This is a genomic window from Streptomyces sp. NPDC058257 (genome assembly GCF_042881845.1).
GTDB lineage: Bacteria > Actinomycetota > Actinomycetes > Streptomycetales > Streptomycetaceae > Streptomyces.
This window is the reverse complement of the sequence record NZ_JBHVXJ010000026.1, coordinates 1-115,343: the sequence shown is the minus strand read 5'-3', so window position 1 is coordinate 115,343 and position 115,343 is coordinate 1. Positions and strand designations below refer to the sequence as shown.

At 70.1% G+C, this 115,343-nt stretch carries 77 protein-coding genes and 3 pseudogenes (1 of these 80 running past the window's edge); 33 read left to right on the top strand and 47 right to left on the bottom strand.

Annotated features, from left to right (window positions below; all coding sequences use genetic code 11):
• Nucleotides 1-1,233, bottom strand: partial view of an acyl-CoA carboxylase subunit beta gene (locus ACFVXC_RS38040; RefSeq protein WP_389915358.1) — the 5' portion only. It extends 345 nt beyond the left edge of the window; the window shows 1,233 of its 1,578 coding nt (coding positions 1-1,233); it begins with the start codon at nt 1,231-1,233; its stop codon lies off the left edge, out of view.
• 288 nt (nt 1,234-1,521) lie between these two features.
• Here ACFVXC_RS38040 and ACFVXC_RS38035 point away from each other — a divergent pair, with 288 nt between their 5' ends.
• The gene (locus tag ACFVXC_RS38035) at nt 1,522-2,283 is read left to right on the top strand and encodes a thioesterase II family protein (RefSeq protein ID WP_389915356.1); all 762 of its coding nucleotides are present in this window, start codon (nt 1,522-1,524) and stop codon (nt 2,281-2,283) included.
• A 182-nt stretch (nt 2,284-2,465) separates the two neighbouring features.
• Here the strand turns inward: ACFVXC_RS38035 and ACFVXC_RS38030 are convergent.
• The 5 genes and pseudogenes from ACFVXC_RS38030 to ACFVXC_RS38010 all read right to left on the bottom strand — a co-directional run.
• A pseudogene (locus ACFVXC_RS38030) lies at nt 2,466-2,930 on the bottom strand (hypothetical protein); the annotation flags it as partial.
• 363 nt (nt 2,931-3,293) lie between these two features.
• Nucleotides 3,294-4,079: an ABC transporter permease gene (locus tag ACFVXC_RS38025; protein WP_389915353.1), complete on the bottom strand. Its 786-nt coding sequence runs from the start codon at nt 4,077-4,079 to the stop codon at nt 3,294-3,296.
• A complete protein-coding gene (locus ACFVXC_RS38020) occupies nt 4,076-5,062 on the bottom strand; it encodes an ATP-binding cassette domain-containing protein (protein WP_389915390.1) in 987 nt (328 codons plus the stop codon). The genes ACFVXC_RS38025 and ACFVXC_RS38020 overlap by 4 nt, the downstream gene beginning before the upstream one ends.
• Nucleotides 5,063-5,283: 221 nt before the next feature.
• Nucleotides 5,284-5,649: a DUF1048 domain-containing protein gene (locus tag ACFVXC_RS38015; RefSeq protein ID WP_389915351.1), complete on the bottom strand. Its 366-nt coding sequence runs from the start codon at nt 5,647-5,649 to the stop codon at nt 5,284-5,286.
• Between the two features lie 400 nt (nt 5,650-6,049).
• Nucleotides 6,050-6,886, bottom strand: a complete 837-nt coding sequence (locus ACFVXC_RS38010; protein ID WP_389915348.1) for a putative nonproteinogenic amino acid hydroxylase — start codon at nt 6,884-6,886, stop codon at nt 6,050-6,052.
• Between the two features lie 526 nt (nt 6,887-7,412).
• Between ACFVXC_RS38010 and ACFVXC_RS38005 the strand changes: the two genes are divergently transcribed.
• The 3 genes from ACFVXC_RS38005 to ACFVXC_RS37995 are packed head-to-tail and all read left to right on the top strand — an operon-like array spanning nt 7,413 to nt 9,099.
• On the top strand, nt 7,413-7,724 hold the full coding sequence (locus tag ACFVXC_RS38005; protein WP_389915345.1) for a phosphopantetheine-binding protein: 312 nt from the start codon (nt 7,413-7,415) through the stop codon (nt 7,722-7,724).
• Nucleotides 7,721-8,365: a cytochrome P450 gene (locus ACFVXC_RS38000; RefSeq protein ID WP_389915343.1), complete on the top strand. Its 645-nt coding sequence runs from the start codon at nt 7,721-7,723 to the stop codon at nt 8,363-8,365. The genes ACFVXC_RS38005 and ACFVXC_RS38000 overlap by 4 nt, the downstream gene beginning before the upstream one ends.
• Nucleotides 8,362-9,099, top strand: coding sequence for a thioesterase II family protein (locus ACFVXC_RS37995; protein ID WP_389915340.1), 738 nt, complete (start codon nt 8,362-8,364; stop codon nt 9,097-9,099). The genes ACFVXC_RS38000 and ACFVXC_RS37995 overlap by 4 nt, the downstream gene beginning before the upstream one ends.
• Nucleotides 9,100-9,676: 577 nt before the next feature.
• Here ACFVXC_RS37995 and ACFVXC_RS37990 read toward each other — a convergent pair.
• Nucleotides 9,677-10,600 carry a phytanoyl-CoA dioxygenase family protein gene (locus tag ACFVXC_RS37990; RefSeq protein ID WP_389915337.1) on the bottom strand — a complete coding sequence of 308 codons (924 nt, stop codon included), beginning with the start codon at nt 10,598-10,600 and terminating at the stop codon, nt 9,677-9,679.
• A gap of 413 nt (nt 10,601-11,013) precedes the next feature.
• Between ACFVXC_RS37990 and ACFVXC_RS37985 the strand changes: the two genes are divergently transcribed.
• The 3 genes from ACFVXC_RS37985 (at nt 11,014) to ACFVXC_RS37975 (ending at nt 14,101) form a co-directional block, all read left to right on the top strand.
• Nucleotides 11,014-12,186 carry a methyltransferase gene (locus ACFVXC_RS37985; RefSeq protein ID WP_389915335.1) on the top strand — a complete coding sequence of 391 codons (1,173 nt, stop codon included), beginning with the start codon at nt 11,014-11,016 and terminating at the stop codon, nt 12,184-12,186.
• 155 nt (nt 12,187-12,341) lie between these two features.
• Nucleotides 12,342-13,424 (top strand): prephenate dehydrogenase, encoded by a 1,083-nt coding sequence (locus ACFVXC_RS37980; protein ID WP_389915388.1) that lies wholly within the window; start codon nt 12,342-12,344, stop codon nt 13,422-13,424.
• An 86-nt stretch (nt 13,425-13,510) separates the two neighbouring features.
• Nucleotides 13,511-14,101 carry a transposase gene (locus tag ACFVXC_RS37975; protein WP_389915332.1) on the top strand — a complete coding sequence of 197 codons (591 nt, stop codon included), beginning with the start codon at nt 13,511-13,513 and terminating at the stop codon, nt 14,099-14,101.
• A 305-nt stretch (nt 14,102-14,406) separates the two neighbouring features.
• On the opposite strand, the gene ACFVXC_RS37970 is transcribed toward ACFVXC_RS37975, so the two are convergent.
• The gene (locus tag ACFVXC_RS37970; protein WP_389915329.1) at nt 14,407-14,850 is read right to left on the bottom strand and encodes a hypothetical protein; all 444 of its coding nucleotides are present in this window, start codon (nt 14,848-14,850) and stop codon (nt 14,407-14,409) included.
• Between the two features lie 811 nt (nt 14,851-15,661).
• On the opposite strand from ACFVXC_RS37970, the gene ACFVXC_RS37965 reads away from it, so the two are divergent.
• From ACFVXC_RS37965 to ACFVXC_RS37955, 3 genes are read left to right on the top strand one after another with little or no spacing between them, the layout of a single operon-like run.
• The gene (locus tag ACFVXC_RS37965) at nt 15,662-15,991 is read left to right on the top strand and encodes a PadR family transcriptional regulator (RefSeq protein ID WP_389915326.1); all 330 of its coding nucleotides are present in this window, start codon (nt 15,662-15,664) and stop codon (nt 15,989-15,991) included.
• Between the two features lie 2 nt (nt 15,992-15,993).
• A complete protein-coding gene (locus tag ACFVXC_RS37960; RefSeq protein WP_389915323.1) occupies nt 15,994-16,383 on the top strand; it encodes a DUF1048 domain-containing protein in 390 nt (129 codons plus the stop codon).
• Nucleotides 16,384-16,424: 41 nt separating this feature from the next.
• Nucleotides 16,425-17,657: a serine hydrolase domain-containing protein gene (locus ACFVXC_RS37955; protein ID WP_389915320.1), complete on the top strand. Its 1,233-nt coding sequence runs from the start codon at nt 16,425-16,427 to the stop codon at nt 17,655-17,657.
• 325 nt (nt 17,658-17,982) lie between these two features.
• Here ACFVXC_RS37955 and ACFVXC_RS37950 read toward each other — a convergent pair whose 3' ends face one another.
• From ACFVXC_RS37950 to ACFVXC_RS37885, 14 genes are all read right to left on the bottom strand, one after another.
• On the bottom strand, nt 17,983-19,083 hold the full coding sequence (locus ACFVXC_RS37950; RefSeq protein WP_389915317.1) for an alpha-hydroxy acid oxidase: 1,101 nt from the start codon (nt 19,081-19,083) through the stop codon (nt 17,983-17,985).
• A 90-nt stretch (nt 19,084-19,173) separates the two neighbouring features.
• On the bottom strand, nt 19,174-24,156 hold the full coding sequence (locus ACFVXC_RS37945; RefSeq protein WP_389915315.1) for an amino acid adenylation domain-containing protein: 4,983 nt from the start codon (nt 24,154-24,156) through the stop codon (nt 19,174-19,176).
• 73 nt (nt 24,157-24,229) lie between these two features.
• On the bottom strand, nt 24,230-25,303 hold the full coding sequence (gene hppD / locus ACFVXC_RS37940) for a 4-hydroxyphenylpyruvate dioxygenase (RefSeq protein WP_389915312.1): 1,074 nt from the start codon (nt 25,301-25,303) through the stop codon (nt 24,230-24,232).
• Nucleotides 25,304-25,336: 33 nt separating this feature from the next.
• Nucleotides 25,337-26,719 (bottom strand): PLP-dependent aminotransferase family protein, encoded by a 1,383-nt coding sequence (locus ACFVXC_RS37935; RefSeq protein WP_389915309.1) that lies wholly within the window; start codon nt 26,717-26,719, stop codon nt 25,337-25,339.
• A gap of 34 nt (nt 26,720-26,753) precedes the next feature.
• Nucleotides 26,754-27,992 (bottom strand): cytochrome P450, encoded by a 1,239-nt coding sequence (locus ACFVXC_RS37930; RefSeq protein ID WP_389915306.1) that lies wholly within the window; start codon nt 27,990-27,992, stop codon nt 26,754-26,756.
• A 105-nt stretch (nt 27,993-28,097) separates the two neighbouring features.
• Nucleotides 28,098-28,829 (bottom strand): thioesterase II family protein, encoded by a 732-nt coding sequence (locus ACFVXC_RS37925; RefSeq protein ID WP_389915385.1) that lies wholly within the window; start codon nt 28,827-28,829, stop codon nt 28,098-28,100.
• Between the two features lie 64 nt (nt 28,830-28,893).
• A complete protein-coding gene (locus tag ACFVXC_RS37920) occupies nt 28,894-33,867 on the bottom strand; it encodes an amino acid adenylation domain-containing protein (RefSeq protein ID WP_389915303.1) in 4,974 nt (1,657 codons plus the stop codon).
• On the bottom strand, nt 33,864-41,714 hold the full coding sequence (locus tag ACFVXC_RS37915) for an amino acid adenylation domain-containing protein (RefSeq protein WP_389915300.1): 7,851 nt from the start codon (nt 41,712-41,714) through the stop codon (nt 33,864-33,866). The genes ACFVXC_RS37920 and ACFVXC_RS37915 overlap by 4 nt, the downstream gene beginning before the upstream one ends.
• Nucleotides 41,715-41,725: 11 nt before the next feature.
• Nucleotides 41,726-49,492, bottom strand: coding sequence for an amino acid adenylation domain-containing protein (locus tag ACFVXC_RS37910; RefSeq protein ID WP_389915298.1), 7,767 nt, complete (start codon nt 49,490-49,492; stop codon nt 41,726-41,728).
• Between the two features lie 44 nt (nt 49,493-49,536).
• A complete protein-coding gene (locus ACFVXC_RS37905; RefSeq protein ID WP_389915295.1) occupies nt 49,537-50,727 on the bottom strand; it encodes an NAD(P)/FAD-dependent oxidoreductase in 1,191 nt (396 codons plus the stop codon).
• Nucleotides 50,728-50,915: 188 nt separating this feature from the next.
• A complete protein-coding gene (locus ACFVXC_RS37900) occupies nt 50,916-51,146 on the bottom strand; it encodes a phosphopantetheine-binding protein (protein WP_389915292.1) in 231 nt (76 codons plus the stop codon).
• A gap of 33 nt (nt 51,147-51,179) precedes the next feature.
• Nucleotides 51,180-52,766, bottom strand: a complete 1,587-nt coding sequence (locus ACFVXC_RS37895) for an amino acid adenylation domain-containing protein (RefSeq protein ID WP_389915289.1) — start codon at nt 52,764-52,766, stop codon at nt 51,180-51,182.
• A gap of 389 nt (nt 52,767-53,155) precedes the next feature.
• Nucleotides 53,156-53,371, bottom strand: coding sequence for an MbtH family protein (locus ACFVXC_RS37890; RefSeq protein WP_389915286.1), 216 nt, complete (start codon nt 53,369-53,371; stop codon nt 53,156-53,158).
• Nucleotides 53,372-53,761: 390 nt separating this feature from the next.
• The gene (locus ACFVXC_RS37885) at nt 53,762-54,325 is read right to left on the bottom strand and encodes an IS3 family transposase (RefSeq protein ID WP_389915284.1); all 564 of its coding nucleotides are present in this window, start codon (nt 54,323-54,325) and stop codon (nt 53,762-53,764) included.
• Here ACFVXC_RS37885 and ACFVXC_RS37880 point away from each other — a divergent pair.
• Nucleotides 54,258-54,518, top strand: coding sequence for a hypothetical protein (locus ACFVXC_RS37880; protein ID WP_389915393.1), 261 nt, complete (start codon nt 54,258-54,260; stop codon nt 54,516-54,518). The two genes, ACFVXC_RS37885 and ACFVXC_RS37880, sit on opposite strands and share 68 nt — an antisense overlap.
• A 90-nt stretch (nt 54,519-54,608) precedes the next feature.
• Here ACFVXC_RS37880 and ACFVXC_RS37875 read toward each other — a convergent pair whose 3' ends face one another.
• From ACFVXC_RS37875 to ACFVXC_RS37845, 7 genes are all read right to left on the bottom strand, one after another.
• Entirely contained in the window at nt 54,609-57,767 is a 3,159-nt protein-coding gene (locus ACFVXC_RS37875) for an AMP-binding protein (RefSeq protein WP_389915281.1), read from the bottom strand.
• 189 nt (nt 57,768-57,956) lie between these two features.
• Nucleotides 57,957-61,097 (bottom strand): type I polyketide synthase, encoded by a 3,141-nt coding sequence (locus ACFVXC_RS37870; protein WP_389915278.1) that lies wholly within the window; start codon nt 61,095-61,097, stop codon nt 57,957-57,959.
• 5 nt (nt 61,098-61,102) lie between these two features.
• Nucleotides 61,103-67,594, bottom strand: coding sequence for an SDR family NAD(P)-dependent oxidoreductase (locus ACFVXC_RS37865; protein WP_389915275.1), 6,492 nt, complete (start codon nt 67,592-67,594; stop codon nt 61,103-61,105).
• Nucleotides 67,595-67,634: 40 nt separating this feature from the next.
• Nucleotides 67,635-70,796: a type I polyketide synthase gene (locus tag ACFVXC_RS37860; protein WP_389915272.1), complete on the bottom strand. Its 3,162-nt coding sequence runs from the start codon at nt 70,794-70,796 to the stop codon at nt 67,635-67,637.
• A 61-nt stretch (nt 70,797-70,857) separates the two neighbouring features.
• Nucleotides 70,858-71,592, bottom strand: coding sequence for a thioesterase II family protein (locus ACFVXC_RS37855; protein WP_389915269.1), 735 nt, complete (start codon nt 71,590-71,592; stop codon nt 70,858-70,860).
• Nucleotides 71,589-72,839, bottom strand: a complete 1,251-nt coding sequence (locus ACFVXC_RS37850; RefSeq protein WP_389915266.1) for a cytochrome P450 — start codon at nt 72,837-72,839, stop codon at nt 71,589-71,591. Before ACFVXC_RS37850 ends, ACFVXC_RS37855 begins: the two co-directional genes overlap by 4 nt.
• The gene (locus tag ACFVXC_RS37845; protein WP_389915263.1) at nt 72,836-73,078 is read right to left on the bottom strand and encodes an acyl carrier protein; all 243 of its coding nucleotides are present in this window, start codon (nt 73,076-73,078) and stop codon (nt 72,836-72,838) included. The genes ACFVXC_RS37850 and ACFVXC_RS37845 overlap by 4 nt, the downstream gene beginning before the upstream one ends.
• A 394-nt stretch (nt 73,079-73,472) precedes the next feature.
• On the opposite strand from ACFVXC_RS37845, the gene ACFVXC_RS37840 reads away from it, so the two are divergent.
• The gene (locus ACFVXC_RS37840; RefSeq protein WP_389915261.1) at nt 73,473-75,038 is read left to right on the top strand and encodes an FAD-dependent monooxygenase; all 1,566 of its coding nucleotides are present in this window, start codon (nt 73,473-73,475) and stop codon (nt 75,036-75,038) included.
• Between the two features lie 155 nt (nt 75,039-75,193).
• A pseudogene (locus ACFVXC_RS37835) lies at nt 75,194-75,552 on the top strand (hypothetical protein); the annotation flags it as partial.
• 222 nt (nt 75,553-75,774) lie between these two features.
• On the opposite strand, the gene ACFVXC_RS37830 reads toward ACFVXC_RS37835, so the two are convergent.
• Complete coding sequence (locus tag ACFVXC_RS37830) at nt 75,775-76,476, bottom strand: LmbU family transcriptional regulator (protein WP_389915258.1); 702 nt, start codon at nt 76,474-76,476, stop codon at nt 75,775-75,777.
• Between the two features lie 117 nt (nt 76,477-76,593).
• The gene (locus ACFVXC_RS37825) at nt 76,594-76,809 is read right to left on the bottom strand and encodes an MbtH family protein (RefSeq protein WP_389915255.1); all 216 of its coding nucleotides are present in this window, start codon (nt 76,807-76,809) and stop codon (nt 76,594-76,596) included.
• A gap of 449 nt (nt 76,810-77,258) precedes the next feature.
• On the opposite strand from ACFVXC_RS37825, the gene ACFVXC_RS37820 reads away from it, so the two are divergent.
• From ACFVXC_RS37820 to ACFVXC_RS37775, 10 genes are all read left to right on the top strand, one after another.
• Nucleotides 77,259-78,008: a thioesterase II family protein gene (locus ACFVXC_RS37820; protein ID WP_389915252.1), complete on the top strand. Its 750-nt coding sequence runs from the start codon at nt 77,259-77,261 to the stop codon at nt 78,006-78,008.
• A 206-nt stretch (nt 78,009-78,214) separates the two neighbouring features.
• The gene (locus ACFVXC_RS37815) at nt 78,215-79,012 is read left to right on the top strand and encodes an LmbU family transcriptional regulator (protein ID WP_389915249.1); all 798 of its coding nucleotides are present in this window, start codon (nt 78,215-78,217) and stop codon (nt 79,010-79,012) included.
• A 712-nt stretch (nt 79,013-79,724) separates the two neighbouring features.
• On the top strand, nt 79,725-80,654 hold the full coding sequence (gene argB / locus ACFVXC_RS37810) for an acetylglutamate kinase (protein WP_389915246.1): 930 nt from the start codon (nt 79,725-79,727) through the stop codon (nt 80,652-80,654).
• Entirely contained in the window at nt 80,651-80,848 is a 198-nt protein-coding gene (locus tag ACFVXC_RS37805) for a hypothetical protein (protein WP_389915243.1), read from the top strand. The genes argB (ACFVXC_RS37810) and ACFVXC_RS37805 overlap by 4 nt, the downstream gene beginning before the upstream one ends.
• Nucleotides 80,849-80,886: 38 nt before the next feature.
• Nucleotides 80,887-81,357, top strand: a complete 471-nt coding sequence (locus tag ACFVXC_RS37800; protein WP_389915240.1) for a hypothetical protein — start codon at nt 80,887-80,889, stop codon at nt 81,355-81,357.
• A 343-nt stretch (nt 81,358-81,700) separates the two neighbouring features.
• The gene (locus tag ACFVXC_RS37795; RefSeq protein WP_389915237.1) at nt 81,701-82,429 is read left to right on the top strand and encodes a GNAT family N-acetyltransferase; all 729 of its coding nucleotides are present in this window, start codon (nt 81,701-81,703) and stop codon (nt 82,427-82,429) included.
• A gap of 219 nt (nt 82,430-82,648) precedes the next feature.
• Nucleotides 82,649-82,915 carry a hypothetical protein gene (locus ACFVXC_RS37790; protein WP_389915234.1) on the top strand — a complete coding sequence of 89 codons (267 nt, stop codon included), beginning with the start codon at nt 82,649-82,651 and terminating at the stop codon, nt 82,913-82,915.
• A gap of 69 nt (nt 82,916-82,984) precedes the next feature.
• Nucleotides 82,985-84,013: an N-acetyl-gamma-glutamyl-phosphate reductase gene (gene argC, locus ACFVXC_RS37785; RefSeq protein ID WP_389915231.1), complete on the top strand. Its 1,029-nt coding sequence runs from the start codon at nt 82,985-82,987 to the stop codon at nt 84,011-84,013.
• The gene (argJ, locus tag ACFVXC_RS37780; RefSeq protein ID WP_389915230.1) at nt 84,010-85,185 is read left to right on the top strand and encodes a bifunctional glutamate N-acetyltransferase/amino-acid acetyltransferase ArgJ; all 1,176 of its coding nucleotides are present in this window, start codon (nt 84,010-84,012) and stop codon (nt 85,183-85,185) included. The genes argC and argJ overlap by 4 nt, the downstream gene beginning before the upstream one ends.
• Nucleotides 85,186-85,230: 45 nt before the next feature.
• Nucleotides 85,231-86,451, top strand: a complete 1,221-nt coding sequence (locus tag ACFVXC_RS37775; protein WP_389915227.1) for an acetylornithine transaminase — start codon at nt 85,231-85,233, stop codon at nt 86,449-86,451.
• Between the two features lie 42 nt (nt 86,452-86,493).
• Here the strand turns inward: ACFVXC_RS37775 and ACFVXC_RS37770 are convergent, their stop codons facing one another.
• On the bottom strand, nt 86,494-87,138 hold the full coding sequence (locus ACFVXC_RS37770; RefSeq protein ID WP_389915225.1) for an FMN-binding negative transcriptional regulator: 645 nt from the start codon (nt 87,136-87,138) through the stop codon (nt 86,494-86,496).
• Between the two features lie 203 nt (nt 87,139-87,341).
• On the opposite strand from ACFVXC_RS37770, the gene ACFVXC_RS37765 reads away from it, so the two are divergent.
• Nucleotides 87,342-88,682 carry a lysine N(6)-hydroxylase/L-ornithine N(5)-oxygenase family protein gene (locus ACFVXC_RS37765; protein WP_389915223.1) on the top strand — a complete coding sequence of 447 codons (1,341 nt, stop codon included), beginning with the start codon at nt 87,342-87,344 and terminating at the stop codon, nt 88,680-88,682.
• Between the two features lie 350 nt (nt 88,683-89,032).
• The gene (gene argB / locus ACFVXC_RS37760; protein WP_389915382.1) at nt 89,033-89,944 is read left to right on the top strand and encodes an acetylglutamate kinase; all 912 of its coding nucleotides are present in this window, start codon (nt 89,033-89,035) and stop codon (nt 89,942-89,944) included.
• 101 nt (nt 89,945-90,045) lie between these two features.
• Here the strand turns inward: argB (ACFVXC_RS37760) and ACFVXC_RS37755 are convergent, their stop codons facing one another.
• The 4 genes from ACFVXC_RS37755 to ACFVXC_RS37740 form a co-directional block, all read right to left on the bottom strand.
• On the bottom strand, nt 90,046-90,930 hold the full coding sequence (locus ACFVXC_RS37755; protein ID WP_389915379.1) for a BTAD domain-containing putative transcriptional regulator: 885 nt from the start codon (nt 90,928-90,930) through the stop codon (nt 90,046-90,048).
• A 375-nt stretch (nt 90,931-91,305) separates the two neighbouring features.
• Nucleotides 91,306-91,506: a hypothetical protein gene (locus ACFVXC_RS37750; RefSeq protein ID WP_389915222.1), complete on the bottom strand. Its 201-nt coding sequence runs from the start codon at nt 91,504-91,506 to the stop codon at nt 91,306-91,308.
• Between the two features lie 142 nt (nt 91,507-91,648).
• A complete protein-coding gene (locus ACFVXC_RS37745; RefSeq protein ID WP_389915220.1) occupies nt 91,649-91,978 on the bottom strand; it encodes a hypothetical protein in 330 nt (109 codons plus the stop codon).
• A gap of 82 nt (nt 91,979-92,060) precedes the next feature.
• Nucleotides 92,061-94,121, bottom strand: coding sequence for a condensation domain-containing protein (locus ACFVXC_RS37740; RefSeq protein WP_389915218.1), 2,061 nt, complete (start codon nt 94,119-94,121; stop codon nt 92,061-92,063).
• A gap of 377 nt (nt 94,122-94,498) precedes the next feature.
• Between ACFVXC_RS37740 and ACFVXC_RS37735 the strand changes: the two genes are divergently transcribed.
• On the top strand, nt 94,499-95,542 hold the full coding sequence (locus ACFVXC_RS37735; RefSeq protein ID WP_389915216.1) for an SRPBCC family protein: 1,044 nt from the start codon (nt 94,499-94,501) through the stop codon (nt 95,540-95,542).
• Nucleotides 95,543-95,570: 28 nt separating this feature from the next.
• Here ACFVXC_RS37735 and ACFVXC_RS37730 read toward each other — a convergent pair whose 3' ends face one another.
• Both ACFVXC_RS37730 and ACFVXC_RS37725 read right to left on the bottom strand, forming a co-directional pair.
• Nucleotides 95,571-96,452: a TIGR03621 family F420-dependent LLM class oxidoreductase gene (locus ACFVXC_RS37730; protein ID WP_389915213.1), complete on the bottom strand. Its 882-nt coding sequence runs from the start codon at nt 96,450-96,452 to the stop codon at nt 95,571-95,573.
• A 135-nt stretch (nt 96,453-96,587) separates the two neighbouring features.
• Nucleotides 96,588-97,409 carry a BTAD domain-containing putative transcriptional regulator gene (locus ACFVXC_RS37725; protein ID WP_389915210.1) on the bottom strand — a complete coding sequence of 274 codons (822 nt, stop codon included), beginning with the start codon at nt 97,407-97,409 and terminating at the stop codon, nt 96,588-96,590.
• Nucleotides 97,410-97,722: 313 nt separating this feature from the next.
• Here ACFVXC_RS37725 and ACFVXC_RS37720 point away from each other — a divergent pair, with 313 nt between their 5' ends.
• Nucleotides 97,723-98,478, top strand: coding sequence for a thioesterase II family protein (locus ACFVXC_RS37720; protein WP_389915207.1), 756 nt, complete (start codon nt 97,723-97,725; stop codon nt 98,476-98,478).
• Nucleotides 98,475-99,398: a BTAD domain-containing putative transcriptional regulator gene (locus ACFVXC_RS37715; RefSeq protein WP_389915204.1), complete on the top strand. Its 924-nt coding sequence runs from the start codon at nt 98,475-98,477 to the stop codon at nt 99,396-99,398. The genes ACFVXC_RS37720 and ACFVXC_RS37715 overlap by 4 nt, the downstream gene beginning before the upstream one ends.
• A gap of 148 nt (nt 99,399-99,546) precedes the next feature.
• Here the strand turns inward: ACFVXC_RS37715 and ACFVXC_RS37710 are convergent, their stop codons facing one another.
• Both ACFVXC_RS37710 and ACFVXC_RS37705 read right to left on the bottom strand, forming a co-directional pair.
• The gene (locus tag ACFVXC_RS37710; protein ID WP_389915376.1) at nt 99,547-100,407 is read right to left on the bottom strand and encodes a BTAD domain-containing putative transcriptional regulator; all 861 of its coding nucleotides are present in this window, start codon (nt 100,405-100,407) and stop codon (nt 99,547-99,549) included.
• 301 nt (nt 100,408-100,708) lie between these two features.
• Nucleotides 100,709-101,302: a ScbR family autoregulator-binding transcription factor gene (locus tag ACFVXC_RS37705; protein ID WP_389915202.1), complete on the bottom strand. Its 594-nt coding sequence runs from the start codon at nt 101,300-101,302 to the stop codon at nt 100,709-100,711.
• Between the two features lie 472 nt (nt 101,303-101,774).
• Here ACFVXC_RS37705 and ACFVXC_RS37700 point away from each other — a divergent pair, with 472 nt between their 5' ends.
• Nucleotides 101,775-102,410 (top strand): ScbR family autoregulator-binding transcription factor, encoded by a 636-nt coding sequence (locus ACFVXC_RS37700; RefSeq protein ID WP_389915199.1) that lies wholly within the window; start codon nt 101,775-101,777, stop codon nt 102,408-102,410.
• 18 nt (nt 102,411-102,428) lie between these two features.
• Here ACFVXC_RS37700 and ACFVXC_RS37695 read toward each other — a convergent pair whose 3' ends face one another.
• Nucleotides 102,429-103,061, bottom strand: coding sequence for a ScbR family autoregulator-binding transcription factor (locus tag ACFVXC_RS37695; RefSeq protein ID WP_389915197.1), 633 nt, complete (start codon nt 103,059-103,061; stop codon nt 102,429-102,431).
• Nucleotides 103,062-103,529: 468 nt separating this feature from the next.
• Between ACFVXC_RS37695 and ACFVXC_RS37690 the strand changes: the two genes are divergently transcribed.
• Nucleotides 103,530-104,507: a ScbA/BarX family gamma-butyrolactone biosynthesis protein gene (locus ACFVXC_RS37690; RefSeq protein ID WP_389915194.1), complete on the top strand. Its 978-nt coding sequence runs from the start codon at nt 103,530-103,532 to the stop codon at nt 104,505-104,507.
• Nucleotides 104,508-104,710: 203 nt separating this feature from the next.
• Nucleotides 104,711-105,385, top strand: a complete 675-nt coding sequence (locus tag ACFVXC_RS37685; protein ID WP_389915191.1) for a ScbR family autoregulator-binding transcription factor — start codon at nt 104,711-104,713, stop codon at nt 105,383-105,385.
• Here ACFVXC_RS37685 and ACFVXC_RS37680 read toward each other — a convergent pair.
• Nucleotides 105,340-106,905, bottom strand: a complete 1,566-nt coding sequence (locus ACFVXC_RS37680; protein ID WP_389915188.1) for an FAD-dependent monooxygenase — start codon at nt 106,903-106,905, stop codon at nt 105,340-105,342. The two genes, ACFVXC_RS37685 and ACFVXC_RS37680, sit on opposite strands and share 46 nt — an antisense overlap.
• Before the next feature lie 233 nt (nt 106,906-107,138).
• On the opposite strand from ACFVXC_RS37680, the gene ACFVXC_RS37675 reads away from it, so the two are divergent.
• The gene (locus tag ACFVXC_RS37675) at nt 107,139-108,107 is read left to right on the top strand and encodes a ScbA/BarX family gamma-butyrolactone biosynthesis protein (RefSeq protein WP_389915185.1); all 969 of its coding nucleotides are present in this window, start codon (nt 107,139-107,141) and stop codon (nt 108,105-108,107) included.
• Between the two features lie 15 nt (nt 108,108-108,122).
• Here the strand turns inward: ACFVXC_RS37675 and ACFVXC_RS37670 are convergent, their stop codons facing one another.
• The 5 genes from ACFVXC_RS37670 to tap all read right to left on the bottom strand — a co-directional run bounded on the left by ACFVXC_RS37670 (nt 108,123) and on the right by tap (nt 114,688).
• Entirely contained in the window at nt 108,123-108,524 is a 402-nt protein-coding gene (locus ACFVXC_RS37670; RefSeq protein WP_389915182.1) for a DUF6009 family protein, read from the bottom strand.
• Nucleotides 108,521-110,050 (bottom strand): phage/plasmid primase, P4 family, encoded by a 1,530-nt coding sequence (locus ACFVXC_RS37665; RefSeq protein WP_389915179.1) that lies wholly within the window; start codon nt 110,048-110,050, stop codon nt 108,521-108,523. The genes ACFVXC_RS37670 and ACFVXC_RS37665 overlap by 4 nt, the downstream gene beginning before the upstream one ends.
• Nucleotides 110,047-111,150 (bottom strand): bifunctional DNA primase/polymerase, encoded by a 1,104-nt coding sequence (locus tag ACFVXC_RS37660; RefSeq protein WP_389915177.1) that lies wholly within the window; start codon nt 111,148-111,150, stop codon nt 110,047-110,049. Before ACFVXC_RS37660 ends, ACFVXC_RS37665 begins: the two co-directional genes overlap by 4 nt.
• Nucleotides 111,151-111,895: 745 nt before the next feature.
• A complete protein-coding gene (gene tpg / locus ACFVXC_RS37655; protein WP_389915174.1) occupies nt 111,896-112,453 on the bottom strand; it encodes a telomere-protecting terminal protein Tpg in 558 nt (185 codons plus the stop codon).
• 3 nt (nt 112,454-112,456) lie between these two features.
• Nucleotides 112,457-114,688 carry a telomere-associated protein Tap gene (gene tap / locus ACFVXC_RS37650; protein WP_389915171.1) on the bottom strand — a complete coding sequence of 744 codons (2,232 nt, stop codon included), beginning with the start codon at nt 114,686-114,688 and terminating at the stop codon, nt 112,457-112,459.
• A gap of 208 nt (nt 114,689-114,896) precedes the next feature.
• Between tap and ACFVXC_RS37645 the strand changes: the two are divergent.
• A pseudogene (locus tag ACFVXC_RS37645) lies at nt 114,897-115,234 on the top strand (IS110 family transposase); the annotation flags it as partial.
• Nucleotides 115,235-115,343: the final 109 nt, after the last annotated feature.

Here is a 115,343-nt window from a genome sequence, read left to right as displayed (position 1 = left end):
CTTGCGCAGGATCAACTGGATGCGGGGAACCGTCGCGTTGCAGTACGCGAAGAGGAGTTTGGCGCCGTGCCGGATGATGCCGCCGTGCTCCTGGTCGACGCCGGGCAGGAACCCCGGCACGTCCACCAGCGTCACGAGCGGGATGTTGAAGGAGTCACACATCTGCACGAAGCGGGCCGCCTTCTCGCTGCCCTTGATGTCGAGGACCCCGGCGAGCGAGGCGGGTTGGTTGGCGACGATGCCGACGACATGGCCGTCGAGGCGGGCCAGGGCGCACACCACGTTGGGCGCCCAGAACTCGTGCACCTCGAAGAAGTCGCCGGCGTCGACGAACTCCCCGATGACCTTCCGTATGTCGTACGACTGCTTGGCGTCGGACGGCACCAGGTCGAGCATGGCCGGGGTCAACCGGTCGGGCCGGTCGGCGGAAGGCTCCGACGGCGGCTGCTCACGGTTGTTGGCGGGCAGGAAGGACAACAGGTAGCGGACATCAGCGAGGCAGCTCGCCTCGTCGTCGTAGGCGAATCCCGCCACCCCGGAGACAGTGGCGTGGGCGTCGGCGCCGCCCAGGCCGTTCTGGCTGATCCGCTCCCCGGTGACGGCCCGCACCACGTCGGGACCGGTGATGAACATCTGCGAGGTGCCGCGCACCATGAACACGAAGTCGGTCAGCGCCGGGGAGTAGGCCGCCCCGCCCGCGCACGGGCCCATCATCACGCTGATCTGCGGGATGACCCCGGAGTTGCGTACGTTGCGCTGGAAGATCCCGCCGTATCCGGCGAGCGCGGTCACCCCTTCCTGGATGCGCGCCCCGGCGCCGTCACAGAGGCCGACGATCGGTGCGCCCGCCGTGGCGGCCATGTCCATGATCTTGTGGATCTTCTCGGCGTGCGCCTCTCCGAGGGAGCCTCCGAAGATCCTGAAGTCATGCGCGTAGGCGAAGACGGTACGACCGAGCACCCGGCCCCAGGCGGTGACCACGCCGTCGGTGTAGGGGCGCGTGTCTTCCAGACCGAAGCCGCTCGCCCGGTGTCTGCGCAACCCTTCGACCTCGGTGAACCGTCCGTCGTCGAAGAGGAGCAGCAGCCGCTCCCGGGCCGTGAGCTTGCCCTTGGCGTGCTGCGCCTCGGTGGCCTTGTCGCTGGGCCCCCGGCGCATGGCGTCACGTTTGGCCTCGAGTTCGGCGACGGTGCCGCGCTGCCGCCCGGTCGGCCTGTCGTCCAGAGCCGTCATGAGCTTCCCCTTCCGGCCGTCGTGATGGACCACCAGCTTCTGCCGTGCCGCTCGAAGACGGTTAGAGCACCTGACCGCCGCGCCGGCTCTCCACCACCCCGCGAGCATCCGTCGAGCACGCGGCGCGATGCTCGCAGTCGTGAGCTCCCAGGCGTGCCACAAGCCCGCGCGGAGCACCGAACCGCCCGCCGGCGCCCACATCCCCCGAGGTGCCGGCGGGCCTTCCCCATGCCCGCCGCCGGTTCGGTGAGAACGGTTGACCGGCATAGACGAAGGGACACACCCACCATGAACAGCAGGTGGTTGAGACGCTTCACCGCGACCACGGGAGACGGGCCGCTGCTCGTGTGCTTCCCGCACGCGGGGGGCAGCGCTGCCGGGTACGTCCCGCTGGCGCGCGCTCTGCCGGCCGAGTTCGACGTGGTGTCCGTGCAGTACCCCGGGCGCCAGGACCGGTACGCCGAGGCTCCGTTCACCACACTGGCCCCGCTCGTCGAGGCAGTGGCCGGGGAACTGGCCCACGAACTGGCCCGGGTCCCCGAAAGGCCGTATGCCCTGTTCGGTCACAGCATGGGCGCGCTCGTCGCCTTCGAGACAGCGCGCCTGCTCGTCCAGAACGGACTGCCCGTACCGCAGAGGCTGTTCCTCTCCGGCCGGGGAGGGCCGCTGTGCCGTACCGGCGACGAGGGCGAGCCCTGGGACGACGCCGACGTACTGGCCGACCTGCACCGCCTTGGCGGAACCGATCAGACCATGCTCGACGACCCGGACCTCCTGGAGATGGTGCTGCCGGCACTGCGCGCCGACTACCGGGCAGTCGCCACGTACGAGTGGACCGGGGGCGAGCCTCTCGCCGTTCCCGTGACCACCCTGATCGGGGACCAGGACCCGATGGTGACGGTTCAAGAAGCGCGGACGTGGGGGGAGTTCACCAGAGGCGACTTCGGCCTGAAGGTCTTTCCCGGTGGCCATTTCTATCTGACCGACCAGATCGGGGAGGTCGCCGCGACCGTCCGTGAAGGGCTGCTCGCAGGTGCCGTTGCTTCCTGACCGGCTGTCAGCCGTGTGCCGTGCGGCTATGCGGCCTCGATGAGCTCGGTGAGGAACGCGGGAGGTGCGCGGTGCCCCCACGCCGCCCGTCTCGCGTCCGTGCGCCGGTGCGCCGAAGGAACGTTCAGGAGGCGTGGCAGGGGGCCCCGGGGCAGGGCAGGGGCGCGCAGGGGTCCGCGGTCGGGCACAGGGCGGGGGTCGCGGGCAGTGGTCGTGGTCCGTGAGCGGCTGTGTGGGAAGACGACGAGGCGCAGCACTGCGAATCGTGCGACACCCGCGAGCGCGGAGGCGGCGAGATAGACGGCCTGCTCCAGGACCGCGCCGGGCGATGCCACCAGCTGCTGCAGGACGAGCATGGCCAGGCCGGTGACCGCGTAGGCGGCTGCCGCGGATCCGGCTGATTGTGCGTGCTCGCGTCGGGTCGCGCGTCCGCCAGCGCCGAAGGTGAAGCGGGCGTGCAGTTCGGTGGCCAGGAGTGTGCAGGCCGCGGTGATCAGGGCGTTGGCCAGGGCCCAGGGGATCAGCGATGCGAGGGCGGCCACGGCGAAGCTGGAGGCGATCCCCACACCGCCGCCGCAGAGCACGAAGCGGGCGAAGGAGGTGAAGGCGCCGGGCGCCGCCCGCTGCCGGGCCTGTGCTGTCACCATGATCCAACCCCTTTCGCTGTCGAGAACCCCAGGGCGCCTCATCAACGCCTGTACTGAAACCGGCCTCTCATCAATCGACCCCACCGGCACCGGCAACTCATCGCGGAGGCCGCGAGCACCGGCAACTCGTCGCAGAGGCTGCGAGCACCGGCAACTCGTCGCAAAGGTCGGCAGCACCGGCGCGGCAGGCCGCCGCGGTTGTTCACGCCTGCCCAACAGCCCTGTCTCCTGGGGGAGTTCCCACCGGTTGCGGCCGCTGCCCCGCCCTGCCTGGCCGGGGACGCCGACAGGGCGGCGTTCGCCGACGCGGAGTCGGAGGACGCCGCCCTGGAGCGGGACGGCTGCGGGCCGCAGCCTGCGCGCCTACTTCGCGTCGCGGTTGAACTGCGCCATCGACCAGCGGTAGCCGAGCACGATCAGGCCGACGCACCAAGCGAGGGCGATCCACCAGTCGTTGCCGATCTCGGTGCCGAGGAGCAGGCCGCGCAGGGTCTCGATGGCGGGCGTGAAGGGCTGGTACTCAGCGATGGGCCGGAACCAGCCGGGCATCGTTTCGGCCGGGATGAAGGCGCTGGAGATGAGCGGCAGCAGGATCAGCGGCTGGGCGCTGTTGGCGGCTGCCTCGGCGTTCGGGCTGGCCGCGCCCATGCCGACGGCGATCCAGGTGAGCGCCACGGCGAACAGCGCGAGAAGTCCGAACGCGGCCAGCCATTCCAGGGCGGTGGCGTCGGTGGAGCGGAAGCCGATGGCCACAGCGACGGCGCCGACGAGGACCACGCTGGCGAGGCACTGCAGGACGCTGCCGACGACGTGCCCGATCATCATGGAGCCGCGGTAGATCTTCATCGTGCGGAAGCGGGCGATGAGGCCCTCGTTCATGTCCATGGAGACGTAGACCGCGGCGCCGATCACGGTGCTTCCGATGGTCATCATCAGGATGCCCGGGACGATGTAGGCGATGTAGTCGGAGCGATCGCTGCCGCCGATGCCCGTGCTCATCACGTCGCCGAAGATGTAGACGAAGAGCAGCAGCAACATGATCGGCGCGAGCAGCAGGTTCAGGGTGCCGGACGGGTAGCGCCGCGTGTGCAGGAGGTTGCGGCGCAGCATCGTGTTCGAGTCGCGGATGGCGAGGGACAGGGCGCTCATCGGACGGTCTCCTTGGTCTGGCTGATGACGTTGGCAGGGCCGGTCAGGGCGAAGAAGACGTCGTCGAGGTCGGGGGTGTGGACGGTCAGCTCGTCGGCCTCGATGCCCTCGGTGTCCAGCCAGTCGAGGATGGAGCGCAGTTCGCGCTGGCTGCCGTCGCTGGGGATCTGGAGCGCCAGTGCCTCGTCGTCCGTGGTGACGTCGCGCAGGGCGGTGGTGGCGGACCGGTAGGCGACCGGGTCGGTGAAGCGGAGGCGGACGTGCCCGCCGGGGATGAGCCGCTTGAGTTCTTCCGCGGTGCCTTCGGCGGCGATCTTGCCGTCGTTGAGTACGGCGATGCGGTCGGCGAGCTCGTCGGCCTCTTCGAGGTACTGGGTGGTGAGGAAGACGGTCACCCCGCCGGAGACGAGGCCGCGGATGATGCCCCACATGTTGTGGCGCGAGCGGGGGTCGAGGCCGGTGGTGGGCTCGTCGAGGAAGATGATCCGCGGGTTGCCGACCAGCGTCATGGCGATGTCCAGGCGGCGCTTCATGCCGCCGGAGTAGCTGGAGGCGGGCTTCTTCGCGGCCTCCACCAGGTCGAAGCGCTCCAGGAGTTCGGCTGCGACCCGGCGGCCCTCCTGCTTGGAGAGGTGGTGCAGGTCGGCCATGAGGAGCATGTTCTCCTCGCCGGTGATCAGGCCGTCGACGGCGGAGAACTGTCCGGTGACACCGATCGTGGCGCGCACCGCCTGGGGGTCGGCGGCCAGGTCGTGGCCGCCGACGTGCAGTTCGCCGGCGTCGGCGGTGATGAGCGTGGAGAGGATCTTCACGGCGGTGGTCTTCCCGGCGCCGTTGGGGCCCAGCAGCGCGAACACGGACCCGGCCGGGATCTGCAGAGCGATGCCGTCGAGCACGGTCTTGTCGCCGTACGCCTTTCGCAGACCGACGGCGGAGATGGCGGCCGACGAGGTGCGACCATCACTCTTTACGGATGTGGGCATGACAGATGAAGGCATGGGGCCCTCCCGATCGAAGGCTGAGGTTAATGGGGGGTGGTTGATGTGAGCACGGCCGTTGTGAGGGGGCGGGCTCGGCTGAAGTCGTCGCCCTTCGACGCATCGGCATCCACGTCGTGCGGCGCGGGCAACTTCTCGCCGTATTTTCTGCAGGACTCCTCAAGGGCCCACGCGGATCACCGGTCAGGCAGTCGTGCCCGCGGCCCTCAGGCCTCGTTCGCGGCTTGGGTGATGGCGTCGGTGAGCTGCGTGCGTGCGCGGTCGGGGACGTAGCCGCCCTGTGAGTAGTTCTGGGCGAACGCGTCGACGAACTCGACCGGGTCTTCGCCGACGATCTCGCGGATCGCGGTGGCGTCGGCCGCGGCCTGTTCGAAGAGGTCGGCGAGGTCGTCGAACATCGACGTGTTGGAGTCGGCGTCGGTGGGCACGAAGTTCATCAGGTACCGCTCGATCGCCTCGGCCGCCGCGCGATAGCTCTCGGGCAGGTCCTTCACTCGGGCCCTGTAGGCCCGCCAGTGCTTCTTGGGTCCGATCGCCTTGGCGATGAAGCCGCTCTTCTCGTCCTGGGACATGGATACTTGCTCCCTTCGTGGAGCTGTCGCAGTCGTTCCGTGAGGAAGCTCCACGTCCTCCAGAACTCTTCGAGGTACTCCCGTCCCTGGGCGTTGAGGGAGTGCACCTTGCGCGGTGGCCCCTTCTCCGAAGCGACCTTGCTAGTAAGCGCTGTTGAGTACCGGTACACCGTAACGCTGACTACCGGTACTTAGCAAGACGGAATAGCTGAGATGTCTGCCTGCACTGCAAACGCCCAGTGCAGCGGCCTCTCTTCACGGCACCGCACGCGTGCAACTCACCGAGCCTGGCGGGCGGTTGGCCAACGGGGTCGCTCAGAGTCCCGGCCGGACCGCCGCGCCGGCCGGTTCGCCGGGTCCGCAGGACCCTCGCCCCGGTGGCCGACGGCAACCAGACCTCTCACCAGAGGAAGACCTCCCCGTCGGCCCGCTTCTGGATGCAGTAGGTGCCGAACGCACGCGCTTTCACGGCCATGTCGGCGCTCCCGGTGAGCCGCGCCGCCTCCTCGTACCAGTCGTACGTCGTGGCCGCATGCGAGCGCCGCTCGAAGTGGAACTCGACGAATCGACGGAACTCTGACCGCATGGACTCCGGGGAGAAGCCGCTGCCGACGCCGAGGAGTTCCTTGAGTTCCGCTTCGGACGCTTCGGGCCGTTCGATGATGCGGATGGGCTCGGTCGCGGGTACTTCCTTGCGGATCGCGATGGGCTCATCGGCGCCCGAAAAGTCGAGGCAGAGGGACAACCGGGCCGTCTCGGCGGAGCTGCGTGTCGAATGAGGATCGGTCGTGTGTATCTTCCAGACCTCACCGCGGCGGAGGTGATAGACGGTGTCGTTCTCGGAATGGAGGTTTTCCTCGCTGGTGCGCAGCGGAATCTGCAGCCTGGTGCCGGGTTCGGCCCATTCGAGAAAGTCCACATGCGGGGCGAGGATCGCGTCCTCGGCTCGGAAGATGCGCACCCACTGCAACCGGTCCAGGGGAAAGTGCTCGGTCACCAGGGACATGATGCCCGGCAACTGCTTGCCCAGTTCGGTGAGGGCCATACGGCCGTCGTGGGGGCGGAAGGAGGTGTCGGAATCCGCGCCGCTGCCGTTGGCCAGCACGTGGGATGACCACGACCCGAAGGTGAAGGCGTCGTATTCGCCTCCGTACTCATGGCCGTCAACGACGGAGAACTCGGAATCCAGGTCGTACAGGTCGATGGGCAGCACCGCGAGCCTTTGTGACTTGAGCAAGGAAGTCCCTCCCCTTCAACAGTCAAATTTTTCGACATGCCAGGTAAGCTGCCGAGCAGGTCATTTCCGTCCGTCACCGTAACTGTTCCGGGACGCGTCGGCTCCGCTGCGCGCAGCTGCCCTTAGTCGGCCTTGAGCATTCTTCGAGTACTCCTTGAGCGGATGGTGCAATTCGCGCCGATCCGCACGTACCACAGGCGCGACAGACACGTACCACAGGCGCGACAGAGTCGCCCGGTGCCCGGCAACCGGACGGGGAAGAGCGCGAGTTCCTGTCCTGTTGCCGGGACACTGGCGCTCCGCGGGGCGTTCGGGCACTGTCATCTCTTGTGCGGAGCTTCCCGGCCAAATATCTTGGCTTCGCGATGGCCCCCGGGTGTGAACAATTCACCAGGAGAAATCCCCCGGACTCCTTTCAGCCATTCAAAGGATCCATCTCGCCGACGAGGCAACGGAAAAGGCGCTCAGCGGCCGTGATGGTGTGGGCAGGGCACTCCCATTCGGCGCAGGAAGGAAAAGGCTGGCTATGGAATCGTCGCCGCAGGTCAAGGAGCGAGAGGGGCAGGACGAGGCTTCGGAGGGACAGGGCGCGCCTTCGGGTGCGCCCGAGCCACTGGTGCGGGAGGTCTCGGCACTGTGGGAGGAGTACCTCGACTCCGGTGAAGTCGGGGCGGACGATGACTTCTTCGCGCTCGGCGGCAACTCGCTGATCGGAATCAAGATCATCGACCGAGTGGCCCAGGACTACGGCGTCGAGCTGTCCGTGCGCGACTTCTACCTGGCCCAGACTCCGGCCCGGGTCGCCGAGCTCATCGAGAGGGGAAGGGCAGTGGCGTGAGGTTGACGCCTGGTGCCGGGTCGCGGCGGGCGGACGAGCACGAGGACGACAGCCTGCTCCGTCACCTCATGAGCGTCCGCCCGGGAGGCGCGCCGCTGACCGACGAGGAGATCGCGCTCGACGGCTACAGCATTCTCCTGGGCGCCAATGTGACGACGCCGCACACCGTTTCCGGCACCGTGCAGGCGCTCATCGAGCGGCCCGAGCAGTTCGCCAAGGCACAGGCCGACCCGAGCCTGATCCCGAACCTCGTCGAGGAGGGCCTTCGCTGGACATCGGCCGCCTGCAACTTCATGCGGTACGCCGTCGACGACGTCGAGATCGCCGGAGGCACCATTCCGGCCCGCGGGGCGGTCGTCGCCTGGATCGGCTCGGCCAACCGCGACGAGGCCCAGTTCACCGACCCCCACCAGTTCGACATCACGCGCAGTGGCGCGAAACGCCAGGTGGCGTTCAGGTTCGGAGCGCACTTCCGCATCGGGGCGCCGCTGACCCGGCTGACCCTGCGCGTCTTCTTCGAGGAGCTGCTCCAGCGGTTCGGCTCCATCGACCTCGCCGGCGAACCGCGGCACCTGCGGTCGTACTTCATCGCCGGGATGACCCACCTCCCCATCGTCGCCCAGAAACGAAGGACGCCATGACATCCGGCACCGCCACCGCCACGTCGCCGTGGTTCGTCCGGCCGCAGTCCGGCGATCACCGCGCACAACTCTTCTGCTTCCCCTACTCAGGGTCCGGAGCTTCGGCCTTCAGCGCCTGGCCGACCGCCATCGACGACGTCGAGGTCAGCCCGGTGCAGTTCCCCGGCCGCGAGAACCGGCTGGCCGCGCCCCACTACGGCACCTACGACAACCTCGCCGCCAGCCTGGTGGAACAGCTTGTGCCGCGTTCCGACCAGCCGTTCGCGTTCTTCGGGCACTGCGCGGGCGCACTTCCCGCGTACGAGACCGCGGTTCGGCTCGCCGAACGGGGCCTGCGCCAGCCGGACTGCCTCTTCGTGTCGGGCCAGCCGGCACCGCACGACGCCTCGCGCGACCGGATGCTCACCATGACCGAATCCGAACTGCGCGCCGAGCTGGAATCTGTCGTCCGCGGCCGGGGCATCGAACCGCGGCCGGACATGACCGATGTGGGCCTGGCCGTGCTGCTGCGTGACCTCGCCGCCGCGAGTGAGTACCGGCGGACGGAGCCCGTCGCGGTGGGATGCCCCATCGTCGTACTGCACTGGCGGGACGACCCCGCGATGAGTCTCGAACAGCTCCAGGGCTGGCGTCAGTACGCGGACTCGGTCGAGTTCCGCGTCGTCGACGGCGGACACCACGATTTCCTGAAGGCCCCGGAGGAACTGCTGAAGCTGCTGACCTCCTGGTGCTGAAGCGGTGCGCGGCTTGCGGCGCCCGGCGCCCCGCCCGGGAGACCGGGTCCTGAGCGAGCCCGGAAAGTCGCAGTGACGACCGCTTTCACGAGTCGATCGGCCGCGGATTCCTCACGGCCACACCCTGCGCGACCGTCTGAGCGCCCTCACGCAGTGCCCTTACGGGACTGCCCTTACGGGACTGAAGCTCCCGTAGACGCTGCTCTTCAACCACCCGGCCCCCCACCGCCGTCGCCCGCCGTCGCCCGCCGTCTACAGACCGAACTGCCGGGTTCCGAGGAGTCCGGCAGCGTCACCCCCGGTTCACGCTCCTTGCCGACGCGGACGAACCGATCGCCGTCGTGAGCATGGCCTGCCGCTGCCCAGGAGACGTCCGTGCCCCTAAGGACCTGAGAACCTGAGGACCTGTGGCGCTTGGTCAGCGAAGGCGAAGGCGAAGGACGTGGGCCTGCTGCTCCTCGAACGCCCGGCCCGGCGAGGACTGGTCGGCCGCTCCGCGAAGGGAGGCCGACGGCCGATGGCCCACCGCGGGTACCACGGTGGGCCATCGGCCGATGCTGCTGAGCTCCCGCTGTGCTCAGCGGGTCGTGGTGCCCGCGCGCAGCCGGTCGATCATGTGCCGTGTCGTCTCGATCGGGCTCTCGGAGAGGTCCTGGGAACGCACCGGCAGTGCCGCGTTGAGCTTGGCCGCCTTTTCGTCCCACTCGTCCTGGCCGGCGAACGGAATGGTCTCGCCCTCCTGGTAAGTGGGGAAGGGGCGGTAGCTGTTGAGGCCCTTGGTGTCGCTGCCGCGTACCAGCAGCGGGTCGATGTAGACCCCGTTGCCGTGCGTCCGCGTGCTCGTCGAGATGTAGCCCATGTCGAGACCGCACCGCCGCTTGGCGGAGGTGTTCGGGTCCGAGCAGTGCAGCAGGTTGGGGTGATGGATCGAGACATCCCCCGGCTGGAGCTCGATGTGCACGATGCCGCGTTCCTCGACCCACTCCCGCACCAGGTTCTCGTCGGAGGAGGAGAACAGCATGTTGTCCGTGTCCGTGCGGGACGACGGCTGGTGCAGCGGCAGCGCGTGGCTGCCCGGGATCATCTGCAGGCAGCCGTTCTCCGTGGTGGACTCGTCGACGGCCAGCCACACCGTGAGCGCCTCCATGGGGCTCAGCGGCCAGTACGCCCCGTCCTGGTGCCACAGCACGGGCTGTCCGTCGTACGCGGGCTTGCAGATGTAGTGGGCGGTGAAGGACGCCAGATCCGGGCCGAGGAAGAACTCCGCTATGTCCACCAGACGGGAGTCCGAGACCAGGCGGGCCCAGAAGGCGTCGTTGCGTATCAGCGGGTGGTGGAAGTGCTCGGGACGAAGGTCCGGGTACTTGCGGGTGAGCCAGTCGACATGGGCGTTCACCTCTTCCAGGAGTTCCTTCGAAACGACGTTGCGGATGATGGAGAAGCCCTGCTCGGCGTACTCCGCCGCTGCCTTCTCCAGAACACCATCGCCGAGTGGGTTCATGCGTCAGCTCCTTTTCAGGTGTTTCGGGTACTGCATGCCTTGCGGAACGGGTTATATGCCCGGCGCGGCCATGACGGCGAAACCGCCGACCAGCGGGAGAGCGAGCATTAGGCGTTCGGCAACCTCGATAATTTGATGGACAGTGACTCCGGCGCGCACGAAGGCGCGGCTTACCCTGCCGGGACCTTTCCGCTGTCCCGTCGACAGGACAGCGGTGCGGACGCCCACGTCCGCCGGTATTCAGCGGATACCTCGTCGCGGCCGACCATAGAGCGTGTCCCGGCCGTACGTCCATTACTTCACGGAATGTCGAACGGCATCCACGTCCACCCTGACAGTCGAACGGGCGGGCAGGGGCCCAAATCTGGATGTGAATCTGTGATTTGCAGCCGTCTTCTGGAATCCTCGTATGCGTGGCACATCAGGACGGAAATGATTCCATGAACCCGAATTGCACATCTCTGCCAGCGGACAGCGCATCTGATTTCGCAACCCGTCAGGCATCGACTACGAGTGGGGCGAGTACGCTGACTGAATTGGAAAAGCTGGTGCGCGGCGTGCCCGATCCGGTCGTGCGCGAATTCCTGCTGATGGCGGACGATAGCATCGTCACGGTGCTTCCCTACGCGCTGGCCATAGCCGCGCGGCTTGGTGTGGCCGACGCCTGCGCGCCGGACGGGTCGACGCCTGAGGAACTCGCGGACACCGTCGGCTTCGCGGCGGAGCCGCTCATGAGCCTGTTGAACGCCCTCACCGGTGCGGGCTTCTTCGCCCGGAATCATCGTGGGCGTTTCACCCCCACGGAGTTGGGCGCGGTGCTCAAGGCCGACTCAGCCGTGTCGATGCGGGCCACCCTGTCCAACCTGGACTCGTACCGGGCCTGGCTGCGGGCGGCCGACGCCGCGGCGGACAGGCAGCCGCTCCCGGCGGCCCACGGCGAGACCTTCTTCGTGGACCAGGACAGGAAGCCCACGACCGAGGCCGCCTTCAACACTCGCATGAAGGAGCGGGCCAAGCGCCTGTACGGCGGCCTGGCCGAACTGCCGGTGTGGGACGAGGCGCACACGGTCATGGACATCGGAGGTGGCACGGGCACGGTGATCTCTGCGATCCTGCAGGCCCAACCACACCTGAACGGCGTGCTGTTCGATCGCCGCTCAGTGATCGACCTGGCGGCGCACGACACCCCGCTCGCCCCGGTCCGGGACCGGTGCACGCTGGTGACCGGCGATTTCTTCGACGAGCTCCCCAAGGGCGCGGACGTGCACGTGCTGGGCAGCGTGCTGCACGACTGGGACGACGAGAAGGCCACCGCCATCCTGCGCGCCAGCCTCAGGGCGCTGTCCCCCGGCGGCCGGATACTGGTGTGCGAACTCCTCGTGCCCGAAGCCACCGAACCCCATCCGGCGCGCTGGAGCGACCTCGGCATGCTGGTGCTCCTCGGCGGCCGGGAGCGCACGCTGTCGTGGTTCGACAAGCTGTTCGCCGCTGCGGGCCTCGTCCGCACCAGGGTGCTGCCCGTCGGGGAGTCGAGCTTCAGCCTCATCGAGGCGACTGCGCCCCAGCCGCTTCTGCAGGACGGCTGACGGCCGGTCCGGAGGACCCCGGACAGCACTCGCTCAGGAAGTGGGTTCCACCAGCGGGCACCATCCGCTGGCAGGCACCATCGGAACGTTGAGCAACGCCCGGGTGCGTCCACAGCATCCGCTCCGTTGCCGACCCAGGAGTGGAAATGGTCTCGATGAAAGATGTCCTGGTGGTCGGCACCGGTTTGATAGGAACCTCGGTCGCGCTGGCCCTCAAGGCCCACGGGGTCGGCGTGTACCTGAGGGACTCGGATCCCGTCTCGGCCAAGATCGCGTCCTCCCTCGGCGCCGGCTCCGTGGAAGAACCGCCGAAGAGGGTGGATCTGGCCGTCGTGGCCGTCCCGCCGGCGCTGGTGGCCGATGTCCTCGTACGCCTGCAGGCCGAAGACGTGGCGCGGCACTACACCGACGTCGCCAGCGTCAAGGCCAGGCCGCAGCAGGACGCCATCGCTCTCGCCTGCGACAACGCACGCTACGTCGGCGGCCACCCGATGGCGGGCAGCGAGCGCAGCGGGCCGCTCGCCGCCCGGGCGGACCTCTTCGACGGGTGCAACTGGGTCCTCACGCCCACGGGCGAGACCGACACCGACACCCTGAACGCCGCACTCCAACTCGTGGCGGTGTGCGGGGCCGTGCCCGTGTTGATGGAGGCGGCGGCCCACGACCGCGCGGTCGGCCTTGTCTCGCACGCCCCGCACCTGGTGGCGAGCCTGGTCGCCTCCCTCCTGGAACCGGCCGATGAACGCATGGTGAGCCTCGCGGGCTCGGGCGTGCGCGACCTCACCCGTATCGCGGCCGCGGACCCGGGCCTGTGGGTGGACATCCTCGATGCCAACGCGCTGGTGGTGGCCGACCTGCTCGAAGAGCTGTCGGAAGGCCTGGACGACGCCGTCATGGGCCTGCGGGCCATGGGGGCAACCGACGACGACAAGCGCAGCAACGGCGCGCGCATCGTCGAGGACCTGCTGCGCCGCGGACAGGCGGGACGGGCCCGGATCCCCGCCAAGCACGGCACCGTTCCGGAGCAGTACGAGACGGTGACGGTCGTGATCGGCGACCAGCCGGGCGAACTGGCCCGGCTCTTCACCGACGCCTCCAGCGCCGGCGTCAACGTCGAGGACGTACACCTGGAGCACTCGGCGGGCCGGCCGACCGGCCGTGCCCAGCTCAGCGTCACCCGGGATCTGCGCGAGGTACTGGTGACGACCCTGCACAACCGTGGGTGGCGGCTCCACTAGCGGCGCCAAGCCCTCCGTTGGCGGCGCCAAACCCTCTGTTAGAAGCCGTGTCACATCTACTGAGAGAGGGCAAGAATCCGAGGTCGGTGACCGTGGTGGTCGACTCCCAGACCATCAAGGCCGATGCCACCGTCTCGAAGTCGACGACCGGCTATGACGCGGGGAAAAAAGCGACCGGCAGGAAGCGCCACCTAGCCGTGGACACACGCGGCCTGCCGGTGATGATGATGGTCACCCTCGCCAACGTTCATGATGCCCACGCCGCCCGCGACTTCCTCTTCCGACTCCGACTCGCGCACCCCGAAGTCACCCTGGTCTGGGCCGACTCCGCATACGGCGGCACGCTCGTCACCTGGGCCAAGAACCGCCTCAACCTCACCCTCAAAACCGTCAACCGCCCCAAAACCAAAGGCTTCGTCTTGCTACCCAAGCGCTGGGTCGTCGAGAGAAGCATTTCGTGGATCATGAGATCCCGGCGCAACTGCCGCGACTACGAAACGCTGCCCCAACACGCCGAAGCACACCTGGCCTGGACCGTCATGGCCCTGATGACCCGCCGCCTGACCAAACCCGTGGCCGCCTGGCGCGAGCCCAAACCTACGCCACCCCCACCGGCCCCGCCGCTACGAATCCGCCTGCACCCCTGGACCATTCGGCTCGCCCCTGCGCCTCTGTGACCAGGTCGCTCACGCAGCAGCGAAGCCACGCACCAGGGCGTCCCTGACCTCCGGCTTGCACCACTCGTCGGCCGGGATGAACACGATGCGGGCACAGCCCCGCTTCACGAAGCATGCCTGCGGCGGATAGTGCGGCACACCTCGTTCAGGATCGGGCCTGTCATGTGATCCGAGGCCGTGGCCACAGCGCCCGCACCTCCTTTTCAGCTTCGCCCGCACCCGATCGATCTCCGTTGGGTGTGGCTCCTTAGGAGGGAGCCACACCCCGGACGAGTTGCCTCAACACCCAGTGCGCCTGGTCGGGTTCACCAGGCGGGGGCGCCGCAGTTGCCACCTTGCAGACATGCCCGGAAGTTCAGGCCGTTGAGCTTGCTGTAGTCGCCGCGGAAGTCTTCGCCGTTTGCAGCGGTGCGGATGGTTGTCCAGTCCTGGCCCTTCCACTTGGCCTGGAGCAGCACGTACTTCCCGTCTTTCTTGTGGTCGTAGAACTTCCCCCAGAAGCTGCCGTAGTAGCTCTTGCCGTCCGCGCTCGACTTCCAGTCCCAGTGGATGTTGATCTGACCAGCACGGTTACTGGTCCACAGAGTCCTGTCCGCGCTCCCCGACCCCGCGGCGCGGATGTCGCCACTGTCGGACACGGCAGCCGGGGCTTCGCCCGAGGCGAATGCCGCAGGTGCGGTGATGCCACCCGTAGCTGTGGCAGCGCCGACGAGCAGGGCGAAGGCGGCAACCTTCATGCGCTTCCTCATGCTGATACCTCTCCTGCGGGCCACAGCGCGAGTCCCCCCGTCGGGTCCTGATTGCGCCCTGCAGCCGGCACGAGTCCCGGAGTCCCGGGCCTCAGTCCGTATGGCGCCTCCTCGAGGGGACCACGCCGCAGGAAATCTATCCGCGCAGGACCTCACGGTCGTCAATCAGGAGGTTGACTACCGGTTGCAACATTCGCGGTACAGCGGCGTCGCCTACTGCCAGGGTTTACCGGCCGCAAGCACGGGTGAGTGACCTGCGCCGCTCGGTCGAGCCGTCCCTCAGAACGAGCCGCACCCATCTCCGTTGCCTCCCCACGACTCACGTCAGCAGCGACATCCGTGCTGAAGACGCTCGGCGTCGTCTCGCAGGCACGGCCCGCAGGCCGCGGGCACCAGCACCCGCAGCCATGCTCCTCGTCGGCATCGGACGGGCACCGGCATACACACTGCGGCTCGCACGGCCGCTGAACCGTTGAACCGTCTCGGTCACCATGGCCTGCACAACGAGCCAGCCCTACTCCGGGATGCTCCCCTGCTCTGACCAGCCTCGATAACTCACAGCGAAGATGTGACACGGCTTCTTGGCGGCGCCAAACCCTCCGTTGGCGGCGCCAAACCCTCCGTCGCCGACGCACGGCCCTCAACTCGCCTTTCGACACCGGCGAGTTGGGGGCCGTTTGCGATACCCGTCGATCTCCACGAGCGGTGCCGATCCGCGCCCTCCCTAGTCTGTCTTGCTAAGTACTGGTAGTCAGTGTTACGGTGTACCGGTACTCAACAGCGCTTACTAGCGCAGGGAGGGAGGTGTTCCATGTCCAAGCTGCTGACGGAGATGCTCAAGGGCACCTTGGAGGGCATCGTTCTCGCGTCCTTGTCGGACCGGCCCGCGTACGGCTACGAGATCACGGCACGGCTGCGGGAACAGGGTTTCTCCGACATCGCCGAAGGGACCATCTACGCACTGCTCATCAGGCTCGAGAAGCGCGGGCTGGTCGACGTGGAGAAGGTCGCCTCGGAGAAGGGACCACCGCGCAAGGTGCACTCCCTCAACGCCCAGGGACGGGAGTACCTCGAAGAGTTCTGGGGGACGTGGAGCTTCCTCACGGAACGACTGCGACAGCTCCGCGAAGGAGGCAACTGAGCATGCCCGAGGACGAGAAGAGCGGCTTCATCGCCAAGGTGATCGGGCCCAAGAAGCGTTGGAGGGCCTACAAGGCCCGCGTGAAGGACCTGCCCGAGAGCTATCGCGCGGCGGCCGAGGCGATCGAGCGGTACCTGATGCACTTCGTGCCCACCGACGCGGACAGCAACGCGTCGATGTTCGACGACCTCGCCGACCTCTTCGAACAGGCCGCTGCCGACGCCACCGCGATCCGCGAGCTCGTCGGCGAAGACCCGGTGGAGTTCGTCGACGCGTTCGCCCAGAACTACTCACAGGGCGGCTATGTCCCCGACCGCGCACGCAAGCAGCTCACCGACGCCATCACCCAAGCCGCGAACGAGGACGACGGAGAAGACCAGGCGGGCCGGTAGCGCCACAGCACCAACGCTCGCCGCACGCAAGGAGATTCGCGATGGGAACAGGCAGTAACGGATTATCCACATCAGGGCTGCGTCGCCTGCGCGAGGTGCTGATGCGCCATGTGGAGTCCAAGAGGATCCCCGGGCTCGTCGCCCTGGTCAGCAGGGGCGAGGAGACACACGTCGAGACGATCGGGACGATGCGCCCTGACGGCGGCTCCCCGATGAGCCGGGACACCATCTGCCGGATGGCCTCAACGACCAAGCCGGTCGCGGTGGCAGCGGCGATGGTCCTGCTGGACGAGTGCCGGCTGCGCCTTGACGACCCGGTGGACGGCCTGCTGCCCGAGCTGGCCGACCGGCGTGTCCTGCGGCGGCCGGACGGACCGCTGGAGGACACCGTGCCGGCGCGGCGTCCGATCACCGTGCGGGACCTGCTCACCTCCACGTTCGGACTCGGCCTCGACATGACGGCGGCGCACTCTCCGATGATGGGCGCGTTTTTCAAGCAGGGGGTCTACGGGCAGGAATGGCTGTTGCCCGCAGTGGAGCCGGACGAGTGGATGCGTCGCCTGGGCACCCTCCCGCTGATGTACCAGCCCGGAGAGCGGTGGCTGTACAACATCAGCGATGACGTGCTCGGCGTGCTCGTCGCCAGGGCCGCCGGCCAGCCGTTCGAGACGTTCCTGCGCGAACGCGTTCTCGATCCCTTGGGCATGAAGGACACCGGTTTCCATGTGCCCGCCGACAAGATCGACCGACTCCCTCCGCTGTACGCCCCCGACCCGCAGACCGGAGAGTTCACGTTGGCGGACGAGGCCGAAGGGGGACACCACAGCCGGCCCCCGGCGTTCCCGTCGGGCGGCGGCGGACTGGACTCGACCGTCGACGACTATCACGCCTACTTCCGGATGCTCCTGAACCACGGGATGCACGGCACCCGACGAGTCCTGTCCCGGCAGTCCGTCGAGCTGATGACCACCAACCGCCTCACGCCCGGGCAACTCGCCGCCCGAGAAGCCTGGGCCCGCGACATCGTCCATCTGTCGCACGGCCAGGGGCAGCACGGCGGGTGGGGCTTCGGGATGGCGGTGCGCACCTACCGCGGTGACTTCGCGCCCGTCGGCCAGTTCGGCTGGGACGGCGGAGCCGGCACCTCGACGTACGCCGACCCGGACAACCAGCTCGTCGGCATCCTGCTCACCCAGACCGGGATGTCCACCCCGGATTCGGCGCAGGCCATCCACGACTTCTGGACCACCCTCTATCAGGCAATCGACGATTGACCTGCCACCGGTCCCGGACGGCCCGGCGCGCGTCACGTCTCCCCCGGTCGTGACTGGCACACCTGACCGTCCGTCGGCGCGGAGTGGGCCCCGGGATCACCCCGGAGCCCACTCCGCGTACATCTGTCCGGTCTCCGTCGACGAGCCCCGGCGGCCGGCCGCCCACCATCAGCGTCGGCCAGGTCGAGACAGACGCCGTGGTGGGCCTGTGTTCCAACCCGCCCGAGGGCGCGGTGGTGCTGTCGGCTCTGTCGGCTGTCGGCTGTCGGCTGTCGGCTGTCGGTGGATGAGAAGATGAGAAGTCGCAGATCTCCGGCGCAGGGCACTAGCGCCGCAGCACCTCGCGGGCCCGGTGGTGAGAGCCCCACTCATCGGCGCCGGATGCGGGCCGGACGAGTTCGGGGCCGATGTCGGCGAGCTCGTGGAGGCCTGCGAGCCCCATGGCGTCGGTCAGTTCACCGAGCAGGATGTTCAGCACATCCGTCACCCCCTGGGCTCCGTCGACGGCGAGGCCGTGCAGGATCGGGCGGCCGACAAGCACCGCGTCGGCGCCGAGCGCGAGCGCGGCGAGCACGTCCCGGCCACGGCGCACTCCCCCGTCGAGCAGGACGGGAACATGCCCGTCCACCGCCGTCACTATCTCCGGCAGGACATCGAGAGTCGCGGGAACACCGTCCAGCTGCCTCCCGCCGTGGTTGGACACGATGATGCCGTCCGCCCCGGCCTCGACGGCACGCGCCGCATCGGCGTCGGTGAGGATCCCCTTGAGCAGGACCGGCAGCGGACTGATCGAGCGCAGCCACTCCACCACCGACCAGTCGAGAGGAGCGAACTCGGCTCTGGCGTGCGCGGCGGGCACCGTGAAGTCGTGCCCCTCGAGGTTGGCCGGGACGATTCCCGCGGGAAGCCGGAAGCCGTTGCGCAGGTCCCTCAGCCTGCGGCCCATGTGGGGCGTGTCGACGGTGAGGACGAGCGCCTCGAAACCCGCGCCCTCCGCACGCTCGACAAGGCGCCGTGTCATCGCCCGGTCACGCAGGCAGTAGACCTGGAGCCAGAGCGGGCCGCCGCCGGCGGTGGCGAGTTCCTCGATGGTGCGCCCGGCGAAGGTGCTGATCACGACCGGCACACGGGCGGCCGCCGCCGTCCCGCGCACGGTGGCCAGCTCGCCCAGCGGGTGGGCCAGCGTGTGGTAACCCAGCGGCGCGACCGCCACCGGCGCGTCCCAAGAGCGGCCCAGGACCGTGATCGCCGTCTCGGGACGAACGGCGCCGCGCAGGACCCGCGGCCGCAGCCACAGCCGGTCGAACGCCCCGGCATTGGCCGCGAGCGTCCGTTCCTCGCCCGCGCCGCCCTCGAAGAAGTCCCAGACGGCGGGGGCGAGTCGGGACCTGGCCGATCTCTCGAAATCGCCGAGCGTGAGTCTCATCGCCCGTCCTCCATGGTGTTCGTGGTGGTGCCGTACAGGGGCCCCACGCCGGAAGGGTTCCGGCGCAGCTCAACCGATGGCCTGCCCTCGTCAGTCCGCCAGCTTGGTGGCGATGACCTTCATGATGTGTTCCGCGGATTTCGGCATGTGCAGGTCGTGGTGTGTGGCGTCCACGTCGTGCTCCTCGATCGAACCGAGGATGAACGGCCGCCAGTCAGGCCCGTACGACTTGTCCTTGTCCTGCGTCGCGTGGAAGAACAGCAGATCACCGCGGTAGACCGGCGTCTGGAACAGGGCCATCTTTTTCAGGTTGTTGGAACCCACCCTCGACATGCTTTCGAGGAAGGAGTTCATGTTCTTGGTGTTCATGAACTGGCCGAAGACTTCCTCGACGTCCTGTCGGTACCCCTCCTCCGACCTGCTGGCCACTTCCGGCAGCCTGAACCCGCTGCCTTCACAGGCCGGTTGGGAGTCCAGGACGGCCACCAGAGCGATCTCGTGGCCGCGCCGGTCCAGCACATCCGCGATGGCTTGGGCCAACGGGCCGCCGAAGGACCAGCCGACCAGGTTGAAGGGACCTTCCGGCTGAACCTTGAGTATCTGGGCGAGATAGTCGTCGATCATCTCCTCCACCGACTCCGCCACCGGCTCCGTGCCGTTGGAGCCGCGGGCCTGCAGGCAGTAGGCCGGCCGGTCCAGATAGGGGGCGAAGCTGAAGTGGGCCCAGCCGAGGCCGCCTCCTCCGTGGAAGAACCACACCGGCGCCTTCCCCGTTCCGGGGTCCCTGTTCAGCGGCAGCACGACCTCGAACGAGTCGGCGTGGTCGCCGGGCGCGACACCGGTGACCACCAGCGCGGCCAGCTCGGCCACCGTGGGGAACTGGACGACCGTCCGCAGAGGCATGTCGAGGTCGAACTGCTTGCGGATCTTGGCGCTGAGCCGGGTGGCCAGCAGCGAGTGCCCGCCGAGCGCGAAGAAGTCGTCCTCGACACCGACCCGCTCCAGGCCGAGCAGCTCGCAGAAGAAGGAACAGATCTTCTCCTCGTGGGAGTTGCGGGGCCCTCCGCCTCGCGCGGTGGTCGCACGGTCCGACGGCAGCGCTCGCCGGTCGAGCTTGCCGGCCGTGTTCAGCGGAAGTTCCGAGAGCGGAACGACCACGGCCGGGACCATGTAGTCCGGCAGACGCCCTCGCAGATACTCGGGCAGCTCAGCCAGGAGCGGACCGATCGCCGTGGCCAGCGCGGGGGCGTTCACCAGGGCCCGCCCCGTCTCCTCGCCGGGAACGAATCCTCCGGAGACGGTCCGCTGCCCCGTCTCCCGCTCGGGCAGGAGAATCGCGTCAAAGGCGTGGACGGCCTGGCCCGACCAGGTGAGGATCGCGCCGCGGCCCAGCCGCCGTGCCCACGCGGCAAGGTCTTCCGGGTCAAGTGGCCTGCCGGGGAGGGCGGCCGGGGTCAGGACACCGGTGGAGGTCGCCCTGGCCGCCTCGTCCGTCAGGCGTGCGTTGGGTATCCCGGTCACGCGGACAGCGCCGCCTGCCCGGTTGACGCGGTCTTCCAGACCGGCCAGATCGGACACCTCACGGCCCCACGGCACCGCGGGCACACCGGACAGGTCGAGCACGTCGGCCGGCTGCTTGTGCAGGACGACCTCGTAGCGGTGCCGGGTCAGTTCGTTGTGCGCCTGCCCCGGCTTCAACCGGATGTCGACCGCGAGGGAACGGCCCGCCGCCCACTGGGTGAACCACTCCGGGGACACCACCAACTCCCGCTCGGCGAGCAGCGCCTGCTCGACCAGCGCGCGCAGTTCGTCACGCGAGGCGTGGGGGTGCGCCGCACGCTGCACGGCGGTCGTCATCAGCCGGAGGGTGGTGGCGTTGCGGACGTCACCGACGATGACGCGGCCGCCCGGCGCGAGGAGGTCCACGGCCTGGCGCAGCACCTGGTCCAGGTACTCGGCATCGGGGAAGTACTGCGCCACCGAGTTGAGCAGGACGGTGTCGAATACGCCCTGGGGCAGCCCCGAGACGTCCTCGGCCCCCTGCGCGCTGAGCCGGACCCGGTCGCCATGGCCGGCCTGCTCGGCCTGGGCCCGGAGCCGGTCCACGACCGTGGCGGAGATGTCGGTGCCCCAGTACTCGTCGACCGCGTCGACGATCTTCGCGAGCAGCAGACCGGAACCCACGCCGATCTCAAGGACACGCCGCGGCGCGAACCGCAGCACCTGGGCCACCGCCTCGTCCCGCCACTCCTCCATCTGCTCACGCGGGACCGGCTCGCCGTCGTACACCGACCTCCACAGCTCGAAGTCCTCACCCAGTTCCGTGTCGCTGGACTCGGCGTACGTCTCGTCGTAGACCTGGCGCCACTCATCCAGCTGATCGCCGGTCTCCGCCACCGCGGTGTCCGGATCGGGCACCACGTACCCGACGAGGCGCTTGTCGCCCTGCTGGTTCTCGCGCACCAGGACCGCGGCCTGTGCCACTTGGGGGTGCCCGGCCAGCGCGTTCTCGATCTCGCCCAGTTCGATGCGGAAACCCCGGACCTTCACCTGGAAGTCCGCCCGTCCGATGTACTCGACCTGGCTGTCCTTGTTCCACCGCACGACATCCCCGGTGCGGTACATGCGGGTGCCGGGCGCCCCGAAGGGACAGGCGACGAACCGGTGCGCGGTCAGCTCACTCTGTCCCAGGTAGCCCCTGGCGAGCCCGGCACCGGCCAGGTACAGCTCGCCGGCGACGCCCGGCGCGACCGGACGCAGCGCCGTGTCCAGCACGTACACCTGGGTGTTCCACACCGGTGCGCCGATCGGGACCCGGTCCGCGTCCGGCACGTGCTGCCACGCCGTGACCTCCACCGACGCCTCGGTGGGGCCGTACAGGTTGTGCACGCCGCAGCCGGGCAGCACGTCGGCGACCTTCTTGGCGAGTGCCGGCGGGAACGCCTCACCCGCGACCTCGATCCACCGCAGGCTGGTGCACTCCTTCGCCGCCGGCTCGGCGACGAACACCTCCAGCAGCGAGGGCACGAAGTCGGCGCCGGTCACCCGCTCCTGCCGGATCAGGTCGGCCAGATGGGCGGGATCCTTGCGGGCGTCCGGACGCGAGATGACCACAGCCGCACCCACCTGCAAGGGCGCGAACAGTTCCGGCACCGACACGTCGAAACTCGCCGATGTGCTCAGCAGCACCCGGTCCTCGGTACCCACCTCGAAGTGCGCGAGACCCCATGCCAGCCGGTTCATGATCGACCGGTGTGAGACCTGCACGCCCTTGGGGCCGCCGGTGGATCCGGAGGTGAAGATGACGTAGGCGGCGTTGTCCGGCGACAGCTCGCGCCGCGGGTTGTCCTGCGGGTATCCGGACACGTCCGGGAGCGTCTCGTCGAGCACCAGCAGCGGATCCGCGCTCCGCACCACCTGCCGCACCCGGTCCTCGGGCAGGTCGGTGTCGATCGGCAGATAGGCCGCACCCGCCTTGGCCACGGCGTACAGCGCCACCATCAGGTCCACCGAACGCGGTACGCGCACCGCCACCAGCCGCTCGGGTCCGGCGCCCTGTTCCACCAGCCAATGTGCCAGCTGGTTGGCACGCCGGTTGAACTCCCCGTACGTCAGCCTCTCCTGCTCGCCGATCAGCGCGACCCGGTCCGGGGTGCGCTCCACCTGGGCCTCGAACGCATCCGGCAGTGTGCCGGGGTCCACCGGCCGTCCGGTGTCGTTGACGCCTCGGACCAGCCAGTCGCGCTCTCCCGGCGAAAGCACCTCGACGGCGCTGACCGGGGCCGTCGGGTCGGAGGCCACCTGCTCCAGCACACGCACGAACCGGGCGGCGATGGCCTCGACCGTGTCGCGGTCGAACAGCTGGGTGGCGTACTGGAGGTCGCAGCGCAGGCCGCCCGAGTCGTCCACGGCCATGTTGAAGAACAGGTCGAACATGGCCGTCGACGTGACGTGCTGCTCGAACTCCACGTCGAGCCCGGGAAGTTCGAACTCCCCCCGCTCCCAGTTGTGCCAGGCGAGCATCACCTGGAACAGCGGCTGGTACGCCGTGGTGCGGTCCGGGTTGATCAACTCGACCAGTGTCTCGAACGGCACGTCCTGGCGCTCGTAGGCCGCCAGCGTCTTTTCCCGTACCTGCGTGAGGAGGTCGTCGAACGTGGGGTCATCGGAGAGGTCCACCCGCAGCACCCGGGTGTTGACGAAGAACCCGACCAGATCGGCCAGCGCTTCGTCGGTGCGCCCGGCGATCGGGCTTCCGATGGTCACGTCGTCGCCGCCGCCCAGCTTGCCGAGCAGCACGCCCAGCGCGGCTTCCATGACCATCGACACGGTCATCCCGCGCTCGTCGGCCAGCTTCTGCAGCCCCGTCCCCACCTCTGATTCCGCGACGAAGGTGACCTTGTCTCCCTGTGAACTGCGCTGCGCGGACCGCGGGCGGTCGAGCGGCAGGTTCAACGGCTGCGGAACTCCGGCCAGTTCCTCGCGCCAGTACTCGGCCTGCGCCGCGGCCAGGCTGCCCGGGTCCGTCACATCGCCGAGCAGCTCGCGCTGCCACAGCGCGTAGTCCTTGTACTGCACGGGCAGCGGCTCCCACTGAGGTGCCCTGCCCTCCAGGCGCGCGGCGTACCCCGCGGACATGTCCCGCACCAGCGGCGCCACCGAGGCACCGTCCGAGGCGATGTGGTGGATGACCAGGACCAGGACGTGGTCCTGGGGGCCGCAGCGGAAGAGGGTCGCCCTGAAGGGCATCTCGGCCGCCAGGTCGAACCGGTGGGCGATGAACTCATCGACGGCGCCCCGCAGTTCGCCGGCGGGTATGTCGACCACCGGCACCTGCACCGAGGCCTCCGCGGGCGACAGGATCCGCTGGAAGGGCTCGCCCTGGTCGTCCGTCACGTACAGGGTGCGCAGCGGCTCGTGCCGCTCGACCAGGTCACGGATCGCGGCGGTGAGGGCAGCCTGATCCAGTGCCCCGGTCAACCGGAACGCCGGGGAGATGTTGTAGGTCTCCGCGCCGCCCTCCATTTGGTGCGTCAGCCACATGCGGCGCTGTGCGAAAGAAAGCGGAATCACTGGGTCTGCTCCTCTGTGGTCATCCTGCGGAGGTGGGGGGCGACGCGGGACCGTCGCCGGTGCGGGGCAGGTCTCAGGCCTGGCCGGTCGGGATGCTCGTCTGCTGGCGGTCCACGGCTTCGTAGAGGGCCTTGATGTTGTTGCTGCCGAACGTGCTGGCACCCCGGCGGTCGATCAGCTCGTAGAAGAGGGTGCCCCTCGTGTGCCGCGACTCGGTGAAGATCTGCAGCATGACCCCTGCCGGGTCGCGGTCGGCCAGGACGTTGAGCTCGCGCAGCGCCTCCACGGGGACACCGATCGGGCCCAGCCGTGATCCCAGCGCCTCGTAGTAGCTCCGCGGTGTGGTCAGGAAACGCACGCCCCGCTCGGCGCTCTTGGGCACGGCGGTCAGGATGTCCTCGGTGAGGAAGGCGATGTGCTGGACGCCGGCGCCGTCGTGGGCCTCGATGAACCTGTCGATCTGACCCGGGGCACGGGTGACGTCCGGCTCGATGATGGTCAGGGTCAGCCGTCCGGATCCGTTCTGGACGACCTTGGAGTCCATGGCCTGGGACCCGACGACGATCTGCTCCTCGAAGGTCTGGCGGAGGCCGAATATCTCCTCGTAGGCGTGCACCGTCTCCTTGAGCGTGCCCGCGGGCACGCACACCGCGAGGTGGTCGATCTCCGTGAACAGTCCCTCGCCGGAACGGTCCCAGTCGGTCTCCTCGATCAGCGGGGCGAACGGGCCGTCGGGCCGGCCGCGGGAGACGAAGCGGTGCTCCACGTCGCCGAACCCGCTCACCGAGGCGAAGACGACCTCGGCTCCTTCGGGGCCGAAGCTCTCGGGCGGGGCGACGGGAAGGGCCCCCCGCTCGAGAGCTTCGGCGAACGCGGCCTGAGCGTCGTCGACACGCAGGCCGATCACGCCGACGCCCTGGCCGTGCCGCTCGACGTATTCGGCGGCACGGTGATCGGGGCTGGTGGCCGAGGTCACCAGCAGGGTGATGTTGTGCTGGCGCAACAGCACCGACTCGCATCCGCGCAGACCCGTACGGGCGCCACCGCGACCGGCGACCGCGAAGCCGAACTGGTCGCGCAGCCCGAGGGCCGCCTCCTCGGCGTCATCAACGAAAAGCTCGATGTGATCAATCAACTGGATATCCACACGCCACCTCCAGGGGTGCACACTTGACCGGGCTCAGCAGCCACGGCGCTGGGCCGCGGCGACCTCGGACTCGATGAAATCGGCCAGCCGTCGGAGTCCCTCCTCCACGTCCGCGTGGGTCAGGTAGCTGGTCGACAGCCGGATGGTGTGATCACCCCCGCCGTCCGGATGGAAGTAGGACATCGGCGTCCAGATGACCCCGAAGTCCTGGGCGGATCGGCCGAGCGCGGCGTCGTCGGCGCGGAAGGCGACCTGCAGTGTCAGGAAGAAACCCCCGCTGGGCGCGTTCCAGCTCACGCCGAGCCGGGACCTGCGCGCGGCGGGGAACTCACGTTCCAGGCCCCGCAGGGCGACCTGCATGGTCTCCCCATAGTGGGCGGCCGCCTCCTCGTTCAGCTCGGCGACACGGCCGCCGGAGGCCAGCAGGGCACCCGCCACGGCCGCCTGGCTCAGCGGCGAGGTGTTCACGGTGATCATGCTCTTGATCTTGGCGAGCTCGTCGGCGAGCAGCCCTGTGGTCCCGTCCGTCCTCAACACCGTCTGGTCGGCGACGGCATAGCCCACGCGCGCCCCCGGGAAGAGCGACTTGGCGTACGAGCCCAGGTGGATCACTCGCCGGCCCCGGTCGAGCGACTTCAGCGTGGGCACCTGTGCGCCGGGGCTGACCAGTCGGTACGGGCTGTCCTCAAGGATGTACAGGTCGAACCGGTCGGCAAGTGCCAGCAGTTCGTGCCTGGTCTCCAGCGGCATCGTGACGCCGGACGGGTTGGAATGGTCGGGGATCACGTACAGCGCGCGGGGCCTGCGCCCTCGCAGGCGTTCGGCCAGGACCGCGGCCTCCACGTCGGCGCACGACAGGCCGCCCGCCCGCTCCTCGACGGCGGCCACCTCGGCGTCCAGGAGCCGCGCCGCGCCGGTGATCCCCACGTAGCAGGGGCTGGAGACCAGCAGTACGTCGTCGGGGCCGGACATCAGCGCGCGCAGCGCCAGGAACATCGCCTCCTGGCAGCCCACCGTGACCACGATCGACTCCGCCGGTACGTCGATGCCCTCGTCCACGCGGAGCGAATCGGCGATGAGCTCGCGGATCAGCCCGGCGGACGGCCCGTACTGGAACATCGCGCTGCGCACCTGGGCCGGTGAGCGCCCCTGGGCGGCCAAGTGGTCCAGAAAGCGGCGCAGATGGGCGAAGATCTGCTCGGTGTCGAAGAAGTCCTCGTGCGGCCTGCCCGGACCGAAGGAGATGGCCTGCGGGTAGTTCAGGGTGACTTCGTTGAGGAAGTTCATCGTGTCCATCACGGGATCCGCGACGCCGGGGTGCAGATCCTCCATGCGCAGCACCGCTCCGCCGCCCGCCGGGAGCGCCCCGACGAGATCGCCGGCGATGTCTTTGGTCGCGCGGTACGTCTCGCTCATCACGATCGCCTTCCGAAGTGTCCGGCCCTGGCTCTCACAAGCGCACGGGGAATGTGGAGAGCGCCTGGGCGCCGGCACCGGGGAAGGGCTCGTGGTACGTCAGGCGGCCGGCGATTTCCAGGGTGTCGCGCTGAATCATCAGGTGGTCGAGGGCTATCTCGCCTTCGAGGTGGGCGAGTGCGGCGCCGAGGCAGTAGTGCGGGCCCGCACCGAAAGCGGCGTGGCTCTGCCCGCGCCGCAGTACGCGTTCCACATCGCATCCTTCGGGCTCGGAGAAGACGCGCGGGTCGTGATTGGCGGACTGCAGGGAGCCCGTCAGGGCATCGCCCTTGCAGATCGGGACCCCGGCGAACTCCATGTCCTCGGTCGCGTACCGCGGTCCGGCGGTCGGGACGGGATTCGCGACCCGCATCAACTCGTGCATGGCGTGCGCCAGAGCGTCCGGCCTGGCACGCAGCAGGGCCAGCTGATCGGGGTTCTCCAGGAGTTTGAGGATCGCGTTCGGAATGAAGTGAGCCGTGGAATGGTGCCCGTTGTTCACGACGACGAGCACCACCGAGACGATCTCGGCCTCGGTGAGCCGGTCACCGTCCTCGTCGCCCTTCTGCACCAGGACGGAGATCATGTCGTCCGCGGGCTCGGCCCGGCGCCGGTCGATGAGCCCCTTGATGTACTCGGCCAGGTTCCACAGGCTCGTCAGGGTGTCGGCATCGGGGTCGGCGTAGTCGTTCATCCATGTGCGGACCTGCGGCTGATCGGCCTCGTCGATGCCGATGAGTTCGCAGATGACGGTGCCGGTCAACGGTGAGGAGTACTCCTCTATGAGGTCGCCCGATCCCTTCCGGGCCAAGGCGTCGAGGAGCCGGGCAGAAATCTCTTCGATCCGCGGTCGCAGTGCCTTCATGCGCCGGACGCTGAACGCGGGAGTCACCAGACGGCGCAGCCGAGCGTGATACTTGCCGTCCACGAGTCCCATGTTGGCCGCCATGTAGTCCCGGAGGTCGTCCTGGTACTTCTCCGGCACATCAAGAACCGCGATGGTCTGGTCCGCGAGGCTTGGCCCGTGGTGGCCCGGCACGTTCCTGTTGTCCACCACGAGCCGCGGGTCGCTCAAGGCCGTCTTGAGGTCTTCGTTCCGCGTGATCAGCCAGACCGGCGGCCCACCGGGAAACCCGATGGGTACGAGCGGGGCCATCTCCCGCAGGCGCGCGTAGGCGCCGACGGGGTCGTCATGGAATTCGGGGTCCAGCAGGCTAACGATCGGCTGAGCCATGATCGTCGTCTCCTTAACGTCTTCGTCGAACAGGTGGTGCCGTACCAGCGGCCCTGCGCCGGGAGAGTCCGGCGCGGGACGTCGGGACGTCAGGGCGTCAGGGCGTCAGGACGTCAGCGGATGCGGGCGGATGCGGGCGGATTCCGCCTCGATCAGATCCAGCACTTCCCTGCCGCTGTCGACCAGGTACATGTGATCGCCCGGGAACTCCACATAGCTGAATTCACCCGTGGTCGCGTCCCGCCACTGCTGAGCCTCCGCGGCGGTGACCAGTCCGTCGGAACGGCCCCGAAGCGAGCAGATCGGCACCGACACCAGTTCGTCGGTGCTCGGAACGTAGTTCTCGTGCATTTCGCAGTCGGCCTGCAGCACGGGGAGGATCAGTTCACGCATCTCCGGGTGGTCCAGAGCCTCGTGCCTGAATCCCGCGAACTCCTCGACCCGGGCGAGGAATTCCTCGTCGGGAAGCCCCGTCGCCCGCCTCTCCCGCTGTGTCCACGGTCCCGGCGAACCACTGACGACCAGCCGCTCGACACGCACACCGCGCGCGCTCAGCAGATGCACCAGTTCGTACGCGAGCACGGCACCCAGGCTGTGCCCGAACACCACCGTCGGTGCCCCGTCGCCGAGTTCCGCGACGATGTCGTCGACCGAGTCCTTGGCCGCTTCGACGACATTCCGGTACGGCGTCTCCATGATCCGCCGCTCCCTGCCGGGGAGTTCGACGGGAACCACTCGCCATCGGTCGGCGGACAGCGCCCGCCACGGGTGGAAGAACGAAGGTCCTGCTCCCGCGAACGGCAGGCACAGCAGCGCGCTGCGGTCCCGGTCTTCCACGGACACGCCGGGTTCTGACACCCCGACCAACCCCAATCATCCATGCGTCGGATTGTTTTCCCGGTCAGTCGTCCGCCAGCTTGGCGGCGATGATCCTCATGATTTGCCCTGCGGATTTGGGCATGTGCAGGTCGTTGTGCGAGGCGTCCACGTCGTACGACTCGACCGAACCGAGGACGAACGGCCCCCAGTCGGGCGCATACGACGTGTCCTTGTCCTTCGTCGCGTTGAAGAACAGCAGATTTCCTCGGAATACCGGAGATTCGAAGGTGGACATGATGCGGATGTTGTTGGCGCCCATCCGCGACATGCCGTCCAGGAAGCCGTCCATGTTCTTGGTGTTCATGAACTTGCCGAAGACTTCCTCGAGATCCCCGCGGTACAGCTGCTGGGTCCGGCCGGCGATCCGGCGGAACCCGTTCCCGGGGGCGTCGCTGCCCGGCTGGGAGTCCAGGACGGCCAGGAGCGCGACCTCGTGGCCACGCCGGTCCAGCGCGTCCGCGACGGCGTGCACGATCGGGCCGCCGAAGGACCAGCCGATCAGGTAGTAGGGGCCCTCAGGCTGGGCCTTGAGTATCTGGCTGACGTAGTCGTGGACCATTTCGTCCACCGACTCCGCCAGTGGCTCCCTGCCGTCGGCGCCGCGGGCCTGAAGGGCGTAGCACTGGCGGTCCAGGTACGGCGCGAAGGTGAAGTACGCCCAGCCGATGCCGCCCGCTCCGTGGAAGAACCACACCGGTTCCTTGCCCGTCCCGGGGTCCCTGTTCAGGGGCAGCACCGGCGCGAACGCCTCGGCGTGGTCACCGGGAATGCGGCCGGTGAGCGCCACCGCGGCCAACTCGGCCACCGTGGGGAACTGGATGATCGTCCGCAGCGGCATGTCGAGGCCGAATTCCTTGCGGATACTGGCGCTGAGCCGGGTGGCCAGGAACGAGTGGCCGCCGAGTGCGAAGAAGTCGTCGTCGATGCCGACCCGCTCCAGCTCCAGCAACTCGCAGAAGAAGGAGCACAGCTTCTCCTCATGGGAGTTGCGCGGCCCTCCGCCACGCACGGTGGTCGTGTGCTCCAACGGCAGCGCTCGCCGGTCGAGCTTGCCGGCCGGATTCAGCGGAAGCTCCGAGAGCGGCAGCACCACGGCCGGGACCATGTACTCGGGAAGGAGCCCTCGCAGGAACCCGGGCAGCTCCTCCAGCAGGGGGCCGATCGACTTGGCCAGCGCGGGGGTGTTCGTCCGGGTCCGCCCGGCCGCGGCGTTGGGGACGAAGCCTGCGGAGACGGTCCGCTGTTCGGTCAGGAAGACCGCGTCGAAGGCGTGGTCGGTCTGGCCCGACCAGGTGAGGACCGCGTACAGGCCCTGCTGCTGTGCCCATGCCGCGAGGTCGTGCGGGTCGATCGATGTGCCCAAGGGGGCGTCCGCGCTCACCACACCCGCGGAGGCCGCCGCGGCGGCCTCCGCGACAAGGCGTGCGTTCGGTATCCCGGTCACCCGTACCGGGCCGCCCGCCCGCTCCACGAGGACGCCCAGGGCGCCCAGATCGGACACCTCCCGGCCCCACGGCACCGCGGGCACACCGGACAGGTCGAGCACGTCGGCCGGCTGCTTGTGCAGGACGACCTCGTAGCGGTGCCGGGTCAGCGCGTTGTGCGCCTTCCCCGCCTTCAGCCGGATGTCGGCCCCCACCGAACGGTCCGCCGCCCACTCGGCGAACCACTCCGGTGCGACCACCAGCTCCCGCTCGGCGAGCAGCGCCTGCTCGACCATCGCCCGCACGTCCTCATGAGAGGCGTAGGGCTGCGCCGCGCTCTTCTCCGCGGTCAGCAGAAGCCGGAGCGTCGCGGCGTTGCGCACGTCGCCGACGACCAGGCGGCCGCCCGGCGCGAGGAGTTCCAGGGCCTGGCGCAGCACCCGGTCCAGGTACTCGACGCTCGGGAAGTACTGCACCACCGAGTTGAGCACCACGGTGTCGAACCCGCCCTGGGGCAGCCCGGACATGTCGTCGGCGGCCTGGACGCTCAGCCGGACCCGGTCGCCGTGGCCTGCCTGCTCGGCCTGATCCCGGACCCGGTCCACCACGGTGGCCGAGATGTCGGTGCCCCAGTACTCCTCGACCTCACCGACGATCTGCGACAGGAGCAGACCGGAACCCACGCCGATCTCAAGGACACGCCGCGGCGCGAACCGCAGTACCTGATCCACCGCCGCGTCCCGCCACTGCGTCAGCTGCTCAGGCGCGATCGGCTGTCCGTCGTACACCGACTGCCACAGCTGGAAGTCCTCACCCCACGCCTCTTCGGCGGAGTCGGCATAACTCGCGTCGCAGAGCAGGCGCCACTCGTCCACCTGGGCACCCGCATCGGCCACCGCGGCGGCCGGATCCGGCACCACGAAACCCACGAGGCGCTTGTCGCCCTGCTGGGCCTCGCGCACCACGACCGCCGCCTGCGCGACTGCGGGGTGGGCGGCAAGCGCGTGCTCGATGTCGCCCAGTTCGATCCGGTAGCCCCGGACCTTCACCTGGAAGTCGCTCCGGCCGATGTACTCGAGCCGGCCGTCCTTGTTCCACCGCACCAGGTCGCCCGAGCGGTACATCCGCGCGCCGCTTTCGCCGAACGGGCACGCCACGAACCGCTCCGCGGTCAGCGCGCTCTGCCCCAGATAGCCTCTGGCCAGCCCGACTCCGGCGATGTACAGCTCCCCGGCGACTCCCGGCGAGACCGGGCGCAGCGCCGTGTCCAGTACGTACACCTGGACGTTCCACAGCGGCACGCCGATCGGAAGGCGGTCCGCGCCCGGCTCGTGCTGCCAGGCCGTGGCCTCCACCGCCGCCTCGGTGGGGCCGTAGTGGTTGTGCGCTCCGCAGCCGGGCAGCAGCTCGACGAGCCTGTTGGCCAGCGCGGCCGGGAACGTCTCGCCCCCGGACTCGATCCAGCGCAGCGTGTCGCACTGCTTGGCCAGGGGTTCGGCGACGAACGCCGCGAGCAGGGAAGGCACGAAGAACGCGCTGGTCACCCGCTCGCGCTGGATCAGCTCCGCCAGGTGGGCCGGATCCCGGCGCCCGTCCGGGCGTGCGATCACCACGGCGCCGCCCGCCTGGAGGTTGGCAAACATCTCCTGCACCGACGCGTCGAAGCTCGCCAGTGTGCTGAACAGCATCCGGTCCTCGGCACCGACGCCGAAGTGCTCAAGACCCCAGCGCATCCGGTTCATGATCGACCGGTGCGACACCGGCACGCCCTTGGGGCCGCCCGTGGAACCGGAGGTGAAGATGACATACGCGACGTGGTCCGCCAGCAGCGCACGCTCCGGGTTCGTCTCCGGGTATCCGGAGACGTCCGGCAGCTCTTCTTCGAGTACCAGCAGCGGATTCGCGCTTTCGAGCATGTGCCGCACCCGGTCCTCGGGCAGCTCGGGGTCCACCGGCACGTACGCCGCGCCCGCCTTGACCACCGCGTAGACGGCGACCAGCAGATCGACCGAGTGGGGGATGCGCACGGCGACCAACTGGTCGGGGCCCGCGCCGTTTTCGACCAGCCAGTGGGCCAGCCGATTGGCACGCCGGTTGAACTCCCCGTACGTCAGCCTCTCCTGCTCACCGATCACCGCGACGCCGTCCGGGGTGCGCTCCGCCTGGGCCTCGAACGCGCCCGGCAGGGTGTCCCCGGACACCGGATGCGCCGTGTCGTTGACCTCCCGCAGCAGCCGCTCCCGCTCCTCCTGCGACAGCACCTCGATCGCGCTGAGCGGTGTCTGCGGGTCGGCGACCAGCTGCTCCAGAACGAGCAGGTAGCGTGCCGCGATGGCCTCGGCCGTGTCGCGGTCGAACAGTGCGGTCGCGTACTGGAGTTCGCCCTTCAGCTCCCCCGCGTCGTTCACGTCGAAGAACATGGTGAGGTCGACGAGGGAGGTCTGTGTGACGTGCTGCTCGAACTCCGCCTGGAGTCCGGGGAGTTCGAAATCCTGCTTCTCGAAGTTCTGCCAGGCGAGCATCACCTGGAACAGCGGCTGGTACGCCGTGGTGCGGTCCGGGTTGATCAACTCGACCAGGGTTTCGAACGGCACGTCCTGGTGCTCGTAGGCCGCCAGGGTCTTCTCGCGCACCTGCGTGAGGAGGTCGTCGAACGTCGGGTCCCCGGAGAGATTCACCCGCAGCACCTGGGTGTTGACGAAGAACCCGACCAGATCGGCCAGCGCCTCGTCGGTGCGCCCGGCGATCGGACCGCCGATGGTCACGTCGTCGCCGCCGCCCAGCTTGCCGAGCAGCACGCCCAGCGCGGCCTGCATGACCATCGACATGGTCATGCCGCGCTCGTCGGCCAGCTTCTGCAGCCCCCTCCCCACCGCAGGCTCCCCCACGAAGGCGACGTTGTCGCCCTGCGGGTCCCTCTCCGCGGACCGCGGGCGGTCGAGCGGCAGGTTCAACGGCTGCGGGACTCCGGCCAGCTCCTCGCGCCAGTACTCGGCCTGCGCCGCGGCCAGGCTGCCCGGGTCCGCCACGTCGCCGAGCAGCTCGCGCTGCCACAGCGCGTAGTCCTTGTACCGCACGGGCAGCGGCTCCCACTGAGGTGCCCTGTCCTCCAGGCGCGCGGTGTAGGCGATGCCCATGTCCCGTGCCATCAGGCCGCCGGAGACGCCGTCCGAGGCGATGTGGTGGACGAGCAGGACCAGCAGGTGGTCCTCGGGGCCGCAGCGGAAGAGGGTCGCCCTGAAGGGGATCTCGGCCGCCAGGTCGAACCGGTGGGTGATGAACTCCGCGACCACCTCGGACACGTTGTCGGGCGCCACCTCGACCAGCGGCACCCGCACCGAGGCCTCCGCGGGCGACAGGATCCGCTGGAAGGGCTCGCCCTGGTCGTCCGTCACATACAGGGTGCGCAGCGGCTCGTGCCGCTCGACCAGGTCACGGATCGCGGCGCTGAGGGCAGCCTGATCCACTGCCCCGGTCAGCCGGAACGCCGGGGAGATGTTGTAGGTCTCCGCGCCGCCCTCGAGTTGGTGCGTCAGCCACATGCGGCGCTGTGCGAACGAAAGCGGAATCACTGGTCCTGCTCCTCGGTGATCATCCTGCGGAGATTGGGGCGAAGGGGAACAGCCGATGCCTCCGTCCACGCGGCGAGCGCGGATACCGTCGGCAGGTCGAAGATCTTGCGGATCGGTATCTCGATCCCCAGGTCGACGCGGACTCGGTTGATCAGCCTGGTGGCGAGCAGGGAGTGCCCGCCGAGCTCGAAGAAGCCGTCGTCGATACCGACCTTCTCCAGGTCGAGCACCTCGCCGAAGAGCCCCGCCAGCGCCTCCTCGCGGGCGGTGCGCGGCGCCCGGAAGGACGTGGTGGGCGTGACCGCGGCGGCGGGCAGTGCCTTGAGGTCGAGCTTGCCGTTGGGGGACAGGGGAAGCCGGTCGAGCGGGACGTAGGCGGCGGGAACCATGTACTCGGGCAGCCGCTCGGCCAAGTGGTCGCGCAGTTCCTCCAGGGGCGGAGTGGCCGCGCCGGGATCGGGGACGAGGTAGGCGACCAGGTCGGGGGTGCGGTCGCCGTTGTGCTGGACCACGACGGCGGCCTGGGCGATGTGGGCATGGGTCGTCAGGGCGGCCTCGATCTCGCCGGGTTCGACGCGGTAGCCACGGATCTTGACCTGGGTGTCGACGCGGCCCAGGTGCTGCAGCTCTCCGTCCGGGGTGAGGCGGGCGATGTCACCGGTGCGGTACATCCGGGCGCCTGCGGCGCCGAAGGGGTCGGGGACGAAGCGGTCGGCGGTCATGGCCGGCTGGTGGTGGTAGCCGCGGCCCGCACCGGCCAGATAGAGCTCGCCCGGTGCGCCCGGCGGCAGCAGGTTCAGGCTCGGACCGAGGATGTAGGCGCGCACTCCGGGGAAAGGGCGGCCGATGGGCACGCCGTCGGCGTAAGGCCGTTCGGCGTCCAGGAGGTGCGCGGTGGCGTAGAACGTCTCGCTGGGGCCATAGCTGTTGATGACCCGTGCCTGCGGCCAGAGTCCGCGCACCCGCTGTGCCAGGGCCGGGGTCAGCACCTCCCCGGAGATGTTCAGCGCCGTGGGCTTGACGCGGTCGCCGAGCTGGTCGACGAGTTCCGCGAAGGCCGACGGCACCGAGCAGATGACGTCGACGTCCCAGGTGTCGCGTTCGGTCAGCGCCAGCACGTCCCGGACGATCTCGACGCTGCCGCCCCTGGTGAGGGCGGAGAACAGCTCGAAGGTGGCGACGTCGAAGCCGAACGAGGCGGCGAGCAGCACCCGTCGGCCGGGCTCCATCCCGGCCTGCGTGGCCATGGTGTCCACGGCGTTGACGATGGTGGTGTGGGTGACACTGACGCCCTTGGGCACGCCGGTGGAACCGGAGGTGTAGACGACGTAGACGAGGTTCTGCGGCCGGGGCTTCCGCCGTGGCGCCGCCTTCCCGGCCGCCGCGGTGGCCGCGGTGGCGGCGGTGGCCGCGGTGGCCGCGGTGGCCGCGGTGGCCGCGGTGGCCGCGGTGGCCGCGGTGGCCGCCAGGTCGATGTCCTCGATGAGGACGACGGGAACGTCCGTGGCCGGGACGACCGCCCGGGTTCCGGCGTCGGTCAGCAGCAGGTGGGGCCGGGCGCCGGGAAGAATGTGCGGGAGCCGGGCCGCGGCGTAGGCGGGATCGACGGGCAGATAGGCTCCGCCCGCCTTGAGCACGCCCAGGAGGGCCACCGCCATGGTCGCCGTGCGCGGCAGGACGATGCTCACCACGCTCTCCGGGCCCACCCCGCGCTCCACCAGCGCGAGCGCCAGCCGCTCGGCGCGGGCGTCCAGTTCGGCGTACGTGAGCGACTCGCCCTCGGCGACCACGGCCACCGCCCCCGGGGTCCGGGCCACCTGCGCCTCGAACAGCTCGGTCAGCGTGACCTCACGGGCCGGGCCCGACGTGTCGTTCAGGACGGCCAGCACCCGGTCGCGTTCGGCCGGCTCCAGGGAGTCGACCTGCGCGATCCTCCGCTCGGGGTCGGCGGCCAGTTGCCGCAGGACGCGGACGAGCCGGGCCGCGTACGTCTCGACCGTGTCCTGGTCGAAGACGCCCAGCGCGTACTGGATGATGCACTCGAGATACGGGGCGGCCGCCGCCATCAGGCACAGCGGGTAGTGGTTGCCCGCGGACGGGCTGAAGCCGTCGTAGGCGATGCCGCCCTCGGCGTCGGAGGCGGCGCTGAGACCGTCCTCGTCGATGGGGAACGACTCGAAGACGAACAGCGAGTCGAAGAGCGACTGCGGGCCGGCGGCCCGCTGGATCTCCGCGAGCCCGTAGTAGTGATGGTCCGCCAGGCCGCTCTGCCGGCTCTGCAGCCGGGTGAGGAACTCGGCGAAGGTGTCGCCGGGCGCGTAGGTGACCCGCACGGGAACGGTGTTGATGAGCATCCCGACCATCGACTCGACGCCGGTCACCGCGGGCGGGCGCCCGGACACGGTGGTGCCGAACACCACGTCCTGGCGGCCGGTGAGGTCGCCTAGAACCAGGGCCCAGGCCCCCTGGACCAGGGTGTTCATGGTGATGCCCAGATCGGCGGCGACTCGGTCGAGTTCCTGCGCCACGTCGCGCGGAACCGTGATGTCGACCTGGCCGCGGCCCTCGTCGTCCGCGGCCTCGAAGCCCGGGGCGAGCAGGGTCGGCTCCTCGAACCCTTCGAGTTCCGCCGCCCACACCCGTGCGGACTCCTTGCGGTCCTGCTGGGTCATCCACGCGAGGAAGTCGCCGTAGTCGCGGGGCGCGGGCAGGCCGGACGGGTCGCCGTCGGCCGCGTAGAGCAGCAGAAGGTCCTGCAGGAGCAGCGGTGTCGACCAGCCGTCGTAGAGCACGTGGTGGGCGGTCAGCACCAGTTCGGGGCGCCCTGGTTCGAGGACGGCGAGTGCGAGCCGGATCAGCGGTGTGCCGTCCGTGTCGAAGTACGTGGTGCGGTCCTGCTCCAGGAACCGCTCGAACGCCTCGGTCCGGTCGGCCTCGGCGGCCGCCGTGAGGTCGAGGTGCTGCCACGGCAGGGACACCGCCTCGGGCACCACCTGCACCACATCGCCGTCCTCCCGGTCGACGAACGCCGCGCGCAGGACGGGGTAGCGGTCGAGGAGCGCCTGACCTGCCCGGCGCATCCGCTCCGGGTCGACCTCGTCGGTGAGGTGGAAGACAAGCTGGATGTGGTACGGGTCGAACGACCCACCGGCCAGCTTCGCCTGGAAGAGGATCCCGGACTGGGCCGGTGTCGCCGGCCACACCTTGGCCAGCTTGCCGAAGCGGTCCTCCCAGGCCTCGATCTCCCCCTGGCTCACCTCGACCAGCGGGGCGTCGCTCGGGGTCAGCCCGCCGGCCTCGGGATCGGTGGCGTGCCGGGCGAGGGCGGTCAGTGCCTGGACCCACAGCCCGGCCAGTTCACTCACCTCCTCACGGGAGAGCACACCGGTGGCAAAGCCGAAGTAGGCGGTCAGCTCGTGGCCGTCCTCCGTGTCGGCGGCCACCGCGCTGATCTCCAGGGCCGACAGCACCGGCATGTCCGCGTCCGGTGCGGCGATCAGGTCCTGGTGCGTGGTGTCCAGGCCCCAGCCGAGGCCGCGCAGTTCCGCGGGGATGTCCGCGCCGGAGGACTTGCCGAGGTAGTTGAACCCGATCCGCGGCTCCCGGGCCGTGGCCAGCGAGCTGCCGGTCCTGGTGTTCAGGTGGCGCAGCAGGCCGTAGCCCATGCCGTTGTCCGGCACCGACCGCAGCTGCTCCTTGACGGCCTTGATCGCCTTCCCGGCGGCCCGGCCGCCGGCGAACGCGTCCGCCACGTCGACGCCGGTCACGTCCAGGCGTACCGGGTACATCGCGGTGAACCATCCGACCGTGCCGGACAGGTCGGCGCCGGGCACGAGGTGCTCTTCGCGGCCGTGTCCTTCGAGCCGGACGAGTGCCGAGTCGCCGCGGATGCCCCTCGTGCGGCGCCAGCGGGCCAGCGCCAGCGCGAGGCCGGCCAGCAGCCCGTCGTCGACGCCGCCGTGGAACACCGCGGGCAACGTGTCCAGGAGGGTTTCCGTGACCTCGGCGGGCACCTGGATGCGGACGGTGTCCACGGTGGCCGCGACGTCACGGGCCGGGTCGAGCTCCCGCCGGCCGAGCAACGGGTCGTCCCCCGCCAGGAGTTCGTGCCACAGGGGCAGTTCGGCCTCCCGCTCCGGCGTGGCCGCCTCGTCGGCCAGGGCGTGCATCCACCGCCGCAACGAGGTGCCGGTCTCCGCGGGCTTCGCGGTGTGGCCGTCCCGGACCCGCTGCCAGGCCGAGGCCAGCTCCGGGAACAGGACGCGCCAGGACACCCCGTCGACGACCAGGTGGTGCAGCACGATGAGCAACCGGCCCGCTTGCGCGGGCGTGTCGGAGGTGAACCACACGAACTGCGCCATCACACCCGTGGCCGGGTCGAGGCGGTCGGCTGCCGCGTCCAGCTCGGCCTTCACATCGGCGTCGCCGTAGGGGACCTCGCGCACCAGCGCACCGGCGTTCACGCTGCCGACCGGTCCCATCCGCAGTCCCGGGTTGGTCCGCACGAGGTGGGAGCGCAGCACGTCGTGCCGGTCGAGGACCACCTGCAAGGTGGCGGCCAGTCCCGCACGGTCGATGTCCTTGGGCAGGGTCAGCATCGCGGACATGCACAGCCGGTTGATGCCGCCGCCGAGGCCGAGCATGTGCGCCGCCGTCGGCGGCAGCGGCGCCCAGCCGACACCGCCACCGGGCAGCTCGGGCAGTGTCACCCGCTCCTCTTCGGCCCGCCCCTCGACCAGCTCCGCGAGCCGGACGACCGTACGGTGCTCGAAGATCTCCCGGGTACTGACCACGACGCCGCGCGTCTTGGCGCGCGCGACCACCTGGATGGAACGGATGCTGTCTCCGCCGCTGGCGAAGAAGTCGTCGTCGATACCCACGTGTTCGGCGCTGAGGACATCGGCGAACACCTCGGCCAGCACCCGCTCCGCCGTGCTGCGCGGCGCCCGGTACGTGGCCCCCGCGAACTCCGGCTCGGGCAGCGCGCCCCGGTCCAGCTTTCCGCTCGTGGTGAGCGGCAGCCGGTCGAGCACCACCAGCTGGGCGGGCACCATGTAGTCCGGCAGCCGCTTGGCCACGAACCGCCGCAGCTCCGCCACCGAGATGTCGGCCTGCGGGGCGACGTCGCCTTCCGCGGCGCCCACCGGCGCCACGTAGCCGACGAGCCGCAGTTTGCCGGTGCGGTCCTCACACACCGTCACCGCGGCCTGGCTGACCGCGGGATGCTGGGCGAGGGCCGTCTCGATCTCGGTCGGCTCGACCCGGATGCCGTTCACCTTGACCTGGGCGTCGGCCCGCCCGGCATACCTCAGCCGGCCGTCGTCGTCCCACTCGGCCAGGTCGCCGGTGCGGTACATGCGCGTTCCTGCGGGACCGAAGGGGCAGGCCACGAACCGCTCCGCGGTCGCCGGGCCGCTCTGGTGGTAGCCGCGGGCGAGCAGGCCCGCGACGTACAGTTCGCCGGTCACACCGGGCGGCACGGGAGCCAGTTCCGGCCCCAGGACATGGGCGCGCATGTTGGCGAGCGGCTGCCCGACCGGTATCGCGCCGGTGTCCGTCCACTGCTGCGGCAGCGTGAACGTGGAGGCGTAGAAGCTTTCGGTCTGGCCGTAGGCGTTGACGACTCGGACTCCGGGCAGGGCGTTGTGCACCTTGCCGACCAGGTCGGGGGAGAGCGCCTCACCGGCGAAGACGACGGTTTCCACGTCGAGCTCAAGGCCGTCGGAGCCTTCGTTGCCGATCTTGTCGAGGAGGGTGGCGAACACCGCGGGCACGGCGCTGATGGTGGTGCCCGACCAGCTTCCGCGTTCGCCGAGTTCGAGTACGTCACGGACGATCTCGACGCTCGCTCCGGTGGTCAGCGCGGTGAATATCTCGAACACCGAGACGTCGAAGTTCACGGAGGTCGCGGCGAGCATCCGGGACCCGGCCTCGACGTGCGCCACCTGACGCAGGTCCCGGACACCGTTGACCACGCTGGCGTGGGTGATGCCGACGCCCTTGGGAATCCCGGTCGAGCCGGACGTGAACATCACATAGGCCAGATTGTCCGGACCGAGTGACATCTCCGGGGCGTCACGACCGGGAGTGTCCAGGTCCAGGTCGTCGAGGTGCAGTACCGGCGTCCGGCTCGTGGCCACCGTCTTCGCCGTCTCGTGGTCGGTCAGGACCAGCAGCGGCTCGGCCGTGTCGAGCAGGAGGTCGACGCGCGCGGCCGGGAAGTTCGGGTCGATCGGCAGGTAGGCGCCGCCGGCCTTGAGTACGCCCAGGAGTGCGACCGCCAGGTCCGCCGTCCGCGGCAGTGCCACGGCCACCAGGGCCTCCGGCCGGACCCCGCGCTCGCGCAGGAGGGCGGCCAGCCGGTCGGCCCGGCCGTCCAGTTCCGCGTACGACAGGGAGGTCTCCCCGGACACCACCGCTGTCGCGTCCGGTGTCCGTGCCGCCTGAGCGGCGACCAGCTCCGGTACGGTCGCCTCCGGCGCCGGTGCGGTCGTGTCGTTCAGCCGCCTCAGCTGGTCGCGTTCGGCGTCGCTGAGCACGTCCACCGCGCCGAGCCGCGTCCCCGGATCGGCGACGACCTGCCGCAGGACGCGTATGTAGCGGTCGATGAGGCGTTCGGCCGTGGCGTGGTCGAACAGTTCCGCCGCGTACTCGAGCCGTCCGTGAGCGCCACCGGACGAGTCCGGGACGAAGTTGAAGAACAGGTCGAACTTCGCGGTTCCGGTGCCCACCGGAAGGGGGGTCACCCGCAGATCCGGGATCTCGATCTCCGACCACGGGAACTGCCAGGCCAGCATGACCTGGAACAGCGGCTGGTAGGAGGTGACGCGCTCCGGTGCCAGCAGCTCCACCAGGCGCTCGAAGGGAAGGTCCTGGTTGTCGTACGCGGCAAGGGCCCGGGTCCGCACCTGCTCCACCAGATCGCCGAACGACGGGTTCCCCGACAGGTCGACGCGTAGCACCCAGGTGTTGACGAAGAACCCGACCAGGTCGTCGAGTTGCTCATCGGCGCGCCCCTCGATCGGGCTGCCCATCGTCAGGTCGTTGCCGGCGCCGAAGTGGTGCAGGAGCACCGCGAGCACGGCCTGGGCGACCATCGGCGCCGTGGCGCCGCGGTCGGCGGCGAGCTTCCCGATCCCGGCGAAGAGCTCCGGTGCCAGCTCGAAGTCGACGTATCCGCCCCTGTGTTCGTTCACCGTGGGCCGCGGCCGGTCCAGCGGCAGCTGCACCGGCTGTGGCGCTCCGGCCAGTTCCTCGCGCCAGTACTCCAGTTGCGCCGCGGTGACGCTGCCCGGGTCCGTTTCGTCGCCCAGGAGCTGCCGCTGCCAGAGCGTGTAGTCCTTGTACTGCACCGGAAGCGGCGTCCACCGGGGCGCGCTCCCCTGGCGGCGGGCCGTGTACGCCGACACCAGATCGCGCAGGAACGGCGCCATCGACGCCCCGTCGGAGGCGATGTGATGGAACACGAACGCCAGCACGTGCTCCTGGGGGGCGATCCGCAGGACGGTCGCCCGCAGGGGAAGCTCCGTGCCGAGGTCGAAGGTCTCGCACGCGACCTCGTGCAGCGCGGCGTCCACCGCGTCCGCGGCCACGTCGACCACGCGGACCGGGACGGCGGCCTCCTCCGGCGGCAGCACGCGCTGCTCCGGCGTGCCGTCCTCGTTCTGAGCGACCAACGTGCGCAGACTCTCGTGCCGGGTGACGACATCCCCTACCGCCGCGGTCAGGGCCGCGGTGTCCAGGGTGCCGTCGAGGCGCAGCACGAACGGGCCGTTGTAGGTGGCGGAGGGACCTTCCAGGTGGTGGAGGAACCACATGCGACTCTGGGCAAAGGACAACGGGATCATCGACGCTTCTCCTAAACGGTCATCTGACGCAGCTGGGGCCGGTTCGACGTGGCCAGTTCATCGAGCCGATCTGCCAGCTGGGCGACAGTCGGATTGGCGAAGACCATCGTGACCTTCACGTCGATGTTGAGTTCGTTGCGTATGCGGCCGATCAACCGCGTGGCCAGCAGCGAGTGCCCGCCGAGGTCGAAGAAGCCGGCGTCGATGCCGACCTCCTCCACACCGAGCAGCTCGGCGAACAGCCGGCAGAGGACTTCCTCTTTGTGGTTGCGCGGTCCACGGCCTGCCGCGGCTTCGGCGTAGTCGGGTGCGGGGAGCGCGGCCCGGTCGAGCTTCCCGCTCAGTGTCTTGGGGAGCTCGGCCAGCGGCACGATCGCCGAGGGGACCATGTAGTCCGGCAACCGCTCCTGGAGCAGGGCCGTCAGGACCTCGATGTCCAGTTCGGCGGGGTCCGCCGTACCGCCCGGCACCACGTACGCGAGCAGCCGCTGGTCACCGGCGCTTTCCTCGCGCACGACGGCCACCGCGTTGCTGACGTCCGGGTGCGCGGTCAGTACCGACTCGATCTCGCCCAGCTCGATGCGACGGCCACGGATCTTGACCTGGAAGTCGCTGCGGTCGACGTATTCGAGCCCGCCGGCCTTGGTCCAGCGCACCACGTCGCCGGTGCGGTACATCCGTGCGCCGCTTTCGCCGTAGGGGCAGGCGACGAACCGGTTCGCGGTCAGCACGGGCTGCCCGAGGTAGCCCCTCGCCAGCGCGGTGCCTTCGATGTACAGCTCCCCGGCGACTCCCGGCGAGACCGGGCGCAGGGCCGCGTCCAGTACGTAGAGCCGGGTGTTCCAGATCGGCGTGCCGATCGGAAGGCGGTCCGCACCGGGCTCGTGCTGCCATGTCGTCACCTCCACCGATGCCTCGGTGGGGCCGTAGAGGTTGTGCGCGACGCAGCCGGGCAGCAGCTCGACGAACCGGTTGGCCAGCTCGGCGGGGAACGGCTCGGCCCCGACCTCGACCCAGCGCAGGCTGGTGCAGGCGCCTGCCGTGGGTTCGTCCACGAACGCCGCGAGGAGGGAGGAGACGAAGACCGCGCCGGTCACGCGCTCGCGCTGGATCAGCTCCGCCAGGTAGGCCGGATCCCGGCGCCCGTCCGGGCGTGCGATCACCACGGCGGCCCCCGCCTGCAGGGGTGCGAACATCTCCGGCATCGACGCGTCGAAGCTCGGAGCCGTGCTGAACAGCACCCGGTCCTCGGCCGTGACGGCGAAGTGCTCCAGGCCCCACTCGATCCGGTTCATGATCGACCGGTGTGACACCTGTACGCCCTTGGGGACGCCCGTGGAACCGGAGGTGAAGATGACATACGCGACGTGGTCCGCCAGCAGCGCACGCTCCGGGTTCGTCTCCGGGTATCCGGTGACGTCCGGCAGTTCTTCTTCGAGTACCAGCAGCGGCTTCGCGCTTTCGAGCATGTGCCGCACCCGGTCCTCGGGCAGCTCGGGGTCGACCGGCACGTACGCCGCGCCCGCCTTGACCACCGCGCAGGCCGCCACCATCAGGTCGACGGACCGCGGGATGCGCACGGCGACGGGCTGGTCGGGGCCCGCGCCGTTTTCGACCAGCCAGTGGGCCAGCCGATTGGCACGCCGGTTGAACTCCCCGTACGTGAGCGTCTGCTGCTCACCGACCACGGCGACCCGGTCCGGGGTGCGCTCCGCCTGGGCCTCGAACGCGCCCGGCAGGGTGTCCCCGGACACCGGATGCGCCGTGTCGTTGACCTCCCGCAGCAGCCGCTCCCGCTCCTCCTGCGACAGCACCTCGATCGCGCTGACCGGTGTGTGCGGGTCCGCGAGCACCTGTTCGAGGACCCGGACCAGTCGGGCGCCGACGGCCTCGGCCTCGTCGAGGGTGTAGAGGTCCTTCTGGTAGTCGAGGGAGAGCCGCAGATAGGGGTCGGCGGCGGCGAGGGCGAGCGCGTAGTGGGCGCCCGCGATCGGCCGGATGGCGTCGATGGTGAGTCCCGCCGAGGTGTTCGCGTCGACCATGCCCTCGCGGTCCATCGGGTAGTTCTCGAACCCGATGAACGTGTCGAACAGGGCGGGCAGCCCACTCCCGCGCTGGATGTCGGCGAGACCGTAGTAGTGGTGGTCGAGCAGTGCCATCTGCCGGTTCTGCAACTGGGTGACGATGTCGGCCACGCTGTCGTTCAGCTGCCAGAACACCCGGATCGGGAGGGTGTTGATGAACAGGCCGACCATTTCGTCGGAACCGATCAGGTCCGCCGGGCGGCCGTTGACCGCGGCGCCGAACACCACGTCCTGCCGTCCGGTCAGTTTCGACAGCAGGATCGCCCACGCGCCCTGCACGAGTGTGTTGAGCGTGACGCCGAGTTCCGCGGCACGCCGGGCGAGTTCGCGTCCCTTGTCGATCGACAGCGGTACCTCGACCTTGCCGATGGCGGAGGCGCCTTCCTGGACGGAGGCGTCCGGGGCCACGAGGGTCGGCTGGTCGAAGCCGTCGAGCTCGGCCTTCCACCGGGCGGCCGACGCCTCCCGATCGTGCGTGGACAGCCAGGTCAGGTAGTCGCCGTAGCCGCGGACCGGGGGAAGGTCCCCGGTGCCCGCGTACAGCCGGATGACATCCTTGATCACCAGCGGCGACGACCAGCCGTCGAAGACGGTGTGGTGTGCCGTGATGACCAGCTTGGCCTGCCGCGGTCCGCAGGTGATGAGCCCCAGGCGGAACAGCGGCGGCCGGGCGGGGTCGAGCCGGTCGGCCCGGTCATCCGCGAGGAAGGCGTCGAGCGCCGCGTCCTGCTCGGCCTCGCTCCGGCCGGTCAGGTCGATGTGCCGCCAGGGCAGGGTCACGTGTTCCGGCAGGACCTGCACCGGGTCGCCGTCGGCCGTGCTGCCGAACGCGGCGCGCAGGTTGGGGTACCGCTCCAGCATCGCCTGTCCGGCCGCCCGCATGCGTGCCGGGTCCACGTGTCCTGACAGGTGCAGCACCAGCTGCATGTGGTAGACGTCGTAGGAGTCCTCGGCCATCGCCGCCTGGAACTGGATGCCGGACTGCCCGGGGGACTGCGGCCATACTTCGGTCAGCCGGCCGTACCGCGTCTCCCATGCCTCGATCTCGTCCTGCTTCACCACCACCAGCGGGGCGTCGGAGGGCGTGAGCCCGCCGGCCCGCGGACGGGTGGCGTACGCGGCCAGGCCGTGCAGCACTTCGACCCACAGCTGGGCCAGCTCCTGGACCTGCTCACGGGAGAGCACGCCGGTGGGGAACATGAAGGCGGTCTGCAGCCGCGGGCCGTCGGCGCTGTCCGTGGCGAGCGAGTTGACCTCGAGGGCGGACAGCGCGGGCTGGTCCTCGTCGAGTGCCGGGATCAGCTCGGCGGACCAGGAAGCCGGTCCCCAGCCCTGCGCGCGCAGGTGTTCGGGCACGTCCGTGCCGGAGATCCGGCCCAGGTAGTTGAACCCGATCTGCGGCGCCCGGTACTCGGCGAGCTGCTCGGCGGTCTCCGGGTTCAGGTGACGCAGCAGCGCGTAGCCCACGCCCTTGTCCGGGATCCGGCGCAGCTGCTCCTTGACCTGTTTGATCGCCGTTCCGGCCGCGGGGCCGCCCGCCAGCACGTCGGCCAGGTCGGCCCCGCCCACGTCGACGCGGGCCGGGTACATGCTGGTGAACCATCCGATGGTCCGGGAGAGGTCGGCGCCGGGGACGATGTCCTCCTCGCGGCCGTGGCCCTCCATGCGGACCAGGGTCGAACTCTGCGTACCGCGCCAGCGGTTCACCGCCAGGGCGAGTGCGGCGAGCAGCACGTCGGTCCCTGTGCTCTTGAACGCCGCGGGCAGCTTGGTCAGCACCGCCTCGGTGACCTCGGCGGGCAGTTGCACCCGCACGGTGTCGACGGTGGACATCACATCGACCGCCGGGTCGAACGCGCGGCTCCCCAGGGGGGCGTTGGGAGACTCGAGCAGGTCCTGCCAGTACGCCAGTTCCGCTTCCCGCTCCGGGGTGAGTGCCTCGTCCTGGAGCGCGAGTGCCCAGCGGCGGGCGGAGGTGCCGACCGCGGGCAGCTCGGGCGTCTTTCCGGCGTGGACCTGCTGCCATGCCTCCGCGAGGTCCGACATGAGGATCCGCCAGGAGACGCCGTCCACCACCAGGTGGTGCAGCACCACGAGCAGTCGGCCCGCACCCGAGCCGGTGGCGAACCAGACGAACTGGGCCATCGTCCCGGCCTCCGGGTCGAGTCGCCCGGCCGCCTCGTCCAGCTCCGCCTTCACCGACCGCAGCGAGGACGGCTCGTCCCAACGGCCGTCGCAGGCAACCCTGCGGGTCAGGTCGGCGGCCCGCACGGCGCCCGGCGGACGGACATCCAGGCAGGGGTCGTCGCCGCGCACCAGCCGGGCGCGCAGCAGATCGTGCCGGTCGAGCACGGCGTCCAGCGTCGCGGCGAGGCCGTTCTCGTCGATGCCCGCGGGAAGCTCCAGCGCCATCGCCATGGCGAACCGGTTCATCCCGCCGCCGTGCTCGAACACCTGCCGCGCCACCGGCTGCAAGGGCATCGTGCCCACGCCGCCGCCGGCCTCCTCGGCGAGCACGGGCACCTGGTCCTGACGGTCGGACGCCACCTCGGCGAGACGGGCCGCCGTGCGGCACTCGAAGACCTCCCGCGTGGTCAGCTTCAGGCCGCGGGCCCGGGCCCGGGCCACCACCTGGATCGACCGCAGGCTGTCGCCGCCCGCCGCGAAGAAGTCGTCGTCGATACCGACGCGCTCCACACCGAGCACGTCCATGTACACCGCGACGATGATCGCCTCGGTCTCCGTGCGGGGCTTGCGGTAGACCTCGCCCACGAACTCCGGCTCCGGCAGCGCCGAGCGGTCCAGCTTGCCGGTGGGACCGAGCGGCATCCGGCCGATGGTCACGAAGGCCGACGGCACCATGTAGTCGGGCAGCCGCGCCGCCACGAACCTGCGCAGCTCGGCGGCCGACGCACCGGCCAGCACATCCGCGTCGCCGACGCCGCCGACTCCGTTGTCGGGGACGGCGCCGTCGCCTTCGTGCACTACGTACGCGACGAGCTGGCGTCCCCCGGACGGCACCTCACGGCTGATCACCACCGACTCGCGGATGCCGGGGTAGAGCTCACACACCGCTTCGATCTCGGACGGCTCGATGCGGAAGCCGCGCACCTTCACCTGGCCGTCGCTCCTGCCCAGGCACTCCAGCCGGCCGTGCGCGTTCCAGCGGGCCAGGTCGCCGGTGCGGTACATGCGTTCGCCCGCCGGTCCGAACGGGTTCGCGACGAAGCGCTCGGCGGTCATGCCCGGGCGGCCGTGGTAGCCGCGGCCCACGCAGGTCCCGACCACATACAGCTCACCGATCACGCCCTGTGGTACGGGGGCGAGGCCCGGGCCCAGCACGTAGGCGCGCATGTTCCCCAGCGGCGTGCCGATGGGCGCGACCTCGCCCTCGGTCCACTCCTCGGACGCCGCGAGCGAGAACGTGGTGGCGTAGAAACTCTCGCTCTGCCCGTAGGAGTTGACGATCCGCACGCCGGGGAGGGCCTCACGCACCTGCCGCACCAGCCGGGCCGGGAGCACATCGCCCGCGAAGACGACCGTGCGCACGTCGGTGGTCTTCTCCAGGTGCTCCACCAGTTCCCCGAGCACCGAGGGGACCGCACTGATCACCTGGCCGTCCCAGCCGTCCCGCTCGCCGAGCACCAGCGCGGAGGACACCAACTCGGCCGTGCCGCCGGTGGACAGGGTGGTCAAGAGCTCGAAGACCGAGACGTCGAAGTTCACCGAGGTGCCCGCCAGCATCCGCGACCCGGGCGGCGCGTCCAGGACACGCACCAGTTCCCGTACGCCGTTGACGACACCGCGATGGGTGATCGCGGCGCCCTTCGGCTTGCCCGTGGAACCGGAGGTGAACATGACGTAGGCCAGGTTGTCCGGCGCCAGGGGCGAGACTCGGCCGGCGTTGTCCAGCACTCCCCCGGGTGGCGCCCACTGCGCGCGCAGGTCCACGTTGACGCACGACATGTCGTTGTCCGGCAGGTCCTGCCACGTCGCGGTGTCGGTGACCACGAACCGCGGAGCCGCTTCGGACAGCACGCTCTGTGCCCGCCCGCTGAGGTACTGCGGGTCCATCGGCACATACCCGGCACCGGACTTGAGGATCCCGAGCAGGCCGACCGCCAGGTCCTCCGTGCGCGGCAGCGCGAGCACCACCAGGTCTTCCGGTCCGGCACCGCGCCGGACCAGCTCCCACGCGACAGCGTTCGCCCGGTCGTCGAGCTCCCGGTAGGTCAGCGTGCGGTCGTCGCACGCGATCGCCGGGGCGTCCGGCGTCCTTGCCACCTGCTGTTCGAACAGCTCCGGGACCGTCAGCTCGGACGCCGCCGTGGCGGTGTCGTTGAGCTCGGTGAGCAGCCGCTCCCGCTCGGCCGCGTCGAGCACGTCGACGCCGCCGATCGGGCGCTCCGAGTCGGCCACGAGCCGACCCAGCACGCGGACGAACCGGTTGGCGAGGTCTTCGACCGTGCTCCTGTCGAAGAGGTCGGTGCGGTACTCCAGCCGGCAGCCCGCCCCGCCCGTGTCGTTCGGTACCAGGTCGAAGAACAGGTCGAACTTGGCCGTGCCGGTCTCGAGCTTCGTGACCTGGAGGTCGAGGCCGGGGAACTGCATCGCCGGCACCTGCTCCTGCCAGGCGAGCATCACCTGGAAGAGAGGGTTGTAGGCGGTGGACCGGTCCGGGTTGAGCAGCTCGACCAGCCGTTCGAAGGGCAGGTCCTGGTTGTCGTACGCGGCAAGGGCCCGCTCCCGCACCCGCTGAAGCAGCTGCGCGAAGGTCGGGTTTCCGGTCAGTTCGACGCGCAGCACCCAGGTGTTGACGAAGAACCCGACGAGGTCCCGCAGTTCCTCATCGACGCGACCCGCGATCGGTGCCCCGATGGGCACGTCGTCACCGCAGCCGACGTGGTGCAGGAGGACCCCCAGCGCGGAGTGCATGACCATCGACACCGTGGTGTCCGCCTCGGCGGCCAGCTTCTCGACCGACCGCAGCAGGTCGGGATCGATCGAGAACGGGACCATGTCGCCGCGATGGCCCATCGCCTTGGGGCGCGGGCGGTCCGTGGGCATCGCCAGCGGCTGTGGCAGGTCGGCCAACGTCCGGCGCCAGTACTCCAGTTGCCTGGCTCCCAGGCTGTCCGGGTCGGATTCGTCACCGAGCACGTCCCGTTGCCACAGCGTGTAGTCCGCGTACTGCACCGGCAGCGGCTCCCACTCCGGGGCGGTTGCCTCCGTGCGGGCCGCGTAGGCCGTGTTGAGGTCACGGAACAGCGGGCCGAACGACTCCCCGTCCACGGCGATGTGGTGCATCACCATCACCAGGGTGTGCTCGCGCGCTCCGCGCCGCACCAGCCTGGCGCGGATCGGCAGGTCGGCGGCCAGGTCGAAGGTCTCGGTGGCGAACTCATCGACCGCGGCCGCCCGCTCCGCCTCCCCCGCGACCTCGACCATCGGCAGACCGAACGGCTTCCGCCCGGATGACAGCACCTGCTGGTGCGGGACTCCGTCACCGTCCTCGACGATGACCGTACGGAGGATCTCGTGCCTCTCGATGACGTCGCGCAGCGCCAACTCCAGGGCACTGACGTTCAGTTCACCGGTCAGCCGCAGGGCGAAGGCCCCGTTGTAGGTCGGCGACGGGCCTTCGAACCGGTCCACGAACCACAGTCGGCGCTGCGCGAACGACAACGGGATCATTGAGTCTCCAAATCGGCGGGGTCTGTCGGGGAAAATTCCGCCGGTCAGCCCTGATCGAGTACGGTCAAGAGTTCGTTGCTGTAGAAGTCGTCGAAGGAGTACGCGCCCGACACCGTCGAGAAGTAGCGGTCGATCAGGTCCTGGTTGCCGACCAGCTTCCGCACCATCTCCGTGTGCCTCTCGGGCTTGAGCTCGGCGACGTTGAGCGCGCCCTGGTAGAAGCTGTAGAACTTGTCGTCCAGGTCGCGCTCGTAGCGCTTCAACGCCGCCGCGAGCGCCTCTTCGTCGTGCAGCTGGTCCCCGATGTGGTCGGTCAGCGACTGGACCTGGAGGAAGGCGTCGGTGATACCGCGAGCGGTGATGGAGTCCTTGTGGTGCACGGCGTCGCCGAGCAGTACCCACCCGGGCCCATAGGCCTTGCGGAAGTAATTCTCCTGGGCGCCCGTGCCGTACATCTGCTCCACGCGGTTGCCCGCGGACATCCGCTCGTACAGCTCGGGAGCCGTCGTACGGACAGCTTCGAGGTAGGAGGCCTCCACCCCCACGGCGCGGACTTCCGAGAACTCGCTCTGCGGGAAGTAGGTCATGATCAGCGTGAGGCCGTCGTTGGTGGGGGCGAGGGCGATCCAGCGGCCCGGCCGCTCGTACAGCTCGAAGTTCGCCGGGACACCCTCCCAGTAGCTGTAGTAGGTGCAGGTCATCCGCGGGCGCTCGACGACCTTCGGCGCACCGACCTTGCGGGCCACCAGCGAGCGCATGCCGTCCGCGCCGACGACCAGTCGCGCACGCTCCGTCGCCTCGGCGCCGCCGGGCGTCGTGTACCGCACGCCGACGACCCGGTCGCCCTCGTAGAGCAGGTCGTTGACGGCACAGGACTCGCGGAACTCCACACCGGCGGCCACGGCCCCGCGCGCGAGGATCGGGTCGAGCACGAACCGCCTCGGCGCGTACGTGGTCCGATGGCCGTCGACCGGCAGGGAGAACCCTTCCAGCCGGACGCCGAGCGCCTCATAGCTCTGGTGGTTGATCGGCCGGCAACCCGCGTTGCGGAGTTCGTCGAGCAGCCCCCATCGATCGAGCAGCGCCACGCCCGGCTGGTGGATGTAGTGCGAGGACAGCGTGTCCTGCGGGAATTTCGCTTTCTCAAGCAGCAAGACGCGATATCCCTGCCGAGCGAGCAACATGGCCGCCGGCGAACCCGCGCAGCGGGCCCCGATGACAATTACGTCGTACATGGCGGCACCTCTCGTACCAGATTGGATTCAAAGATCCCAACGGCCGTAGCCGAGAGAGTAATTGCGATGGAGCACTGTCGACGCAGCGAGCAGAATTACCGTTGCCGCGGACCAAAGTCGTATGGGGGCGCCTGATTCCGGTTCCCCCTCGCCGAGGGAGAGGGATACGGAAGCAATCCAGTCGTGAGCTACAGCGTCACCGAGTCCATGGATTCGATGTAATCGGAGATCGAAGCCACCGTCGGGTTGAGGTACATCCGGTCCATCGGGACCTCGACTCCCAGCTCGTCAAGGAAGGCAATCTGAATCTTCGTCATGATCACAGACTGGCCCCCGACGGCGAAGAAATCGTCATCGAAAGAAATGTCGTCACGCTGGATTTCCCGGCACCATATGGCACGCACCCTATCGGCAATCATCACAGTCCCCTCGGTTGTCATCAAGGCCGTCGGCTATGCCGCCGTGCCGCTTTTGGCGTACAGGTTCCGGCATGTTTCGACCAGTGCCGCGCGGTCGACTTTTCCGTGCGGGCTCAGAGGAATTCGCAGGACATTCATGAATCTGGCAGGGACCATGTTCCGCGGCAGCGTCCGCAGGAGGCGGGTGCGCAGGTCGTCCTCAGTGAGCTCGTTCGCCGACGGGACGACGAACGCGATCAGCTCGGCCTCGCCGGAGTCGTCGTAGGTGACGACCACGGCGGCTTCGCGGACCCCGGCCAGCCTGCCGAGCGCGCGCTCGATGTCGGTGGGGTCGATGCGCATGCCCCGCACCTTCACCTGCGCGTCCATCCGGCCGGCGACGACGAGTTCACCGGCCTCGGTCACGTGCCCGCGATCACCCGTCCGGTACAGCCTGCACGGCGCGCCGTCGACCACGATCGTCGTGAACTTCGCGTTCTCGGGACCGGTGCCGTTGAGGTAACCCGCTCCGACGCCGGCCCCGGAGATGCAGATCTCGCCGTACTCCCCCGGCCCGACGGGGCGCAGCTGCTGGTCGAGGAGGTGGATGCCGGTGTTGTAGGCCGGCCTTCCGACCGGCGCGATGTCCTGTTCACCGGGCCGGTACGCGGCAAGGTCGTACGACGTCGCGACATCCGTGCACTCGGCGACGCCGTACTGGTGCAGGAGGGTGCACGTATTGCCTTCGCGCTGCGCCCAGTTGGCGATCCGTTCGACCTTCAGCGGCTCCCCGCCGAACAGCATGTAGTCGAGCCTGGCGAGCACGTCACCACCGCGTGCGGTCTCCCAGTCCACCAGCAGGTACAGCGTGCTGGAGGCGCAGTGCACCGTGCGTATCTCGTGGTCGGTCAGCATGCGGTAGGCCATCAGGGCGTCGAAGTTCCGGCTCGCCATGAGGTACTGGGTGGCACCGCAGAACAGCGGCGTCATCAGACTGCGCTGGGAGAGATCGAATCCGAACGCGCTGACGACCAGGTTGTTCGACCCGCTGTGCAGGCCGTACTCGAGCTTCAGCCAGTTCATCAGGTTGAACCAGCCCTCGTGCCGCACCGCGGTCAGTTTCGGTGTGCCGGTCGATCCGGACGTGAAGACCGCGTAGCACACGTCATCGCCGGTGACGAGGACGCCGGGACCGATCGGCGGGAGACCTTCCAGCAGATCAGAGAGCTGCTCCAGGTCGACGACCTCGGCATCCGTGGACTCGACCAGTGGGGCCGTCCGCGCAGAGGCCACGATCAGGGCGAGACCGGGCACCTGGCCAAGGAGCAGTTGGAGTCTCGCCGCAGGGTAGGCCGGGTCGAACGGTACGTAGGCCGCGCCTGCCTTCAGCGTGCCGAGGATGGCGACGAGCATGTCGATCGAATAGTCGAGACAGACACCGACCTTCGCCCCCCGGCCGTGTCCGCGCGCCATCAGGAAGTGCGCGAACCGGTTCGCCTTCGCGTCCAGCTCCGCGTACGTCACCTGCCGGCCGGCGCAGAAGACGGCCACGGCGTCGGGGGTGGCCTCCGCGTGCGCCTCGAACTGCTTGTGGACGACGGGCTCCGGGGGCAGGGCGACCCGCCTTCCCTGAAGGTTCATTGACTGACTCCAAACGTGAGAGGTGTTCGGTCCGGAGCGGGCCGGTCGGCGTGTCGAGCACCTGGGCCGCCCACTTGCCGACGGGCAACCGTGCGAGTCAGCCGATCCGCGGGTAGCGCTCCAGTTGGCGGACGGACAGCTCGATGGCCGCCGTGGTGACCCTTGCCGGGTGCGTTTCCGTAGCTGCGGACGGGCCGGCCGAGGATGCGGCCGAGGCGGGCGGGACGCATCACATCGCGCCGCCCCGGCTCACCACTGTTGCTCACCGGCCTCGCCTTGTACCTGCTCGCGGTCGAGGCCCAGGTGCGGCTCTGTCGCGTCGGCGTCGTCGGTGACGCGCAGGTCCGACGGCCCCCGCCGCATCAACTCGGCCGGGATCCGGGTGGTGTTCAGTCCGCGGCCATGGCCTCGCGCAGGCTCCTGGGACGCAGATCGGTCCAGTTCTGCTCCACATACTCAAGGCAGTCGGCCCTGGCCGCCTCACCAAAGACCACCCGCCACCCGGCAGGCACCTCGGTGAACACCGGCCACAGGGAGTGCTGCTCCTCGCCATTGACCACGACGAAGAAGCGGCCGTCCTCATCATCAAACGGGTTCGTGCTCAACAGGCACCGTCCTTAACCGTCACGGAGCTACAGGAAATGGGGCACCACCGGACCGGGCGCAAGAAGACACCGGACACAAGCCGCCACCCGGCACTGTCCGGTCAACGGGACATCCGGCACGAGCAGCAACCCCGGCACTGCGACGTCACCGTAAGAACACCGCCCCCAGCCCAACAAGAGCAGCAAGCCCCCAGACCGGCCAACCCCCCACCCGACCCCACACCCACCACGAACCTCTGTACCCCACCACCTCCATGTGCCACGATGCCCGGCCGCCCTCCCAGACACGCCCGCCAACCCACCCAAGAACCCACCCCCGACGCCACCAGCCACCCCAGAACCACTCAAGACCCGCTCCAACAGCAGCGGAACTCCCCTCGCGCCCACCCCCTACCCCACGGACCACGCCCTATCGTCAACCACGCGTGGCCCGATCCAAGGGGGAACGATGGACCACTCACGGCGTCTGCCCACACCCGGCACCGCAGTCGGCGGGACGGGCGAGTGGCCACTGCGAAGAACTGCCCGGCGTCGGGCTGCGGGCCCCGTCTGCGGCAGATGGCAGGGGCGTCCGGCGAGGCCCTCGACACCCCCGACCTGTGGTCCATTCGTGGTTGCGACCTGAGGCTTCATGGCTTTCATATAGCGGTTGTTGGCCTCGCACCCGGCGGGCGGTACGTACGTGGCCTCTCTCACCGTGGAGCCGTGGAGCCGTGGAGCCCGGCGGTGGCAGTACCGGTCGGCCCACTCGGCGGTGGCGGTCTCGCGCATGAGGCGCTCGGCGCCGCACCGGGCCGCCGCATGCCCTTGCCCGTTCAGCTCGCGCCACGCCTTCCGAGCCCCACGGACGCGGTGGTTGGGCGTGTGGGCCTGCTGGATCCGCTCCTTGAGTTCCTCGTCGCGAGTTCCTCGTCGCGCCCGCGAAGCGGCCGGGGGGAGAGAGCCGCTCGCCACCGCGATGACCGACCTGGTCGGGGACAGCGCCCCGATGGTGACGGTCCAGGAGGCCGGCACCCGGCGGGAGCGGACCAGCGGCGAATTCGCACTCAAGGTGTTCTCCGGCCGCCACTTCCACATCGGCGACCACCTCGGCGAGGTCGCCGCGACCGTCACCGCGGGGCTGCTCGCGGTCGCCGCCGCTGCCTGACCGGCATCGGGACAACGACGACAGGACCCCCCGGTGGTGTTCGGCCGACTCATGTCGGCCGGTCACCGGGGGGTCCTGTCGTCAGCCCGCTCAGACGACCGCGCCCTCCTTCGTCCTCCTGCGCAGGGTCGGCCTGTTGGACCGGGCGAGGTCCTTCCACATGTCCGAAAGACCGGTGATGGTGCGCGCCGCGAACACCCGGCGGATCGACACCTCTTGGTTCAGCTCCGACCGGATCAGGCCGACCAGCCTGATCGCCCGCAGCGAGTTGCCGCCGAGGTCGAAGAAGTCCTCGTCGATGCCCACCCGGTCCAGTTCGAGCACCTCGGCGAAGGCCGCGGCCAGAATGCGCTCGGTGTCGTTGCGCGGTGCGCGGTACTTCCCGTCGTCGAACACGGGCTGAGGCAGCGACGCCCGGTCCACCCTCCCGTCGGCGGTCACCGGCAGGCTTTCGACGACCGTGAACACCGACGGCACCATCGCCTCCGGCAACCGCCCCGCGGCGAACCGGCGCAGTTCCTCAGCAGTGACGGTTCGGCCGCCCGCCGGGACCACATAGGCCACGAGCCGCCGCTGCCCGGCGTCGTCCTGCCGGACGGCCACCACCGACCGGGCCAGGCCCGTGTGCTCGGACAGCGCCTCCTCGACCTCGGTCAACTCCACCCGGACACCGCGTACATCCGTCCGCGTACCGGCGCCGCCCACGTACTCGAGCCGTCCGTCGGCGGCCCACCGCACCCGGTCGCCGGTCCGCTGCATCAGCCCGCCCGCCGGACCGAACGGGCAGGGCACGAAGTTCCGCGCGGTCTGACCGGGGCGCCCGGGATATCCGCGCGCCACGCCCGGTCCGGCCACGTACAGCTCTCCGGTCACGCCGACGGGGACGGGCGCGAGTCCCGGGCCCAGGACGTAGCGGGCGGACGCGGCGAGGCCGGCCGTTCCCGCCGGGCCGTGGGCGTCGACGACCGTCAGCTCGGGGCAGGCCTCGCGCACCCGCCGCAGCGCGGCCGTGGACACGCGGTCACCGCCGGTCCACACCTCGCGCAACCCGGCGAGGAGTTCGGGGCGCTGTGCCGCGATCGCCGAGAAGAGGCCCGCGGGCAGCCACACCGATGAGATCTCGTGCGCCGCCCGCGCCTCGCTCAGCGCGTCGGTGTCCAGCTCCCCGGGAGGAGCCACGGCCACCAGGCCGCCGTTCAGCAAAGGCGCCCACACTTCGAAGGCGAGTGCGTCGGCGGTGTGCGGCGCATGCCACAGCACCGTGCTGCCGCCGCCTTCCCGCAGCCGGCGATCCAGGACGAACCGCCGCAGGTTGCCGTGCGTCACGGCGACCGCGGTTGTCTCGCCGGCCGACGCGTATCCGTACGACACGGCCAGCAGGCTGTCGTGATGCGTCGGGGCGGGAGTCGCCCCCGCGCCGCCGCTGTCGTCACCGGACGTGTCCGCGGCGATGTCCTGGAGCACGATCGCCGGAACTCCCAGGCCGGAGGGGAGCTGTTCGGCCGTCTCCGCGTCGGTGAGCAGCGCGCTCGCCGAAGCGTCCTCGACCACTGACCTGAGCCGCTCGGCCGGGAGCGCCGGATCGATCGGCAGGTAGGCCCCGCCCGCCTTCACCACGCCCAGCAGGGCGACGACCAGGTCCGCCGATCGAGGCATGGCCACCGCCACGACCGTCTCGGGCCCGACGTTCCTCCGTCGCAGCGACCGGGCCAGGTGGCTGGAGCGCTCGTCCAGCTCGCGGTACGCGATGGCCGCGTCCCCGGACACCACCGCGACGGCGTCGGGATCCCGCTCCACCTGACGGGCGAACAGCTCCGCGACCGTCGTCCCGGGCTCGGGCGCGTCCGTGTCGTCCGGCACCGTCAGGAGCCGGTCGCGCGCGGCGCCGCTGAGCACGTCCAGCGCGCCGACCGGCTGCTCGTCGGCGGCCACCGCGGCACGGACGTAGGCGATGAGGTCCTCGCCGATGAAGCGCAGCTCCGCGCGGGAGTACAGGCTCGCGGGAGCGTCGAGCCGGATGAACAGGTCGCTGTCGGCGGTCCCATCGTTGTAGACGGCGATGGAGAGTTCGTCGAAGACACCGGTCGTCCCGCCGAGGTAGCGCGCCGGGCTGTCCGCGAAGTGGAGCCGCTCCACGAAGTCGACGACGTTCATGACGGCACCGAAGCTGCCGCGAGCGTCCAGGAAGGCGCCGCTCGCGCGCTGGATCTCCGAGTAGTGGCATGCGGTGTGATCGAAGATGTCGTACGTCTCGTCGCCGATCGCGTCGGCGATCTCGGTGAAGGTCGCGCCGAGCGGAACCCGCACCCGCACCGGCACCACGTTCACCGCGAGGCCTGGCGTCCGGCTCGCCGCGCCGACCCGGTTGCCCACGGCCAGCGAGAGCAGGAACTCCGGACGGTCGCAGCGGTGCCGGAAGAACACCGCGGCGGCCGCGGTCAGCATCGACGACATCCACACGCCCATGGACGTCGCGGTCGCGGCCCACGCGTCCGCCTCGGCGCGCCCGACGCTCAGCGTGCGGCTCACCATGCCGAGGGGTTCGGTCAGCTCGCCCCAGCGGTCGGCGCTGCCCGTCGGTTCGTCGAGCACGGTCCGCTGCGCGTCGGACAGGGCGACGCGCGGTACCTGGGCGGGCGCGGGCGCGTCCTTCAGGTAGTCGCGCCAGAACTCCGTGTCCTCGGTGGCCTGCGGGGAGGCGAGGTACTCCGTCGCCTCGGTCGCGAACGACTCGATGTCCCACGGGTGCGCCGGCTCCGGTGCCTCCTCGCCCCGCGCCAGCGCCGTGTACACCTCGGCCAGGCGCCGCGAGAGCAGACCACCCGAGCCGAACCCGTCCGATATGAGGTGGTGGTAGGCGATCACCAGGAGGGAGCGGCCCGCCCCGAGCCTGACCGTGCCGAGCCGGAACAGCAGGTCCCGCTCCAGGTCGAACGGCCGGCGCACCAGGTCGGCCAACGCCGCGCGCGCCGCCTGCTCGGGGTCGGCCTCGGCGCTCAGGTCCAGGAAGAACGGCCGCCAGTCCCCCAATTCCCTCGGCACGAGGCGCAGTCCGCTCTCGCCGTCGACGAAATTGACGCGCAGCACCTCCGCCTCGTTCATCACGTGCAGGAAAGTGGATTCCATGACCGCCGTGTCCAGTTCACCGTCCACGTCCCACATGGTCAACGCATGGTTCAGCATGTCGGGAAACATTTGCTGCGCCCGCCACAACCCATTATGCGCAGACGACGCACCGAACGAACGCACAGAAATCAACCCCTCAAAGCAAACAGGCCCGGGAATCGGAGAAATCCACGGATCACCCCCACCTTCCGGGAAGTGATTCAGTCGTTCAAGACAAGTCGGTGCCCGGCGGGACACTCCGCTCCCGGCCTTGCGGTGTCCCGCCGGCGGGACGGTCCCGGCAAGCCGGCGCGCGCCCGCGGGACCGTCGGTTCACCGCGGTCCGCGCTTGGCCATCGAGGTCGTGACGTGCTCGGCGACCAGTCGCGGTGAGGGGTGCCGCAGCACCGTGTTCGCGCGCAGCTTGACTCCGGTCGACGCGGTCAGGCGCTTGCTCAGCTCCACCGAAAGCAGTGAGTCGAATCCGAGCTCCTTGAACTCCCGGTCGGGGTCGACGGAGTCACCGCAGGAGTGTCCGAGCACGACGGCGACCTTCTCGAGTACGTGGTCCAGGACGAGTGCCCTCGCGTCGTCGTCGGCGAGGGCGGCGATCCTGTCCGCCAGACGGACGAGGTGGTCGTCGGCCTCGGGCGGCAGGTCCGTCGAGGACGCCTCCACCGCCGTGTGCGACGAGCTGAGCCAGTACCGCTGCCGCTGGAACGCGTACGTCGGGAGATCGACCCGCCGACGCGTCCCGAACAGGGCGTCCCAGTCCACGGACCCGCCCCGCACGTGCAGTTGGGCCAGCGAGCCGATCACGGACTCCACCTCGTCCCGCTCCCGCCGCGACGACGAGAGGACCAACGCGTCGTCCACGTCCTCGACGATCTCCTGTACCGGGACGGTCAGGACGGGGTGCGGGCTCATCTCGATGAACACCCGGAAGCCGTCGTCGGCCAACCGCCGGACGGAGGGCTCGAAGAGGACCTTCTCGCGCAGGTTGCTGTACCAGTAGTCGGCGTTCAGCCGGGCGGTGTCGATGGTCTCGCCGTACAACGTCGAGCAGAAGGGAAGCGCCGACGTCTTGGGGCTCACGTCGGACAGCGCGTCGACCACCTGGTCCCGGACCCGGGCCACATGGTGGGAATGGGAGGCGTAGTCGACCGATATCCGCCGGGCCTGGACGCCGTCGGCCTTCATCTTCTCGACGAACTCGTCCAGCGCGTCCGGCTCTCCGGACACCACCACCGAGCGGGGCCCGTTGACCACGGCGACGCTCACCTGGTCGCCCCACGGAGCGAGGCGTTGCGCCACGACGTCCGCGGACTCCGCGACCGATGCCATGCCGCCGTGTCCGATCACGTCCACCAGGGCCTTGCTGCGCAGCGCCACGACCCTGGTGGCGTCCCGCAAGGACAGCGCGCCGCACACATGGGCGGCGGCTATCTCGCCCTGGCTGTGTCCCACCACCGCGGCCGGTTCCACGCCCCAGGACCGCCACAGTGCGGCCATGGACACCATCACGGAGAACAGCGCCGGCTGGACGACGTCCACCCGCTCCAGGGTCGGCGCTCCCTCCACGCCGCGCACCACGTCCAGCAGCGACCAGTCGACCCACTCGGACAGCGCCGCCCCGCACGCGTCGAGGGACCGCGCGAAGACGGGGAAGTCCTCGTACAGCTGCCGGCCCATGCCGGCCCACTGCGATCCCTGGCCGGGGAACATGAAGGCGATGCCGCCGAGTCTCCCGGCGACACCCCGCACCACCGCTGCGGACTCGGCGCCCTCGCTCAGCGCCGCCGAGCCGCTCAGCAGCTCGTCACGACCGCGGCCAAGGACCACCGCGCGGTGCTCGAAGCGCGACCGGCTCGACACCAACGACCCGCCGATGTCGGCGGCATCGGCGCCCGGATCCGCGGCGACGAACTCGTGCAGCCTGCCCGCCTGCTGCTCCAGGGCCGCCGCGCTCTTGCCCGACACCACCCACGGCACGAGGCCGCCGACGACGCCCGGGTCCGCCGCGCGCTCCTGTGCGGCATCCGGTGCGGGATCCCGCGGCGGCTCCTGTGGCGGCTCCTCCTCCAGGACCACGTGCGCGTTGGTGCCGCTGACTCCGAACGACGACACACCGGCCCGCCGCGGACCGTCCGTCCGGGTCCACTCACGCCCCTGCGCCAGGAGTTCGACGTCACCGGACGCCCAGTCCACGTGCTGTGAGGGCGCGTCCACGTGCAAGGTCTTGGGCAGGTACCCGTGGCGCAGGGCCAGCACGGTCTTGATGACCCCGCCGACGCCCGCGGCGGCGATGGAGTGACCGATGTTCGACTTCAGGGACCCCAGCCAGAGCGGCCTGCCCTGCGCCCGGCCCTGCCCGTAGGTCGCAAGGACCGCACCCGCCTCGATGGGGTCCCCCAGCTTGGTCCCGGTGCCGTGGGCCTCGACCAGATCCACTTCGGCGGCCGATACCCCCGCGTTCGCCAGTGCCTTGCGGATCACCTTCTCCTGGGCGCGGCCGTTGGGGGCGGTCAGACCGTTGCTGGCGCCGTCCTGGTTCACGGCGGAACCGCGCAGGACGGCGAGCACCGGGTGGCCGTTGCGGCGGGCGTCGGACAGCCGCTCAAGGAGCAGTACGCCCACTCCCTCGGCCCAGCCGGTTCCATCGGCCGCGTCCGCGAAGGCCTTGCACCGGCCGTCGGGCGACAGGGCGCGCTGCCGGGCGAACTCCACGAAGAACGAGGGCGTCGCCATCACCGTCGCCCCGCCCGCGAGCGCGAGCGAGCACTCCCCCGAACGCAGTGACTGCGCCGCCATGTGCAGGGCCACCAGCGACGACGAGCACGCGGTGTCCACCGACACCGCCGGTCCGGTCAGGCCCAGTTCGTAGGCCACCCGGCCGGAGGCGACGCTCAGCGCGCTGCCGTACAGCAGGTAGCCCTCCAGGTCCTTCTGGCCGCCCTCCAGGAAGCGCCACCCGTACTCGGACGAACTCACCCCGGAGAAGACACCGACCTCGGACCCGCGCACGTCGGCGGGGACGATGCCGGCCCGTTCGAGGACCTCCCACGACGTCTCCAGGAGCAGGCGGTGGTGCGGGTCGATCGCCAGCGCCTCACGCGGACTGATGCCGAAGAAGCCCGCGTCGAAGCCGGCCGCGTCGCGCAGGAACCCTCCCCGGCGCGCGTATGTGCTGCCGACGGCGTCGGGGTCCGCGTCGTACACGTCCCGCCATCCGCGGTCCTTGGGGAACTCCTCCACGACGTCACGGCCCTCGCGGAGCAGGTCCCACAGTTCCTCGGGCGTCGACACGCCTCCCGGGTAGCGGCACGCCATGGACACCACGGCGATGGGCTCGCCGCGGCCGGCCCGCAGGGCGTCGTTCTCCTGCCGGAGGCGGTCGCGCTCCTCGAGCAGCGTGCGGAGCGCACGCTGGACCCGGTCCGTGCCGTCCGCTGTGCGATCCGCGGAGTTGGTCATGTCTCTTACCTCTTCTCATCCAGAGCCAGGCCGACCAGTGCTTCCAGGTCCATGTCCGACAGTTCGTCCGCTCCCGGTGCTTCCCGGATCTCCGCGTCATCGGCGCCGCTCGTGTCCGGTTCCGGACGCAGCAGGCCGGACAGGTGCTCGGCCAGTTCGCGGGGCGTCGGGTAGCTGAAGACGAGGGTGGAGGGCAGGCGCAGTCCGGTCGCGGCAGCCAGGCGGTTGCAGAGTTCGACCGACGTCAGTGAGTCGAATCCGAGCGGGGTGAACGCCTGGTCGACGTCGACGACCGTGCCGGACGGGTGCCCGAGCACGACGGCGACCTGGTCGCCGACCCAGTCCAGTACGGCTGCTTCCGCCTCCTCCGCCGACAGGGCGGCCAGCCTGGCGGCCAGGCCGGGAGCGCCGCCGTCCTTGGGCGCGCTCGACCTGTTGCGGCGCGGACGGCCGCCGTCGGCGAGGTCGCGCAGGAGGAGCGGCAGCTCCTCACCGGTCCTGTTCCGCAGCGCGGCGACGTCCACCCGGGCCGGGATCAGGACCGGCTGGTCGAGCGCGCAGGCCGCGTCGAACAGGGCCAGCGCCTCGTCGGTCGGCATCGGGGCGATGCCCATCCGCCGGAGCCGGGACAGGTCGGCCTGGTCCAGGCCGCCGGTCATGCCGCTGCTCTGCTCCCACCAGCCCCAGCACAGTGAGGTGCCGACAAGGCCTGCTGCCCTGCGCCGGGCCGCCAATCCGTCCAGGAACACGTTCGCCGCGGCGTAGTTCGCCTGTCCTGCGGTGCCGAGCGTGCCGGCGACGGTGGAGAACTGGATGAACGCCGACAGGGTGTGCCGCTCGGTCAGTTCGTGCAGGTTGACCGCGCCGCCGACCTTGGCGCGCAGAACGTGGTCGAAGCTCTCGGCGGTCATCGACTCGACCGTGCCGTCCGCCAGTGCGCCCGCCGCGTGCACGACCGCCGTCAGGGGGTACTTCCGGGGCATGTCCGCGAGCAGGTCCGCCACGGCGGCCCGGTCCGCGACATCGCATGCCACGACCCTGACCGCGGCGCCCGCGCCCTCCAGGTCCGCGACCAACTCGGCCACCCCGTCGGCCGCCGGGCCGCGACGGCTCGCGAGCACCAGGCTGCGTACGCCGCGTTCGGCGACGAGGTGGCGCGCCACCAGTGAACCCACGCCGCCGGTACCGCCGGTGACCAGCACGGTGCCGCCGCCGAAGCCGTCGGCCACCTCGAAGACGAGCTTGCCGATGTGGCGGCCCTGGCTCATCTCGCGGAACGTCCTGCGCGCGTCGCGGATGTTCCGTACGGAGATCGGGTTCAGCTGGATCCGCCCGTCGGCGAAGAGTTCCATGACGGCCCGGAACATCTCGTGGATGGTGTCGGGGCCCGCGTCGTAGAGCTCGAAGGCCTCGTAGTCGACTCCGGGGTGATCGGCCGCCACCTGGCGGGGGTCGCGGATGTCCGTCTTGCCCATCTCGACGAAGTCGCCGCCGCGGGTGAGCAGCGTCAGCGAGGCGTCGACGAAGCGGTGCGCGAGGGAGTTCAGTACGAAGTCCACCCCTCGGCCGCCCGTGGAGTGCAGGAACTTCTCCGCGAACTCCAGGTCGCGCGAGGACGCCAGGTGCTCGTCGTCCAGTCCCAGGGCACGCAGGGCGGGCCACTTGGCCGGGCTCGCGGTCGCGTAGATCTCGGCGCCGACGTGCTTGGCCAGTTGGACGGCGGCCATCCCGACGCCGCCGGCCGCGGCGTGGATGAGGACGCGCTGGCCCTTCTTGAGGTGCCGCAGACGAAAGAGCGCGTAGTAGGCGGTGAGGAAGGTGGTCGGTATGGACGCCGCCTCGGCGTAGCTCCATCCGTCGGGGACGGGCGTGAGCATCCGGCTGTCCGCCACGGCCACGCGGCCGAAGGCGCCGTTGAAGACGCCGGTCACCCTCTCGCCGGGCGAAAGACGTGTCACGTCGTGCGCCACCTCGGTGACCACTCCGGCGCCCTCAAGACCGATGGGGGCATCGGCGACCGTGCTGTTCACCAGGCCCAGGGCGATCGTGACGTCCTTGAAGTTGAGCCCCGCGGCCTGGACGGCGACGCGTACCTGCCCGCTCGTCAGGGGCGCCTGTGCCTCGGGGCACGGAACCCATGTCAGGTTCTCCAGCGTGCCCCGGTTCGGGATGCCCAGCCGGTGGGGGCCGTCGGCCGGCGGCTCGATCTGGTGGTCGGCGGGTGCGGCCTGCGTCATGCGGGGAACGAGGTACGTGCCCTCGCGCAGCGCCAGTTGGTCCTCACCGATGACCGGCGCGTCCAGAACGCGTGCCCAGGAGGTCTCCTGGTCGTCGATGTCCACCAGCCGGAACCTGCCGGGGTGTTCCGTCTGCGCGGACCGGATCAGGCCCCACACACAGGCGCCGGGGAGGCTTTCGAGGCGCTCCCCCGCACCGGTGTCGAGGGCGAGGCGGGTGAGGACCACCAGCGTGGATCCGGCGTGGGTCGCAGCGGCGAGGAACCGCTGGATCCAGTCCAGGACGCGCTTGCCCGCGCCGCCGGCCGCGGCGAGCAGATCGGGGCCGTCGGCCACGAAGTCGTCCAGGCACAGGACGATGTGCCCGGGTGCCTCTCCCGCGAGTACGTCGTCCATGGACTCGTAGAACGCGACGCTCTCGTCTCCCGCCACCGAGAGCCGGGAGGCCAGGCCGTTCTTCGCGCCGAGTACGCCCCACGATCCGCGGTGGGTCTCTCGTCCGCCCTGTGTGAGCGGCCGCCACCGCAGTTCGTAGAGCGATCGCTCCTGCCCGCCGCGCGCGGCGCGCACTTGCCCGGCGCTCGCCGGGCGGAACGTCAGGGCGTCGACGTGAGCGATCGGGTTCGCGTGCTCGTCGGCGACCGCCAGGGACACGACGCCCTCGCCGGCCGGGGAGAGCCGGACCCGCACGCTCGGGCCGCACTCCCCGATCAGGTCGACCCCGGACCACGAGAAGGGCAACCAGCCCTGGTCGTCCGTCACCTCGACGACACCGCCGGCGAAGACCGCGTGCAGCACGCTGTCGATCAGCGCCGGATGCAGGGCGAACCCGCCCCCGGCCCGGTCGTCGGCGCTCTCCGGCAGCGTGGCGAGGGCGTAGAGGTCGTCACCCTGCTTCCAGACCTCCCGCAGTCCGCGGAACGCCGGGCCGTAGTCGAAGCCCGCGTCCAGGAGCGTGTCGTAGAGGCCGTCGATGTCGAGTTTCCGCGCCCCGGCCGGCGGCCACACGGCGAGCGGTCGCGTCTCGTCGGTCCACGCGGTCGTACGCGAGGTGTCCGGTGTCAGGTTCCCCATCGCGTGGCGGGTCCAGCCGCCCAGCGTCGGGCCGTCTTCGCCGGGACGCGAGTACACGTCCAGGGAGCGGCGTCCGGCCTCGTCGGTTGCGCCGACGACGACGCGTACCTGCACGTCGCCCGAGTCGGGGAGGATCAGGGGGACTTCCAGGGAGAGTTCATCGAGCGCGGCGCAGCCGACGAAGTCGCCCGCCGACAGCGCCAGGTCCAGGTAGGCGGTCGCGGGTACGACGACCGCGCCGAACACGGCGTGGTCGGCCAGCCACTCGTGGGTCCGCAGGGACCACCGGGCGGTGAACACCACCTCGTCGGTGCCGGGGTGGTCCACCACGGCGCCGAGCAGCGGGTGGTCCGGCGCGAAGAGGCCCGCGGAGGCGACGTCCGCCGACCGCGTCCCGGCGGGGGCGTCCATCCAGTAGCGCCGCCGCTGGAAGGCGTACGTGGGAAGGTCCACCTGCCGACGTGTACCGAACAGGGCGTCCCAGTCCACGGGCACGCCCCTGACGTGCAGTTGGGCCAGCGCCTCGGCCAGTGCGGCTGCTCCCGGACGGTCCCGCCGTGCCGCGGACAGGACCAGCGCGCCGCTCACGCCCTCACCGGCGAAGGCCTCCTTGGTGATGCCCGCGAGCGTCGCTCCGGGCCCCACTTCGAGGAAGACGTCCGCGCCTGCCGCGCGGGCGCACTCCACCGCGTCGTGGAAGCGCACGGGTTCGCGGACGTGGGCCACCCAGTACGCGGCGGACGACAGCTCCTGGAGCGTGGCCTCACGGCCCAGCCTGGTCGAGACGATCGGAATCGACATCTCGCCCGTGGAGAGCTCACCGAGGGATCGTTCGAACTCCTCCAGGACGGGGTCCATGAGCGGGGAGTGGAACGCGTGGTCGACGTCGAGGAGTTTCGCCGAAGTGCCGCCTTCGACCAGCCGGTCCCGCAGGGCGTGGACCTCGTCGCGAAGGCCCGAGACCACCACCGATTCCGGGCCGTTGACGACGGCGACTCCGACGCGCTCGTAGGGGCCCAGCAGAGCGCTCACGTCGGCTTCCGACGCGCGTACGGCCAGCATCGCGCCGCGCTCGACGACCGCCTGCATGACCCGTCCGCGGGCGGCCACGAGCCTGGTCGCGGTGTCCAGGTCGAAGACCCCGGACACGTGGGCGGCGGCGATCTCACCGACGGAGTGACCGATCAGGCGGTCCGGCGGTGGGCAGTACCGTGCCAGGAGCCGGTACAGGCCGACCTGCAGGGCGAACAGCGCGGCCTGCGTGATGTCGGTGCGCTCACGGCCCGCGGGCTCGTCCGCGAGGAGCAGGGGCTTCAGGGCGAAGGGCAGCTGGGCGTCGAAGCGTTCGCAGACCTCGTCGAGGCTCCGTGCGAAGACGGGGAAGGTGTCGTACAACTGCTGTGCCGCACCGGCCCACCGCGAGCCCTGTCCGGGGAACATGAAGACGCGCTCACCGAGTTCCGCGGCGACGCCTCGCACCACCGCGGGGGACTCCGCGCCCTCACTCAGCGCCGCGAGGGCGCTCAGCAGCTCGTCGCGGCCACGCCCCAGCGCCACCGCGCGGTGGTCGAGACCGGCCCGGCTCGACGCCAACGACCAGCCCACGTCGCTGATATCGGCGTGGGGATCGGCGGTGGCGAACGCGTGCAGCTTCGCCGCCTGTGCCCGCAGCGCCTGCTCCGAGTGCGCGGACAGGGCCCATGGCACGAGCCCGCCCACGGAACCCTGTGCCCGATCGGCGGTGCCGGGCGTCTGCTCGGCGGTGTCCGGCTCCTGCTTCTGCTCCTGCTCCCGCGTCGGTGCCTGTTCGAGGATCAGGTGCGCGTTCGTGCCGCTGATGCCGAAGGACGACACCCCCGCGCGCCGGGGCCGTCCCGGCGCGCTGGTCCACTGCCTTGCCTCGGTCAGCAGCTCGACCGTCCCGGCCGACCAGTCCACGTGCGTCGACGGACGGTCCACGTGCAGCGTCCGGGGCATCACCCCGTGCCGCATCGCCATGATCATCTTGATGATTCCGCCGACGCCCGCGGCCGCCTGGGTGTGGCCGATGTTCGACTTCAGCGACCCCAGCCACAGCGGGCTCCCGGGGTCGCGGTCCTGTCCGTAGGCGGCCAGCAGCGCCTCCACCTCGATGGGGTCGCCCAGGGACGTGCCGGTCCCATGGGCCTCCACCACGTCCACGTCGTTCGCCTGCGTCCGGGCGTCCGCCAACGCCGCCCGGATCACCCGCCGCTGGGCCAGTTCGTTCGGCGCGGTCAGTCCGTTGGACGCCCCGTCCTGGTTGACGGCCGCGCCCCGGATCACCGCCCAGATCCGGCGCCCGTTGCGGCGCGCGTCCGACAGACGCTCCAGGACCAGTACGCCCGTGCCCTCGGAGAAGCCGGTGCCGTCCGCCGCGTCCGCGAACGCCTTGCACCGTCCGTCCAGCGACAGGCCCCGCTGCCGGGCGAACTCCACGAGCAGCCCCGGGGTCGACAGCGTCGACACCCCGCCGGCCAGCGCCAGGGTGCACTCCCCGGAACGCAGGGAGCGCATGGCCTGGTGGACGGCGACGAGCGACGACGAGCACGCGGTGTCGGTCGACACCGCCGGGCCCTGAAGTCCCAGGGCGTACGCCACCCGGCCCGAGGCCACGCTGGTGTAGGTCCCCGCGAGCGCGTAACCCTCCACTTCGCCGGCTGCCTCGTCGCCCATCCGCGGGCCGTAGTCGACGGCGTAGAGCCCGGTGAACACCCCGGTCGCCGTGCCCCGTATCCCGGCCGGGTCGATGCCCGCCCGCTCAAGCGCCTCCCAGGACGTCTCCAGGAGCAACCGCTGCTGCGGGTCCATCGCCAGCGCCTCGCGCGGGCTGATGCCGAAGAACTCCGCGTCGAACTCCGCGAGATCGGTCAGGAATCCGCCCGTGCGCGCGTACGTCTTCCCGCGTGCCTCGGGATCCGGGTCGTACAGCGCGTCCACGTCCCACCCGCGGTCCTGCGGGAAGTCACCTATCGCGTCCACACCGTCGGACACGACTGTCCACAGCTCTTCGGGGGAGGTCACCCCGCCCGGGAAGCGACACCCCACGCCCACGATCGCGATGGGCTCGTGAGCGGACTCCTCCAGCTCCCGCACGCGCTCGCGCAGCTCCTGCGCGTCGCCGACGGCACGTCGCAAGTAGGACCGGAGCTTGTCGACATCCTCCACCAGGGACTCCCTTAACGGTTGCTCGGACGAACAGGTGTGGCTACGCGTATCCGCGCTCGATCAATGCGTACAAATCGTCGTCACTGTGGCTCTCCGGGCTCGTCTCCCCCACCGTTTCCGGGACTTCGGGGGCCTGGGGCTCCAGGACCTCGGGCGTCCGGGGCTCCAGGAGGGAGAAGATGTGGAGACCGAGCTTGCGCACCGTGGGGTAGGTGAACGCGACCGTGGCCGGGAGCCGTACGCCGGCCGCAGCGGTGAGCCGGTTGCGCAGCCGCACGGCCATCGAGGAGTCGAATCCCAGGGTCTTGAAGGTCTCGGTCGACCGCGCCGTGAGTTCGGCCTCCGTCAGAGCCACTCCGTTCGCGCCCAGCAGCGCCGCCGTTTCGGCGCGTACCAGCGTGAGGACCGCCGACTGCGAGCCCAGGTCCGCCGGTCCGGCGCCCGCGCCCGGTCCGTCCGCTCGCGCGGAGGGAGTGTTCGCGGTGTCCGTGTCGGTGTCGGTGTCGCCGGACGCCGAGAGCCAGTACCGCTGCCGCTGGAACGCGTACGTGGGCAGGGCGACCCGGCGCGGCCGGTCCGCGGCGAAGGCCGCCTTCCAGTTCACCGGCAGGCCGCGCACGTGCAGCTCGGCCAGCGACGCCAGGACCTTGCCCGCGCTCCCGTCCTGCTTGTGCAGGGTGCTCACGACGGTCGGCGGGGCCGCCAGCGCGTCGGCGGCCTCCTCCATCGCGACCTGGAGCACGGGATGCGGACTGACCTCCACGAACACGCCGCCGCGCTCACGCATCAGGCCTTCGACGACCTCGCCGAAACGCACCATCGAGCGCAGGTTGTCGTACCAGTACGAGCCGTCGAGCACGCGGGTGTCGAGCAGGCCGCCGGTGACCGTGGAGTGGAACCTCACCGCCGATTCCCTCGGCGAGACACCCTCGGTGTCCGCGAGCAGACGTGCACGGATGCGTTCGACATGGTGGGAGTGCGACGCGTAGTCCACCCTGACCCGTCGCACCCGGACGTCGTCACCGGCCGCCGTCTCGGCGAACTGGTCGAGCGCCTCGTCGTCGCCGGAGATGACCACCGAAGCGGGCCCGTTTACCGCGGCCACGGAGAGCCGTCCCGACCACCGCTCCAACCGGCCTCGGACCCATTCGACGGGCGCGGCCACCGCGCTCATCCCGCCCAGTCCCGCCAGATCGGTCAGGGCCCGGCTGCGCAGGGCGACGATCCGCGCCGCGTCCTGGAGCGAGAGCGCGCCCGACACGCACGCCGCGGCGAGCTCGCCCTGGGAGTGCCCCACCACTGCCTCGGGGACCACTCCCAGCGACCGCCACACCTGCGCCAGCGACACCATCATCGCGAAGAGCGTCGGCTGGACCACGTCCACCCGGTCCAGCGACGCGGCCGACTCCTCGCCGCGCACCACGTCCACCAGCGACCAGTCCACATGGGGCGCCAGAGCCCGCTCGCACGCGTCGATCGACCGCGCGAAGACCTCCGACTCCGCGTACAGCTGCCGCCCCATGCCCAGCCACTGCGAGCCCTGGCCGGGGAACACGAAGACGACAGGACCCGCCTGGTCCGTGGCCGTCCCGCGCACCGCCCGCTCCGAGCCGCCGCCCGCCGCCACCAGGCCGAGGCCCGCGAGTGCCTCCTCACGGCCGCCGCCCAGGACCACCGCCCGGTGCTCGAACGACGACCGCTGCGACACCAGCGCATGCCCCACGTCGACGGCCGAAAGCGACGCGTCCGCGGCCACGAGCTCCCGCAGCCGGGCCGCCTGCTCCCGCAGCGCCGGTTCCGACCGCGCCGACAGCACCCACGGCACAGCCGCGGACGGTGCCCAGGAAGATGGCCCGGAGGATTCCGCGGAGGCCAAGTCCTCACCGGCGGCGGGCGGTTCCGCCCGATCGCCGGGTGCCTGTTCGAGGATCACGTGCGCGTTGGTGCCGCCGAGACCGAACGCCGACACCCCCGCCCGACGCGGCCGGCCGGGCTCGCCGGGCCAGGGCCGCGCGGCCCGCAGGACCTCGAAGTCCTCATGGAAGTCGGCGATGGCGGGGTTCGAGGAGCGGAAGTTGAGACTGGGGACCAGTTGCGCACGGTCCACGCAGAGCGCCGCCTTCACGAAGCCGACGATTCCCGCGGCCGGCTCCAGGTGACCGACGTTCGTCTTCACCGAGCCGATCGCCAGCGGCCGGCTGCGGCCCGTTTCCCTGAAGACCTCGCGCAGACCGGCTATCTCGGCCGGGTCGCCGACGCGGGTGCCGGTGCCGTGGGCCTCGACGTAGTCGACACCGTCGAACGGAACAGCCGCGCGTTCCAGGGCCGCGAGCACGGCCGCCGCCTGCCCCTCGGGGCTGGGATCGGGCATCCGGCTCGACGCTCCACCGCTGCCGACGCCCCAGCCGCGTACCACCGCGTAGATGTGATCGCCGTCGGCGACGGCGAGGTCGAGCCGCTTCAGGAGGACGAAGGCGCCGCCCTCGCCCCGGGCGAAACCGCTGGCCCGTTCGTCGAAGGTGAAGCAGCGGCCGTCGGGCGAGAGGGCGCCCAGATTCGCCAGGCCCGCTCCCGCCTCCGGGTCGGTGATCAGGTGCACGCCGCCCGCGATGGCCATGTCGACCGCGCCGCCGCGTATGCGGTCGCACGCCAGGGACAACGACACGAGCGAGGAGGACTGGCCCGAGTCCGCGCAGTAGCTCATGCCGCGGACGTCGAAGAGGCCCGAGATCCGGTTCGCGATCAGCGCGCCGCTGGAACCGAGCGCGGCGTAGTGGTCGTCCTGGTCGCTGCCGGACAGCTTGCGCAGCAGTTCGTACCCGGAGGGCGCGGCGCCGACGACGACGTCGATCGCGCGGCCCGAGAGCGAGGCCGCCGGGACACCGGCGTCCTCGACGGCCTCCCAGGCGAGCTCGAGCCCGAGGCGCTGCACGGGGTCCATGGCGGCCGCCTCCGCCGCACTCGTCCCGAAGAACCCGGCGTCGAACCCGTCGATGGAGTCGAAGAACGAACCCGCGTCGAGGGTGTCACCGTCCGGATGGGACAGGTACGTCGAGTTCGCGTCGGCCGCCCGGTGCCCGGGGAATGTTCCGACGGTCGATCGCCCCTCGACCAGCAGGCGCCAGAAATCGCTCGGGCCGTGCACGCCGGGGAAGCGGCACGACACCCCGATGACGGCAATACCGGTGGCTGCGCCACTCATGCGGATCCTTTCCGGTTCCCTCGACATACGGCTCCTGCGGGCTGCACCGCTCTCACCGCTCTCACCGCCAGGAGGTCAACAGGTTCAGCAGTTCGTCCGGCGCGTCCATGAAGTCGTAATGGCCGCCGTCGACCACTCGGAATTCGACCGAGTCCGCGTAACCGCGCCACCCCCGCAGCTCGTCGAGGCTCACGTCGGGGTCGTCCCGCCAGTGCAGTACGACGATGGGGCAGGGCACCGCGACCGGCTCGGCCCGCCGGTACGCGCCCGCCGCGGCGTGATCACGGAGCAGCACGACCATGCCCATGTCGATCATGTCCGGCCGCGGTTCGATGCCCCGGCCGCGGATGAACGACTCCAGTTCGGCGCGCAGCTCGGGCTCGGTCATGGTGAGCATCCGGTCGCGCGAGGCGTCGTGCGGGGCCGGCTGGCCCGACACGAAGAGGCAGTCCGGCGTGCGCAGACCGAGTTCGGCGAGCCGGAGCACGGTCTCGTACGCGGGCAGTGCGCCCGCGCAGTGCCCGAAGAACGCGAAGGGCCGGTCGAGCACTGGCTCCAGGGGCCCGGCCAGGTCGGCGGCGAGGTTCTCGTACGTGCCGTAGTGCGGGTGGCCGAGGCGGTTCTCGCGGCCGGGGAACTGCACCGGGCTGACCTCGACGTCGTCGATGGCGGCAGGCCAGGCGCTGAAGGCCGAGGCCCCGGACCCGGAGAAGGGGAAGCAGAACATCCGGGCGGTGTGGTCGGACGGCGGCCGGACGAACCACGGCGATGTGACGGTGGCGGAGCCGGATGTCATGGCGTCAGTCGTTTCTCGGCGACGATGGGGAGGTGGGTCATCCCGGCGATGAAGTACGACCGCAGGTGCTGCGGTTCACCGGCCAGGTCGATGGAGCCGAACCGCTGGAGCAGCTCCTCGAAGAAGACGCGCAGGGTCAGCCGGGTCAGCGGCGCACCGATGCAGAAGTGCGGCCCGTACCCGAAGGCGACCTGGCGCTTGGCGTTGCTCCGCGTGATGTCGAAGTCGTGCGGGTCGGTGAACTGGGACGCGTCCCGGTTGGCCGAGCCGATCCAGGCGACGACCGCCCCGCGGGCCGGAATGGTGCCTCCGGCGATCTCGATGTCGTCGACGGCGTACCGCATGAAGTTGCAGGCGGCCGATGTCCAGCGAAGGCCTTCCTCGACGAGGTTCGGGATCAGGCTCGGGTCGGCCTGTGCCTTGGCGAACTGCTCGGGCCGCTCGATGAGCGCCTGCACGGTGCCGGAAACGGTGTGCGGCGTCGTCACATTGGCGCCCAGGAGAATGCTGTAGCCGTCGAGCGCGATCTCCTCGTCGCTGAGCGCCTCGCCTCCCGGGCGCACGCTCATGAGGTGCTGGAGCAGGCTGTCGTCCTCGCCTCCGGACGCCCTGCGCTCCTTGACCCAGTCCTTGACGTAGGTGACCAGCTCGTGGTGGGAGATGGCCAGGGTCGCGGCCTCGCTGCCCTGAAGGAAGTGCGGGTCCGAGGGAGCCGTCACCATCGCGGTCAGCTGGACGAGCTCTTCCCAGTCCTTGGCGGGGATCCCGAGGAGGGGTCCGGTGACCATCGCGGGGAGCAGCAGCGCCTTCTCGGCCAGGTCGAAGGTCTCACCTTCGAGCGCGGGCTGGAGGAAGCGCACGACCGTCGCGCGGATGCTGTCCTCCCAGGACTTCACCGCGCGCATGGTGAGCTTGGATCCCAGCGGCCTGCGGACCTCGGTGTGCCGCGGCGGGTCGGTGGACGTGAGGAGCACTCCGGCGGCGACGTCGTCCGTACCGAGGTGGGTGGGTACGGTGCCGCGCTCGGAGGTGAACTCGCGGTGGTCGCCGAGCACGCGGCAGACGTCCTCGTAACGGGTGACGGACCAGAACTCCCGTCCGTCGGGCAGGACTTGGTGGTGCAGTGGCGCCTTCTGCCGCATGGCGTCCCAGATGGGGTGCGGGTCGCCCGACGTGTAGAGGTCCAGGTCGAACAGGTCGACGCGATCGAGGTCGATGTCGCGCCCGGCACCAGGCGTCAACCTCACGCCACTGCCCTCCCCTGCTCGATGAGCTCGGCGACCCGGGCCGGAGTCTGGGCCAGGTAGAAGTCGCGCACGGACAGCTGGACTCCGTAGTCCTGCGCAACCTGGTCGATGATCTTTATGCCGGTCAGCGAATTGCCGCCGAGCGCGAAGAAGTCGTCGTCCACCCCGACTTCGGCGCCATTGAGGTGCCGCGCCCACAGCTCCGCGATTTCCTGCGCCAGCGGCACCGGAGTGCTCAAAGGTGCGGCTCGTCCTTCTGACGTCTCGTCCTGTCCACCCAGCTGGTGGACAACCTGCGGCGACGAATTCATTGCCGCTTTCCTTCCTCCGGGGCCCTTTGCGCTGTCCCGCCGGCGAGACAAATTCCTTGAATGGCCAAATGGAGTGTCGCGTGAATTCCCCTGCGCCCACACCGCGTCGGCGGCCCACCGGCCCGCGCCGACCGATGGGGTTGAGAGCGGACCGGCGGGCCTGCATGCTGACGCCCCCGAGGACCGTCCCGCCGGCGGGACAAGGCAAGTCCGACAGCGCCCCGCACCGCCCCGGCACCGGTCCCGTTGACCGTCCCGTTCGCGTTCCGTGAACGTGAGAGCGGTTCAACGACGTCAGCGACGCAGGGGAATGGGGAACGACGTGGGACACACCGGCGACGTGGGACACGCGGACATGGACGCGGACATGAACGTGGACGTGGACGCGGACGTGGTGATTGCGGGCGCCGGACCGACGGGCCTGATGCTCGCCTGCGAGCTGCGGCTCGCGGGCGTCGACGTGGTGGTGGTCGAGCGGCTCGCGGAGCGCACGGGCGAGTCACGGGCCGGCGGAATCCACTCCCGCACCCTGGAGGTCCTCGACCAGCGCGGAATCCTGGACCGCTTCCTCGCGGTCGGCGAACTGCAGCCGGTGGGCCACTTCTCCGCCCTCTACCTGGACTTCGACGAGTCCGAGTCCCGGCACCCCTACCCGCTGACGATCCTGCAGTCGGCCATCGAGCAGCTTCTGGAGGAGCGGGCCGCCGAGCTCGGCGTGCGGGTGCGCAGGTCCTGTGAGGTGACCGGGATCGACCAGGACGAGACCGGCGTGACGGTCGAGATCGCCACGGCCGCCGCGGAGGCGGAATCCGCGACGCTGCGCGCCCGCTATCTGGTGGGCTGCGACGGAGGGCGCAGTGCGGTGCGCAAGCTGGCGGGCATCGGCTTCCCCGGCACTCCGGCGACGATGACCGCGCTGATCGGCGACGTCGAACTCCCCGATCTGCCCGAGGACTACGTGTGGGTGCGGCGCTGCGCGGGCGGCGACTACTCGGCGATCGCCTTCGAGCCGGGCTGGTACCGGGTGATCGCGTCCGAGTACGACCGCGTCGCGGACCGCGACGAGGCCCCCACGTTCGAGCAGCTGAGGGAGTCGCTGGTCAGGATCGCGGGCACCGACTTCGGGATGCGGGCGCCGCGCTGGGTCTCGCGGTTCAACGACGCCGCGCGGCAGGCCGACCGGTACCGCGCGGGCCGAGTGCTGCTCGCGGGCGACGCGGCGCACATCCACTTCCCGGCCGGCGGGCAGGGGCTGAACATGGGCGTGCAGGACGCGGTCAACCTCGGCTGGAAGCTCGCCTCGGTGGTGCGCCGCCGGGCGCCGGAGAGCCTGCTGGACAGCTATCACGCCGAGCGCCACCCCGTCGCGGAGCGCGTTCTGCACAACACCCGGGCGCAGTCGGCCCTGCTCCGCCCCGGCGCCCAGACGGACGCGCTGCGCGAGGTGTTCGGCGCGCTCATGGTGTTCGACGACGTCAACCGGTACCTGCGCCACATGCTGACCGCGCTGGACATCCGCTACCCGGTCGACGGCGACCACCCGCTGGCGGGCCGCAGGGTCCCCGACGCCGACCTCAAGACACCGGACGGCACCATCGGCGTCTACGAACTGCTGCACACCGGCCGCCCCGTACTGCTCGATCTGGGCGGCGGCGCCGAGTTGGCGGCGGTGGCCAAGGGCTGGGCCGATCGCGTGGAGCTGGTCGACGCACGGAGCGAGGACGACTTCTGGCCCGTGCCGGCGATCGGCGAGATCCCCGCTCCCGCCGCGCTCCTCATCCGCCCCGACGGCCATGTCGCCTGGGGGGCCGCCGACGGCGAAGCGCCCGACGTCTCCGCGCTCCGGGCCGCACTCACCACCTGGTTCGGTCCGTCGCCGCAGGGGTGAGACACCGCGTGGTGTCCCATGACACCACCTAGCGGCACACACGATGCCATGGGGCGCGGATCACGCCCCACCCGCAGGCGCCACCCGCACGCCCCACCCGCAGGCGGCGCCATCCAGGCTCGCGCCTGGCGTCAGAGTGCCGACATGCTCACGTCGTGGATCTCACCCCGGCTGCCGACACCCTGCGCCGTGAGCGCGCGGTGGCGGCCGAATCCGGCGGGGAGGATGCGAGCTCGCTCCGGGCTCGATCGACGTGCGGTCGACGTGCGGTCGACGTACGGCTCCGCGGTCTTGACCCCGGCTTCGTGGTGACGCTGCCGTCCGCCGGCATGGCCCCGAGGAACCGGCCGCGTCGACCTCCGTCCGCCGGCCGACCTCAAGTCGCGCGCCGAGGAGGCCGCGAGCCGCCAGGTCCTGTCGGGTCAACGCCTGGATCGTGCGCACCGTGTCGGCCGCGGTCGACGACGGCACGCGGCCGCGTACGGCGGAGAAGACACAGACCGTCGGGGAGAACAAGCCGGACACTTCTACAACCGCCGCCTGCGCAAGGGTCGGACTCCCGGCCACCTCGCTCCGGCCGAGACCAGGCAGCGGCGTCAGCACACCCTCGCGGCATGACGATCACGTGTACGAGACCACGGGGAAACGTCAGTGCTGGACGGTGCGCGGTGCTTGGCGATGTGCAGTGCTGGGCGATGTGCAGTGCTGGACGATGTGCAGTGCTGGGCGATGCGCCCTAGGCGGTCTGCCGATCAGCCGTTTCGAGCACCTGCGTAACCCACTTGTCGACGGGCAGTCCGTGCGCGGCCGCGACCTTCGAGTAGTGGTCCAGCTGGCCGGCGGAGAGCTCTATGGTGAGCGTGGTGACCTTCTGCTGGCGCCTTTCGGCGGCCGCCGACGTGTCGATGCGCGGCACTTCCTGCTGCTCGTCGCCTGCGTTCGGGGAGAGCTCGGCGGTGTCGCTCTGCACGGCGAGGCTGGCGCGGACCGTCCTGCGGAGTTCGTTGCGCGACCACTTCTGCTGTTCGGCCTTGCGCAGCCAGTAGTCCTGCTCCGGCGGCGACAGGCGGGTCACTTCGGCGTGGTGGGCGAAGCTGAGGCTGTCCCGCCTGCGCTGGTGCTCGAACCGTCTGGCCACCCACGCGTAGTTGCGCAGGGTCTGGTAGTCGAGCCCCGTGCGCTCTATGGCTTCCTTGTACCGCCGCCACCCGTAGGTGGCCTCCCCGTAGAGCAGCCAGTCGGCCAGCCACCACGCCGAGGAGTTCACGAGCTCGCGCAGGTTGGTGCCTATGCGCTCCCAGGACTCCTCCGGCATGTTCTGCGGAAAGGTCATCCCCGTCTTCTGCACCTTGGCCTGTGCACCCAGGAAGGACAGGACCACGTCGCGCTGCGCCAGGTCATCGCTGGTGTCCACCGGCTTCGTCTTGTACCTGCTCACGGTTCTCACAGCGCCCGTCACAGCCTTCAGCTCCCCACTCGATGCGTCTTCCTGGGCGTTCACCGATCATTTGCCGATGTGGCTCCTCGGCGGGCCGCCATCGGATCCGGGTGGTGTTCAGTCCGCGGCCATGGCCTCGCGCAGGCTCCTGGGACGCAGATCGGTCCAGTTCCGCTCCACATACTCAAGGCAGTCGGCCCTGGCCGCCTCACCAAAGACCACCCGCCACCCGGCAGGCACCTCGGTGAACACCGGCCACAGGGAGTGCTGCTCCTCGCCATTGACCACGACGAAGAAGCGGCCGTCCTCATCATCAAACGGGTTCGTGCTCAACAGGCACCGTCCTTAACCGTCACGGAGCTACAGGAAATGGGGCACCACCGGACCGGGCGCAACAAGACACCGGACACAAGCCGCCACCCGGCACTGTCCGGTCAACGGGACATCCGGCACGAGCAGCAACCCCGGCACTGCGACGTCACCGTAAGAACACCGCCCCCAGCCCAACAAGAGCAGCAAGCCCCCAGACCGGCCAACCCCCCACCCGACCCCACACCCACCACGAACCTCTGTACCCCACCACCTCCATGTGCCACGATGCCCGGCCGCCCCCCGAAGACACGCCCACCAACCCACCCAAGAACCCACCCCCGACGCCACCAGCCACCCCAGAACCACTCAAGACCCGCTCCAACAGCAGCGGAACTCCCCTCGCGCCCACCCCCTACCCCACGGACCACGCCCTATCGTCAACCACGCGTGGCCCGATCCAAGGGGGAACGATGGACCACTCACGACCTGCCTTGCGCGTATTCGTCCTGCACCACGCGGGGGGCTCTCATCTGCTCTACCGCGACTGGCCGGCCGAGCTGCCCATCACGTGGGACGTACGGCTGCTCGACGCCCCTGGCCACGGCCACCTGCTCGATCTGCCGCTGATCACAGACGTCGGCCGTCTCGCCGACTACTTTCTGCGCCGGATCATGCCCGAAGCGACCTGCCCCTACGCCCTCTTCGGGCACAGCATGGGCGCCGCCCTGACGTACGAGATCACCCGACGGATCGTCGACCAGGGCCTGCCATCGCCGGTATGGGTCGGCGTCTCCGCACAACCGGCACCGCGGTCGGCGGAACGGGTGAGTGAGGACCGCGAAGAGCTGTCCGACGCCGAACTGCGGACCCGTCTGCGGCAGATGGGAGGCACGCCCGACGAGGTGCTCGACGACGCCGACCTGTGGTCCATGTTCGCACCGATCATCCGGGCCGATCTGGGCATGGCGGCCAACTGGCGTCCTGCCACCGACGCCGGTCCGCTGCCCGTGGCGCTGTCGGCCTACGCCGGCGGCGATGACCACTCCGCCTCTCCCCTGCTGATGAAGGGCTGGGAGGAGCACACCGAGCACTTCCTGGGTCTGCGGGTCTTCGACGGCGGCCACTTCTACTTCGCGGACGATCCCAGGCCGCTGCTGCGCCAGATCACACAGGACGCGACCACGGCGCTTGCCGCGCTGGACGCGACGCGCTCCGGCTGAGCCTGGGACTGCCAACGCCTGGCCGTCCGGCACCCGACGGGATGTCCCCCGCCGGATGGCCTGCCCGAACGACGCACGTCACCGGACGATCGGCGCCACGCAACACAAAGTTGACCGCGCAAATATTCGAGCACCGCACCGGCGCCGCTTCAGCCCGTCCCGCGAGACTGCTGGCCGGTTGTGTGCACCCAACTCAAGGAGGCGTGATGGCGCAGCAGGCCAGTGCAACCCTGGGGTCGCAGAGCGGCCCGACAACCTCCCTCTCCCAGCCCCCGCCACGGCAGTCACCCACCGCGGGAGCCGGACCGGGCCGGGGCCAGGTGCTGACGACCAAGGTGGGTCTGCAGATGCCGACCGGGATGGCCTACGACGAGTGGGAGCGGTCCGGGCGCCAACTCGCCGGGCTCATCGACTCGTCCTCCTGGTGGCTGGGTGACTGGCTCGTCTACGGCAAGGACCACTACACCGACCGCTATCAGCGCGGGATACGCGCCATCGGCCTTTCGTACCAGACCCTGCGCAACTACGCGTGGGTCTCACGACGCTTCGACTTCAGTCGCCGCCGGTCCGCGTTGAGTTTCCAGCACCACGCCGAGCTGACTTCCATGCCGATCGAGGAACAGGACTTGTGGCTCGACCGCGCCGAGCAGCAGCAGTGGACCACCAAACAGCTGCGCGGCGCCCTCCGCGCCGCACGCCAGAGCGTGCAGCAGCCACACACACCCACTGAGCCCAGCCACCGCCTGGAGGTTCCCGGCAACCGCCTCCAGTCGTGGCACAAGGCGGCGGAGCAGCTGGGTGTCGACTTCGAGCAGTGGGTCACGGCCACGCTGGACAGCGCGGCCGCGAGCGCCCTGGAGGACCTCGGCAGGCCGCAGGAGCGCGGGGAGATCTCCGGGTGCGATGGCATCACGGGCGTGGCCGCGTTGGGCGTGGGGGTTTCCCAGGAGAACGCACGGCCCGCGAACGTCGAGCAGGCTGTGCCGGTGGCCACCGGCACCTGAATCATCGCTGACCTGTGAGCCGGAAGGCCCCCGGAGAGCGCGAGTTGAGGCATCAGACCTCTCACTCGGCCGCCCGAGGGCCTTCTCTGCTGTCCGCCCGCGACTCGTCTCACGAAGGATCCTGACTGGTCGCGCGTCAACTGTGGCGCATACGCCGCCCACCGTGCCGTGCGGAGACTGTGAGAAGCCGTGTCCAGCATGTCTCCGTCCCGTCAACAGGACAATGCTTTCGGATGTCGAGCAGCTCTTTAGAGGCTCTCAAAGGACCTTCATGTGGCTTTCTAGTTGCCTTTGAGGCGCTCCCCGAACCACACTTCAGACGATTGCCCGGCCCTCTTCGGCCGGGTTTTCCTGACGCGAGCGGGAGAAACGAAAGCTTCGGCCCCGCCGCCCGTCTCCTCGGCGACTTCGACCAGCACTTCCAGCGCGACACGGGCGGAAAACACCAGGTGGAGCGCGATTACCGCCTCATCTTCGCATCGGAGCCCAACTGCGGCGTCCGTCTCCAGGGCGGCACCGAACAGACCCCGCTCAACAACCCGCTATCCCAAGAGTACGCATCGCGACCAAGCGTTCTCGTCCCGAACTCAAGCGTACGTCCACCGATCCTCGGGACCCTGCTGCGGTAGCCGGAGTCCCTCACAAAAGGAGTCGTGCCTGTGAGCGCCAATTGCCCGGTCGGCGGACTCGCCCGTCGGCGTGCGAGGTTCTCATGACCGTCAACGTGCCCCTGGTGCCTGCCAACACGCACCCCGACCTGGCCAAGGCCGAGGCCATCGACGAAGCCCTGCCGTGGCTGGCCCGTCACCAGGGCCGGACGGTCGTCATCAAGCTGGGCGGACACGCCATGGTCAACGACGACCTCACCGCCGCCTTCGCCCGCGACATCGTCTTCCTGCGCTACGCCGGACTGCGGCCCGTGGTCGTACACGGAGGAGGCCCCCAGATCGACGCCGAACTCAAACGACGCGGCCTGCAACGCGAGTTCAAAGCCGGACTCCGCGTCACCTCCCCCGAAGCGATGGACGTAGTACGCATGGTCCTCGCCGGCCAGGTCCAGCGCGAACTGGTCGGACTCATCAACCGCTTGGGCCCCCTCGCCGTCGGCATGACCGGCGAAGACGCCAACACCCTCACCGCCAAACGCTGCATACCCTGGATCGACGCAGAACCCGTCGACGTCGGCCGGGTCGGCGACATCACCAGCGTCAGCACCGACGCCTTGAACAGCCTCCTGGCCGACGGCCGCATCCCCGTAGTCTCCCCACTGGCCCGCAGCACCGAGGACGGCCTGGTCTACAACGTCAACGCCGACACCGTGGCATCCGCCCTCGCCACAGCACTGCGCGCCGAAACACTCATCATGCTGACCGACGTCCCGGGACTCTACGCGGGCTGGCCACACAGCCAACAAGTCATACCCCGGCTCACCGCCGACGAACTCGAAAAACTCCTGCCCGAACTGAACGACGGCATGGTGCCCAAGATGACCGGCTGCCTGCACGCCGTACGCAACGGCGTAGGCGCAGCCAGAGTGATCGACGGACGAATCCCACACTCGGTCCTCCTGCAAATGTTCAGCAACGACAAGACAGGCACGCTGATCGTGCCGGACCCGAACGAGAGGGAGGTCACGCCGTGAACGAGCAGGAGCAGCACCGGCGACGGCAGCGGCAGCATCGGACCAACGGCTCGGCAAGGCGCCACAGCGGCCGGTCCCCGCTCACCACATCGCGGCTCACCGCGTCCCGGCTCATCGCGACCCGGTACATCGCGACCCGGCTCGTCGGCACCCGAACGGTGACGCTCAAGCACGGGCGAGGGCAGTGCTCGTGACACACCTGCCCACGACTCTTCCCCCGACCGATGGCCCGGTGGATCTCACTTCCCAGCTGACGGCCCTCGGCCACGAGCTTGCCGCCGCGGCCGAGACAGACAGGGAGGCGGCCCGCGGCCTGGCCCGCACTCTCGCCGTATCCCTCTCCCTCCAAGCCCGGCTCGTCCTGCTGAGCGCCCTGATCGGGGCAGAGCCCGAGCCCGGCCATCCCGAGCTCCGGCCGCTGCCCCGCAGTGATCCGCCCGACGCTCTCATCCGTCTGCGGTTCGCCGACGCGAGCGCGCTCGCAGGTGCTGCCGCCGCCTTCGGCGCCGCATCGGGCCAGGGCTTCGGCGAGGCGTGGAGCGACCCCGCCACGCTCACTCTCCAGATCCCCGGCGGGGCGGGTGTCGAGACCCTGAGGGCCGTGCTCGCGGTCCTCGACGCGGCAGCGGTCACCGCCGACTCGCTCACCGTGCACACACACCAACTCGACGACGTTTTCGCCGCGTTCACGGGTCTGACCTGAGTGCCTGTTTCATGTGACGTCGAGTGCTAGGTGCGTGCGCTCAGCAGCGGACGGAGACTCGACGACGCGGCCGAGCCCGTACGACGACCGCGGCCCGGCCCAGCAGGCCTGGGGCCCCGCACCACCGCTCGAACCGGAGCGGACAGCAGACGGGCCGATCGGCTGCCGTGCGTCCTCATCCCAGGGACGCGACGCGGCCGATCTCACTTCCGTACGTCGCGCACCGGGGCTCCCGGCCCGAGGCCAGGTCGCTCTTGGGCGAACCTCAAGTGCCTTGCCATGGCGTGGTTCCGACCGGCAGATCCGCGCCCAGCACAGCGAAGTCCGGCGAAGGGACGAACCGGTGAACGAGGACTTTCAGGAGCGCGACCAGCCACTGCGCCACGCGCACCTCCACAGCTGTACCGGCCTCATGGAGCGGGCCGCCGCCCCCGCGCCGCCGCTCGCCCGGACCGACGACGTGGCCGTCTCCACGCACGAGGGTGGCACGCGACTGCTCGCCCGGCTGCGGGCGCCCGCCGATCCGCTGGTGCCTCGCACACTGACGGCAGGCGAGTTCCTGCTCCGTCCCCCCAGCGTGGACGAGCACATGGAGGTTCTCGCGCTCGGCGTCGATCCGGACGTCCGGCTGTGGAACCCTCGCTGCCAGGTCACCGACAAGGCATCGGCCATCAGGGACTGCCTCGCCGGAGCGGACTGGTCCGGCGGCACGCACGCCACCTTCTCGATCATCCACCGCGGCAGCGGGCGCTACGCCGGCAACATCGCCGTGCACAGCATCGACCGCGCGAACTCGCAGGCCAAAATGGGCTACCGCGTCGCCCCGTGGACACGCGGACAGGGAGTGGCCACGGCCGCGGTGCGCAGCGTCATCGGCTGGGCCCTGGGCGATCTGGGGCTCGCCCGGCTGCTGCTGACCCACGGCGTGGAGAACATCGCTTCCTGCCGGGTGGCCCAGAAGGCGGGATTCGACCTTGAGGGCACCATGCCCCTGGCCAAGCGGTTCGGCGACGAGCAGCTCCACGACGAGCACCTCCATGTCCTGCTCGCCGGGCCCCGCCACACCACCTGAGGAACGCTCAAGAGCCGCCACACCGGCGGCAGAGCCCTCCTGGTGCCCGCACCCCCTCGGCCGACCGCCGTTCTATGGTCCGAAGGTGCGCGGCCCGATGCGAGGGGGAGCGATGGACGGCACACGACCCGCCTTGCGCTTGTTCGTCCCGCACCACGCGGGGGGGGCTCACACCGTCTGTACCGTCACCGGTCGGCCGGGCTGCCGGACACGTGGGACGTGCGGCTGCTCCCCGCCCCGGGCCACGTACGCCTCAGCGACAAGCCTCCGATCACGGACGCCGCCGGCCGCCTCGCGGACTTCCTGCCGCTGGACATCGAGCCCGCACTGACCTGCCCCCACGCCCTGTTCGGGCCCAGCGTGGGCCTGCGGGTCCCCGGCGGCGGTCACTTCTCCTTCCAGGGCGGTCCCGGTCCGCTGCTGCGGCACATCGAACGGGACGCGGGCACGGCGTTCGATGCGGCGGGCGCGACGCGCTCCTTCTGAGCCGCGAGCGCCGTGGAGGACAGGGCCCGGATCACATGAGAACCACATGCCTGCCAAACGGGAGGGTTCATGACAGTGCTAGCAGCCGTGGCGGGAGCGAGCGGATACGCGGGGGGTGAGCTCCTGCGCCTGCTTCTGGCCCACCCCGACGTGGAGATCGGTGCTGTGACCGGGCATTCCAGTGCGGGACAGCGGCTCGGCGCGCTGCAACCGCACCTGGCTCCGCTGGCCGGGCGGGAGGTGCGCCCCACCACCGCCGACTCCCTCAAGGGGCACGACGTCGTCTTCCTCGCCCTGCCGCACGGCCAGTCGGCCGCCGTGGCCTCGCGGTTGGGCGATCGGACGCTGGTCGTCGACTGCGGCGCGGACTTCCGCCTCGCGGACGCCGCCGACTGGGAGACGTTCTACGGCTCGCCGCACGCGGGCACCTGGCCCTACGGACTGCCCGAACTGCCGGGCGCCCGCGCCGCGTTGGCGGGCACCAGGCGTGTCGCGGTGCCGGGCTGCTACCCGACCGCGGTCCTGCTGGCCCTGTTTCCCGCGTACGCGGCGGGACTCGCCGAACCGGAGGCGGTGGTCGTCGCGGCGTCCGGCACGTCCGGCGCCGGCAAGGCGCCCAAGGCGAACCTGCTCGGCAGCGAGGTCATGGGCTCCATGCGGCCGTACGGCGTGGGCGGCGGCCACCGGCACACCCCGGAGATGCGCCAGCACCTCGGCGCCGTGGCGGGCCGCCGTGTCGCCGTCTCCTTCACCCCGACCCTGGCCCCCATGCCACGCGGCATCCTCGCCACCTGCTCCGCCGCGGCGCGGCCCGGGGTCGGCGCGGACGACGTACGGGCCGTGTACGAGAAGGCGCTCGGCGACGAGCCGTTCGTCCGGCTGCTGCCCGAGGGGCAGTGGCCGAGCACCGCGGCCGTGTACGGGTCGAACGCCGCGCAGGTCCAGGTCGCCGTCGACCCGGCGGTGGGCCGGATCATCGCGATCAGCGCCATCGACAACCTCACCAAGGGCACCGCGGGCGGCGCCCTCCAGAGCATGAACGTCGCCCTCGGCCTCCCCGAGGGTCTGGGGCTTTCCACGATCGGAGTCGCACCGTGAGCGTCACCGCGGCACGAGGCTTCACGGCGGCGGGCGTCGCCGCCGGAATCAAGCAGAACGGCAACCCGGACCTGGCGCTCGTCGTCAACACCGGACCGCGTCGGGCCGCGGCCGGCGTCTTCACCTCCAACCGGGTGAAGGCCGCGCCCGTGCTCTGGTCCGAGCAGGTCGTCAAGGGCGGCGTGATCTCCGCCGTGGTCCTCAACTCCGGTGGAGCCAACGCCTGCACCGGCCCCCGTGGCTTCCAGGACACCCGCGCCACGGCCGAGAGGGCCGCCGAGGTGATCGGCGTCGGCTCCGGTGAGGTCGCCGTCGCCTCGACCGGCCTCATCGGTGTGAACCTGCCGATGGACAAGCTCCTTTCGGGCGTCGCCGACGCCGCGGCCCAGCTGTCCGAGAGCGGCGGTGAGCGGGCCGCCGTCGCCATCAAGACCACCGACACCGTGCACAAGACGGCCACCGTCACCTACGGGTCCCCCCGAACGGGGTCCGGGGGCAGCTGGACGGTGGGCGGCATGGCCAAGGGCGCAGGCATGCTCGCCCCGGGCCTCGCCACGATGCTCGTCGTGCTCACCACGGACGCCGCGCTCGACTCCGGCGTCCTCGACACGGCGCTGCGCGAGGCCACCCGGGTCACCTTCGACCGCGTCGACTCCGACGGCTGCATGTCCACCAATGACACCGTGCTCCTGCTCGCCTCCGGCGCGGCCCACGTCGAGCCCGGACATGCGGAGTTCGCCGATGCCGTACGCGAGGTCTGCGCCGATCTGGCCCGGCAGCTCGTCGCGGACGCCGAGGGCGCGAGCAAGGAGATCCGCATCGAGGTCGTGGGCGCCGCGAGCGAGGACGACGCCGTCGAGGTCGGCCGGTCGGTCGCCCGCAACAACCTCCTCAAGTGCGCCCTGCACGGCGAGGATCCCAACTGGGGCCGCGTCCTGTCCGCCGTCGGCACCACCGGCTCCGTCTTCCGCCCCGACGAGCTCAACGTCGCCATCAACGACGTGTGGGTCTGCAAGAACGGATCGGTGGGCGAGGACCGCGCCCTCGTGGACATGTCCGGGCGTGAAGTCCGGCTCACCGTGGACCTCGCCGCGGGCACGGACTCCGCCGTCATCTGGGCCAACGACCTCACCGCCGAGTACGTCCACGAGAACAGCGCGTACGCCTCTTGACCACCTCCCCGCGCCGGCGTGCGGGGTATCCACGAAGGAGACACGATGAGCGAAGGCGCGGACATCATCGGGGCGGGCAACACGGCGCTGACCCAGCGCTGGCAGGGCGTCATGATGGACAACTTCGGCACGCCCCGGCTGCCCCTGGTCCGGGGTCGGGGTACCCGGGTCTGGGATGCGGAGGGCAACGAGTACCTCGACTTCGTCGGCGGTATCGCGGTCAACTCACTCGGACACGCCCACCCCGCGGTCGTACGGGCCGTCGCCGAGCAAATCGGCTCGCTCGGCCACGTGTCGAATCTGTTCATCGCCGAACCGACCGTGCGACTCGCCGAGCGCCTGCTGGGGCTCGCCGGGCGCGAGGGCCGGGTCTACTTCTCCAACTCGGGGGCCGAGGCCAACGAGGCGGCCTTCAAGATCGGCAGACTCACCGGCCGGACCCACATGGTGGCCACCACCGGCGGCTTCCACGGCCGGACCATGGGGGCTCTCGCCCTCACCGGCCAGCCCGACAAGCAGCGCCCCTTCGTGCCGCTGCCGGGCGATGTCAGCCACGTACCGTACGGGGATGTAGAGGCCCTGCGTGCCGCCGTCACGCCGCGGACCGCGCTGCTGATCCTTGAGCCGGTGCAGGGTGAGAGCGGCGTGGTCGTGCCCCCGCCCGGCTACCTCGGAGCAGCCCGCGAGATCACCGCGGCGACCGGCACCCTTCTCGTCCTTGACGAGATCCAGACCGGCATCGGGCGCACGGGCCGCTGGTTCGCGGCGCAGGCGGAAGGCGTCGAGGCGGACGTGGTCACCGTGGCCAAGGGCCTGGGCGGCGGCCTGCCCATCGGTGCGACGCTCGCCTTCGGCGCGGCGGCGGGGCTGCTCACGCCCGGCGCCCACGGATCCACCTTCAGCGGAAACCCGGTGGTGTGCGCGGGCGCCCTCGCCGTACTGGACACCATCGAGGGTGCGGGCATCCTCGACCACGTCACCCAGGCGGGAGAGCGGCTGCGGCGCGGCCTGGAGGCCTTGGGCCATCCGCTGGTGCGCGAAGTCCGCGGCGCCGGACTGCTGTTGGGCATCGTGCTCGACAAGAAGGTCGCGGCGCGCGTGCAGCAGGCGGCCCAGGACAAGGGGCTCCTGGTGAATGCGGTGGCGCCGGACGTCATCCGGCTCGCGCCCCCGCTGATCGTGTCGGCAGGTGAGGTGGACACATTTCTCGACTGCTTCCACAAGGCCCTGTCCGAGGCGTTCGAAGAGGTGCTGGCGGTGGCCTGAACACCGCGGACGTGGATTCTGTGTGCCCATGCCCACGGCACGTCACGGCAGCCGGCTCATCAGACCCGCCGTCTCGCGCTTGTACGTGCAAGCGCTCTCCCCGAAGGACTTCCGCACCCGGTCGCGCACCTCGCCCGGCTGCTCCTGGCTGAGCTTGAACATGCCCTCGGCCCCGGTCACCTTGAGCCGGAAGGCCCCCACGGCGGGCGCTATCTTGCGGAAGTAGCCGAGCGACTCGGTCATGTCCCAGCCGTCGCCGAACGCGCCCTCGAAGGCGCGCACGGTCGACTGCACCACGTCCAGCGTCTCCTCCGTCTCGTCGATCTTCTCCACCACGCCCCGGACGTGCACCGCCGTGAAGTTCCAGGTCGGTGCGGCCGGCGTCACCTCGTACACCGTGGGCGACACATAGGAATGCGGGCCGGTGAACGTCAGCAGCAGCACACCGCCCGTCTCAAGGGCCGCCCAGTGCGGGTTCGCCCGGTTCATGTGCCCGAGCAGCGTGGCGCCGGGCAGCTCGCCGGTCCAGTCGGCGGATGTCTCGGGGTCGAAGATGACCGGCAGATGTGTGGCGAAGGGGCCGTTCTTGGGGCATCCGTTGGCCACCGCGAGCGCCAGCGGATTGCCTCGGATCAGGTCCACCATCCACGAACTGTCCGATTCTCGATAGAAGCTCGGCACGAACATTCTGAATCACCTTTCGAAAGTCGGACAATCCGCGCCGAGCATACTTCCGCTTACCTGGACAGAACCTTGAGAAGCTCTCGAACGGCCTTCATGCCGTATTCAAGTTGCCTTTGAGCGGTCTTGGACAGAATCCGGAGCAACACTGCAGAACGGTCTCTCGGACCAACAGCCGAGTTTTCCAGACGCAAGCGGGAGAAACTTCAATGGGTATAACGGGTAGCAGCGAAGAGATCTACGACGTGGTCGGTATCGGGTTCGGCCCGTCCAACCTGTCGCTCGCGATCGCCTTGGAGGAGCACGGGGCGAGCGATCCGCAGAATCCGGTCAGGTCCCATTTCTTCGAGCGGCAGCCCACGTTCGGCTGGCACCGGAACATGCTGCTGCCGTCGACGACCATGCAGATCTCGTTCCTCAAGGACCTGGCGACCTACCGGGATCCGATGTCCCGGTTCAGCTTCGTCTCGTATCTGCACGCCTCGAACCGGCTGGTGCAGTTCGTGAACAACCAGGACTTCTTCCCGACCCGGCAGGAATTCCACCAGTATCTGGAATGGGCGGCCTCCGGCCTAGGCGACCGGGTCAGCTACGGCACCGAAGTCACCTCGATCCGGCCCGCCACCGAGAACGGGGCCCAGGCGCCCGACCTCCTGGAGATCGAGGTGCGCGGCGGCGACGGCGCCACCCGCACGGTCACCACCCGCAACGTGGTCATCTCCACGGGCCTGGTGCCACGCCTGCCCGATGGCGTGACGTCCGACGAACGGGTGTGGCACAGCTCGGAGTTCCTGAGCAAGTACAACTCACGGTCCCCGCAGGATCTCAAGAACGTGGCGGTGGTGGGCGCCGGCCAGAGCGCGGCCGAGATCACCCGGTTCTTCTACGATTCGCTGCCGCACGCCGAGGTCTCCGCTGTCATCCCCTCCTACGGCTACTCCATCGCCGACGACACACCCTTCGCCAACCAGATCTTCGACCCCGACGCGGTCGACGACTACTACTTCGGCACCCAGCAGGCGAGGGACGCGTTCTGGCGCTACCACCGCAACACCAACTACGGGGTCGTCGACTCCGACGTCATCCGGTCCCTGCACCAGCGCTCCTACGACGAACAGGTCCAGGGCCGCCAGCGGCTGCACTTCCGCAACCTCGCCCGGGTCGCCAAAGTCAAGAGCACCGCCGACGGGACGCAGGTGGTCCTGCGCTCGATCCTCGACGACTCGACGGAGGAACTGTCCGTCGACGCCCTGGTCTTCGCCACCGGCTACGACAGCCTCGACCCCGCCCGCCTGCTCGGCGACTTCGACCGGCACTTCCAGCGCGACACGACCGGAAAACACCGGGTGGAGCGCGACTACCGCCTCGTCTCCGCATCGGAACTCAACTGCGGCGTCTATCTTCAGGGCGGCACCGAACACACCCACGGCCTGACGTCCGCCCTGCTGTCGAACATCGCGATACGCGGCGGCGAAATCGCCGACTCCATCATGATGCGCCGCACCGAGCGTGAGCTGGGCCGCACCTCCTCCGTGGGAGTCGCACACTGAGGGCCGTCCCGCTCACCGCCTGGACGCACGGTCACCGCACACGGCGCCTCACGCGGCGTCGGCACCCGTCGCGTTCCGAAGGCTCCGCGGCCGCAGGTCCGTCCAGTGCTCGAATCGTCATCCCATCGCGGCGCAAGCGCGGCCCGGGTCGACAGGTGTTCATTTTTCCGGCATCCCGCAGCGCAGCCGAGTGTCCTCATCCGGAAATCAAGCGCATGTCCACTGGTCGACGGGTCCTTGCCCGGGGCCAGGGTTCCAGTCGCAGAAGGAGTCGTCATTATGAGCGCCAACTGCCCGGTCGGCGGCTTGGCCCACCGTCGTGCGAGGTTCTCATGACTGACAACGTGCCCATGGTGCCTGCCAACACGCACCCCGACCTGGCCAAGGCCGAGGCCATCGACGAAGCCCTGCCATGGCTGGCCCGTCACCAGGGCCGGACGGTCGTCATCAAGCTGGGCGGACACGCCATGGTCAACGACGACCTCACCGCCGCCTTCGCCCGCGACATCGTCTTCCTGCGCTACGCCGGACTGCGGCCCGTGGTCGTACACGGAGGAGGCCCCCAGATCGACGCCGAACTCAAACGACGCGGCCTGCAACGCGAGTTCAAAGCCGGACTCCGCGTCACCTCCCCCGAAGCGATGGACGTAGTACGCATGGTCCTCGCCGGCCAGGTCCAGCGCGAACTGGTCGGACTCATCAACCGCTTGGGCCCCCTCGCCGTCGGCATGACCGGCGAAGACGCCAACACCCTCACCGCCAAACGCTGCATACCCTGGATCGACGCAGAACCCGTCGATGTCGGCCGGGTCGGCGAAATCACCAGCGTCAGCACCGACGCCTTGAACAGCCTCCTGGCCGACGGCCGCATCCCCGTGGTCTCCCCACTGGCCCGCAGCACCGAGGACGGCCTGGTCTACAACGTCAACGCCGACACCGTGGCATCCGCCCTCGCCACAGCACTGCGCGCCGAAACACTCATCATGCTGACCGACGTCCCGGGACTCTACGCGGGCTGGCCACACAGCCAACAAGTCATACCCCGGCTCACCGCCGACGAACTCGAAAAACTCCTGCCGGAACTGAACGACGGCATGGTGCCCAAGATGACCGGATGCCTGCACGCCGTACGCAACGGCGTAGGCGCAGCCAGAGTGATCGACGGACGGATCCCACACTCGGTCCTCCTGCAAATGTTCAGCAACGACAAGACAGGCACGCTGATCGTGCCGGACCCGAACGAGAGGGAGGTCACGCCTTGAGGTGATGTCTGACGCCCCAGTGCGAGGTGCGGCACTTGACGCTCCCGGGGTGTGCGGATCCGGGTCTGAACGTCCTTGTAGGCGAGGGGAGTTGGGCCGAGTCAGGCAGCGGAGACCAGCCGCGCGTTCGCGGCGGTCGAGACGTAGGGAGCCGGGTTGTGGAGAACCGGGACCTGGAGATTGGGTGTGGAGGTCTTCAGGATTGCCTGCTGCAGGCGGCGCAGCTCCGGTGAGGGCTCGAGGCCCAGGTCGCGTACGAGTGCCTGACGCAGCCGCTGATACACACTCAGCGCCTCGCCCCGACGGCCCGAACGGTAAAGGGCCAGCATGAACTGGCCGTGCAGGTTCTCATGCGTGCGATACCGGCTCACCAACACCGTCAACTCACCCAACAGCTCACGGTGGCGGCCAAGCCGCAGATCCGCCTCGACGCGCTGATACAACGCACACAGCCGCGTCTCCTCCAACCGGCGCACCTCCATCTCCAACTGCACACCCGCCCGCACATCCGCCAACGCCGAACCGCTCCACAACGCCAGAGCCTCACCCAGCAACCGGGCCGCCGCGACAAAATCCTCCCCGTCCATCGCCCGATAGCCCATCCCCGCAAGCCGCTCGAACTCCACCACGTCACTCCTGCCGCCACCACCCCGCAGCACGTACCCGCCCGGAGCCGTCACGAGTACGTCCTTCGCCGAGACACCCTCACCCCGCGCCGGACCCCCGGCCGTCTCCGCGCTCTCCCCGCCCTGCTCCAGCGCCGCACCGATCAACTCACGCAGCTGCAGGATGTACGTCTGCAACGTCGTCCGCGCCGACCGCGGCGGACGCTCCCCCCACAACTCCTCAACCAACAACTCCACCGGCACCACACGGTCCACATGCAACGCCAACAGCGCCAGCACCTTCCGAGGCTTCGGCGCCGTAGGCATCACAGCGACCCCACCCACCCGCACACCCAACGGGCCAAGAACATCAATGTCCATCACGCTCATCACGCCAATCCCCTGTTCGTGTGTGCTCGAACGACGACGGCGGTCGGTCCGAGAGTTGCGGGACAGCAGGTTCGCGAGGCCAGGTTCCGCGAGAACCAAACCAAACTCCCTGTTTTGAAAGACTGCCATGCCGACCTCAAGCGCTCCTAGAGAGATTCAGGAGCCCTTAACGAGGGTGCAAAGACGCTCAACTCTCCGCAATCCAGGCATATCTCATTCGATAAACGACAGACCGGCTACCCCGTTTACCGAAGACCGACGCCACTCACGCCCTCCATGCGGCCGTACAGAAAGATCGACGCACTCTGGCGTCACCCGTAAACCGGCATCACGGTCTGTACTGGAGGCGGTCCAGAGCGAGGTCGATCAGGCGCTCGGCCCGCAGGCGTTCTTCGGGGCCGCCGAGGTGAGCACGCGGCTGGTGAGCGTCTTGGTCGCGTCGGCGGACTTGCCGAGAATCGTGCCTGTCTCCCCGTGGGGCACGGCGAACACGTCCTGCGGCACGAAGGCCGGTCGCCCGTCCGGACGGCGGCGCCACCGGCCGCGGGACGGCGGGGAGGGCGTCACGGACCAGATCTGGCTCAGCGAGCCCGACGCGGCTCCTGCCCGCAGGAGTACGAGGGCGACTTCCCCTCCACGTCGACGCGCCCGCCTGGTCGGGGAGGACATCAGACGGGCGCGGACAGGAGGTGGATGTGCACGGTCGACGCTAGGCGTGCGGCTGCCCCAAGTCCCGTACAGGGTGCGGAACTTCGAGTTCAGCTGAAGCGGTGTTCGACTGCACGGTGTACACCGCGACGAAGGCGGCAAGCCCCAGCACACCGCCGTCGGGACCAAGGGCCGTGAACGGTACGCTCCGGCCGAACCCTCGTGACAGCGCGCGGTGCGCTTCCAGCGAAGCGGCCAGCAGCTCGCCCGGCGATCGGTGGGCGTGGTCCGCGTCCCCGCAAGCCATCGCGAGCGCCTCGGCCCAGGCCCGGGAGGCGATTTCGTCCGTGCGCTCGTGCTGCGCCACCGGCTTCGGTTCGCAGTTCGGCATGGCTGCCTCCTCGGCGTCTCGCTGCTCGAACGTGACGTGACGTGTATACGTGCTCGTGCTCGCGTCCTGCTCGTACGTCGGGTCAGGGCCTGCGTGCGACCGCCGACGCGAGCCTGTGGGCGAGGTCGTCCGGTCCGGTGCCGGTCGCGTCGAGGACGACGGCGAGCGGCCGGTGGCCGTCCGCCGCTGCGAGGCGGGCGATGGCGCAGGCGGCGGCGCCGTCACCGGAGAATCCGGCGAAGGCAAGGCCGCCGCGGGACGGGACGCGGGAGCCCAGTGCGTCGTACACGGCGTGTGCGGCCGCATCGGCCCGGGTGCCGCCCGCCGGGACGGGAGCGAGCAGGAGAAGTCCCTCGGGCCCCGGGTAGGCGTGGGCGAGCTGGTCGTAGAAGGCGCGGGAGATGCCCGGCGCCTGCAGCAGGCCGACGGCGCCCGCGTCCGCGTGGGCCGGGTGGCGCAGCACGGCCGGCAGGGGGCCGCTCTCCGCGGGTTCGGCCTGCACCGGACCGACGGCGGCGCCGTCGCCCATGTGGGTCAGCAGGGCGAGGACCTGACCGAGGGTGGTGTGCGGCCCGGATCCGCGCGGGAGTTCGCGCAGCAACAGCGCGGCATGGGCGAGGAGTTCGGTGATCTCCTGAAGCCGCACCTGGTCGTAGGAGGCGGTGAGTACCAGGCAGCCGCTCCTGTCGTGGTGGGCGATCAGCGTGACGGGGAAGGCGGTGCGGGCGCCCAGGGTCTGCGGCGGCTCCACCTGAACACCGGCCGCGGCAAGGTCGGCCTCAAGCTCGGGCATGACACGCGGCGGCGCCTCGAAGGTGAGCAGGGTGTCGGCGGGCGGGCGCGGACCGCCGGTCCAGGCGTGGATCTGGCTCGCCGAAACCCATTCGTACGCCGCCTGGTTGAGGCAGCGGTCGCGCAGGTCGGCGATCAGCTGGGGCACCGTGGCGTCGGGGTCGACGAGCACGGCCTGCGGCAGCGGCCCGGCCAGGGCGCCGGGGGTGCGCTCCACCCCCTCGAAGAGGATGCTCCGGCCGGCGGCAGTGGTGGCGTAGCGCACCCGTGTCGGCCCCACGGCCCGCCCGGCGCGGTACAGCAGCAGCGCCCACACGGCCTGCAGGGCGATGGACTCGCCGCCGCCCCAGGTGGCGGCCCAGTCGGCGAGCGCCGCGGTCTCCCCCTGGGTCAGGCGGAGCCTGGAGCGGCCCTCGGCGCGGCTGCCGCTGTCGGTGAAGAGCGGCGGTACGGGTGCGAGGTCACCGGTGTCGGCGCTGGTGAAGAAGTCCTCGGCGGCCGTGGTGTCCTGCGTCGCGAGCCAGGTCACGTAGTCGGTCATGTCGGGCCTTCGCTCGCCGCCGGGCAGTTCCCCGCCGGCGAGATAGGCACGGTAGAACTCGCGGACCAGGAGCCGGACGGACCAGCTGTCGAGCAGCGCGTGGTGGTAGGTGAGCAGCACACGGGTGGGCGTCGACGGGGCGGAGCTCGCCTGCCCGCCGCCGAGCAGGGTGATGCGCAGCGGGGCCGGGCGGCGCGGGTCGATGCCGCGGCGCCGGTCGGCCTCGACGAGGGAGTGCCACTCGGCGGTGCCGCGCGGCAGCCGTACGACCTCCGGTTCGGCCTGGTCGTGCACGACCAGGCCGGGCTCCGGCCGGTCGTCGAACGTGGTGCGCAGCACGGACTCGTTGGCGAACACCGAGTTCCAGGCGGCCGTGAACCGCGCCACGTCGAGGGGCCCGTGCCAGTCCCAGGCCGCCTGTTCGACCTGGCGGCCCGGATCGGGGTGGGTGTCGGCGTCCGCCAGGAGGTCGCGCTGCAGCGGCGTCGCGGGCAGGCAGCGGCTCATGAAGGAGCCGCGCCCGGCATGGGTGAGCAGGTCGGCGAAGGCGCCCAGGGGGAACGCGGACCGCTCGTCGTCCGCGCCGCCGGTGAAGCGCAGGGTGTGCTGACCGGGGCCCCGGCTCTCGAGGTCGGCAGTCCAGGCGGGTGCGTCCGGATAGCAGGTGGCGATGCTGTCGAGCGCGGCCTCGATGTGGGTGCTCTCGATCGGCCCGTGCAGTTCGAGTACGGGCAGCGCACTGGGGCCGAGCTCCACGACGACGGTGATCGGCTCACCCTGCGGCAGACGTGCGAAGCGGCTAGTGGTCATCGGCAGTCGGGGCACGCGCCGACGAAGCCCCCTCCCCCTCCTCAAGAGGCGCTGTCCAAGCATGCAGAAGGCCAGTGACAAACCACTGACACGGTCCTGACATACGGCTCGACCTGCCCGCACGTCCGGGCGATGGACCGGCTCCGGCCGGTCCCCGGCGCGGCGAACACCCGGCTGGGGGCATGCGTTGGGCCGGTGCGCTGCGGCGGTGCGGGGTGGTGCCGGATGGCCCGGGGGCCCCGGGCCGCTCCAGGGAATCCACACTCGGTACGGACCGTCTCTGAGGCCGGATTCAAGCGTCCTTCGAATATTCCTCAAGCACTCCCACCGACGGTGGGGACCAGCCGATCCGTCCTCGATTGCCCAAGGAGACTGCGATGTCCGAGATATCTGAGATATCTGGTGGGCGGGTGCACCGCCTGCGGCACTCGGTCGAGGTGGCCGCGCCGGCCGGAGCGGTCTTCGCCCTGCTCGCGGACACCGCGCGCAGGCCGCTGTACAGCCCGCACATCCTGCACATCGAGCGCCTCGACTTCGACGGGGTCCGCGAGCGCCTGCGCGTGTGGGAGAGCGCGGGCGGTCGGATCAGGTCCTCGCTCCAGGCACGGGTGCGGCATCCGCACGAGCGGCGTATCGAGTTCGTACAGCTGGGGCACGGGACGCCGGTCGAGTCGATGAGCGGCGAATGGACCGTCGAGGACGGCGTGGGCGGAGGCAGTGTGGTGACGGTGCGGCACGAGTTCACCGTCGTGGGCGACCGGGATGACGACGCGGCCGGGGAGTGCCTCGTCGCCGGGGACAACGCCAGGGCGGAGCTGGAGAGCCTGCGCCGGGTCGCCGAGAGCCGGGTCGGCGTCGACGACCTGGTGCTGTCCTTCGAGGAGTCGGTACGGGTGAACGGGCCCGGCGAGCTGCTCTACGACTTCCTGTACCGGGCCGCGGACTGGCCCGGCCTCCTGCCGCACATGCGGCGCCTGAAGCTCACCGAGTCCTCTCCCGGGACGCAGATCCTGGACTACGACGTCCTGCTGCCCGACGGAGCGGTGCGCACGGCGGGTGCGGTCCGGCTGTGTTTCCCGCACGCCGGGCGGATCGTCTTCACGCAGACCGCTCCGTCCGCGCCGGTGGCCGCGCACACCGGGGAGTGGTCGGTGCTGCCCGACGAGCACGGGGTGCGCGTGATCGCCCAGCACTCGGTGCTGCTCGACGAGACCGCGGCGCGGGCTCCTGCCGCGTCGGGGCAGTTGGCCACGGGGCCGGCGGCCCGGGCGCCGTCCGCGATGGAGGTGGTCCGCCACCGTGTGCGGCAGGCCATCGGGCGTACGTCGCTCGCGACCCTCGAACTGGCCAGGGAGCACGCGGAGTCGGGGGTACTGACGCTGTCGCGGCGGACCGTGACGCCCGCGGCCTCGCTGCCGTAGCCGGGGCGCGGGCGCGGGCCCGGTTCGGTCAGGTGCCGGAGAGTTCCTCGATCACCGGGGCGAAGACGTCCATCACGCCGTCCAGGACCACGATGTAGGAGATGCCGAACCGCTCCCGCTGCTCGCGCAGCTGCTCGGCGATCTGCTTGACGGTGCCGAAGAGCATCACCGGCAGGGTCAGGCGGTCTTCCTGCGACAGCTCGGGGTGAACCTTGGGCAGCCGGCGGGCCGTCGCGTGCCGGTCGTCGGTGACCTCCACGAAGTGCACAAGGAGGTTCCGCTCGGCGGGCACGGCCCGATGGGCGGCGAACCCCTCGTAGGCGGCCACACGTTCGTCGAGCTGACCAGGCGTCAGGGCCCGCAGGATGCCGTTCTCGTAACCGGCGGTCGCGGTGAACGCCGCGATGTCGGCGTGCTCCGCCATCAGACGCAGCAGCCGGTCGCCGTTGCCGCCGATCAGCAGCGGCGGCCGCGGGCGCTGCTCGGCCCGCGGCGCATGCGCCGGATCGGTCAGCAGCCGCTCCAGTTCGTCCACCGTGTGCCGCAGTGCACGGACCCGGCCGCCGGGCGAGGGGAACTCCAGCCGCGCCCGCTTGTGTTCCGCCTCCGCGTAGCCGGCGCCCAGGCCGACTTCCACGCGACCGCCGGTGAGCGCGTCGGTGGTGGCCACCTCGCGCGCAAGGAGCGCCGGGTTCCAGAAACCGGCGTTCAGGACGAAGGTGCCGATCCGGGGCCGCTCGGTGGCGGCCGCCGCCGCGACCATCGCCGGGAAGGGCGCGACCATTCCCAGATGGTCGGGGACCAGGATGACGTCGTAACCGAGTCGCTCGGCCCGGCGGCACTTGTCGCGCCACTGCGCACCACCCGCCGGCTTCATCATGTTCACGCCGAACCGAAACGGCCTGGTCATGCCCTTCCCCCCTTGCCTGCCTGCCGAAAGACATGCGACGGCCGTGCCGCCGCGGCGACTCTACCCCGGGGCCGTGCCCGTCAACGGGCCCTGGCCGGTGCCAGCTTGGGCGAGCGGGGGCCGGCCGCCGGGACGTCAGGCGGCGTAGCGGTCGAAGGTCGAGGTGCGCCGCGCACCCGCCACCACGTCGAGCTCGGGGTCGACGGTGAGCATCATCTGGTGCACACGCTGGAGTTGCGGCGAAGGCTCCACGCCGAGCTCGTCGATGAGCCGTGCGCGCAACCTGCGGTACACGTCCAGCGCTGTCGCCTGCCGTCCGGAGCGGTACAGGGCGACCATCGCCTGCGAGTGCAGCCCCTCGTGCTGCGGGTGTCGCGCGATCAGGTCGGTCAGCTCGGCGATGAGTTCGCTGTGCCGTCCCAGGCGCAGATCGGCGTCGATGCGCCGCTCGACGGTGACCAGGCGGGACTCGTTGAGCCGCATGATCTCGATGGAGAGGATCGAGCCCGCGCGTACGTCGACGAGGGCCGCCCCGTTCCACATGTCGAGGGCGCTTCTGAGGAGTGTGGACGCCTGAACGTCATCGCCTTCCTCGAAGGCCCGACGGCCGTCCGTGACGAGCTGCTCGTAGCGGTGCAGGTCGACGGAGTCGGCCGGGATCTGCAGGACGTATCCGCCGTGCCGGGTGGCGAGGATCTCCTTGGCGTTGCCGGGAGAGTCGGGCCCCATGGCGGTACCGAGCCGGCGCCGCAGCTGAAGGACGTACGTCTGCAGCGTGGTCAGGGCGCTCTGCGGCATCTCGGTGCCCCACAGCTCCTCCATGAGCGAGCCCACCGGAACGATGCGGCCCGGGTAGAACGCGAAGAGGGCGAGGAGCTGACGCGGCTTGCTCGCGGTGGGCACGATCGAGACACCGTTGACGTCGGCGCTCAGTGGCCCCAAAACCTGGATCTTCACGGTTTCCTCCCGTACGCCATCGAGTGACGGCCGTGCCGTTGACCCATCGAGTGGCGGTCTTGGTCCCTGGCACGCTAGACCCGTTTTCGGCCGTCCCCCACATTGCTGGACCCGCCCTCAAGCAGCCCTGTACAGGCGGCGGCCGGGACGTACACGGCGCGCCTTGAGAGTGTGTGCAGCGCGGTTCGAAGCCCACTCGCGCCCACGCCTGCGCAGCTGGGAGACGGCTATCGTCCCAATCCCCCGCCCCCCCCCGTGCCCGGGATCCTGGTCATCGGGCCGGACGCCGGAGTGCCTCGTCGATGGAGTCGCCATGCAGAAGGCGGAAGAGCCGGAGCTGCGCCTGTTCGTGTTCCACCACTCCGGTGGTTCACATCTGATGTACCGCGACTGGCCGCCCTGCTTCCCGGCCGACTGGGAGGTGCGGGCCCTCGACGCGCCGGGCCGCGGCCCGGGCGACCGGCGTCCCCCGCTGAACGACGCGGGGGCGCTTGTCGAGCATTTCCTGCACGAGCTCGGCCCCCGGCTTGCCGGCCGCTTCGCGTTCTTCGGGCACAGCATGGGCGGACTGATCGCGTACGAACTGACCCGCCGGCTCGTCGAGGCGGGCCGCACACCGCCGCTCTGGCTCGGGGTGTCCGCGCACGACGCGTTGCTTCCCGACGGGAACGGTGCGGGCCGGCATCTGCTGTCCGACGCCGAACTGCGCCGGGAACTCGCCGAGATGGGCGGCACCTCGTCCTCGGTACTCGCCCACGAGGAGCTGTGGGAGCTGTTCGCGCCGGTCATCCGCGCGGACCTGCGCATCAGCGAGACCTGGCGCACGAAGCCGCTGACCGCGCCGCTGCCGGTCCCTCTGTCCGTCTACGGCGGCATCCGCGACGAGGTGGCGCCACCGCACCGCCTGGAGGGCTGGGCCGCCGCCTCCGCGCACTTCATGGGCCTGCGTCTGTTCGACGGCGACCACTTCTACTTCCGGGACCGGCTCCCGGAGGTCGCCGGGCGGATCCAGGACGACGTGCGCCGCGCCCTGCTCCTGGCCCCGGAGCCGTCCATGGTGCCGCGATGACCGTGCTCGACCTCGCCGCACCGGCTCCGGTGCGCGGCGGGGTGACCGAGTTCCGGCTGTTGGGCCCGTTGGCCGTGCATGACGGGGTGAGCGGGGCGGGCATCGTGCCCTCCGGGCCCAAGCAGCGGGTCCTGCTCGCCACCCTGGTCATCCACGCGGGCGAACTCATGCCCGTGGACCGGCTGGTGGAGGAACTGTGGGGCGACCGGCCCCCCTCCAACGCGCCCAACGCCCTTCAGGCCCATGTCGCCCGGCTGCGCAGGCTGCTGCCGTATCCGGGCCACGAATGGATCAGCACGCTGCCCGCCGGATACCTTCTGACGCTGGGCCGGGCCTCGACCGACGTGGCCCGCTTCACCCGGCTGTCCGGGCAGGGCAGGGCCGCGGTCCCGGACGATCCGCGTCACGCGACGGAACTCCTGGGCCGGGCCCTGTCGTTGTGGCAGGGCCCGGCCCTGCTGGACAGCCGCCACGGGCCCCTCTGCTCGGCGGAGGCGGACCGCCTGGAGGAGCAGCGCCTCACCACCCTGGAGGCCCTGTACGAGGCGAGCCTGGATTGCGGCAGATACGCGGGGATCACCTCGGACCTGGAGCGTCTGACGGCCGACCACCCACTGCGGGAGCGCTTCTACGATCTGCTGATGGTCGCCCTGTACCGGGGAGGCCGGCAGGCGGAGGCACTCAGCGTCTACGAACGGGCGCGCCGCAGTCTGGTCACCACTCTCGGTATAGAACCGGGCCCGCCCCTGCGTGCCCGCATGGAGGCGATCCTCAATCACTCCCCCGCGCTGGCGGAGCCGCGTCCCCGGACGGCGGACCTGTCGGCGGAGGTGGCGCGTCTGCGGGCTCAGGTCGAGCAACTGGTCCTGGACCAGCAGGACTTGCTCCGGAGGTTCCAGGAGGAGCGGGAGAGCCGGTAGCGCGGCTCCCGGCCCCGGCCTGAGCTGCACGCGGTCCGCGCCCCTGCCCGCACAGCAAGGCGCCCCACCCACCCGAAGCCTGTGCCAGGCCGTTCGGGGTTGGGCGGGGCGGGTACTGCTTGAGTGACTCGGCCGCGGAACGCGGCCATTAGCCGACCCGGACGAGACGATCCCGTGCACCACTGCCGACGGCTTCGGGCCGTGCGGTGTGAGGGGCGGACTCGGACGACTTCAGGATGGCCCCCTGCAGGCGGCGGAGTTCGACGGAGGGCTCAAGCCCCTGCTCGCCGACCAGTACCTGACGCAGCCGCTGAAACACGTTCAGGGCCTCGCCGCGACGGCCCGAGCGGTAGAGGGCCAACATGAACTGGCCGTGCAGGTTCTCGTGCGTGCGGTACCGGCTCACCAACATCGTGAGCTCACCCAGCAGTTCACGATGGCGGCCCAGGCGGAGATCCGCCTCGATCCGCTGATAGAGCGCACACAGCCGGGTCTCCTCCAGCCTGCGGACCTCCATCTCCAGCTGCGTACCCGCCGTCACATCCGCAAGCGCCGACCCGCTCCACAAGGCGAGCCCCTCCCGCAGATACCGGGCAGCACCCGCGAAGTCCTCCGCGTCCATCGCCCGGTAGCCCAGGCCCGCGAGACGCTCGAACTCACGCACGTCACTGGCACCGCCACCGCCCCGCAGCAGATAGCCCCCGGGAGCGGTCACGAGCACGTCCTTCGCCGACAGCGGCGAACCACCGTCCGCCGACGCGTTCCGACCGCCCCGCTCGAGAGCCGCACCGATCAGCTCACGCAGCTGCAGGATGTACGTCTGCAACGTCGTCCGTGCGGAACGCGGCGGACGCTCCCCCCACAGCTCCTCCACCAGCACCGCGACCGGCACCACCCGGTCCACGTGCAGGGCCAGCAACGCCAGCACCTTCCGGGGCTTCGGAGCCGTAGGCATCACAGCAAGCCCATCCACCTTCACACCCAACGGACCCAGAACATCGATATCCACGCCGTCTCCCCAGTTCGTGTGTGGCCTGTATCCCGGGCTGTCCGGTGCCACCAGTAAAAAACCAGCAACCCGGTTTGTCAATACCAGACCGGTCGCGCTGTTTTTACAACCTCCCATCTGTTCCTTGAGTGCACCTACAGCCTTGAAGGACTGGGTCACGAACGACACAAAGCCCCTCGTCACAGGCGTACGAGAGGGCTTGTGTAGTGAGTCCAGGGCCACCGTCAGGCAGCCCTCAAGGGGGTCAGTAGCGCTTGAAGCGCCCAAAAACAGCCGACAGAGTCTGTTTGATCAAAGACTTTCAGACCGCTTCGCCGGTCAATCGCGGCAGGATCAGCTCCCAGAACGCGTCGATGCGCTGCCCCGTGAGCCATCCGCTGTCCGTGCCGCCCAGCACCTCGAAGCCCACGGTGACCGCGACGATGGCGGGCGCCACCCCTTCGGGCGTCATGCCTTCCGCGAGGCGACCCTCGCGCTCGGCACGTACGAGCATGTCCTCGACCCACGCCTGCCAGTAACGCCGCACGCCCGCCTTCGCCCCCAGCGCGGGCTCACCTCCCAGCTCGAAGCCCGCCCGCACGACGACATCTTCCGCGAGGCCGGCCATCAGGCCGTGCGTCGCGTCGATCAGACCCTGCAGCGCGTCCCCCCGCACGCCGTCGGCCGCCGGAACATCTCCGGTGATCACCCGCACCCTGCGCGCCGCCTCGTCCTCCACCGCGCGGGCCAGCTCCCGTTTCGCCTCGAAGTGGAAGTGGAGCGCCCCGTTGCTGACCCCGGCCCGCCGGCTGATGTGGGAGAGCGAAGCCGACACGTACCCCTCGCGCGCGAACACCTCGGCGGCGCACCGGATCAAAGACTCGCGGGTCCGGACCGCTCGCTCCTGCTTGGCCATCACTCACCTCTCCAACACGGCCCGCCTCCGACACGGCCAGGTCGGCGTCGCGGACTCATGACGCCGCCCGGCACCCTGCGACGCGCGGCCGGGGCAGGCACTGCAAAGAACATGTCGTACTTTCCGCCGCATACACCAAAACAAAACGGGGGGTTGGTTTTGTCGAGTCCTTAACGGCCGGAGGTGTGATGGGTGCAGTGGGCAACGTATCGTAGCCGCCGGGGGTCGGGGGACCTCGGGGCGCCAACCGGCGCCACTCGCCTCTCCATTACCCAAGGTGGCAACCGAGTTCGGTCGGCACTCGGCCCGCCGACCCGCCCTCGTGAATCATGATCGACACAGAAAACGCGGAAGCACCATACCCGTCTGGGCGTCCAGCACAAATCGGCCAGAATCTTCACGTGCAGCAAAGAAACCGGCATGCCGGTTTTATAGTTGGGATCTTCAGCAGCCGCCCCGGAGGAGATCCCGTATGAAGCAGCAACGTGCCGTACGCACCCGTGGCGCTCTCATCCGCTCGGCGGCCGAGACGTTCGAACGCTGCGGATACGTCCAGGCGAAGCTCGCGGAGATCAGTTCCAGCGCCGGTGTGAGCGCCGGGGCCCTGCACTTCCACTTCGCGAACAAGGCCGCGGTGGCCGCAGCCGTCGAGACCGCCGCGGCCGTTGCCCTGCGGGGCGCGGTGCGGGCGGTCCAGACCCCCGGCATGAACGCCCTGCAGCGGCTGACCGCCGCTTCGTACGCCATCGCCGAAGAACTGCGGCGCGATGTCGTGGCACGGGCCGGGCTCCATCTCAGCTGCCGCACGCCGCGGCGCACGGGCCCGGACCTGCGCCAGGAGTGGCATGCCTGTGTCCGCCGGCTGCTGGCCGCGGCCGAGGCGGAGGGTCTGCTCGCCGATCATGTGCGTCCCGAGGACGTCAGCGTCTCGATCACGGCGGCCACCACCGGCCTCGAAGTGCTCGGCGGCGCCGATCCCTGCTGGTTCACGCCCGGCGCGCTGGCCCGCTTCTGGCACTTCGTCCTGCCGTGCCTGGCCAAGCCCGAGGTGCTCGCCGCCCTGGATCCGGCCGGCGCTACAGCGCTGTCCCTGCCGAGCGCCAGGTGACGGGCGCCGGCTCCGGTGTCAGCGCACCGCCGCGGAGCCGGCCGCCGTCAGGGTCTCGCGCTCCGGGGCGGGGGCCAGCGCGGGCAGCATCAGGTGCCAGAACCGGGTGAGGGGGTCCGGCGAGAGCCAGCGCGCGTCCTGCGCCCCCAGCGCCTCGAACCCAACGGTGACCGCGACCACCGCGGCGGCCGCGTCCTGCGCCGAGATGCCCGGCGCGAGTCCCCCCTCGGTCTCGGCCGTCGCAAGCGCCTGGCGCACCCACGCGTGCCAGGCCTCCCACAGATTCGCGCCCGCCACCGCCCGCTCCCGAACCGAGCAGAGATCGAATCCCGCGCGCAGCACCACGTCACTGTCCAGATTCCGTACGAACGCGTGCGTGACGTCGATCAGGCGCTGCAACTCCCGGTCCCAACCGCCGCCCCCGGCGCCCGCGTCGACGATCCGGCCGAGCCGTGCCGCGGCCACCTCCGCCACCGCCTGCGCGAGGTCCGCCTTGGTGGCGAAGTGGAAGTGCAGGGCTCCGTTGCTCACTCTGGCCCGGGCGGTGACCATCGCGAGCGAGGTCATCTCGAAACCGTCCCGGTGAAACAGCTCGGCGGCTGCTTCGATGAGCCTGTTCCGGGTCCGAACCGCTCGTTCCTGCTTGGTCATCAGGGCTCCGTCGCTGCGCTGGGCCGCCGCCGCGCACGCACGCAGCTTCGCGATCGTCGCCGTCCGTACTGGAGCACTGGTCGAGCCCGCCCAGCGAGCGCCTACAGCGCGCCGCACACATATCCGGGCATTGCCGACGTGACTGAGTGCCCCTCAGGTCCCGTGCGGCATACGGTCCTCGCGCCAAGTCGGTCGCGGCGAATCCGGACCCGATCGGGGTCACCCGGAGTCCGCACCAGGGAGTTCGGGCAAGAGGCGAGCTCAGGGTCGCCTTCCGGTCATCCTGCGATAGATTGATCACTCACTTATCACCCGTTCTGACCCGAGAGGTCGGAAGCAGATCCTCCATTTCCCGCCACTCGGCAGTAGGCACGAGTCTGTAGAAAATAAACCGGGTGGTCTGTATGTTGAGGTCCGCGAGAGCGTCCTTTTCGGCGCTCTTTCCAGTCGCGACTCTGGGGGATCAACATGTCCACGAACACGTTCAGCCCCGCGGACAAACCATTGCAGCGGATACCCGCCGGCCCCGCGCCGCAGGATCCGTGGCCTGCGGACCGTCCGCCGACCCGGCTCACCACCACGGTGCCCAAGGAGTTCGTCCACCGTGCGGCCCTCGCCGAGGTGCTGCTCACCGGCCAACGGCGGCTCGACGACATGCGGTTCGCAGTCACGGCCCAGTGGCCCCGCTGCCACAGCTTCTACTCACCGCTCCAGGGGACCTACCACGACCCGCTGCTGGCAGCGGAGACGATCAGGCAGGTCGGATTCCTTCTGCCGCACACGGAGCTCGGTGTCCCGGTCGGCCACCAGTTCCTCATGCACACCTTCGCGATGTCGGTGCGGCCGGATCAGCTTCGCGTCGGCAACACGCCTGCGGACCTCGACATCGAGGTGACGTTCAGCGACGTGCGTGAGCGCCGGGAGACCCATATCGGGGCCCGCTACGACGCGGTGATCCACCGCGGCGGAGAAGCCGTCGCCACCGGCCGCATCACCTACACCTGCGTCGCGCCGCGGGCCTACCGCAGGCTGCGCGGCAACCAGGGACATCTGCAGATCCCGCTCACCGCGCCGGTTCCGCCGCAGAGCGTGGGCCGCCTGTCGCCGACCGACGTGGTGCTCTCCCCGATCGGCGCCGACCACCGGTGGCAACTGCGCGTGGACACCCGTCATCCCGTGCTCTTCGACCACCCCGTCGACCACGTGCCCGGGATGCTCCTGACCGAGGCCGCGCGGCAGGCGGCGACGGCGGTCCTCGGCGACGCCGCCCGCCTGGTGCCCGTGGAGGTCGAGTCCGAGTACCTGCGGTACGTGGAGCTCGACGCGCCGTGCTTCATCGAGGCCGTACGCCTGCCCGACGGCCCCCGGGGCGACCGGGTTCAGGTCATCGGCGAGCAGGGCGGCGAGGAGATGTTCCGCACCGTCGTCACCGCCGTCCAGCTGTAAAGCGCCCCGCGCTCCGGCCCCCGACAGCACGTATCCCCCCCCATTACCACCACGCCATCCGGCACCCGTCCGGAACACGCCGGCCTGGGCTCGATCACGCCCCCGGCTCTGCCGCCATGGATCCCGAGGGGTTAAGATACGAACTTGACGGTTTTTTTATATGGGCCTCCCCGGGGTTCCATGATCTCGGAGGAGGTGGAAACATGCCAAAACAAGACCGCGCGATCCGTACACGACGGGCGATTCTGGTCGCTGCAGCCTCAGTGTTCGAGGAGCACGGCTTCCAGGCGGCCACGATCACGGACATCCTCAGCGCAGCTGGTGTGACCAAGGGTGCGCTGTACTTCCACTTCCAGTCCAAAGAGGACCTGGCCTACGGCGTGATGGCGGCGCAGGGCCGGCACATGGGGATCGTCCCGCCCCGCGCGTGCAAGGCGCAGGAGGTCATCGACACCGTCCTCCTGCAGACCTACCGGCTGCAGGAGGACCCGATGGTCCGCGCCGGCGTCCGGCTGGCCATGGACCAGCACGCGGCGGAGCTCGACCGCGGGACGTCCTTCCAGGACTGGGGCAAGGGCATGACCGCCCTGCTGGAAGAGGCCAAGAAGCAGGGTGAGTTGCTGCCCCACGTCGTGCCCTGCGACACGGCCGACCTCGTGGTGGGCGCCTACGCCGGCGTGCAGTCGATGTCCCAGGCCGTCAGCAGCTACGCGGATCTGAATCACCGGACATCGGTGCTGCTACGCCACATCATGCCCAACGTCGTGCAGTCCTCCGTGCTCACCACGATCGACCTCTCGCCCGAGCGCGGCGCCGCGATCTACGCGGAGGTTCAAACGCTCGTGGACGCGGCCGAGCTTGCGGGTGCCTCCGCCTGAAGCACGGCGCTCCGGGTTGCGCCCGCCGGCTCCAGCCACCGGGCGAGCGGCCCGCCGAGGTCGGCGGCGGTGTCCGACGCCCAGGCCACATACCCGTCGGGACGCAGCAGCAGCGCGGCACGGGGCCAGCCGGCCACCGGCGCCGCGCGCACCTCACGCAGCACGTACCGCAGGGCGTGCGGCACACCGGACGTGAAGCCGTCCTCCGGGTGCCCGAAGCGCAGCAGGAGCATGCGTCCGTCTCGCAGGAGACGCATGACGTCGGTGGGGCCCTCGTCCGTGCTCAGTTCGCGGTTGGTGAGGAACTGCCCTTCCCACCCGCACGGCCCGGCCGACCGCGGCGGCAGAACGGCGTCCTGGCCACTGACCAGGAGCCCGATCCGCCCGAGCACCGCGTCCGTGTCGGAGTCGTCGCCGTCCGGTCCCATCAGGGCGGCCAGTTCCGCCAGCGATCCGGGTGTCCTGCCCGGCCGCATCAGGTCCGCCTGCGTGCGGATCTGCTCCAGGAGCCGCGCGGCGGCGGGCCTGCGCTCGGTGTCGTAGGAGTCGAGCAGTCCCGGGGCGGCCGCGCCACGGACGGTGAAGGCGAGTTTCCAGCCGAGGTTCAGGGCGTCGAGCAGCCCTGTGCTCAAACCCTGGGCGCCGATGGGGAAGTGCAGATGGGCGGCGTCCCCGGCCAGCAGGACCCGCCCTGATCGGTAGGTACGGGCGAGGCGGGAGAAGTCGCTGAAACGGCTCAGCCAGCGCGGTTCGTCCATGACGAGCTCCCGGCCCATGATCCGCGACAGCTCCCGGCGGAACTCCTCGATGCCGAGCGGCAGTGCGTAGTCGGCCGGCGCCTCCAGGCAGTCGACCGCCCGCAGGTGCAAGCGGCCCTCGGCGGTGCGCTTGGCCACCACCCAGCCGCGCCGCGTGCGATGCCAGCCCGGCTCCGGTGCCTGAGCCCCGTCGCACCGCACGACCCCGACCATGGCCGCCATCGTCGGCGGGGTCGCGTCGGAGGGTATGGCGGCAAGGGTCCGCACCGTGCTGCGGGCGCCGTCGGCCCCGACGACGTAGGCGGCCTCGAAGCGGGTGCGCCCGCCGGGGTGTTCGGCGCTCACCGTCACGCCGGTCTCCCGCCGGTCGAGGCCGGTGACCCGGTGCCGGCGCAGCACCTGGGCTCCCGCGGCCAGCGCCCGCGCCTCGAAGAGCCGCTCCAGCTCGGCCTGCGGCCGCTTGCACAGCGGCTCCGGCTCGGTCGCGGGTGCGGTGAGGTCCAGGCCCCACACACCGGCGAAGTGGAAGGGCGTACTGACGGTTCCTTCGCCCAGCGGCAGTGAGGGAGCGGGCAGATGGCCCCTGCGCGCGAGGACCTGTGCGGTACGGGCGTGCAGGGTGGTGGCCCTGGGGTGTTCGGAAACCTCGGCACGTTCCTCGATGACCACCGTGCGCACGCCGTAGCCGGCGAGTTCGGCGGCGAGCAGCAGGCCGACGGGGCCACCACCCACGATCACCACATCTGTGCGGGCATACGCCATCGCGATCGCTCCCCCTCGGCCGGAACACCAGGAAGTCTTCTATCCGGCCGCCAGGAAATATACCGGTTGCCTGGTTGTTTTTTAGGCTCTCCGTAGAACACTTTCGGCCAATGCGGAGCGTGGGCCCTTCCGTGGTCGGTTTTGGGTTGAAGACAAAACCGGTGGGTCCGTATCTTACGTACAAGTGCTCGATTCACATGGGCGTTCTTCCGGGGGGAAGTCTGATGAGCTTGATGACTCCAAACACTGCGGCGCGGACCGAGGACCGCTCGATCGAGGAAGGAAACCTTGTTTCCGGCCCCGATGCGCCGTTCCTGCTGACCACCACGGTGCCGTGCGAGTACGTACGCCACTCGTCCATGGCCGAAGTCTTCTTGACCAGCTGCCGGCGGTCGGGCGCTACGCGCTTCACGCTCACCGGCCAGTGGCCGCGGGCCCACGCCTTCTTCAACGGGCCCGACGGACGGCATGACCCGCTGCAGGCCGCGGAGACGATCCGGCAAGTCGCCCTGTATCTCGCACATGCCGAGCTAGGGGTGCCGCTCGGCCATCACTTCCTGCCGTGCGATCTGTCGTTCACCGCCGATCCGGACGAACTCGCCATCGGCATGGTCCCCAGTGATCTCAGCATCGATGCGAACTGCACCGACCTCAAGCGCAAGGGCAGCCGACTCGTGGAGTTCGGCCTGGACATCACCATCTGGCGCGGCGGCCGTGCGCTGGCCACCGGCGCCGTGCGCTTCGTCTGCGCTTCTCCCGGCGCCTATCAGCGGCTGCGCGGCACGGTCCCGGACCCCCTGCCCGCCCACCGTCCCTCGGAGGTGGCACCGGCCGCCTTCGGCCGGGGTCTGCCGCGGGACGTGGTTCTCGCCTTGAGTGAACATCCCGGCCGCTGGCGGCTCAGCCCGGACCCGGACCACCCGGTCCTGTTCGACATCGGCGACGACCACATCCCGCCGATGGTGCTCATGGAGGCCGCCCGCCAGGCCACGCTCGGCCTGCTCGTCCCCGGCTGCTCGCTGACACTGACGGCCATGACCACGGAGTTCCTCAGCTATGCCGAGTTCAACCGACCTTGCTGGATCGAGGCCGCCCCGCTGTTCGTCCAGCAGGCCGACAGCATGAGCGTCCTGGTGACCGGCCGTCAGGACGGTCGCCGCGTCTTCGACGCGCAGGTCAGCGGGACGGTGAGCCGCGGCTAGGCCGCCCCGGCGGCGTCACAGCGGCAGCGTGATCCCCATCTCCCGCATGGCCCGCGAGGGCGGCCCGCCCTCCGAACGCTCCGTCTTGTAACCCCGGCTGCCCGGGGCCAGCGTCCGCGGGTCGATGGCCTCGGCCGGGGCCGAACTCGCGTACAGGCCCGACGGATCGGAGTCCCGGTCGTGCGGCAGCAGCCAGAACACCCTGCGGCGGAAGGTCCCCGAGGAGCGGGACGCCTTGGCCTGCGGGCCGAGCAGCGCGTAGCCGACCATGCGTCCGTCGCGGTGGTAGGGGGGCCTGCCGCGCCGACTGGGCAGCCGGTCCAGGCTCTGGCGCACGTAGTCCAGGTCGTCGATGTCCTGAAGCCACACCAGATCGGCTTCGTGGGAGATCTCTTCCCCCTCGATGAGGGCGCTCATTCTGTCTCCTCGTCGGCGAGCTTCGTGAGCAATCCGATGCCCGGGTAGTACTTGCGCTGGTTGGAGAGAATCATCTCTCTCGGCGACTTCAGTCCCACGACCTCGCGGATGCGGGCCGCGAACGCCCTGGACGAGAGGGCGGGAGCGCCCTCATTGTGGCACCACGCCCGGTACGCGGCGTACAACTGCGCCTGCTCCGACCGCAGTTCGGGGTCGAGCGCGCAGGATTCACCGATGAAGCGTCCGGTGTGGTCCTCGGTCTCCGCGTACGCCGTCGTGGCGATGCGCACCCTCTCGGGTCCGGTGAGGTCCTTCTCGCCCCGCAGATAGCGGCGGGCGCCCTCGATCAGCCAGTTGAGAATGCCGGGGCCCTCCTCGGTGACGAGGATGTCGGCGAGGTTGTCTATCTTGCGTTCGTCGGAGACGACCCGCTCGAAGGGCATGAGCCGCATCCGCCGCCAGAACGCGAAGCCGCCGCTGCCGACTTCGGGGCGGTGGTTGCCGAGCAGCCAGAGCTTGTGGGTGGGCTCGAAGGAGAAGAAGTCCTGCCGCATCCGCCGTGCCTTGATCCGGTCGCCGCCCGTGAGCAGCTTGACCCGGGCCTCGTCGAACTTGTCGCCCGGCTTGACCTCGCTGCACACGATGACCCGGCGGCCGTGGAGTTCGGCGAGGTCGGTGGGGTGGCCCTCGTAGGGGCGGGCCATCAGGAAGCCCGGCGGCGCGGCGTCGGCGTAGTCGCCGAGGAGCTTCATGAGGACGTCCAGGAGTACCGACTTGCCGTTCTTGCCGGAGCCGAAGAGGAACGGCATGACCTGCCCGCCGACGTCGCCGGTGACCGAGTAGCCCAGCAGCAGGTGCAGGAAGTCGATCATCTCGGCGCCCTCGGGTCCGTCCCCGAAGGTATCGGCGAGGAACCGCATCCACCGCGGGGTGGGCGTGGGCCGCGGCGGCAGCGAGGTGGAGCGGGAGTGGAAGTCCTTGCCAGGCTCCGCCCTGCGCAGGATGCCCGTCCGCAGGTCGACGATGCCGGCCGGGGTGCACAGGGTGTACGGATCGGCGTCCAGGAGCGCGGCGTTGAGGACCATGCCGGGGGCCGATCGCGCCTGGGTGAGCATGGCGTTCATGCCGCTGGTGGACAGGGCCCGGCGGCGGTGCTGGAGCAGGGAAGTCGTGGACTGGATGCCGCGCGGGTCGTCGGTGGCGATGGCCTCGGCGAGGTCACCCGCGGCCCACAGCACGGTGTCGTCCTCGTCGAGCTGCCAGCGGGTGCCGTCCCAGCGGTACCAGCCCAGGCCCGGCACATGCCGGTAGTCGTTCGCGTACAGCTTCACGAACAGCTTGGCGTTGCCGCGGTCGGTGAGCGTGTCGGGCAGCAGGCCCTGGGGGAAGGCGATACCGGCGGGGTCCGCGCCGCGCTGCTGCGGCATCTGCATCGCCGGCTGTGGGGGCCCGGCCTCCGCCAGGATCTGGACGGCCACGGTCTCGGCGTCGAAATTGAACAGGGCGTTGTCGTCATGAGCGGTCATGTCCGGCCCCCGAGAACGAGGGGACGGCGTTCACCGGCACGCAGGCCGCTGCGGATGATGGCTTCGCAGCGCCGTTCCTGCCCGGGGCGTACGTCGGCGGCGAGCTCGGTGAGTCTCTGCTCGGCCTCGGCCCTGGAGAGGTGCCCCGCCGCCGCGAGTCCGCCTGCGGTGTAGGCGGCCCGGTTGAGCTTCTCCGAGAACGCGGCGCCCTCCGACAGGGCCGCGCAGGACGCCACTTCGGACAGCACCCTCTCCAGGGCCTTCGAGGCGGCACTGTGCCCGCCTCCGGCGGCCGCGACGGCGAGCCGGGCCCTGGGCGGCGGTACAGGGCCGCACAGGGGTGTCCGGCGGGCCGGGGCAAGGTGCCCGGTGCGCTCCAGCTCGGCGGCCAGCCAGTCGGGGAGCGGGGCGGGGGCACGGGCTGCGCCGAGGGGCGTGTAACTGCCGTGCGGGGTACGGGTGCCGGGCGCGACGATGTAGCCGCCGTGGGCCCGGATGTCGACCTGCCAGGCCAGGGCGCGGCCACTGCTGGAACCGGCCGAGGACTGCCAGCGGTGTCCGGGGTGGGCCCGGTACCAGACGTGCAGGCCGCCGGAGGGAGTGCGGACGCGCAGGGTGCCGGCGTCCGTGGCCGGGTGCGCGGCGCCCCGCAGGGCGGCCAGCACCCCCAGGGTGTGAAAACCGTCGGCGAGCCCGGCCAGGTCGACGGACTCGGCGATGGGGATGCCCGGCAGGAGACGCGAGCGGTCGGGCAGCGGCTGAGCGTGGGCGTCGACATCGATGACGACCAGACCCGCGGGCCCGCAGGAGACACCCACCCCCAGGCCGTCACCGCCGCCGGTCCCCCACCAGCGCTCGATGCGGCCCGGGTCGAGCGTGGCCGCACGGAACCCGTGACACCAACGACCGTCCCGCAGACACGTACAGCCGTCATACGTGTGTCCCGGAGCCCGGCAGGCCTCGCAGTTGCCCGCGGGAGTCTTGCGCCCGGCGGTCAGGGGATGAACCGGCCAGCCCCTGCCCGCGCACCACCTGGCCGTCGCCAACGCCCTCCCGCTGAACGACTGTTCGCTGCGTGAAACCCGCAGCTCAGCAGCCATGTGTTTCCCCCGTTAGCGACTGAAGCGACTCAATGACAGAAACAGGTTAGCGAAACGGGTATGAAAATTCGTGCAGTTGGGGAGCGTGGGGCGAACACCGGCCACTGAGACCCGAGCCCGGACCCAGCGACTCAACTCTTCTTCAGTCGCTGCCTGTTCCGCGAAGAGAAGTCGCACTTCAGAGGGTGTGCGCACCAGAAAACAGCGACTGAAGCGACTCAAGCTCCCTATATATGAAGCGCACGCGCATACACGCACACACGAATGTCTTCATATACCTGGACCTTCAGTCGCTTCGGTCGCTGTTTTCCCGGTAGCAACCCTCTGACCAGCAGGTTTCTCAAGGATTGAGGAAGCGACCAAGAGGAGCGTCGGTCGCTCGGCTTCGGTCGCTCCCCGGCGCATCCGCCTTGAGCGGGCCTTGAGCGCCCGTGGAGTGCCGTTGGAGCCACGCCGGTTCGCCCCGGCGGGCCGATTCCGAAGATGGGTCGCTTGAGTCGCTGTCCCGATCGGGACCGGGGCGCGGAGCTCTGGCCGTGAGCACGGTTTGAGGGGCCGATGGCGAGTTGGCCTCCGCTCATCAGATCCGGCGATGTACAGATTCCGTTCGATCCGTTCGATTCTTCGCCAGAAACGATCCTGCGTACGGGACCCGCTCCCCCGTATCAGCCGCTGACCCGCTGATACGTCCCTCTACAAAGGCCTTGCTCGACCGCCCCCTACCCCCATCACCGAGTCACCGAGGTCAGAGGTCGATCTCCATTTCCTCGACGTCGGTGAACTCCACCATCAGGTCGTGGGCGCGGCGTCCGTTGTCGCGGAAGTAGTGCTCGCCCAGGCCCTGTGCGGCGATGTTCAGCAGCTGCTGTTCGGTGGCGCCCTGGTCGCGGGCCTCGAAGAGCTGCTCTGCCCAGCGTGGAGACAGTGCCTGGGTGATGTGGCGTACCCGTGCGTCGTCGCTGCTGCCCGGCGCCGCGGTGAATCCGAAGCGGGCCCGGGTGGAGACGACGATGCCGTCTGAAGAGGCGGCCCTCTTCTTCGCCTTCGCCCGGATCTGCGGTTGCCACCGTTTCCTCACCGCACGCTCCAGACGTCCGGCGAGGTCCTTGCGGGGCCGCTTCAACTTGCCGACCACGTACCGCTCCACGGTCCGCTGGGACACGCCCAACGCCTGGGCGACGGCCTTGGTGCCCTTGAGCTGTTTGACCAGGTACTTCATCTGCGCCTGGGCGGACTTGGGGATCGGGCGGGTGAATGCCTGCTCCACCGCGCGATCGAGGCTCTCCCCGAGCTGGTCGACCATCGTCTACTCCCCGTCGTCGGCGGGCTTGCCGCCGTCCTTGATGATGCGGGCGATGTTCACCAGGCCGTGCTTCTCGTACTGCTCTTCGGCCCACAGCGTGGTCTGGGCGCCCTCGTGTTTGACCATCCCGGGCGACACTCCGAGCCGGAAGCCGCCGGGCAGCGGCTTGCCCTCGGGGGTGCGCGGCAGGAAGCCCAGAGGGGTCGGCCCGTCGGACGGGTAGACGATGCAGTCCGTGCCGATCGCCACCGGATACAGGTCCGCGGCGGCCGCGACCTTCATCATCTTGCGGTGCATGTTGACCCGGGTCGTGGCCAGGACGGCGGCTCGGATGTCCGGGCGCCACTCCTTGCGTTCCAGGGCCGGCCACGGCTCGAACAGGGCCGTGGTGCGCGGGCGTTCCCTGAGTTTGCCGATGCCGCCCTTCGCGGTCGCCTTGATCGCCTTGAGGACGAGCGCCATCTCCGGGTCGGCCTGCTTGTGCTCGGCCATCGCTTCCAGGAACGCCTGCTCCTCCATGCCGGACACCACGCCGAGGTCGGCCATCGTGGCCATATAGGCGTCGCGCAGCCGCGTGTACCAGGAGTCCAGGTAACCGCCGTGCTCGTAGCGGACGTGTGCCTCGATCGGCTGCACCTGGGCACCGAGCTCCACCGCGTACGCGACGGTGGGAGTGGCGTACCAGGCCGGGCCCTGGGGGCGGGTGCCCTTCGCCGTGAACGGGGACGGCAAGCGCTCGTCCAGTTCGATGTGGGAGAGGTCGACCAGCCAGGAGCCGGGCAGCTTCGAGTCGAAGGCGGGGCTGTGGAGGTGGGTGGGGCCGCCCAGACCGACGGTGAGCCGGTTCGCCGCGGCGGCGAAGGCCATGTTGACGTCGATGCCGACGACGTGGCTCTTCATGCACTCGGCGTCGGTCAGCGGTCGGCACCAGTCGTAGGACTCCTCCATCAGCATCTCGGCAGGGGTCCGTTGGTGGTGGCGCGCGAACTTGCCTTTCAGCACGGGGTGTCCGTCGGGGACCTCGCAGGGCACGTGCTCGTACACGGCCGTCAGGGCTCCGGGGGCCGGGGCGCTGCGCCACTCCCCCGTGGCCTCGTCCTTCGCGGCCATGGTCGGCGGGTGCAGCGCCACCATGAGTTCCAGACCGGTGACGGCTGTGGTGCCGCGCGGAGTCATCACCCGTGTCGCGTAGGTGCCCAGGAACCGGGCCAAGTCTGCCGCGTCCATGGTGGGCAGCAGCGGGGCGTCGCGGTTGTCCCACTCGCGGACATCCAGCGCGTTCCAGGCAGGGATGCACAGCTGGACGCAGTTGCGTTTCGCCCCGTCGGCCGGGCGGAAGATCCGCGCCCATGGGCCGAAGCCCCGCTGGGTGAGCTGCCATTCGGCGCGCTCCAGCTGCTTGAGGACCTTGTGCCCGGCCGGGATACGTCCGGCACGCCGCTCCTCCTCCGACAGCGTGGCGGGCAGGCCGTAGCGCTCCAGCGCGGACGGCATGAGGACCAGGATGGGGTCGGCGTCCTTGCCGTTGCGGTGCAGCCGCGCCTGCCCGAGCCGTGCCTCCCGCAGTGTCCAGTCCACCAAGGCCGCAAGCGACTTGGCGGGCACGTCAAGGACCAGGCCGCCGACGCAGTACGCGGAGACGACACCGTCCTCGCAGTCGACGACCGCGAGCGGACCGTTCTCGAAGCGCGGATCCACCGCGGCGGCCGTGGTCTTCTTTGCCGCCTTCTTCGCGCCCGGACGCCGCGGCGACGACGCGGTCGGCCCGGACCCGGACCCGGGGGTACTGCTCACCGCCTGGCGGGGCGGTGCTACGGCCGGGGCAGGCGCTGGGGCGGGTGCTGGGGCGGGCTCGGGGGCCGGGCCAGCCACCGACTCCGGGGCCGCCGACTCCGGGGCCGCCGGTGTCGCGGGCGCGGGTGTCGTGGGCGCCGGTGTCGTGGGCGCGGGCGGCCCCGGAGTCGACGGCTCGTCGGCCGGGGCGGGGAAGCGTGCGGCGAGACCTTCCAGGAGCCGGGCGTAGGCGGCGCGCTTCGGCGGCCGCGGTTCGGTCCGCCCGCTCTCCCAGTTCCCCACCGCTTCCCGGCGGGCGTCCAGCGCGGTCGCGATCTGCGCCTGGCTCAGCCCTGCCGCCTCACGCAGACGCCTGCGCTCGGCGGGTGTCGGCAGATCGTCCTGCGCGACTTGCTCCAGCAGCGCATCGACCGCGCTGAACAGCTCGTTCCCAGTGGACACAGAGGTCACCTCCGACAGCGACCCTACATTAATCGCGCATTGAATCGAACGTGGATCGCTCATTGAGCAACTCTCGGCGTGTCTTCCTGACTTGCACCAAGAATCGAGCACACGCCCTGGTCGGGTCATGGGACGTGATGTGCAGGCGTCGGTCGGTCGCTTCAGTCGCTTCGGTCGCTGATATGAGCTCCTTATGCAAGCTGATCCGCAGATCCACCCCTCGCTGGAACGGGTCCTGGGCCCGCGCATCCAGCACCCGGCCGTGCTCACCACCCTGGAGCGATACGGCTCCCCGGCCCTGATCCGCAAAGCCGCAGAGCCGGACGCCGCCGCCTGATCACCCTGATCCGGCCCGAGGCACCGAGAATGGCCGCGCGCCTGGTCGAGGACATCTTCACCGCCCTCGACGAGCAGACCGTCGTCGTCGCGGGCACCGGCGCGCCCACCACCATCGTGCCTGGCCTCGCCGCCCAGCTGCGCGCCCACCTCACGCAACGTGCCGCCCTGGAACGGCAGATCGCAACCCTGCTGGCGGCCCACCCGGTTCTGGCTCACTTCCGGGCTCTGTCGCTGATTTGGGGGTTCTCCGGGCTGCGGACGGATGGGCATCACCTGTGTGTGATGGATGCGGTAAGCGTCGCTGATGTACTTCTGC

What these genes read in the sequence shown, in the direction of transcription:
- ACFVXC_RS37735 (WP_389915216.1), top strand. Translation starts at nt 94,499, where the DNA reads ATGTCCGAGATATCTGAGATATCTGGTGGGCGGGTGCACCGCCTGCGG.
- ACFVXC_RS37955 (WP_389915320.1), top strand. Translation starts at nt 16,425, where the DNA reads ATGGGAACAGGCAGTAACGGATTATCCACATCAGGGCTGCGTCGCCTG.
- ACFVXC_RS37680 (WP_389915188.1), bottom strand. Translation starts at nt 106,905, where the DNA reads ATGGCGTATGCCCGCACAGATGTGGTGATCGTGGGTGGTGGCCCCGTC.
- ACFVXC_RS37855 (WP_389915269.1), bottom strand. Translation starts at nt 71,592, where the DNA reads ATGACATCCGGCTCCGCCACCGTCACATCGCCGTGGTTCGTCCGGCCG.
- ACFVXC_RS37950 (WP_389915317.1), bottom strand. Translation starts at nt 19,083, where the DNA reads ATGAGACTCACGCTCGGCGATTTCGAGAGATCGGCCAGGTCCCGACTC.
- ACFVXC_RS37935 (WP_389915309.1), bottom strand. Translation starts at nt 26,719, where the DNA reads ATGAGCGAGACGTACCGCGCGACCAAAGACATCGCCGGCGATCTCGTC.
- ACFVXC_RS37700 (WP_389915199.1), top strand. Translation starts at nt 101,775, where the DNA reads ATGAAGCAGCAACGTGCCGTACGCACCCGTGGCGCTCTCATCCGCTCG.
- ACFVXC_RS37860 (WP_389915272.1), bottom strand. Translation starts at nt 70,796, where the DNA reads ATGAGTGGCGCAGCCACCGGTATTGCCGTCATCGGGGTGTCGTGCCGC.
- ACFVXC_RS38005 (WP_389915345.1), top strand. Translation starts at nt 7,413, where the DNA reads ATGGAATCGTCGCCGCAGGTCAAGGAGCGAGAGGGGCAGGACGAGGCT.
- ACFVXC_RS37730 (WP_389915213.1), bottom strand. Translation starts at nt 96,452, where the DNA reads ATGACCAGGCCGTTTCGGTTCGGCGTGAACATGATGAAGCCGGCGGGT.
- ACFVXC_RS37895 (WP_389915289.1), bottom strand. Translation starts at nt 52,766, where the DNA reads ATGAACCTTCAGGGAAGGCGGGTCGCCCTGCCCCCGGAGCCCGTCGTC.
- ACFVXC_RS37745 (WP_389915220.1), bottom strand. Translation starts at nt 91,978, where the DNA reads ATGCCGAACTGCGAACCGAAGCCGGTGGCGCAGCACGAGCGCACGGAC.
- ACFVXC_RS38025 (WP_389915353.1), bottom strand. Translation starts at nt 4,079, where the DNA reads ATGAGCGCCCTGTCCCTCGCCATCCGCGACTCGAACACGATGCTGCGC.
- ACFVXC_RS37685 (WP_389915191.1), top strand. Translation starts at nt 104,711, where the DNA reads ATGCCAAAACAAGACCGCGCGATCCGTACACGACGGGCGATTCTGGTC.
- ACFVXC_RS37665 (WP_389915179.1), bottom strand. Translation starts at nt 110,050, where the DNA reads ATGACCGCTCATGACGACAACGCCCTGTTCAATTTCGACGCCGAGACC.
- ACFVXC_RS37755 (WP_389915379.1), bottom strand. Translation starts at nt 90,930, where the DNA reads ATGGACATTGATGTTCTTGGCCCGTTGGGTGTGCGGGTGGGTGGGGTC.
- argB (WP_389915246.1), top strand. Translation starts at nt 79,725, where the DNA reads ATGACCGTCAACGTGCCCCTGGTGCCTGCCAACACGCACCCCGACCTG.
- ACFVXC_RS37990 (WP_389915337.1), bottom strand. Translation starts at nt 10,600, where the DNA reads ATGAACCCACTCGGCGATGGTGTTCTGGAGAAGGCAGCGGCGGAGTAC.
- ACFVXC_RS37690 (WP_389915194.1), top strand. Translation starts at nt 103,530, where the DNA reads ATGTCCACGAACACGTTCAGCCCCGCGGACAAACCATTGCAGCGGATA.
- ACFVXC_RS37660 (WP_389915177.1), bottom strand. Translation starts at nt 111,150, where the DNA reads ATGGCTGCTGAGCTGCGGGTTTCACGCAGCGAACAGTCGTTCAGCGGG.
- ACFVXC_RS38015 (WP_389915351.1), bottom strand. Translation starts at nt 5,649, where the DNA reads ATGTCCCAGGACGAGAAGAGCGGCTTCATCGCCAAGGCGATCGGACCC.
- ACFVXC_RS38020 (WP_389915390.1), bottom strand. Translation starts at nt 5,062, where the DNA reads ATGCCCACATCCGTAAAGAGTGATGGTCGCACCTCGTCGGCCGCCATC.
- ACFVXC_RS37870 (WP_389915278.1), bottom strand. Translation starts at nt 61,097, where the DNA reads ATGACCAACTCCGCGGATCGCACAGCGGACGGCACGGACCGGGTCCAG.
- ACFVXC_RS37675 (WP_389915185.1), top strand. Translation starts at nt 107,139, where the DNA reads ATGACTCCAAACACTGCGGCGCGGACCGAGGACCGCTCGATCGAGGAA.
- ACFVXC_RS37995 (WP_389915340.1), top strand. Translation starts at nt 8,362, where the DNA reads ATGACATCCGGCACCGCCACCGCCACGTCGCCGTGGTTCGTCCGGCCG.
- ACFVXC_RS37720 (WP_389915207.1), top strand. Translation starts at nt 97,723, where the DNA reads ATGCAGAAGGCGGAAGAGCCGGAGCTGCGCCTGTTCGTGTTCCACCAC.
- ACFVXC_RS37910 (WP_389915298.1), bottom strand. Translation starts at nt 49,492, where the DNA reads ATGATCCCGTTGTCGTTCGCGCAGCGCCGACTGTGGTTCGTGGACCGG.
- ACFVXC_RS37980 (WP_389915388.1), top strand. Translation starts at nt 12,342, where the DNA reads ATGAAAGATGTCCTGGTGGTCGGCACCGGTTTGATAGGAACCTCGGTC.
- ACFVXC_RS37715 (WP_389915204.1), top strand. Translation starts at nt 98,475, where the DNA reads ATGACCGTGCTCGACCTCGCCGCACCGGCTCCGGTGCGCGGCGGGGTG.
- ACFVXC_RS37815 (WP_389915249.1), top strand. Translation starts at nt 78,215, where the DNA reads ATGGCGCAGCAGGCCAGTGCAACCCTGGGGTCGCAGAGCGGCCCGACA.
- argC (WP_389915231.1), top strand. Translation starts at nt 82,985, where the DNA reads ATGACAGTGCTAGCAGCCGTGGCGGGAGCGAGCGGATACGCGGGGGGT.
- ACFVXC_RS37915 (WP_389915300.1), bottom strand. Translation starts at nt 41,714, where the DNA reads ATGATCCCGTTGTCCTTTGCCCAGAGTCGCATGTGGTTCCTCCACCAC.
- ACFVXC_RS37695 (WP_389915197.1), bottom strand. Translation starts at nt 103,061, where the DNA reads ATGACCAAGCAGGAACGAGCGGTTCGGACCCGGAACAGGCTCATCGAA.
- ACFVXC_RS37930 (WP_389915306.1), bottom strand. Translation starts at nt 27,992, where the DNA reads ATGGCTCAGCCGATCGTTAGCCTGCTGGACCCCGAATTCCATGACGAC.
- ACFVXC_RS37765 (WP_389915223.1), top strand. Translation starts at nt 87,342, where the DNA reads ATGGGTATAACGGGTAGCAGCGAAGAGATCTACGACGTGGTCGGTATC.
- ACFVXC_RS37705 (WP_389915202.1), bottom strand. Translation starts at nt 101,302, where the DNA reads ATGGCCAAGCAGGAGCGAGCGGTCCGGACCCGCGAGTCTTTGATCCGG.
- ACFVXC_RS37820 (WP_389915252.1), top strand. Translation starts at nt 77,259, where the DNA reads ATGGACCACTCACGACCTGCCTTGCGCGTATTCGTCCTGCACCACGCG.
- ACFVXC_RS37775 (WP_389915227.1), top strand. Translation starts at nt 85,231, where the DNA reads ATGAGCGAAGGCGCGGACATCATCGGGGCGGGCAACACGGCGCTGACC.
- ACFVXC_RS37770 (WP_389915225.1), bottom strand. Translation starts at nt 87,138, where the DNA reads ATGTTCGTGCCGAGCTTCTATCGAGAATCGGACAGTTCGTGGATGGTG.
- ACFVXC_RS37670 (WP_389915182.1), bottom strand. Translation starts at nt 108,524, where the DNA reads ATGAGCGCCCTCATCGAGGGGGAAGAGATCTCCCACGAAGCCGATCTG.
- tpg (WP_389915174.1), bottom strand. Translation starts at nt 112,453, where the DNA reads ATGGTCGACCAGCTCGGGGAGAGCCTCGATCGCGCGGTGGAGCAGGCA.
- ACFVXC_RS37740 (WP_389915218.1), bottom strand. Translation starts at nt 94,121, where the DNA reads ATGACCACTAGCCGCTTCGCACGTCTGCCGCAGGGTGAGCCGATCACC.
- ACFVXC_RS37900 (WP_389915292.1), bottom strand. Translation starts at nt 51,146, where the DNA reads ATGATTGCCGATAGGGTGCGTGCCATATGGTGCCGGGAAATCCAGCGT.
- ACFVXC_RS37960 (WP_389915323.1), top strand. Translation starts at nt 15,994, where the DNA reads ATGCCCGAGGACGAGAAGAGCGGCTTCATCGCCAAGGTGATCGGGCCC.
- ACFVXC_RS37970 (WP_389915329.1), bottom strand. Translation starts at nt 14,850, where the DNA reads ATGAGGAAGCGCATGAAGGTTGCCGCCTTCGCCCTGCTCGTCGGCGCT.
- ACFVXC_RS37965 (WP_389915326.1), top strand. Translation starts at nt 15,662, where the DNA reads ATGTCCAAGCTGCTGACGGAGATGCTCAAGGGCACCTTGGAGGGCATC.
- argB (WP_389915382.1), top strand. Translation starts at nt 89,033, where the DNA reads ATGGTGCCTGCCAACACGCACCCCGACCTGGCCAAGGCCGAGGCCATC.
- ACFVXC_RS38035 (WP_389915356.1), top strand. Translation starts at nt 1,522, where the DNA reads ATGAACAGCAGGTGGTTGAGACGCTTCACCGCGACCACGGGAGACGGG.
- ACFVXC_RS37905 (WP_389915295.1), bottom strand. Translation starts at nt 50,727, where the DNA reads ATGTACGACGTAATTGTCATCGGGGCCCGCTGCGCGGGTTCGCCGGCG.